This window comes from Coprobacter fastidiosus, assembly GCF_030296935.1.
GTDB lineage: Bacteria > Bacteroidota > Bacteroidia > Bacteroidales > Coprobacteraceae > Coprobacter > Coprobacter fastidiosus.
In genome coordinates this window covers 807,401-922,743 of the sequence record NZ_AP028032.1, presented here as the reverse complement: position 1 = coordinate 922,743, position 115,343 = coordinate 807,401, and the positions used below count along the sequence as shown (strand labels likewise).

Annotated in this window: 98 protein-coding genes, 2 tRNA genes, 1 pseudogene and 1 riboswitch (2 of these 102 running past the window's edge); of the genes and pseudogenes, 35 read left to right on the top strand and 66 right to left on the bottom strand. The window is 38.4% G+C overall.

All coding sequences use genetic code 11. The annotated features are described in order from the left end of the window. The 6 genes from xylE to QUE35_RS03730 all read right to left on the bottom strand — a co-directional run. Positions 1–116, bottom strand: partial view of a D-xylose transporter XylE gene (gene xylE / locus QUE35_RS03755; RefSeq protein ID WP_022389540.1) — the 5' portion only. 1,333 nt of this gene lie to the left of the window's left edge; 116 of the gene's 1,449 nt are visible here — the first part of the coding sequence; the start codon lies at positions 114–116; its stop codon lies beyond the left edge, outside the window. Between the two features lie 96 nt (positions 117–212). Beyond that, positions 213–1,529: a xylose isomerase gene (gene xylA, locus QUE35_RS03750; protein WP_022600970.1), complete on the bottom strand. Its 1,317-nt coding sequence runs from the start codon at positions 1,527–1,529 to the stop codon at positions 213–215. Positions 1,530–1,559: 30 nt separating this feature from the next. Then, entirely contained in the window at positions 1,560–3,047 is a 1,488-nt protein-coding gene (locus tag QUE35_RS03745) for a xylulokinase (protein WP_009319332.1), read from the bottom strand. A gap of 30 nt (positions 3,048–3,077) precedes the next feature. Continuing rightward, positions 3,078–3,800 carry an NUDIX hydrolase gene (locus QUE35_RS03740; protein ID WP_009319333.1) on the bottom strand — a complete coding sequence of 241 codons (723 nt, stop codon included), beginning with the start codon at positions 3,798–3,800 and terminating at the stop codon, positions 3,078–3,080. A gap of 317 nt (positions 3,801–4,117) precedes the next feature. Beyond that, complete coding sequence (locus QUE35_RS03735) at positions 4,118–4,507, bottom strand: hypothetical protein (protein WP_022600971.1); 390 nt, start codon at positions 4,505–4,507, stop codon at positions 4,118–4,120. 10 nt (positions 4,508–4,517) lie between these two features. Continuing rightward, on the bottom strand, positions 4,518–4,814 hold the full coding sequence (locus tag QUE35_RS03730) for a hypothetical protein (RefSeq protein WP_022600972.1): 297 nt from the start codon (positions 4,812–4,814) through the stop codon (positions 4,518–4,520). A gap of 153 nt (positions 4,815–4,967) precedes the next feature. Between QUE35_RS03730 and QUE35_RS03725 the strand changes: the two genes are divergently transcribed. Then, positions 4,968–5,345 (top strand): RidA family protein, encoded by a 378-nt coding sequence (locus QUE35_RS03725; RefSeq protein WP_009319336.1) that lies wholly within the window; start codon positions 4,968–4,970, stop codon positions 5,343–5,345. 25 nt (positions 5,346–5,370) lie between these two features. Here QUE35_RS03725 and QUE35_RS03720 read toward each other — a convergent pair whose 3' ends face one another. From QUE35_RS03720 to trxA, 4 genes are all read right to left on the bottom strand, one after another. Continuing rightward, complete coding sequence (locus tag QUE35_RS03720; protein ID WP_022600974.1) at positions 5,371–6,681, bottom strand: bifunctional folylpolyglutamate synthase/dihydrofolate synthase; 1,311 nt, start codon at positions 6,679–6,681, stop codon at positions 5,371–5,373. 21 nt (positions 6,682–6,702) lie between these two features. Then, entirely contained in the window at positions 6,703–7,251 is a 549-nt protein-coding gene (locus tag QUE35_RS03715) for a chromate transporter (protein ID WP_009319338.1), read from the bottom strand. Continuing rightward, positions 7,238–7,807 carry a chromate transporter gene (locus tag QUE35_RS03710; protein WP_009319339.1) on the bottom strand — a complete coding sequence of 190 codons (570 nt, stop codon included), beginning with the start codon at positions 7,805–7,807 and terminating at the stop codon, positions 7,238–7,240. The genes QUE35_RS03715 and QUE35_RS03710 overlap by 14 nt, the downstream gene beginning before the upstream one ends. 79 nt (positions 7,808–7,886) lie before the next feature. Next, complete coding sequence (gene trxA / locus QUE35_RS03705) at positions 7,887–8,183, bottom strand: thioredoxin (RefSeq protein WP_022600977.1); 297 nt, start codon at positions 8,181–8,183, stop codon at positions 7,887–7,889. A 197-nt stretch (positions 8,184–8,380) separates the two neighbouring features. Between trxA and QUE35_RS03700 the strand changes: the two genes are divergently transcribed. Then, positions 8,381–8,465, top strand: a tRNA-Ser gene (locus QUE35_RS03700). Between the two features lie 286 nt (positions 8,466–8,751). Further along, positions 8,752–8,836: transfer RNA gene (locus QUE35_RS03695), tRNA-Ser, on the top strand. A gap of 219 nt (positions 8,837–9,055) precedes the next feature. On the opposite strand, the gene QUE35_RS03690 is transcribed toward QUE35_RS03695, so the two are convergent. Together QUE35_RS03690 and QUE35_RS03685 are read right to left on the bottom strand one after the other, a co-directional pair. Next, a complete protein-coding gene (locus tag QUE35_RS03690; protein ID WP_009319343.1) occupies positions 9,056–9,499 on the bottom strand; it encodes a PH domain-containing protein in 444 nt (147 codons plus the stop codon). 231 nt (positions 9,500–9,730) lie between these two features. Beyond that, positions 9,731–10,192, bottom strand: coding sequence for a DUF2867 domain-containing protein (locus QUE35_RS03685; protein WP_022600978.1), 462 nt, complete (start codon positions 10,190–10,192; stop codon positions 9,731–9,733). A 305-nt stretch (positions 10,193–10,497) separates the two neighbouring features. Between QUE35_RS03685 and QUE35_RS03680 the strand changes: the two genes are divergently transcribed. From QUE35_RS03680 to QUE35_RS03670, 3 genes are all read left to right on the top strand, one after another. Further along, entirely contained in the window at positions 10,498–12,876 is a 2,379-nt protein-coding gene (locus tag QUE35_RS03680) for a hypothetical protein (RefSeq protein WP_147404910.1), read from the top strand. Positions 12,877–12,896: 20 nt separating this feature from the next. Then, positions 12,897–14,639 carry a hypothetical protein gene (locus QUE35_RS03675; RefSeq protein WP_031258498.1) on the top strand — a complete coding sequence of 581 codons (1,743 nt, stop codon included), beginning with the start codon at positions 12,897–12,899 and terminating at the stop codon, positions 14,637–14,639. A 129-nt stretch (positions 14,640–14,768) separates the two neighbouring features. Beyond that, positions 14,769–15,440, top strand: coding sequence for an energy transducer TonB (locus QUE35_RS03670; protein WP_022600984.1), 672 nt, complete (start codon positions 14,769–14,771; stop codon positions 15,438–15,440). A 79-nt stretch (positions 15,441–15,519) separates the two neighbouring features. Here the strand turns inward: QUE35_RS03670 and QUE35_RS03665 are convergent, their stop codons facing one another. The 14 genes from QUE35_RS03665 to nfo form a co-directional block, all read right to left on the bottom strand. Then, positions 15,520–16,521 (bottom strand): malate dehydrogenase, encoded by a 1,002-nt coding sequence (locus QUE35_RS03665; RefSeq protein WP_022390001.1) that lies wholly within the window; start codon positions 16,519–16,521, stop codon positions 15,520–15,522. A 170-nt stretch (positions 16,522–16,691) separates the two neighbouring features. Further along, on the bottom strand, positions 16,692–17,915 hold the full coding sequence (locus QUE35_RS03660; protein ID WP_022600985.1) for a hypothetical protein: 1,224 nt from the start codon (positions 17,913–17,915) through the stop codon (positions 16,692–16,694). A 196-nt stretch (positions 17,916–18,111) separates the two neighbouring features. After that, complete coding sequence (locus tag QUE35_RS03655; protein WP_009319350.1) at positions 18,112–18,654, bottom strand: 2-oxoacid:ferredoxin oxidoreductase subunit gamma family protein; 543 nt, start codon at positions 18,652–18,654, stop codon at positions 18,112–18,114. A gap of 19 nt (positions 18,655–18,673) precedes the next feature. Then, on the bottom strand, positions 18,674–19,435 hold the full coding sequence (locus QUE35_RS03650) for a thiamine pyrophosphate-dependent enzyme (protein WP_009319351.1): 762 nt from the start codon (positions 19,433–19,435) through the stop codon (positions 18,674–18,676). Between the two features lie 92 nt (positions 19,436–19,527). Then, positions 19,528–20,607, bottom strand: coding sequence for a 3-methyl-2-oxobutanoate dehydrogenase subunit VorB (locus QUE35_RS03645; RefSeq protein ID WP_009319352.1), 1,080 nt, complete (start codon positions 20,605–20,607; stop codon positions 19,528–19,530). A 43-nt stretch (positions 20,608–20,650) separates the two neighbouring features. Next, complete coding sequence (locus QUE35_RS03640; RefSeq protein WP_009319353.1) at positions 20,651–20,878, bottom strand: 4Fe-4S dicluster domain-containing protein; 228 nt, start codon at positions 20,876–20,878, stop codon at positions 20,651–20,653. 374 nt (positions 20,879–21,252) lie between these two features. Next, complete coding sequence (locus QUE35_RS03635) at positions 21,253–23,688, bottom strand: glycoside hydrolase family 95 protein (protein ID WP_031258501.1); 2,436 nt, start codon at positions 23,686–23,688, stop codon at positions 21,253–21,255. Between the two features lie 165 nt (positions 23,689–23,853). Continuing rightward, positions 23,854–26,661: a M16 family metallopeptidase gene (locus QUE35_RS03630; protein ID WP_022600987.1), complete on the bottom strand. Its 2,808-nt coding sequence runs from the start codon at positions 26,659–26,661 to the stop codon at positions 23,854–23,856. 30 nt (positions 26,662–26,691) lie between these two features. Beyond that, entirely contained in the window at positions 26,692–27,270 is a 579-nt protein-coding gene (locus QUE35_RS03625; protein WP_009319356.1) for a response regulator transcription factor, read from the bottom strand. Positions 27,271–27,285: 15 nt separating this feature from the next. Then, positions 27,286–27,996 carry a LuxR family transcriptional regulator gene (locus tag QUE35_RS03620; protein ID WP_022600989.1) on the bottom strand — a complete coding sequence of 237 codons (711 nt, stop codon included), beginning with the start codon at positions 27,994–27,996 and terminating at the stop codon, positions 27,286–27,288. Positions 27,997–28,033: 37 nt separating this feature from the next. Beyond that, entirely contained in the window at positions 28,034–28,573 is a 540-nt protein-coding gene (locus QUE35_RS03615; RefSeq protein ID WP_022390009.1) for a 5-formyltetrahydrofolate cyclo-ligase, read from the bottom strand. A gap of 11 nt (positions 28,574–28,584) precedes the next feature. After that, complete coding sequence (locus QUE35_RS03610) at positions 28,585–30,219, bottom strand: S41 family peptidase (protein ID WP_022600990.1); 1,635 nt, start codon at positions 30,217–30,219, stop codon at positions 28,585–28,587. 64 nt (positions 30,220–30,283) lie between these two features. Then, positions 30,284–30,712, bottom strand: coding sequence for a deoxycytidylate deaminase (locus QUE35_RS03605; protein ID WP_031258503.1), 429 nt, complete (start codon positions 30,710–30,712; stop codon positions 30,284–30,286). Between the two features lie 100 nt (positions 30,713–30,812). After that, positions 30,813–31,652, bottom strand: a complete 840-nt coding sequence (gene nfo / locus QUE35_RS03600; RefSeq protein ID WP_009319361.1) for a deoxyribonuclease IV — start codon at positions 31,650–31,652, stop codon at positions 30,813–30,815. Between the two features lie 210 nt (positions 31,653–31,862). Here nfo and QUE35_RS03595 point away from each other — a divergent pair, with 210 nt between their 5' ends. Continuing rightward, positions 31,863–32,612: an RNA methyltransferase gene (locus QUE35_RS03595; RefSeq protein ID WP_286262439.1), complete on the top strand. Its 750-nt coding sequence runs from the start codon at positions 31,863–31,865 to the stop codon at positions 32,610–32,612. A gap of 1 nt (position 32,613) precedes the next feature. On the opposite strand, the gene mazG is transcribed toward QUE35_RS03595, so the two are convergent. Further along, positions 32,614–33,405 carry a nucleoside triphosphate pyrophosphohydrolase gene (gene mazG, locus QUE35_RS03590; protein WP_022390013.1) on the bottom strand — a complete coding sequence of 264 codons (792 nt, stop codon included), beginning with the start codon at positions 33,403–33,405 and terminating at the stop codon, positions 32,614–32,616. Next, entirely contained in the window at positions 33,402–35,348 is a 1,947-nt protein-coding gene (locus QUE35_RS03585; RefSeq protein ID WP_022600991.1) for a thioredoxin family protein, read from the bottom strand. Before QUE35_RS03585 ends, mazG begins: the two co-directional genes overlap by 4 nt. 178 nt (positions 35,349–35,526) lie before the next feature. Here QUE35_RS03585 and QUE35_RS03580 point away from each other — a divergent pair, with 178 nt between their 5' ends. The 3 genes from QUE35_RS03580 to glmM all read left to right on the top strand — a co-directional run bounded on the left by QUE35_RS03580 (position 35,527) and on the right by glmM (position 38,668). Beyond that, the gene (locus QUE35_RS03580; RefSeq protein WP_009319365.1) at positions 35,527–36,555 is read left to right on the top strand and encodes a DHH family phosphoesterase; all 1,029 of its coding nucleotides are present in this window, start codon (positions 35,527–35,529) and stop codon (positions 36,553–36,555) included. 116 nt (positions 36,556–36,671) lie between these two features. Next, positions 36,672–37,250: a BamK family beta-barrel-assembly machinery protein gene (bamK, locus tag QUE35_RS03575; protein WP_022390015.1), complete on the top strand. Its 579-nt coding sequence runs from the start codon at positions 36,672–36,674 to the stop codon at positions 37,248–37,250. Between the two features lie 26 nt (positions 37,251–37,276). Then, positions 37,277–38,668, top strand: a complete 1,392-nt coding sequence (glmM, locus tag QUE35_RS03570; RefSeq protein WP_022600993.1) for a phosphoglucosamine mutase — start codon at positions 37,277–37,279, stop codon at positions 38,666–38,668. Between the two features lie 78 nt (positions 38,669–38,746). Here glmM and QUE35_RS03565 read toward each other — a convergent pair whose 3' ends face one another. Then, positions 38,747–39,796: an alcohol dehydrogenase gene (locus QUE35_RS03565; RefSeq protein ID WP_022600994.1), complete on the bottom strand. Its 1,050-nt coding sequence runs from the start codon at positions 39,794–39,796 to the stop codon at positions 38,747–38,749. Positions 39,797–39,851: 55 nt separating this feature from the next. Next, a complete protein-coding gene (locus tag QUE35_RS03560) occupies positions 39,852–40,166 on the bottom strand; it encodes a TIGR04076 family protein (protein WP_009319369.1) in 315 nt (104 codons plus the stop codon). A gap of 113 nt (positions 40,167–40,279) precedes the next feature. Here QUE35_RS03560 and QUE35_RS03555 point away from each other — a divergent pair, with 113 nt between their 5' ends. Beyond that, positions 40,280–40,438, top strand: a complete 159-nt coding sequence (locus tag QUE35_RS03555; RefSeq protein ID WP_022600996.1) for a YqaE/Pmp3 family membrane protein — start codon at positions 40,280–40,282, stop codon at positions 40,436–40,438. Positions 40,439–40,449: 11 nt separating this feature from the next. Then, complete coding sequence (locus QUE35_RS03550; RefSeq protein WP_022600997.1) at positions 40,450–40,893, top strand: GNAT family N-acetyltransferase; 444 nt, start codon at positions 40,450–40,452, stop codon at positions 40,891–40,893. 15 nt (positions 40,894–40,908) lie between these two features. Here the strand turns inward: QUE35_RS03550 and QUE35_RS03545 are convergent, their stop codons facing one another. The 5 genes from QUE35_RS03545 to QUE35_RS03525 all read right to left on the bottom strand — a co-directional run bounded on the left by QUE35_RS03545 (position 40,909) and on the right by QUE35_RS03525 (position 44,334). Then, complete coding sequence (locus QUE35_RS03545; RefSeq protein WP_022600999.1) at positions 40,909–41,631, bottom strand: TIGR02757 family protein; 723 nt, start codon at positions 41,629–41,631, stop codon at positions 40,909–40,911. Between the two features lie 117 nt (positions 41,632–41,748). Next, positions 41,749–42,546, bottom strand: a complete 798-nt coding sequence (locus QUE35_RS03540; RefSeq protein ID WP_022601001.1) for an META domain-containing protein — start codon at positions 42,544–42,546, stop codon at positions 41,749–41,751. A gap of 130 nt (positions 42,547–42,676) precedes the next feature. Next, positions 42,677–43,459 carry a nitrilase family protein gene (locus QUE35_RS03535; protein WP_022601002.1) on the bottom strand — a complete coding sequence of 261 codons (783 nt, stop codon included), beginning with the start codon at positions 43,457–43,459 and terminating at the stop codon, positions 42,677–42,679. Between the two features lie 39 nt (positions 43,460–43,498). Then, positions 43,499–44,044 (bottom strand): 1-acyl-sn-glycerol-3-phosphate acyltransferase, encoded by a 546-nt coding sequence (locus QUE35_RS03530; protein ID WP_031258505.1) that lies wholly within the window; start codon positions 44,042–44,044, stop codon positions 43,499–43,501. Between the two features lie 5 nt (positions 44,045–44,049). Beyond that, on the bottom strand, positions 44,050–44,334 hold the full coding sequence (locus QUE35_RS03525) for a hypothetical protein (protein ID WP_022390025.1): 285 nt from the start codon (positions 44,332–44,334) through the stop codon (positions 44,050–44,052). Between the two features lie 232 nt (positions 44,335–44,566). Here QUE35_RS03525 and QUE35_RS03520 point away from each other — a divergent pair, with 232 nt between their 5' ends. The 3 genes from QUE35_RS03520 (at position 44,567) to QUE35_RS03510 (ending at position 50,115) form a co-directional block, all read left to right on the top strand. Further along, positions 44,567–46,222, top strand: a complete 1,656-nt coding sequence (locus QUE35_RS03520; protein WP_022601005.1) for a glycosyltransferase — start codon at positions 44,567–44,569, stop codon at positions 46,220–46,222. Positions 46,223–46,300: 78 nt separating this feature from the next. Beyond that, positions 46,301–48,856 (top strand): alpha-glucan family phosphorylase, encoded by a 2,556-nt coding sequence (glgP, locus tag QUE35_RS03515; RefSeq protein ID WP_022390027.1) that lies wholly within the window; start codon positions 46,301–46,303, stop codon positions 48,854–48,856. A gap of 146 nt (positions 48,857–49,002) precedes the next feature. Further along, entirely contained in the window at positions 49,003–50,115 is a 1,113-nt protein-coding gene (locus QUE35_RS03510; RefSeq protein WP_022601006.1) for a DegT/DnrJ/EryC1/StrS family aminotransferase, read from the top strand. Between the two features lie 70 nt (positions 50,116–50,185). Here the strand turns inward: QUE35_RS03510 and QUE35_RS03505 are convergent, their stop codons facing one another. The 5 genes from QUE35_RS03505 to ileS form a co-directional block, all read right to left on the bottom strand. Further along, a complete protein-coding gene (locus QUE35_RS03505) occupies positions 50,186–50,572 on the bottom strand; it encodes a hypothetical protein (RefSeq protein ID WP_022601008.1) in 387 nt (128 codons plus the stop codon). A gap of 5 nt (positions 50,573–50,577) precedes the next feature. Beyond that, positions 50,578–51,387: a DUF4296 domain-containing protein gene (locus QUE35_RS03500; RefSeq protein WP_022601009.1), complete on the bottom strand. Its 810-nt coding sequence runs from the start codon at positions 51,385–51,387 to the stop codon at positions 50,578–50,580. Positions 51,388–51,397: 10 nt separating this feature from the next. Continuing rightward, positions 51,398–52,009 (bottom strand): lipoprotein signal peptidase, encoded by a 612-nt coding sequence (locus tag QUE35_RS03495; protein WP_009319383.1) that lies wholly within the window; start codon positions 52,007–52,009, stop codon positions 51,398–51,400. 138 nt (positions 52,010–52,147) lie between these two features. After that, a complete protein-coding gene (locus tag QUE35_RS03490; protein ID WP_009319384.1) occupies positions 52,148–52,525 on the bottom strand; it encodes a TraR/DksA family transcriptional regulator in 378 nt (125 codons plus the stop codon). 138 nt (positions 52,526–52,663) lie between these two features. Continuing rightward, on the bottom strand, positions 52,664–56,089 hold the full coding sequence (gene ileS, locus QUE35_RS03485) for an isoleucine--tRNA ligase (RefSeq protein WP_031258507.1): 3,426 nt from the start codon (positions 56,087–56,089) through the stop codon (positions 52,664–52,666). A gap of 183 nt (positions 56,090–56,272) precedes the next feature. Between ileS and QUE35_RS03480 the strand changes: the two genes are divergently transcribed. After that, positions 56,273–56,698 carry a hypothetical protein gene (locus tag QUE35_RS03480; RefSeq protein WP_022390029.1) on the top strand — a complete coding sequence of 142 codons (426 nt, stop codon included), beginning with the start codon at positions 56,273–56,275 and terminating at the stop codon, positions 56,696–56,698. A 268-nt stretch (positions 56,699–56,966) separates the two neighbouring features. Beyond that, on the top strand, positions 56,967–59,639 hold the full coding sequence (locus QUE35_RS03475) for a glycoside hydrolase family 3 N-terminal domain-containing protein (protein ID WP_022601011.1): 2,673 nt from the start codon (positions 56,967–56,969) through the stop codon (positions 59,637–59,639). Positions 59,640–59,734: 95 nt separating this feature from the next. Here the strand turns inward: QUE35_RS03475 and QUE35_RS03470 are convergent, their stop codons facing one another. The 9 genes from QUE35_RS03470 to dnaG all read right to left on the bottom strand — a co-directional run bounded on the left by QUE35_RS03470 (position 59,735) and on the right by dnaG (position 73,387). Further along, a complete protein-coding gene (locus tag QUE35_RS03470; RefSeq protein WP_022601012.1) occupies positions 59,735–61,192 on the bottom strand; it encodes a carbon starvation CstA family protein in 1,458 nt (485 codons plus the stop codon). A 23-nt stretch (positions 61,193–61,215) separates the two neighbouring features. Beyond that, complete coding sequence (locus tag QUE35_RS03465; RefSeq protein ID WP_022601013.1) at positions 61,216–62,769, bottom strand: NAD(P)/FAD-dependent oxidoreductase; 1,554 nt, start codon at positions 62,767–62,769, stop codon at positions 61,216–61,218. A gap of 12 nt (positions 62,770–62,781) precedes the next feature. Next, the gene (gene radA / locus QUE35_RS03460; RefSeq protein WP_022601014.1) at positions 62,782–64,155 is read right to left on the bottom strand and encodes a DNA repair protein RadA; all 1,374 of its coding nucleotides are present in this window, start codon (positions 64,153–64,155) and stop codon (positions 62,782–62,784) included. A gap of 170 nt (positions 64,156–64,325) precedes the next feature. After that, complete coding sequence (locus QUE35_RS03455; protein ID WP_022601015.1) at positions 64,326–64,739, bottom strand: DUF4890 domain-containing protein; 414 nt, start codon at positions 64,737–64,739, stop codon at positions 64,326–64,328. A 174-nt stretch (positions 64,740–64,913) separates the two neighbouring features. Beyond that, positions 64,914–67,055 (bottom strand): methylmalonyl-CoA mutase, encoded by a 2,142-nt coding sequence (scpA, locus tag QUE35_RS03450; RefSeq protein ID WP_009319392.1) that lies wholly within the window; start codon positions 67,053–67,055, stop codon positions 64,914–64,916. 34 nt (positions 67,056–67,089) lie between these two features. Further along, complete coding sequence (gene mutA / locus QUE35_RS03445) at positions 67,090–68,955, bottom strand: methylmalonyl-CoA mutase small subunit (RefSeq protein WP_022601606.1); 1,866 nt, start codon at positions 68,953–68,955, stop codon at positions 67,090–67,092. Positions 68,956–69,182: 227 nt separating this feature from the next. Beyond that, positions 69,183–70,427: an ABC transporter permease gene (locus tag QUE35_RS03440; RefSeq protein WP_031258700.1), complete on the bottom strand. Its 1,245-nt coding sequence runs from the start codon at positions 70,425–70,427 to the stop codon at positions 69,183–69,185. 12 nt (positions 70,428–70,439) lie between these two features. Continuing rightward, the gene (locus tag QUE35_RS03435) at positions 70,440–71,354 is read right to left on the bottom strand and encodes an ABC transporter ATP-binding protein (protein ID WP_022601602.1); all 915 of its coding nucleotides are present in this window, start codon (positions 71,352–71,354) and stop codon (positions 70,440–70,442) included. Between the two features lie 8 nt (positions 71,355–71,362). Continuing rightward, entirely contained in the window at positions 71,363–73,387 is a 2,025-nt protein-coding gene (dnaG, locus tag QUE35_RS03430; RefSeq protein WP_022601600.1) for a DNA primase, read from the bottom strand. Between the two features lie 261 nt (positions 73,388–73,648). Between dnaG and QUE35_RS03425 the strand changes: the two genes are divergently transcribed. Beyond that, positions 73,649–74,680, top strand: coding sequence for a linear amide C-N hydrolase (locus QUE35_RS03425; protein ID WP_022601598.1), 1,032 nt, complete (start codon positions 73,649–73,651; stop codon positions 74,678–74,680). 155 nt (positions 74,681–74,835) lie between these two features. Here QUE35_RS03425 and QUE35_RS03420 read toward each other — a convergent pair whose 3' ends face one another. Beyond that, a complete protein-coding gene (locus QUE35_RS03420; RefSeq protein ID WP_009319398.1) occupies positions 74,836–75,885 on the bottom strand; it encodes a porin in 1,050 nt (349 codons plus the stop codon). Between the two features lie 701 nt (positions 75,886–76,586). Between QUE35_RS03420 and QUE35_RS03415 the strand changes: the two genes are divergently transcribed. Continuing rightward, complete coding sequence (locus tag QUE35_RS03415) at positions 76,587–77,864, top strand: glycoside hydrolase family 28 protein (protein WP_022601595.1); 1,278 nt, start codon at positions 76,587–76,589, stop codon at positions 77,862–77,864. 66 nt (positions 77,865–77,930) lie between these two features. Here QUE35_RS03415 and QUE35_RS03410 read toward each other — a convergent pair whose 3' ends face one another. From QUE35_RS03410 to rbp, 4 genes are all read right to left on the bottom strand, one after another. Next, entirely contained in the window at positions 77,931–78,083 is a 153-nt protein-coding gene (locus QUE35_RS03410) for a hypothetical protein (RefSeq protein WP_009319402.1), read from the bottom strand. 107 nt (positions 78,084–78,190) lie between these two features. Further along, entirely contained in the window at positions 78,191–79,108 is a 918-nt protein-coding gene (locus QUE35_RS03405) for a LysR substrate-binding domain-containing protein (protein ID WP_031258695.1), read from the bottom strand. Positions 79,109–79,128: 20 nt separating this feature from the next. Next, positions 79,129–80,178, bottom strand: a complete 1,050-nt coding sequence (locus tag QUE35_RS03400; protein ID WP_022601593.1) for a YeiH family protein — start codon at positions 80,176–80,178, stop codon at positions 79,129–79,131. Between the two features lie 438 nt (positions 80,179–80,616). After that, positions 80,617–80,862, bottom strand: a complete 246-nt coding sequence (gene rbp / locus QUE35_RS03395) for an RNA-binding regulator (RefSeq protein WP_009319405.1) — start codon at positions 80,860–80,862, stop codon at positions 80,617–80,619. 385 nt (positions 80,863–81,247) lie between these two features. Here rbp and tig point away from each other — a divergent pair, with 385 nt between their 5' ends. From tig to mutL, 10 genes are all read left to right on the top strand, one after another. Next, positions 81,248–82,606, top strand: a complete 1,359-nt coding sequence (gene tig / locus QUE35_RS03390) for a trigger factor (protein WP_009319406.1) — start codon at positions 81,248–81,250, stop codon at positions 82,604–82,606. A 196-nt stretch (positions 82,607–82,802) separates the two neighbouring features. Then, positions 82,803–83,471: an ATP-dependent Clp endopeptidase proteolytic subunit ClpP gene (gene clpP / locus QUE35_RS03385; RefSeq protein WP_009319407.1), complete on the top strand. Its 669-nt coding sequence runs from the start codon at positions 82,803–82,805 to the stop codon at positions 83,469–83,471. A 29-nt stretch (positions 83,472–83,500) separates the two neighbouring features. Further along, on the top strand, positions 83,501–84,739 hold the full coding sequence (gene clpX, locus QUE35_RS03380) for an ATP-dependent Clp protease ATP-binding subunit ClpX (RefSeq protein WP_009319408.1): 1,239 nt from the start codon (positions 83,501–83,503) through the stop codon (positions 84,737–84,739). A gap of 111 nt (positions 84,740–84,850) precedes the next feature. Further along, positions 84,851–87,031, top strand: a complete 2,181-nt coding sequence (gene recQ / locus QUE35_RS03375; RefSeq protein WP_022601589.1) for a DNA helicase RecQ — start codon at positions 84,851–84,853, stop codon at positions 87,029–87,031. Positions 87,032–87,203: 172 nt separating this feature from the next. Beyond that, positions 87,204–88,679 carry an IMP dehydrogenase gene (gene guaB / locus QUE35_RS03370; protein WP_022601587.1) on the top strand — a complete coding sequence of 492 codons (1,476 nt, stop codon included), beginning with the start codon at positions 87,204–87,206 and terminating at the stop codon, positions 88,677–88,679. A 181-nt stretch (positions 88,680–88,860) separates the two neighbouring features. Further along, positions 88,861–90,822 (top strand): peptidylprolyl isomerase, encoded by a 1,962-nt coding sequence (locus QUE35_RS03365; protein ID WP_022601585.1) that lies wholly within the window; start codon positions 88,861–88,863, stop codon positions 90,820–90,822. 62 nt (positions 90,823–90,884) lie between these two features. Beyond that, the gene (locus QUE35_RS03360) at positions 90,885–91,748 is read left to right on the top strand and encodes a hypothetical protein (RefSeq protein WP_009319414.1); all 864 of its coding nucleotides are present in this window, start codon (positions 90,885–90,887) and stop codon (positions 91,746–91,748) included. A gap of 30 nt (positions 91,749–91,778) precedes the next feature. Beyond that, on the top strand, positions 91,779–93,140 hold the full coding sequence (locus tag QUE35_RS03355; RefSeq protein ID WP_009319415.1) for a peptidylprolyl isomerase: 1,362 nt from the start codon (positions 91,779–91,781) through the stop codon (positions 93,138–93,140). A 23-nt stretch (positions 93,141–93,163) separates the two neighbouring features. After that, the gene (locus QUE35_RS03350) at positions 93,164–94,807 is read left to right on the top strand and encodes an OstA-like protein (protein WP_022601579.1); all 1,644 of its coding nucleotides are present in this window, start codon (positions 93,164–93,166) and stop codon (positions 94,805–94,807) included. Between the two features lie 25 nt (positions 94,808–94,832). Further along, positions 94,833–96,722 carry a DNA mismatch repair endonuclease MutL gene (gene mutL, locus QUE35_RS03345; RefSeq protein ID WP_022601578.1) on the top strand — a complete coding sequence of 630 codons (1,890 nt, stop codon included), beginning with the start codon at positions 94,833–94,835 and terminating at the stop codon, positions 96,720–96,722. Here mutL and QUE35_RS03340 read toward each other — a convergent pair whose 3' ends face one another. Next, the gene (locus QUE35_RS03340) at positions 96,723–97,622 is read right to left on the bottom strand and encodes a helix-turn-helix transcriptional regulator (RefSeq protein WP_009319418.1); all 900 of its coding nucleotides are present in this window, start codon (positions 97,620–97,622) and stop codon (positions 96,723–96,725) included. Beyond that, positions 97,603–97,980 carry a winged helix-turn-helix transcriptional regulator gene (locus tag QUE35_RS03335; protein ID WP_031258689.1) on the bottom strand — a complete coding sequence of 126 codons (378 nt, stop codon included), beginning with the start codon at positions 97,978–97,980 and terminating at the stop codon, positions 97,603–97,605. Before QUE35_RS03335 ends, QUE35_RS03340 begins: the two co-directional genes overlap by 20 nt. Before the next feature lie 167 nt (positions 97,981–98,147). Here QUE35_RS03335 and QUE35_RS03330 point away from each other — a divergent pair, with 167 nt between their 5' ends. Next, positions 98,148–98,675 carry a DJ-1/PfpI family protein gene (locus QUE35_RS03330; protein WP_009319420.1) on the top strand — a complete coding sequence of 176 codons (528 nt, stop codon included), beginning with the start codon at positions 98,148–98,150 and terminating at the stop codon, positions 98,673–98,675. Positions 98,676–98,816: 141 nt separating this feature from the next. Here QUE35_RS03330 and QUE35_RS03325 read toward each other — a convergent pair whose 3' ends face one another. From QUE35_RS03325 to QUE35_RS03280, 10 genes and pseudogenes are all read right to left on the bottom strand, one after another. Further along, entirely contained in the window at positions 98,817–98,963 is a 147-nt protein-coding gene (locus QUE35_RS03325) for a hypothetical protein (protein WP_022601575.1), read from the bottom strand. A gap of 373 nt (positions 98,964–99,336) precedes the next feature. Further along, positions 99,337–99,450 (bottom strand): annotated as a pseudogene (locus QUE35_RS03320) (sugar O-acetyltransferase); the annotation flags it as partial. 17 nt (positions 99,451–99,467) lie between these two features. Beyond that, a complete protein-coding gene (locus tag QUE35_RS03315; RefSeq protein ID WP_022601574.1) occupies positions 99,468–100,004 on the bottom strand; it encodes a methylated-DNA--[protein]-cysteine S-methyltransferase in 537 nt (178 codons plus the stop codon). 267 nt (positions 100,005–100,271) lie between these two features. Further along, positions 100,272–101,840, bottom strand: a complete 1,569-nt coding sequence (locus QUE35_RS03310) for a glycoside hydrolase family 43 protein (RefSeq protein WP_022601572.1) — start codon at positions 101,838–101,840, stop codon at positions 100,272–100,274. A 166-nt stretch (positions 101,841–102,006) separates the two neighbouring features. Then, entirely contained in the window at positions 102,007–103,356 is a 1,350-nt protein-coding gene (locus QUE35_RS03305; RefSeq protein WP_022390802.1) for a threonine/serine exporter family protein, read from the bottom strand. 18 nt (positions 103,357–103,374) lie between these two features. Further along, positions 103,375–104,853 (bottom strand): acyl-CoA carboxylase subunit beta, encoded by a 1,479-nt coding sequence (locus QUE35_RS03300; RefSeq protein WP_432416280.1) that lies wholly within the window; start codon positions 104,851–104,853, stop codon positions 103,375–103,377. 46 nt (positions 104,854–104,899) lie between these two features. Next, on the bottom strand, positions 104,900–105,427 hold the full coding sequence (locus QUE35_RS03295) for an acyl-CoA carboxylase biotin carboxyl carrier protein subunit (RefSeq protein WP_022601568.1): 528 nt from the start codon (positions 105,425–105,427) through the stop codon (positions 104,900–104,902). A 12-nt stretch (positions 105,428–105,439) separates the two neighbouring features. Beyond that, the gene (accC, locus tag QUE35_RS03290) at positions 105,440–106,951 is read right to left on the bottom strand and encodes an acetyl-CoA carboxylase biotin carboxylase subunit (RefSeq protein ID WP_286262351.1); all 1,512 of its coding nucleotides are present in this window, start codon (positions 106,949–106,951) and stop codon (positions 105,440–105,442) included. Between the two features lie 279 nt (positions 106,952–107,230). Further along, a riboswitch (cobalamin riboswitch) is annotated at positions 107,231–107,427 on the bottom strand. Between the two features lie 152 nt (positions 107,428–107,579). Next, positions 107,580–108,698 carry an AI-2E family transporter gene (locus QUE35_RS03285; RefSeq protein ID WP_009319523.1) on the bottom strand — a complete coding sequence of 373 codons (1,119 nt, stop codon included), beginning with the start codon at positions 108,696–108,698 and terminating at the stop codon, positions 107,580–107,582. A gap of 54 nt (positions 108,699–108,752) precedes the next feature. Then, entirely contained in the window at positions 108,753–109,337 is a 585-nt protein-coding gene (locus QUE35_RS03280) for a thymidine kinase (RefSeq protein ID WP_009319522.1), read from the bottom strand. 171 nt (positions 109,338–109,508) lie between these two features. On the opposite strand from QUE35_RS03280, the gene dacB reads away from it, so the two are divergent. The 5 genes from dacB to QUE35_RS03255 form a co-directional block, all read left to right on the top strand. Beyond that, entirely contained in the window at positions 109,509–110,969 is a 1,461-nt protein-coding gene (gene dacB, locus QUE35_RS03275) for a D-alanyl-D-alanine carboxypeptidase/D-alanyl-D-alanine endopeptidase (protein ID WP_022601101.1), read from the top strand. A 1,049-nt stretch (positions 110,970–112,018) separates the two neighbouring features. Continuing rightward, positions 112,019–113,293, top strand: a complete 1,275-nt coding sequence (locus tag QUE35_RS03270) for a DUF3575 domain-containing protein (RefSeq protein ID WP_022601102.1) — start codon at positions 112,019–112,021, stop codon at positions 113,291–113,293. Positions 113,294–113,298: 5 nt separating this feature from the next. Then, positions 113,299–113,601: a hypothetical protein gene (locus tag QUE35_RS03265; RefSeq protein ID WP_147404920.1), complete on the top strand. Its 303-nt coding sequence runs from the start codon at positions 113,299–113,301 to the stop codon at positions 113,599–113,601. A gap of 15 nt (positions 113,602–113,616) precedes the next feature. Further along, positions 113,617–114,378: a DUF6562 domain-containing protein gene (locus QUE35_RS03260; RefSeq protein WP_022601104.1), complete on the top strand. Its 762-nt coding sequence runs from the start codon at positions 113,617–113,619 to the stop codon at positions 114,376–114,378. A gap of 27 nt (positions 114,379–114,405) precedes the next feature. After that, on the top strand, positions 114,406–115,343 hold the 5' portion of the coding sequence (locus tag QUE35_RS03255; protein WP_022601105.1) for a DUF6562 domain-containing protein. 1,084 nt of this gene lie beyond the right edge of the window; the window shows 938 of its 2,022 coding nt (coding positions 1–938); its start codon is at positions 114,406–114,408; its stop codon lies off the right edge, out of view.

Here is a 115,343-nt window from a genome sequence, read left to right as displayed (position 1 = left end):
TTTTCTGCACCCGAAACAACAGCTGTGTCGTATCCGAATAGCAGACCGCCCAAGATTGCTACAGCTGTGATGGAGTATAAATAAAATTTACTCCCTTCTGTGGTTGTATTGTTCATAGTGTCTTAAAATAAGATAATAATGAAGTTAAAGTTGATATTATGCAAAAGTGATAAGGGAATATTCCCTTATCACTTACTTCAATAATGTGAGAATTAGCAATACATATTTACGATTGCTTCGTATAATTCTTGTTTGCCGCTGGTTTGTTTAGGTTCACCGTTAGCTTTAGCGTAAGCTACGATGTCTTCCAGAGACAATTTCCCTTCTTCAAACTCTTTACCTTTACCTGAATCGAAAGAAGCATAACGGTCGGCCAACATTTTTTTGTAAGGAGATTCTTCCAACAACTTGGCTGCACTTAATAATGCTCTGGCCATAACATCCATACCTGCAATGTGTGCAATAAAAATATCTTCAAGATCGGTAGAATTACGACGAGTTTTAGCATCGAAATTAGTACCGCCATTGCCGAAACCGCCGTTACGGATAATTTGCATCATTGCTTGAGTTAATTCGAAATTATCGATAGGAAATTGGTCTGTATCCCATCCGTTTTGATAGTCTCCACGGTTAGCATCGATAGAACCTAACATACCGTTGTCCACTGCTACGCATAATTCATGTTCGAATGTGTGCCCTGCCAATGTTGCATGATTGACTTCGATGTTTACTTTAAAATCTTTATCCAAACCATGAGCTTTTAAGAATCCGATAACGGTTTCCGTATCTACATCGTATTGATGTTTGGTCGGTTCCATAGGCTTAGGTTCAATCAAGAACGTACCCTTGAAACCTTTTGCACGAGCATAATCCCGAGCCATTTTCAACATTTGGGCTAAATGTTCTTTTTCACGTTTTTGATCGGTATTCAAAAGAGACATATAGCCTTCACGTCCACCCCAGAATACATAATTAGTTCCGCCTAATTCGATAGTAGCATCAATTGCATTTTTGATTTGAACGGCAGCTCGCGCTACTACATCGAAATCAGGATTAGTTGCTGCACCATTCATATAACGTGCGTGTCCGAATACGTTAGCAGTACCCCAAAGCAGTTTAATTCCGGTTTCTGCTTGTTTCTTTTTAGCATAAGCTACGATTTCTTTTAAATTTGCTTCATATTCTTCGATAGTTTCAGCTTCTGCGACCAGATCGACATCGTGGAAACAGTAGTATTCGATTCCCATTTTTTGCATGAATTCAAATCCTGCATCCATTTTGTGTTTTGCAGCTTCTACCGGATTTTCAGAATCGTTCCACGGGAATTTTTTTGTTCCTCCTCCGAATTGATCTCCACCTTCTGCACATAGTGTATGCCACCAAGCCATAGAAAATTTCAACCAATCTTTCATTTTTTTACCCATTACGACTTTTTCAGCATCATAATACCGGAAAGCCATCGGATTTTTACTTTCTACACCTTCAAATTTAATTTTTCCGATACCAGGAAAATACTCTTTTGTTGCCATAGTTTTTTGTTTTATAAAAGGTTATTATTTTTATTTCATAGACTCTTCAAGTCTTTTCTTCCATAAATTATATGCGCCTTGATAAGCGGAGATATTTTTTATTTCTGGTTCGATCACCTCTATTTTCTTTAATGATGCAAAGGCCTCTTCGGCATTTTTATAAATTCCTGCACCTATTCCTGCGCCTTTGGCTGCTCCTACCGAACCGTCTGTGTCATACAATTCTATTGTTGCTTGAGTGATTCCGGAAAGTGTATTTCTAAATAACGGACTCAAAAACATGTTGGCATGTCCGGCTTTGATTGTATGAATATCGATTCCGATACTTTCCATGATTTCCATTCCGTATTTGAATGAAAACACTATACCTTCCTGTGCTGCACGCATCAGGTGACGTTTATCATGTATGTTATAATTTATGCCATGTACGGATGCTGATATTTCTCGATTTTGTAAAATGCGTTCTGCCCCGTTGCCAAAAGGTATGATACTTACACCATCAGCTCCTATTTTTACTTGAGAAGCAAGATTATTCATATCTGTATAAGATGTGTCGGCAGATGCTATATTCCGTTTTATCCATGAGTTTAGGATACCGGTTCCGTTTATACAAAGTAATACTCCGAGTCGAGTATTTGCTTTATCATGGTTTACATGAGCAAAAGTGTTGACTCTTGACAAAGGATCATAATTGACATGACCGTTAATTCCATAGACGACACCGGATGTCCCTGCGGTAGATGCGATTTCTCCGGGATTTAGAACATTTAAAGATAGTGCATTATTGGGCTGATCTCCGGCACGGTAGGTAACGGGAGTACCGATTTTCAATCCTAATGTTGCTGCAGCTTCGGCATTCATCTCACCTTGTAGCCCGAATGTCGGGACGATTGAGGCAATCAAACTTTGATCAAATCCGTAGTATTCCATTAGCTCTTTTGAGATGGTCTCATTTTTGAAATCCCAGAAAATACCTTCGGACAATCCCGATATGGTTGTGCAACTATTGCCTGTTAACTTCATGGCGATGTAGTCTCCCGGCAGCATTATTTTGTCTATTTTTTCAAAAACTTCCGGTTCGTTTGCTTTGATCCAAGCTAATTTTGAAGCCGTAAAATTTCCCGGAGAATTTAATAGATGAGAAAGGCAGTACTCTTTCCCGAGAGTTTCAAATGCTTTTTCTCCATAAGGTACTGCACGACTGTCGCACCAAATGATTGCCGGACGCAATACTTTTTGATTCTTGTCTACGACGACAAGACCGTGCATTTGATATGAAATGCCGATTGCTTTTATATCGGAAGCATCGATATTAGATTGTTTGAGTACCGACTCTGTAGCTAACTTCAGGTTCTCCCACCACTGTTCGGGATTTTGTTCTGCCCAACCTGATTTTACCGCGATAATTTCCATTTCCTGTTTCGGGAAAAAATCCGAAGCTACGCATAATCCGCTTTGAGCATCCACTAATGATGCTTTTACAGAAGAGCTTCCTATGTCATATCCTAATAAATACATTGGCTTTATGATGATTTAAAGTTGATAATTTTAATATTGTCCGTATAGTTTGTTATATGTTTTTTTATCGAATCGATAATATCTGGCAGCCCTGTGTGCGACATTTGTTTGCTTTTCTTCTAATGCTATGACATAGGGCATTGCAGTTATTTTTTTATGAAAATTCCTTACATCCATTTCCTTATCGTAGATCACTTCATATAGGCGACGTAATTCTAAAGCTGTGAATTTGGCCGGTAATAATTCGAATAAAATAGCCGGATATAGTTTAGATGTACGTCTTATTTCTCGTATAGCTTCTTCAATAATATTTTTATGGTCGAAAGCAAGGCGCGGTAATTCTTGAACGGGACACCAAGTGACTTTATGATTTTGAAAATTCATGTTCATTTTGTTCGTGATGCGAATGACCGACATATAGCCGATTGTCACGATACGTCCCATTTTTACTTGAGTCGTTTCTTCCAGCCAAGATAAATCATCCGGATTACTGGTTCGATCGGGAGCACCGAAAGTTTTAAATTGTTTTAGATACGGATCGTTCATTCCGGTAATTTCTAAAAGAACTTTATGTGCAGCTTCATCCAAATCTTCATCATCAAATATCGGACGTCCCGGTAATTTCATACCGCTTCCTTTTTTGTTATTGGGAGTTTCACTTTGTTCCGTAAGTAAGACTTTTAACGATTCTCCGTTAAATCCGATAAGGACACAATCTACAGAAACGTGTGGGTTATAAGCGTGTGTTTTCATAGCGAATAACTTACCTTTTTTCGAAATTCGTATGTCAAATATAGAAGATATATTTTTGAAATAAAAGCCTAATCGCCTTTTATTTAGCAGTTTTATTTTGTATGTCGGATATTCTATTTGTATTGTGTACAATAAGATCCTTTCTTTGTGTCGTCTTTACAGTATCTAAGAAACATTTTTCTTATCTGATTTAGTACAATAACTATAAATGTTAAATAACTATAATCTTATTATCGGAAAAGGATAGACACCTAATTTTACAAAAACAGCCGGCACTTCTATCGGGTGTCGGCCGTTTTATCCAAAACATAACATGTTTATTTTTTTCGGATGTCAACGATAGGTACAGTTTTTTCAAATCCATCCTTTGTTGGGTACTTATATACTCCTATTTGTTTTACACATTTTCCGGAAGGAATTTTAATAATTTGGTCGTCATAATAAGATTTTCCGTTTTCGTGTAAAAATAAAACGACTAAACCTGTGTGTAATGATGTTGAATATTTTTCTTCTATCTCATTTGCTAAAGCGTCACCCGAATCCAATACTTGGAAAACTTCAAAAGAGTTTTCGCTGATACATTCTCCTTCATTTTCAAATAGATTCATATCATTATGGGAAAAATTACTGGCAAAGACTAAGGAGATAAAAATCATTAAGACTGCCCCGGTAACTATTCCGGCGGTAAATATTAATATGTCCTTCATAATTTAACTTTTATAAATCTTCTCCGGTTGCACTATTGTATAAATTTTCATAGAATATTATGATGCGATATTTTCCATATTTTTCGTCTATCATAAACCAAACCGTTTTTTTTGATAGTTTTTCTGTCATATATTCAAGAGAAAGCTCAAGAATATCCGATTGCATTTCTTCTGTCGGATTTGCTAATTGTTCTTCTGAATATTTAGATAATAGGAGTGTTCTTATCTCTTTTTTAGTAGTTATAGAATCTATAGTTGTCGGTTTTTGATAAAAAACGGCTTGATAACGCTTGTTATTGACATTCATTTCATAATTGATGTCTTCTTCGTCAGGTATAGAATAATCTTGGAATGATACATATTTTTTAGTATATATTTATTCATAATTCTATTATTTGTTCAAATCGGTTTTCTTCGTATTATTGATTATCTTTGTATGTTTAATATAAAATAAATAAAGATGAAAAAAGTAATAGCGACAAAGGCAGCCCCTGCTGCAATAGGTCCGTATAGTCAGGCGATAGAAGTTGGAAATATGCTTTTTGCTTCCGGACAAATACCTATTAATCCGGCTACTTCGGAAATTGTAGAAGGAGGGATTAAAGAACAAACGACACAAGTTTTTTCTAATATTAAAGCCGTATTGGAAGAAGCTGGTTATGCGTTTGATAATATTGTAAAGACAACGGTTTTTCTTGCCGATATGTCTCTTTTTGCTGATATGAATGCTGTATATGCAACCCAATTCTCCGGCGCTTTTCCGGCTCGTTCTGCAGTGGCTGTTAAAGAATTGCCTAAAAGAGCATTAGTAGAGATAGAGGTAATTGCGATAAAATAATTTATTTTATGGACATAAAAATGTCTCACATCTTTGTTGTGAGACATTTTTGTTTTAAAAAACTTAGCAAGTCTGCTACAATAAATGTACTACCTCCGACAAAAATCAAGTCACTCGGATCACTGTCGTTAATAGCTTTCTTATAGGCTTCTTTTACTGTGGGGAAGTGTGTGCCTATTAAACCATGAGCCAAACCTTTCTGCATCATTTCTTGAGCGGGAAGTGCTCGAGGTATCGATGCTTGTGTAAAATAATAGATGGCGTCTTGAGGCAATATGGATAGAACTCCATTTATATCTTTATCATTTACCATTCCGATTACAATACGGAGAGTCCTGTATTTTTCTGAATTTAGCTGACGCACGATATATTGTATTCCTCCGATGTTATGTCCGGTATCGCAGATTACTTTAGGAATATCATTTATACGTTGCCACCGGCCTTGCAATCCTGTAAGTTTAGTGACATTCCTGAATCCTTGATATACGGCTTTATCGGGAATTACATAATTCATTTGCTGTAATAGTTCTATTGCAGCAAGAACTGTTGCTGCATTTTTTTCTTGACAAAAACCACCAAGTTCGCCTGTAAGATTTGGATATTTGTTACTCTCGAAAATCCATTTCCCAGAATCTTCCAGTCTTGAATGAATAATAGGTTTAATATCTTCAGCAAAATAAATAGGAGAGTTTTCACATCGAGCTTTATCTATAAATACTTGTTTTATTTCTCCTTCGGCTTCTCCTATTAGGACCGGAATATTAGGTTTGATGATTCCGGCTTTTTCTTTGGCGATTTCAGGTAAAGTATTTCCTAAAAATTGTACATGGTCGAAACTTATATTTGTAATAATACTGAGGTCTGGGGTGATAATATTTGTACTGTCTAATCGGCCTCCTAGCCCTACCTCAATGACTGCGACATCGACTTTACATGCAGCGAAATAATCGAAAGCCATCATCATCGTTAACTCGAAAAAGGAGGGATATATATTACGCGTCGGTTCAATATATCTTTGAGTAAAATCCATAACAGCTTCTTTGCTAATTACTTCCCCGTTTATTCTAATCCGTTCCCGGAAATCGACGAGGTGAGGTGAGGTGTAAAGCCCTACTTTATATCCGCTTTGTTGCAAAATTGCAGCTAATAAGTGAGATGTAGATCCTTTTCCGTTTGTTCCGGCGATATGTATAGTGTGGTATTTGCGGTGAGGATGATCAAAAAATACATCTAAAGCCTCACTATTTCCTAATCCCGGCTTATAGGCACTTGAACCTACTTGTTGAAAAACCGGTAATTGATTATATAAATAATGTAACGTTTCTTCGTATGTCATATTTAAAAAACTTCTTGTAGATCAATATACAAGGAATCCGGTGACTCCTGCTAATACAATAATCCATATAGGATGAAGCTTGGTATAATGTACCAGACAAAAAGCTCCGATACAAATTAAAATGCTGAGAGTATAGTCGGGAAAATTTTCTTTATTCATGAGAATTAAAGCTGCTGAAGCTATCAATCCGACGACGATTGGCCGTAATCCTGCAAAAATGCTTTTTATATAAACATTATTTTGATGCTTTAATAAGAATTTGCCGATTAGTAGCACTAATATGAACGATGGTAAACAAACGGCAACTGTCGCTAATATAGAGCCTAAGATACTGCCTCCGGTTGCTACATATCCGATATAGGTGGCACTGTTGATACCTATAGGACCGGGAGTCATTTGAGAGATGGCTACTATATCGGTGAATTCTTTAGAAGTGAGCCATGGAGACGATTCACCATAATGAATTACTTCGACAGCTTCGTGTTGTATTAAAGAAAGCATGGCATATCCGCCACCAAATCCGAAAAGTCCGATTTTCAGATAAGCCCATAACAAATTAAGATACACCATCTCTTTTATCTCCTTTATTCTTAAAATGACATTTTATATATCTGTAATAGAGAATACCTCCTATACCTCCGGCGAGAACAAAATAAATCGGAGATAATCCTGTACCCCATATCAATAATGCTACTGAGGCTGGAATCCATATATTGCATTTATTGATCTTTGCTGATTTTCCGGTAGTAAAGACCGGGGCTATTATCAATGCTACTACCGCAGGCCGTATTCCTTTGAAAATTCGTTCTACTATCGGATTATTATAAGATTTTGCAAAAAATATAGCAATAAGTAAAATGAGAATAAAAGACGGAAGTACAGTCCCTAATGTCGCAGCAATACTTCCTCGAACTCCTTTCAGTTTATTTCCGGTTAAAATAGAAATATTAACGGCCAAGATTCCCGGTAAAGATTGAGATATGGCTAATGCATCCAGAAATTCGTTCTTATTCAGCCACTTATGCTTATCAACCACTTCTTTTTCTATTATGGAGATCATTGCCCATCCACCACCAAAGGTAAATGCCCCTATTTTAAAGAATGTATAGAATAATTTCCAGTACATATTTGCCGGTAAATTTGTTGGCAAAGGTAGAACAAAAACAGAAGTAAGGCAAGTAATAAAAGAAATAAGCTCTTCTTTATTATTTATATTTTCCCAGAATTTCCTTTAACGCCTGTGTTTGCATAACACCAGATTGTCTCCATATGGGTTTCCCTTCTTTGAAAATAATAAGAGTAGGTACGGACTGTATACCGTAATGTATAGCCAGAGCCCTGTTTTTGTCGATGTCTATTTTCAAAATCGTAAATTGATCACCTACCGATTTTTTCAGTTCTTCTAAAATGGGTTTCATCATTTTACAAGGTCCGCACCATTCAGCAAAAAAATCGACTAATACGGGATTTTCAGAGTTGATAATTTCGTTAAAACTGCTCATAATATCTTTGTTTTTTTATTTACAACAAATATACTACAAAAAAGATGTTTTTCTCCGTTTTTCTATTCTCACTTTAAATGTTGCTTTGTAATTTGTTATCTTGAATATTGTGTCCAAATATGAAAAAATATGTTCAAAATTTTGTGTATTTATAGAAATAAACTACCTTTGCATCGCTTTTGAAGGACAAAGGCATTGGAGAGGTGGCAGAGTGGTCGATCGCGGCGGTCTTGAAAACCGTTGTACTGCAAGGTACCGGGGGTTCGAATCCCTCCCTCTCCGCAGAACCTACTGGACAAAAAAGGACAGTAGGAAGACAAAAACCTACAAATCAGCGATTTGTAGGTTTTTTTTATTGCCATAAACTCCGGTCTCCAATATTTTCCCCAAAATAAAGTTCATAAATCTATTTACTGAGAATTATATAGTCAAACAATTTTATTTATAAGTAATATATCTTCTTTTTTATACGAACAAAAAAGTAAAATATTTTTTTGCTCATCAAAAAAATATCTACATTTGCAGAGTCAAAATATCGTACTTTTCGCTGCAAAAGAATAGCAGTATTGGAGAGATGGCAGAGTGGTCGATTGTGGCGGTCTCGAAAACCGTTGTACCTTCGGGTACCGGGGGTTCGAATCCCCCTCTCTCCGCTGAATTAATCGGACAACAAGCAGATAATTCCCACAAATTATTGAATTTGTGGGAGTTTTTTTTATCCCCTTGTGTCTGCCTTAAAGTACATCTTTTTACCTTTAAAAGACAAAGTTCATAATATCCACAAACTGTGATAAGTTTTCTGAAAATATTCGACATGCATTGACTCCACTTCTCGCATTTTTAGAGCAGGGTGTTGCCATGTATAGAGGTATTTATTGAATTTGCGCGTTGATTTCGTTTCTGAATTTTATAGGATTAGCAATAAAGTTAAATTTATTTGTCACCCCACCCGTAGTTACGATAATAGAACCAAAACCTAAAATACGTCCCATAATACTTTGATTAATACGTAGTCCCTCACATTTACTTAAAATCAATTCGAGAGCGTCCCGGCTTAAAATACCTGATTTTAGAATTACCTTTTTATTTGTGACAACATATTCAGCTCCCACCTTTAAAAGAATTCTTTTTGTCAAATGAAACAGTCCTAACAATAACAAAAGTAAGCCGATATAATAAATGATACCTGTCTGTGCACATGAAAAGAAAACTCCCAGTAATAATAGTATTATCGGATATACGAATATATACCAGTGAATATTTGCTTTATATTTTATTTCTTCACCAGCTTGTAGGTTGTTTTGAATATAGCTCATAGTCTTTGTAAATTAATTACATGGTTTTATTATCAGAGGACAAATGTACGTATTAATTTGAGCGATATAAAATAAATTTTATATTTTTTTAGACTAAAACTTAAATTCTGAAGTAAAATCATTTTCTCAGTTTTTCTTATTGTAAATCTTCCTTTTAGGCAGTCTCTTACACCGTCGGAATATGGATATTTTTAATCACAGACTTTTTTATTATCTGGTTCATTATTATAGTTATTTTATTAATACCCTTCTTTGTTTATACCAACGTCTTATTGCTCGTTTGAAGAGATATTTTACTACAATTCTGTGAAATATCCAGATAATATAGAAATATATTTTCCCTAATAAATTATTGTATTTGACTATTGTTGTCAAACTTACGCTTTGTCGTTTGTTATAATTTTTCGAACAATATATAGATATATAGAAGGTTAGGTGTTTGTCTTCTGTTCCCCAAATAATTTCTTCATTATTTTCTTCAATTATTAAATCTATAAAAGTTTTGTTTGTTTTAAGTCCTAACGGTTTAACTATTAAATCTCTTACTTTTAGCAGCCATAATCCCCATTTGGGATATTCGATAAACATTAGTTTAAATAAGTCGTTGACTTGTATTGAGGACTCGCTGCTGATTGTTTTTTGAAAGCTATCGGTATAATCTGCAGGGAGATATTTTGTTATCAGTTGCATCATATATAAATTTTAGTTTTTTGTTAGGTTTACGGAAATTGTATAATATTGAAGGTAAATATAATAGCAAATTTTTTGTGATTATATTTTATGCGAGTTTTTTATTATATTTCTCTTTTAGGAAAGGGAGTAGAAAATAAAGTCAGCCTTTAAAAAGGAATTAATGCTGTAAAATAATTGAAATTTCTTTTTAATCTTTTTTTAACTCCATATTAATATATCTCATCTCATTTTTTTAACATGCGTGTCATACCTTGCAATCTGAAAATCGGTATCCGGAAAAACGGATATGGAAAAAGTTTTTATTTATGAAAATACACACATGTATATTATGCGTATTATTTGTTTGTAGTCACTTGTTTTCTCAAGAGGTTGTCAATCGCGGAACTGATGAAAAAAGTTTGTCTCGTTCGGAGTATTTCTCATGGATTAACAATACGAATGAAGGCCCTTCGGAAAAACAGACTCTTATAAATATGGATTTCTTTGAATGGCTTCGGAACGAATACGGGATGGAGCTGGACATTTATGCTTTCGATGCAGGTTTGATCGATGGAAAAAATTTTTACGGAGATATGGAGTCGATACGTTTCAAACAGAAATTTCCTGACGGATTAGATACCGTATATAGAAAAGCTCAGAAAAATGGTATGCGCTTGGGAATGTGGGGAGGGCCGGACGGTTTTGGGAATACATTGAAGAGTGCTCAGCGGAGAAAAGATATGTTGGTATCTCTATGCCGTGATTATCATTGGGCTTTGTTTAAATTTGATGCAGTTTGCGGACCTTTGAGAGAAGATAAGGAAAGTATGTTTATAGAAATGATGAAGCAGTGCAGAGAATATTCTCCTGATTTGATTTTGCTGAATCATCGTTTGGGACTCAAAAAAGCCGAAGAGTATGCAACTACATTTTTGTGGGAGGGAAGAGAAAGTTATATCGATGTTAATTCGAGCAATACCGTAGCGGCTACTCACAATCGAGTAGGAGCTATGAGTCGGGGACATGCTCCGGATTTGAGGAGACTTACCGAAGATCATGGTGTGTGTGTGTCTTCTTGTTTGGACTATTGGGAAGATGAGTTAGTGTTGCAGGCTTTCAACAGAGCGCTGATTCTGTCTCCTCAGATTTATGGAAATCCGTGGTTGTTATCCGATGAAGAATATCCTAAGTTGGCAAGAATCTTTAACCTGCATAAGAGATTCGCTGAATGTTTGGTTAGTGGAATGAAATTACCGGAAAGTTATGGAGAATATGCCGTATCGCGAGGTAATGATTCAGTGAGAGTAGTTACTTTAAGAAATTTGAGTTGGTTGCCTCGAACGATTACTGTCAGATTAGATGAAGAGATCGGATTGAAAAAAGGAAAGAGGGTAGTATGTAGGATGTACCATCCTGTGGAGCGAATATCGGGTATATATTCGTATGGTCAGTCTGTCGAAGTGATGGTTTTACCGTTCCGTTCTTTACTTTTATCTGTTTCATCGGATAAGTGTATAGAAGAATTCGGAGTAGAGGGTGTTGATTTTGAGATTATAAAAGATGTTTCGGGGAAGCCTGTAGAGATGAGATTATTGGGATTCCCGGGAACAGAGGCGAATATCCGTTTAACGGGTGTTTCCGATATAGAGAAAGTCGAGATTTCGGGAAAGGATGTGACAAAATCCGTGACTCGGAAAAATGGTGTTAAGATTTCGTTTCTCGGTGAGAAATATACCGAATTTTATCATAGAAAACTTGTAGAACTATTTCCTAGTTCTATTCCTCGGGATGCTGCTGCTTTATATGAAGCAACGGTTTTTGCGGCAGATAATAATGCTTTGGAAGTGCGATCTTTGTGTCGGTCTGGTAATACGAAAATTGCGCAAGTAAAGGCTGCACGTGAAGCCTTTTTTACTCAACCTGCATTTATCAATCGTGGCGTTTGGGATAAAAACTTGTTCGATGGACGTATGAATACGTTTTTCGGGGTATCTAAAATTAAAGGAGGTCGTCGGATAAAGGGCGGTTGCTTTCGATTAGATCTTGGACATTCATTGTTTGTGGATAGTATCCGTATAAAAGTGAATAATGAATATATGTTGCAACCATTGATGATGGCAGAGGGTAATTTTGCCAGAATCTCTTCCGATTTGAAAACATGGGAATCTATTTTATTTTTGGCAGATACGACGATGAATCTGAAGATCGAAAAAGAAATGCGTTATCTGAAATTAAATCCGTTTCCTGAAGCTATTGCCGAAGTCGAAGTATATGCAGGTGGGAAAAAACTGAATTCGGAAAATTTCAGAGCCAGTAATCTGTTTGCTGATGCCGTGAAATGTGCAGGGGCATGGAATGGTAATTTTAGTTTGCGACAAGTGCCTAAGGGCAGCTATCTTTGTGTTGCTATCAATGGCAGACATGGGATCGAAGGAGCGTATGCAACTTTAAAAGTTGATGGCCAATATATAGGTGCTGCATCAAGGGCCGTGTCTTATCCTGCCAATCCGTGGGAAAATGCAACAGTCTTGTCTGATTCTAATTATACTTATTTTTTCCCTTTAGATAAAAGTATGGAAGGAAAGCAGATAGAGGTTTTTGTGTTGGGTTATGAATCTGATAAATTGAATTTGAAACCGGAAGTTTGGATAACGGCCTATCCTATACCTTATGAAGAAAAGCTAATGAAAGTCTATCGTCGATAATAATGAAAAAAATAAGTTTCATGAAAAATTTCAGTTTTGTATTGTTTGTACTTTTTTTATTGTGCCCTGTCTGTGTGACCTTAGGAAAAACTCTTCCGGATCAGTTTAATAATAAAGATGTTCGGGGATGGATTATTTTATCAGATGATATGAATGCTGCTGTCCGAACGATAAAAGCGGCGAAAGAGTATGACATAAATCAGCTTCAGTTATCTCATGAGATTATCCATGATTTGAGGGAAATAAAAAAAGAAAAAGTGTGCGCGCAAGTCAATGAGCTTGTAAATTTGGCTCATTCGGAGGGGATAAACGAGGTTTTGCTATGGGATCATAGTTTGTATGATATAGATTATTATCCTGAACGTTTCAGAACCGGTCCTGGGGGAACGATAGACTTGGATAATCTTGAATTTTGGGAATGGTTGAAAGACGATTATCGTCAGATGCTCGATCGGGTTTCAGAGGCAGACGGGCTTGTCCTGACTTTTATCGAAACCGGAGCTTATGCGGAGAGGCAGTTCTCTAAGAAAATGAAATCTTCGGAAGAGAAGTTGGCAGCAGTGGTGAATGCTATTTCAGATGTACTTATCGGTGAAAGAAAAAAGAAATTGTATATCCGTACATTTGCTTACTCTGAAGAGGAATATAAAGGCACGACGGGTTGTATCGAGTATCTGAAATATGATGAGGTGATTTTGATGATGAAAGAGACACCTCATGATTTTTTTCTGACTCATCCGGATAATTATTATATACAGAAGATGGATCGTCCTGTCATTGTAGAATTTGATTTAGGCAATGAATACAGCGGACAGGGAGTGGTGGCGAATACTTGGCCTGAACATGTAATGAAAAGATGGAATAGCTATATACATTGTCCTAATGTAACCGGATATGTAGCTCGTACCGATCGATATGGGAATACGAGTATTGTAAACACTGCTAATGCTATCCAATTGTACGCCTTGAAACGAATGACGGAAGATCCGAAAATTTCTGTAGATCGGGTATATAACGAATTTATAGAGTCGGAATATGGCAACACAGCTTTATTGCCGATAAAAAAAGCTTTTCAGGAAGCATTCGATATAGTGACGTCTGTTTTCTATACATTAGGCACAAATCTTACAGATCACTCTTCGTTGAACTATGAAAATAATAAATGGGGCTATAGTCGGCATGTGTCGGGTCGATGGATAGATCCTCCGGTCGTTCGGGTAGAACATGATGTAAATAGAACCTTCCATTATTGGAAAGATATTGTAAATCACATAGCTCCGGTACAATTCAAGTCATGGTTTTCTCCGTCATTTGTTGAAGTAAAAGAAGTTTTTGATAGACGATGGATGGATGTCGGTGAGAAGATGGACAGTTTATATTACCGATATATAGTAACGGAAAAGCGATATGGAGTCAGGCTTGCTGCCGAAGCATTGTCAGAAATAGAAAAAACGAAACCTGTATTAGATTCTGTTGCATATAACGAATTGCAACAGCTTTTTTATCGTACCTATCTTACCGCTTCTTTGCATGAAGCTGTGTGTACGGCGTATTATGGAATAAGAATATATACGGGAGATAAAAAGTCATATCCTAAAATGTTGAAAGAGGATATTCTTTCAGCATTGGAAAGAATAACGTTGACAGTTAATGAAATGGAGCAGATGAGAGGATCATATCCAATCGGTCAATATAATTGGCTGAACGATGCCCGGACGGCATTATGGTATAGAGATAAGATAAAGAGAATGCTATATGAATGACTATTTTTAATTCTATAATTCATAATTAATAAGAAATCATTGTGTTATAATATCCGAAAGTGTTTTAAATATATGTATTTTTTTATTATCTTTCGTTAGCGTTTATTGAAGAATAAATACGATGAATTTATGGGAGAAGAGAAATTATTTTTCGTTTATGTAAAAGCACTTTTGCTATCCGTTATGTTTTTTATGTCATTACAGATAATGGCCGTATCGTTATGTGTTTCGAAAGATACTGTTGCAGAGATGAATAAGAAACAACCGGTTTATTTTGTGAATGATACTTATGTCGATTCTGAAGATTTTGAGGATATGCAGATTCTTGAAGACATTGTTTCTATCGATGTGATTAAGGATGCAGATAAAAATCCTCAGTTGAAAAGGCTGTTTGATAAATACGGGAAGAATGTAGGGCTAATCTTTGTTCGACTGAGACCTGGGATAGATATTAAAGGTGTCATCGGACCGGATGGGAAAAGATTGGAAAGTGAGCGATTACCTGAATTTCCCGGAGGTAAAACGGCTATGTTTAATTTTATTGAGAAGAACAAGAAATTTCCGTTTGCTTTATTAGATAAAGGAATAGAGAGCGGGTTTGCACAAGTAACGTTTGTTGTAAAGTCTGATGGTACGTTATCGGATATAAAAGTGACAAAAAGTACAGCACCAGAATTAGCTAAAGAAGCTATACGAGTGGTAAGTAAAATGCCGAAGTGGATTCCGGGAAAGAAAGGAGGAATACCGTCTGATTATACTCGTACGGTCAATATCGATTTTAGGGGGATAATAATTCGGTAATTTAAGAATTTGTTCCCGGATGATTTCGAAAAACAGGGGAATGGAGTTATAAAAAAGCAGGGATTTTCCCTGCTTTTTCTCAATCTATATTGGAATTAAGTTTGTGCCATTCGTTGATAGGAGGAATTATACCCATCGCGATAACTTCATCCCGTAGTTTACACAAGTGTTCGTAACTGCTTTCAAGTTCTTTCTCTTCAGTGGCATTGCCTTTTACTTCTTTATAAGATATGCCGTCTTTTGTAATAGCAGTCTCCATTGCCATCATGATATGGTTAAATTTGCCAGAATGTACATATACTCCGGCCGGCCAGCGGAATGGAGCACCACCCATGGCAGCAGCAATCATCTCAATGGATAAATAAGCCGGACTCTGGAACGAAGAACGTCCTCTTAAATCGATAATATGTTTACCGCCTTGTATAACCTTTTGTTTTATTTCTTTCCATTCAGCTTCCGGCAATTGTTCACTTCCTATTAAAGAAGAAAGAGCACTGCCTTTTATTGTAGTTGTTGAAGCGAATACCGCCATTTGTTCTCCGTGACCGCCATAAGTCCGACAATTTTTTATTTCGGAAGCCGGAATCTTAAAATATTTTACCAATTCATTTTGTAAACGGGTACTGTCAAGAGCTGCTAAAGTCGAAACTTGAGAAGGTTTTAATCCTGAATAAAGTAAAGTTATCAGACCTGTAATGTCTGCAGGGTTAAATACGACAACGACATGTTTTACATTCGGACAATAGTTGCGCAGATCTTTTCCAAATTGGGCTGCTATTTCTGCATTACCTTTTAGTAGATCTTCACGGGTCATTCCGGCTTTACGGGCAGCGCCTCCGGAAGAAACGACATAGTCAGCTCCCGTAAGAGCATCTTTTATATTGCTGGTAAAAGTGATATTTGCTCCTTCAAAACCGCATTGAAGCATTTCTTCGGCAACACCTTCGAGAGCCGGCGCATAAGGATCATAAAGACAAATGTTTGGGGTTAGTTTCATCATTAATGCCGTTTGAGCCATGTTTGAGCCGATCATTCCGGCAGCTCCTACGATTGTCAGTTTTTTGTCTGTTAGGTAATTCATAACCTTGAATATTTTATGTTAGAAATAAATACGTAATTATATTAACAAAGATACGTAATAATTGGTTTCTGAAAAATGTCCGTTTATTCAAATTTTAATATTATAACCGATAGTTATGAGAAATACCTTGAAAGGTCCGATATATAAAAGAGAATAATATAATTAGAAATTTATTTGATGATCTTATTGTATAACTCTTCGTTTTTATCTATGCAAGCTACTGCTTGAATTTTTGCCTGTTTGTTTTGTACAGTAATGGGATTTTTAGATACATAGTTTCTCATCCGGCAGCCAAACATAGATATTGTTAACCGTTTATCCCCTTTTACAAGTAAATAATCATAAGATTGTCCGATTGCGGTGAGAGCTCCGTTCATTCCCGAAAAAGCTTCTACATTCGATATTGCCGTGTGCCCTTGTCCTTCAATGACAATGGGATGTATCTCTCCTATCGATTTTCCGGCATTAGCGATAATCGAGCCTTGAGCGATTTGCCAGTTTCGGTTTTTTGTGCCCGATCCGTTCTTGTAGATACCTATTGTGACGCAGTCGAGATTGAAATTTGTTAACTGTCCGTATGATTCAGCTCCTAAATATATCCCACCGTATGTCCCGAATGTGAATACATCCATCAACTGTGCATTATCTGTATGGTCTATATAAAAAGCATAGGTTTGATTTGCAATTACGGCATCGATAATTTCCCGTTTGAATGAACGGCCGAATTCCCTCATATTTGCCGGATTTACATGACAGTGTAAAATTCGGGGGATGTCATAACAATAATCGATTCGGATAAATTGTCCACTTAATGGATAACCGTAGCAATGTTCGATAAGCACCAGTTCGCTTGTATTTTTTCGGGTTGCAGTAAAGTCCATGGCAGTATATTCTCCGTAAAATGTTAGACAAGACAGAGTAACACCATGAGCTCTTTGATCGGAACACATTTGGATAGTCGGTTTATATTTTATGATTTCATCGGCTTTTGTGTGAGTTTGTTCCGGATACCAGAATTGGATACCTCGTATTTGAGTTGCCGATTGTACGGAAATGAAAGGGTTGTCTTTGTCGGTAATGCTGAATACCGAACCTACGGGATGATTTTTTGAGGGATGCTTAGTTCCTCTTCCCGTAGGGCCGTGCACTCCGATCAGAGAAACATTCTTTTTTAGAATTATTCCTCCGTTTACGGGATAGGGGGTCTCTGACGGATCGACGAATAAAGCTGCTCCCGATTGAGCCGCCCAATCTATTGCTTTTTGGAGATTTTGTTTGTTTACTTCCGGAGTGTTAGTCGGCAATACGTTGAAATCCCGGATACTTTTGTAATTGTTCGCTTGTGCCGTTATAGCGCAAAGAACACAGAAAAAAAATAATTTAAGTGTTTTCATTATGTGTGTGTTTAGAATAGTGATAATGCAAAAATAGGAATCATTTGACATAAAACAAACATAATGTATTTGTTTTTAATGTATTTGAGAATGTGAAAATATTATTTAGGTCTTATTTTCAATAGTATTGGATAAAATAAAAAAGGCGGCTGCTTTATAAAAGCGGTCGCCTTGTCCGGTTTGTATGGTATAGATTTTATACTTTCCGGATAATTTCCATTCCTTTCAAAATAGCCTGTTCGTTCATCGGAATCAATTTATGATGCCGTTCGGGTAAAGACTTCTTCAACCCTTTCAGCACATTTTCAAGAGATACCATCGGTTTTACTTTCAACAATCCGCCGAGCACGATCATATTGAATGCTTTCGAATTTTCCATTTCGATTGCAGTGTCCATAGCATCTATACGATATATATCGATATCTTTTCGAGTAGGAGCGTGGTGTATTCCGTAACCGTCGTATATTAGGATTCCGCCTGGCTTTACTTTGTTTTCAAATTTCTCTAAAGACGGCTGATTCAGAATAATAGCGACGTCGAAAGTATTCAATACGGGAGAACTGATACGTTCATCACTTAAAATAACAGTTACATTGGCTGTTCCGCCACGTTGTTCCGGTCCGTAAGAAGGCATCCAACTTACCTCTTTATCTTCCATAAGACCCGAATAAGCCAGAATTTTACCCATCGAAAGGACACCTTGCCCACCGAAACCGGCTATAATTATTTCTTCTTTCATTGTGATCGGTTTTTACAAATTATTCATTTTTCAAATCTCCTAACGGGTATTTGGCAAACATGTTTTGTTCCATCCATTTATTTGCTTGATCCGGAGTCATTTTCCATCCGGAGTTACAAGTCGAAACAAATTCGACCAATGAAGTCCCTTTGCGTGCCATAGAGTTCTCAAAAGCCTGACGTAATGCTTTCTTCGCTTTTTTTACGGCAGCAGCCGTGTGCACGCTTTGACGTGTAACATAACATGTCCCGTCTAATTGTGCTACGAGATTTGATATTTTTAGCGGATAACCATTTAATTCTACATTTCTTCCGTAAGGGCAAGTTGCCGTTACCATTCCTTCTAATGTCGTAGGCGCCATCTGTCCGCCGGTCATACCGTAGATTGCGTTATTAATGAATATGATAACGATGTTTTCCCCTCGGTTGCAAGCATGAATAGTTTCTGCCGTACCGATAGCGGCTAAGTCTCCGTCACCTTGATATGTAAATACCATTTTTGACGGATTCAGACGTTTTACGGCGGTCGCTATTGCCGGTGCACGTCCGTGTGCCGCTTCGAGCCAGTCGATGTCGATATAATTGTAGGCAAACACAGCACAACCTACCGGAGCGATACCGATGGCTTGTTCTTCCATTCCCATTTCATCGATAACTTCGGCGACAAGTTTGTGGACAACTCCGTGGCTGCATCCCGGACAATAGTGCATGGGATTATCGTTCATCAGCCTCGGTTTGTCATATACGAGGTTTTCGGGTTTTATGATTTCGTTTACATCCATAATCTTGAGTTTTTAATCGTCTGTAAGAATACTTTCGTACTCTTTTGTAAAAAGGTTTCGATTTTATCCTTTGTAAAAAGGAAATGCCCGGATTACATCAATTTCTGTTTAAGAGCATTGAGCACTTCATCCGGAGTAGGAACGATTCCTCCTAAGCGGCCGAAATGTTCGACTTTAACTTTTCCGTTGACGGCCAAGCGTATATCTTCGACCATTTGCCCGGCATTTAATTCTACCGAAATCATACCTTTTACCTTATTTGCATATTCGGCAATGATTTTCGATGGGAAGGGCCATAATGTGATCGGACGCAATACCCCTACTTTTATGCCTTCTGCGAGGGCCATTTCTTGTGTTTTCAGACAAATACGGGCCATTGAACCGAATGCTATCATTAAATAATCGGCATTTTCGCAACCGATCTCTTCATAGCGCACTTCCGCTTCTTCTATTTTGCGGTATTTGGCTTGAAAACGAATATTGTTTTCTTCCATGATAGCCGGGTCGAGTTCCAAAGATGTGATAACGTTCCGTTTGTGTCCGGCTAGTTTACCTTGAGTTGCCCAAGGCATTTGTTTACGTATCTCTTCTTCGGTGCGACGTGGCCGGAAAGGCGGCAAAACCACTTTTTCCATCATTTGACCGATAATACCGTCTGCAAGAATTATGGCGGGATTATTATATTTAAAAGCCAGATCGAAGCCTAAAGCGACGAAGTCTGCCATCTCTTGTACTGAGGCCGGTGCTAAAGTAATAAGACGATAATCTCCGTGTCCTCCTCCTTTTACTGTTTGGAAATAGTCTGCCTGACTCGGTTGTATAGTTCCTAAACCGGGACCTCCTCGCATGACGTTAACGATAAGGCAGGGAAGTTCGGCTCCTGCAATATATGAAATACCTTCTTGTTTCAAACTGACTCCCGGACTTGAAGATGATGTCATCACGGCTTTTCCGCATCCGGCACCACCATAAACCATATTGATTGCAGCTACTTCGCTTTCTGCTTGAAGTACCACCATGCCGGTAGTCTCCCAAGGTTTCAATTCCATTAATGTCTCCATAATCTCAGATTGCGGAGTGATAGGGTAACCGAAATATCCGTCTGCTCCATAACGTATGGCAGCATGGGCTATTGCCTCGTTTCCCTTCATTAATTTTACATCTTCTGTCATATCTTGTTCTTATTTTAAAGTGAAGAGAGTGGGAGACTCTCGTTTATAGTTTTACTTTATATACGGTAATACATCCGTCGGGACAAACATAACCGCAACTGGCACATCCGATACAATTATCGGGATTTTTCATGTATGCATAATGATACCCTTTATCGTTTACCTCTTTCGGCTGGAGAGCCAACACGTCAGCAGGACATGCCACAACGCAAAGTTCGCATCCTTTGCAACGCTCGTTGTTCACTACAACAGCACCTTTTATCTTAGCCATACTTAAAAAGATTTGTTTTATTCACGCAAATGTAGCCTTTTATTTTGAAAATAGTTCCGAAAACAACGATTTTTCTATATAAACAAAATTCAATATTCGGTTAATCGCGTTAATTTGTAACAGCTTAGAACTTATTTAAACTTTACTCAGGTAGAATTTGAAAAAAATTTCCATAAATAGTCGAATAGTCGATTTCCCTCTGGAGAAATTGTACCGATATTGCCAATAACATAGATCGGAAGAAAATATAAAAATGACCTGATAATATTTTTATCGGAAAATTTAGATGACAGGTTTTTATATCGTAATTTAAATTTTATAAAAAATGCCGGTATTCTTTATTTGAAAGTACCGGCATTTTATAATGATTGTTATTAATGTTTCCCGTCTCGCTCTACTTCGTAAGTCTTTCCGGGTTCTGTCATTATATCATATTCATACACTTTGTATAATAGAGGATATTGGGGATTGATTTTCGGAGAAATTAAGGGAGTTTTTATGTTTGCCGTTTGGTAAAGGGGGTTAGGGTTATTACCTTTGGCCGGCTTTATTCCGTCTCCTTTTAAAGGAACGTAAGAGCGAATTCGCAGGTTTCCTCCGAGCTTTGATAATATACGGGCTTTATTGAGTTGTACACCGTCCCAGTCCATACTGACTTCAAAACCTCCGCGTGCCATAAGGCCGTTTACACTTCCTCTGCGCCACACATCGGGTAAGGCTGGCAACAAATGTACAGCCCCGTCGTGACTTTGTAGTAACATTTCGGCTACACCGGCCGTATATCCGAAGTTCCCGTCTATTTGGAAAGGTGGATGTGCATCAAAGAGATTCGGATATGTTCTTCCATCATTATTACCCTTCTCTACCAGCATCAACATGTTTTGTATGATTTTGTAGGCGTGGTTACCGTCTAGCAAACGTGCCCATAAATTAATTTTCCATCCGATAGACCAGCCTGTCGCTTTATCGCCTCTGTAAACTAAAGAGTTGCGGGCAGCTTGGAAAAGTTCGGGATGATTGTACGGTGAAATTTGATTGCTGGGATATAGACCGTATAGATGTGAAACGTGACGGTGGTCATTGTTGGGATCATCTACGTCTTGAAGCCATTCTTGCAATTGGTTATACTGGCCGATTTGCATAGGAGCAAGGCGATCTATCATATTTTGCAATTTATTGCAGTAATCCGCATCTCCATTTAATATTTTAGTTGCTTGCAAGGCGTTTGAGAGAGCGTCGAATGCGATCTGATTGTCCATCGTGCAACCGGCTACGATAGAGTTACCGTTACCTCTCGGTCCATGTTCCGGAGAACTTGACGGTACGGTTACCATCCATTTATATGTCGGGTGTTCTGTCAAAAAATCGAGGAAAAAATCGGCAACGCCTTTTAGTGCCGGATAAACATCTTGTAGATATTCCTTATCTCCGGTGTAAAGATAATGTTGCCAGACGTGTTGAGAGAGCCAAGCTCCACCATTGGGCCATACATAATCTGCGCCATCGACAGGGCCGCAGCTGCGCCATAAGTCTGTATTGTGGTGTGTTACCCATCCGTTGCAACCGTACATCTCTTTTGCAGTCTCTTGTCCGCTTACCGAAAGCTCTTTAACCATTTGGATCAGAGGTTCATGTGTTTCACTAAGATTGGTTACTTCTGCAGGCCAGTAATTCATCTCTGTATTAATGTTTATCGTGTATTTACCGTCCCACGGAGCTTGTAATTTTTCGTTCCAGATTCCTTGAAGATTTGCCGGTTGACCTCCGGGCTGGGATGAAGATATGAGTAAATAACGTCCGAATTGGAACATTAATACGGCGAGGGAGATATCATTCCCGTTTTTAAAGTTTTTTACTCGTAAATGGGTCTCTTCTTGTGCCTCTTTAGACGTGCCGAGATCCAATGTTACTCGATCGAATTGCTTTTTGTAGTAAGCAATGTGATCGGCCAAAGCTTTTTCATAAGGTTTCTTTAGTGCTGCTTTCATATAAGCGTCTGCACGTTTATGCTCATTTGCACTTACATCATTGTAATTAACAAAGTTTGTAGCGGCTGAAATATAGATAGTAGCGGTCGTTGCATCGGAAACTGAAATTTTATTGTCCGAAGTTTTTACTTTGCCGTCTGTCGTTTTTATGAATGTCTGGTTTTCAAGTCGGATAACACCGGGCACGCCTTCATGATCAGCACCTTTTCCTGATAGAATTAATTTCCCTTTTTTGGTGGAAACGGAGTGTTTTAACGGTGATACATAGTCGGCTGTAAAATTCAAAGCTCCTTGTTTATCACTGGTGATTTGCATGATTACTACATTATCGGCAAATGACGTAAATAACTCTCGTGTATAGGTTACACCGTTTACTTTGTAACGAGTGGTAGCAACAGCTCTTGTTAAATCTAAGTCTCGGTAGTAATCTGTGTAATTTTCATGTCCGTCAAAATGCAACTTTAAACTTCCTATGGTTTGGTAAGGCATTCCGTTGCGGGGAGTCCTGAATTTTTTTTCCATGATCGGTTTGGCCTCTTTTGATTTACCTTCGAAAATGAGACGTCGTACTTCTGGCAGAATGTCTTTTGCTTCCGGATTGTCATTGCGGTGTGGGCCGCCTCCCCATACAGTCTCTTCATTTAGTTGAATTTCTTCGTTATCTGGAATTCCGTAGACCATTGCTCCCAGTCGGGAATTTCCTAAGGGTAAAGCTTCGACCCATTGTGTCGCAGGCTGTTTGTACCATAGCTTTAGATTTTCAGCTTTTACCGGAAGAGCGCACATGATTAGAAAAGTGCTTGATAGAAAAATCTTTTTCATGATAGTGTGTGTTATGTAAATATTATGTGTTTTTATAAATTCGACGGGAATGGATTGTCCGGAGGCGAATTTAAGAATAAAAAATGGAATATAAGAACGCCATGCCTCAGAAAAACAAGGCATGGCGCTTTTGTAATAGTTGTTATTTTATGAGGTGTTGGAAACTTATTCTTGTACACCTTTCATCGAAACTTCAATAAATGCGGCTTTTGAAAATAACTTTTTCATTAATTTTTGGATACTTTCCGGAGTCTGTTTTTTTACAATATCTTCGAATCCCGACATATTATCAATACCGTACCGGTTATATGTATTGATTACTCCTAACCAGTATTTATTTTCATGCAAATTTTCCGTATGACTTTTCAGCATGTATTCTTTTACTTTATTGAAATCTTTTTCCGAAGGTCCTTCATTTATGGTCTTTTCCAATTCAGAAATAGCTCGTTTCTGGAGTTTTTCCTGCATTTCGGGATTTGTGTCGAACCCGAAAAGGAACATCCACGTGTCTGTTTCTTTAGAAAGGACAGATTGAGTCCCGACTCCGTATGTTCCGCCTTCTTCCTCTCGAATGGTCGCTGTGTAAACAATATCCATAATTTGGTCGAACATGTTCAGTTTTATGTTGTTTTCCAAAGAGTATTTACATTTGCCTACATACGCCCCATATACTGTTGAAGTCAGGGTCTGCATGGGTTTTTCAAAATGGTTAGTATAATTATCCATGCGAATTCCCACTTTATCCGTACCCGGTTTTTCTTTGCTGTATGTAGATGGGAGAGAAGCAATGTATTTTTCTACCAACGGTTTCAGTTCTTTTTCATCAATATTTCCGACAAAAGTAAATGTGAAATCAGAAGCGTCTCCAAACCGTTCTTTCCATATTTGCAATATCCTGTCATAGTCGGTTTGGTCTATTTCTTCAGGTTTCAGACTCATTTTTCTCGGGTTCTCTTTATATAGAGCTACATTGAGAGAATCTTTGAAAGCTGCACGAGGATTGGCGCTGACATTTTTCAACATGTCCTTTATTTTGCTTTTCCATGCTTCTACAGCTTCTGGATCTTTATGCTGATCTGTAAATGAGAGATAAAGCAACTGCATTAATGTAACCAAATCTTTAGGAGTAGAACTTCCGTTAACGATTTCAGAGCGGTCGTCCAGTCCTATGCTCAGAGATACGTTTTTTCCGGCCAATACTTTTTTTAGATCTATGTTATTAAAGTTTCCTAATCCTCCCAAATCTATAATATTATTGAATATTTTAAGGTTGGGAATATCTTTGTCTTCGTATAACAGATTTCCGCCTTTGCTGATGCCGGTCATTAAAATTTCGTCATCTTTAAACGTCGTTGGTTTAATAACGACTTTAGCACCGTTTGATAGAGTCCATATCGTTGTACCGAATTTTTTGTCGGTAGTCGTTTTTATTATGCTTCCGGCTTTAGGTTCGTGGCTGATTAACGGTTCGTTCGAAACTTTATCGGTATAAGGTTGAAGTTCCTCATTTTTAATCTCTTTTAAAAGAGTCAGTATTTCTGCTTCCGATGGATATGAAACTCCGTCTTTTTCTGGTCCGGTAATAGTAACTACGATATTTTCTTCTCCGATAAGGTCTTGTATGTATTTGTTTACTTGTTCGATACCGGTAGAAGCAGCGACTTTATTTAAAAGCATATAGTCGGTTTCGATACCGCATATTGATCCTCCATCTGTAAAATGGCTGACATATTCTTCAACATAAGAATTATTCTTTTGCTTTTCCCGTTCTTTATACATACTTTCGATCATACTCAACAGATTAGCCTTTGCCCGTTCATATTCCGATTCGGTGAACCCAAATCGGTTTACACGTTCGGTTTCTTGGAGAAGAGCCTTAAGTACTTTTTGAGTTTCTCCCTCTTTACTGACAGCCATAGTCGTAAATGCATCCATTGTTTTGGAAACAATAAAATTTGCGTCATAGCTGTATGCAGACATGAAAGGGGCATTCGGCTTTTCCGATATTTCTTTTAGACGATCGTTCAACATCATTGAAGTGACCGATTTAAGGTAAATACCGGCAATACCTGCAATAGTAGCTTTCAGCTCTTTGGTCATAGGTTTGTGTTTGTAATATACGGTCACTTGACTACCTGTAGCTTCTTTATCTTTTGCAATGGCGATAATCGGTTCTTTATTGTCGGGGACAGTATAGTAGATTCGTTCGGCAGCATTTTCCGGTTTGGGAATGGTATTGAAAATTTCCTTTAGTTTTTTTTCTGTTTTATCTGCATCTATATCTCCTACAATAATAATTCCTTGTAAGTCGGGACGATACCATTTGTGATAATAATCTTTTAATGTTTGGTAAGGAAAGTTCATAACTATATCCATTGTCCCGATAGGCATACGGTTGGCATATTGGCTACCTGCGAATACCTGTGGAATAAGTTTTTCGAGAATACGCATGTTGGCGTTGGTTCGGGTTCTCCATTCTTCTCTAATTACCCCCCGTTCTTCATCGATTTCTTTGTCTTCCAAGGCAATGGCATTAGACCAGTCGTGTAAGATGAGCAGACATGAATCAACGATACCTTCACGGTTTACAGGAACATTTGATATGTTATAAACCGTCTCATCGAATGATGTATATGCATTTACATCTGTTCCGAATTTTACTCCATTCGATTCTAAATAATTCAGCATCGATTTGCCCGGAAAATTTTTACTTCCGTTAAAAGCCATGTGTTCCAGAAAATGAGCAAGACCTCTTTGGCTGTCGTTTTCTAATATCGAACCGACGTTTTGTGCGATATAAAATTCGGCTCTATTTTTAGGAAATGCGTTATGACGAATATAATAGGTCAGCCCGTTTTCCAGCTTTCCATATTTAACTTGCGGGTCGATAGGCAGAGGGGCCATTTGTTGGGCATATGTTATCAACCCGAATACAGACAATAAAATAATTGTTGTTACACTGCGTAATTTCATTACTTTCTTATTTTAATTAATAATTTTCATTTATTCAATTTCTGCAGAAGAAACATATCCGTTCATCATCGCATAAAAACTGAGTCCGGACACACTTTTTATTCCCAATTTGGCTGTGATGTTTTTTCTGTGACTCAAAACCGTATTGATACTGATATTGAGTCGGTCTGCAATCTCTTTGTTAAGAAATCCTTGTGCTATAAGTTGTAGTACTTCTATTTCTCTGGGAGACAGTTCTTCCTGACTTTCGTTCGAAAATTTTTGACATGTGCGTTCGATCAGGTTTTGTAATTGTTCGATCAAAGAGTTTTGTTCCGAGCGTATGCAAAGCTGGTATTCTATATTTGAAAAGTCCGTTTGCGGATAACTACAGTCTGTCAGCAGAATGGTTTTCCCTTTACGCGGAAGGAAAAAATCATAATGGAGCAGAAATGTATCCGGAAATGTGAAGTATAAATCATATTTCTCCGGAGATTCTGATAAAAAATATTCGGTATCGGTATATACCGTGATATTCCCGGCAGAAAAATAATCGGTTAGAATTTGTTTCAATCCGATATTGATCAATGTAACAGGAGAGATAATCGCAATATCTTTATTATGTAACATTAAGCCTGATTCGTTTTAGTTGTCGTTTTTTCCTCGTTTCATAGCTTCATTCATCGGTAACAAAATTCTGTTGCGAATGCGGTTATGTTGTTTTATATCTTTTTCAAGCGTATAAATCGCGAAAATTACCCCATAGCAGAGGTTCGGATCTATCGTCCCGGACAAATGCATAACAAACAAACTGGTGAGATCATGAAGCTTTTCTTCTAAAGAGTTTTGCTCATCATACGATCCTTTTGTCGGAAGTTTTATTCCATCGGGACGTTGGTTGCCTATTTTTTCAGACAGTAGTTTTATTTCGGGAAACCATACAGCCCGGTCATGCTCGATACGGCTCAATAACTCATTTTTCACTTTTAGAAAAAATTGATGTATCAATTCGAGATTGTTTCCCGAAGTCCCACTGTACTGAATGAGCGAATTGAAATGTCGCTCAATATTAGGTAACTGAAAGCACTCATAATAAATGTTGGTTTTTGTCAGATAGTCTACTATTTGAGTCGCACAAAACGTTTTTAGCCTGTTTTCCGGAAAAAACTCTTCATTGATGAATGTGTTTAGTATTGTGAGAAAGAAATCCGTATCGAGAGAATTTTCTTCACAAACCGAGCGGATACTCTTGTCTCCTATACCTAATGTGATCCCGAACCGGTTTAATACGGGTATCAATGTCGGTTCATGCAATATGATGTCGCAGAGCTTCATATCTGCATATACTAAAGGCATATTCTTTAATTATTAGAAAGTTTAAATATTCACACAGTTATATGATTCCCGATTCCGTGATTATGTAGTCCATCGGAATATCATGTTTCTCTACAGGCAAAAAGTCTGTAATCTGACAATCGTAACAGATTCCTATTTTGCATGTTTCAACTTGTGATAGTAACCTGTCGTAATATCCTTTGCCTCGTCCCAGCCGATTACGTTTTTTGTCGAAAGCGACTCCCGGAATAATGATCATATCTATAACCGAAAGATCGGTAATTCTGTCTCCTTGAGACTCGATGATTCCGTAACGTCCTGTTTTGAGTTTTTCCGGATGATAATTTCTGATTATCAGATTGTCCCCTTTTACGGCTGGAAGTAAGAGGCGTTTATCTTCTTTCCATAATCTCAAAAAAGAAGAAGTATCTACTTCATCCGGTAAAGAATGATATAAAAGAATCGTTTTTGCCTGTTTAAATTCCGGCAACTGTTCTATACGACATCTGATCTGTTCCGAGAATCGGGTTCGCTCTTCTGCCGTTATATTTTTTTTTAGGTCTTTTATGCTCATTCTGATGTCAGACTTCTTGCACATGACTTTATTTTTTATTTATCAGGTATTTCCGGAAAACCTTTATTTTCATCAAGAATATCTACTGCTTTCAGAAATGTTTTATCTTCCAGCATCAATATCGGATAAAATGCTTCATCTCCCAATAAATTCCGGGCTATATAAGCATGTAATTGGTTATTTATTATTTTTCGGGAAATATTAATATATACCGGACGGGGTTTTACTCCTTTTGATGCGGCATATATAACAAACTCATCAAGTAAAGGTTTCCGTTTCAAATATTGCAATAGACTTCCGTAATCTTTAAATTGAGATAGTTCTTTTCTGTGTTTATTCGTATATTCCAGAGCGAACTGATAAATAATACCGTTATTTACGACATTGTTCAGGTAGGACGTGATACCGATTGTATCTCGGGGTACGAATATGTCCGGCATAATACCGCCTCCACCATATACAATGCGTCCGTTTCGAGTTTCGTAGCTTAAGGAATCGTTTAGCTTGATGCTGTCTTTTGTATCGAATTCTCCATGCAAGAAACGGTTCATCAGATCTTGATTGTAATCTTCTATATCCCCCATCTTATACTCTTTTTGTATCGATCTTCCGGAAGGGGTATAATATCTGGCGATAGTCAGGCGTATGGCCGATCCATCGGAAAAAGGAATCTGCTGTTGTACCAGTCCTTTCCCGAATGAACGTCTTCCTACTATCGTACCGCGGTCATTATCTTGAATTGCTCCTGCAAAAATCTCGCTTGCAGATGCAGACCATTCATCCATAAGTACGACCATTTGATTATTTTGAAAAGCCCCTGTCCCGTCCGAGTAGGCTTCGTTTCCTTCACTGCGGGGAAAAGCCTTTCCTTCGGTATATACGATCAATTGGTCTTTGGGAAGAAACTCATTAACCATTTTAATTGCGGCATCCATGTATCCTCCTGTATTGCCCCGTAAATCGATAATATATCGGTCAGCACCTTCCTTTCGCAATTTAGCCAAAGCATTCATAAATTCATTGTAAGTATTACGCCCGAATTTACTGATCTTCAGATATCCTGTTTTGTCATTTATTTTGAATGATACATCTACGCTATTGACAGGAATGTCGCCTCGAGTGATGGTAAAATTAAGCAGTTTCTTTGCCGATGAACGTTTTATACCTAAATCAACTTTAGAGTCTTTTAGACCTCTCAACTTCTTCATTACTTTATCCATAGGTTCTACGCTTTTACCCACAAAAACCGTATCGTTGATCGTAACAATTCGGTCTCCCGGGAGAATCCCTGCTTTTTCTGATGGTCCGCCGGGTATAACACTGACTACCGTAATCGTATCGTTCAATATACTGAATTGTATGCCGATACCGCTGAAGCTTCCCTCCAGTTCTTCATTTACGCTGAGCAGATCTTTGGCTGGAATATATGCAGAATGGGGATCTAATTCTCCGATAATTTTAGGCATTGCGTTTTCTACCAGCTTGTTGATATTTACTGTATCGACATATTGACTTTGGATGATGCTCAATAGAGTTTCTATTTTATTCTGTTTTGCAAAAATACGAGAACCTATTGTACTGGCTTGATGGTAAAAACGTCCTATACAAATTCCCAAAACGATACTTATTGCAATGATAAAAGGAAGCCAGATTGCGGTTTTTTTCTTCATAATCGATATTACCTGTAAAACTTCTATATATTAATTTAAGAGTCTGCTTTTAATGTTGGTTTCACTATTTGACCTCAACAAAATCAACTTCTATTCCGGCTTTTTTTAAGAGGTCTATTCCATCATTCAGTCTATAATATTCTGAAAAAACGACTCGGCGTATTCCGGATTGAATGATCAGTTTGGCACATTCTATGCATGGTGAAGATGTGACATATAGGGTTGCTCCATCACTGCTATTATTCGATCGTGCGACTTTCGTGATTGCGTTTGCTTCGGCATGTAAAACGTATGGGTATGTACGGTCGTTTTCGTCTTCGCAAACATTTTCAAATCCTGCAGGAGTTCCGTTATATCCGTCCGATATTATCATTTTTTCTTTAACGATAAGCGCTCCGACTTTTCTGCGTTTACAATATGAATTTTCCGCCCAAATAAGAGCCATACGTATATAACGTTTGTCCAATGTTAATTGTTTATCTTCCGAGTTCATCTTTTCTATATTAAAATTCGGATATATTTCCATCAATTTTATGCAAATGTACGTCTTTTCAGCTATATATCATTTTTTTTCTCCTAAATAAACCCAAATTTTATATCTGTTCTTTTAGCCATTGAATTTCTTCTGCCCAGATCGATTCATCAGGAGTTTCAAGAATCAGCGGAATATTATCCATTCGAGGGTCTTGCATGATGCGGCGGAACAATTCTTTTCCGAGAATGCCTTTCCCTAAACTGTCATGTCTGTCTACATGAGATCCTAAACCTTTTTTAGAATCGTTAAGATGCATTCCTCGTAAATATTTGAATCCGATGATTTCATCAAATTTTCGGAAAGTCGCTTCATAACTTTCTTCGGTCGTGAGGTCATATCCTCCGGCTATGGTATGGCACGTATCTATGCATACGCCGACACGGCTTTTGTCTTCTACTTTATCTATAATATAGGCGAGATGCTCGAATGCATAACCGACATTAGATCCTTGTCCTGCTGTATTTTCTATTACGGCCGTTACATCGTGTGTCGCATCCAATGTCATATTGATAGAGTCAGCAATGCGGTCGAGACATGTTTCGAGCGATATTTCTTTCAAATGGCTTCCCGGATGGAAGTTCAATAGTCGCAGGCCTAACTGTTCGCAACGTTGCATTTCGTCAAGGAAAGCTTCTCTTGATTTTTCGATTCCTTCGTTCGTAGGGTGTCCGAGATTAATCAAATAACTGTCATGCGGTAATATTTGTGCTGCTGTATAATTATATTTTTCGCATCGTTCATGAAATAAATCGATGCTTTCTCTGGAAAGCGGTGAAGATTTCCATTGCCTTTGATTTTTTGTAAATAAGGCAAATGCCGTAGCTCCTATCTTAAATGCGTTTTCCGGTGCATTTTCTACACCTCCCGAAGCGCTTACGTGTGCTCCTATATATTTCATAAATATCGAGTTTTAAGTTTGATAATAAATACAAATTTACACTTTTCTATTGGATATTGAAGCCTTCTATGCTATTTTCATTCAGAAATGGAAAAAGATTCTTTATCTTTGAAACGGTAAATAACATGAATGTATTTTTAGAACCTGTTTGAATTTCGTTCGGGTTGTTAAAAAGTGACTGAAAATCGCTTATTCGTATGTATCTGATATATGTTGAGTAAAAATAAAATAAAATTTGTCCATTCTCTTGAGCAGAAAAAAGCTCGACGGGAAACAGCATGTTTCGTTGCCGAAGGAAATAAATTGGTAAATGATACGATAAGAAGTTTTGATTGCAGATTATTGGTTGCAACGGCTTCTTGGCTTGAGGAGCATCCGGGATTAAGGGCTGAAGAAATTATAGAAGTGTCTTCGGAAGAGATCAAAAAAGTGTCATTGCAGAAGACGCCGCAAGACGTAATTGCCGTTTATCGTATTCCTGATTATTCTATAAATTTCGAGAGTTTGGACGGATGTCTCTCTATTGCTTTAGATACGGTACAAGATCCGGGAAATATGGGGACAATTATCCGTTTGGCAGATTGGTATGGTATTGAGAATATTTTTTGTTCTTTGGGTTGTGCAGATATATATAATCCTAAGACCGTACAGGCGACAATGGGGGACTTGGCGAGAGTGAAGGTTTGTTACGTAGATTTAAGGGATCTTTTTGAAACGGTAAAGATTCCGGTTTATGGAACGTTCTTGAATGGTGAAGATATATATAAGTCTGAGTTGACTTCACATGGAATTATTGTGATGGGAAATGAAGGGAAAGGCATATCTGAAAATTTAGAACGTTGTATTTCAAAACGTCTTTTTATTCCTAATTATCCGCAGGGAAGGGAAACGACGGAATCCCTTAATGTCGCGATTGCAACTGCCATTGTTTGTGCAGAATTCCGTCGTCGTATGCGATAAATTATAAGCCTTTTTTCTTCGCTTCATCCCAAATCGCATCCATTTCGGACAAAGTCATGTCTTTTAAGTTGCGTCCTTGTTGAATTGTGTGCTGTTCGAGATAGTTAAAACGACGTATGAATTTTTGATTCGTACGTTCCAACGCATTTTCCGGATTGATTTTATATAGACGTCCGGCGTTGATGATGCTGAATAATAGATCTCCGAATTCAGCCTCCATCTTGTCTGTTTCCATATTTTCGATTTCGGTCTGTAACTCTTGAAATTCTTCTTTTACTTTTTCCCACACTTGACTGCGTTCTTCCCAGTCGAACCCGACATTTCTTGCTTTGTCTTGAATGCGGTGAGCCTTGACCATTGCCGGAAGAGCCGAAGGTACTCCTTCAAGAACAGTCTTATTTCCGCCTTTCTCTTTTAGCTTTAACTGTTCCCAGTTTTGTTCTACTTGATTAGAGGTTGCAGCATCGGTGTCTCCGAATACATGAGGGTGTCTGTAAATCAGTTTATCACATAATGAATGACATACGTCAGCTATATCGAATTGATCTTTTTCTTCAGCTATTTTCGCATAAAATGCAATATGTAATAAAACATCTCCCAATTCTTTACGAATGCCGTCGATATCGTTTTTTATGATTGCATCGCATAATTCATAAGTTTCTTCTATTGTATTTGTTCGTAAGCTTTCATTAGTCTGCTTCTTGTCCCACGGACATTTTTCTCTTAATTCATCCAGAATGTCCAGAAAGCGGCCGAATGCCTCCATCTTTTCCTCTTTACTATGTTTCGTCATTTTAATTGTTGTTTAAAACGGTTCAGACCGTTATTTAAGAAATTTATATATTGTTTTATATCAATACTATAGCCGTATGCAGAACTTAAAGGGTTGCCTTTGGGAGTAAGAATTACTTGGTAAGGTTGGGATTCGCTTCCGAATTTTATTTGTTGCAAAGCTTGCCATTTTTCTCCGAAAGTCGTAATTTTCGTCGGTTTCCCGTCGATAGAAATGATTTCTGCTTTTGGGAGTTTGGTTTTGTCATCTACCATTAGTCGTATGACGACGAATTCTTGATCGAGCAAGTGTTTGATGCGTGGATAAGTCCACACCGAAGCTTCCATTTTCCGGCTTTCTGCGCAGCCATATCCGGAAAATTCGAGTAATACGGGTTTCTCGGAATTTTTGGCGTATTCCATACCTTCATTATAGTTGTCGAAATGATTGCCGAAATCTTTTGTGTAAAGATTGAAGTCTTGTGCATAGAGAGGAGGAACTAAAGCCCCTATTTCTTTTAATGGAGCGCCCAAAAGACCCGGTACCATGTACAGTGTAAAGCTAAAAGTCAATATGGCGAGAAAAAATCTTCCGACGCTTATCGACGGAGTCTCTTTGTCGTGAGTAAATTTTAGTTTCCCGATCAGATATATTCCTAAAAATGAGAAAATGATTATCCATAAAACAAGGAAAATTTCCCGATTTAGTAAATGTTTGCCGTATATAAGATCTGCTATGGATAAAAAAGTCAGGGAATAAGCCAAAATGAAAAAACCTGTGATTCGGTTAAGTAGCAGTAGCCGGTGAGCTTGCTTGGGCGTTGCAGGATTCCATGTTATAAAAACAAGGATGATTGCAACCGGAAGAACAAAAGCCGAGACAAATCCCGTGAGTGTTAAATAAGGTCCTAAAATCGAATGCAGTGATGCAGCCTGCGTAAGATATGATCCGATATAAGATCCTGTGCAGGAGAGTGATAGTAAAACTGTTAGAATCGATAATCCGATAAAATTACCGACAGCCTTTTTTTTGCTGATGATCGAGGAATGAAATGCTCCGAGTAAAAATGCTGCCAGTATGACGAACAGAATAAACAAGAATAAATTAGATATTAGGTTTGTTGTAAACTGATAAAAGATCTGTATCCCGAATGCTGATGTGAGCAGGATTCCACAGAGCGGAAATACAATTAATAATGTAACGCTGTATAATAATGTGCGAAAAATAGACTGTTTGCGCGATGACCTTTGCTGTTGAAAACTATATATGCTCATCAATATCATCGGCCACAAACAGGGCGTCAACAAAGATAAAAGTCCTCCTTTAAATCCATTTACGTAAGCTTTGCGATAGCTGATTTCTGTACCGGCGAGATTTTCTCCGAATGCCTCCATTTGTTGTTTTACAGGTTTCCAAGTATTTAGATAAGCTTTATTTGAGTGTCCATGTTGGGTAGAAATGGTAGATGAGATAGAAGGTTCTGCATTCGGAATGATTTTATTGATAGTTTCTTCTAATACAAAATTATGACGGGTAGGAGGCAGGCAAGTGACATTGTTACATGCCTGATATTCGATATGTCCTTCGATTAGGACTTTTTCACTTTCGGGTATTATTTCGATTCCTTGTATAAATCGGGCAGAATGATTGTACCATTTGAGATTCATTTCGAATAGAGAATTATATTCTTCTATCGGACGATCGATTTCCTGTATATTTCCTAATAAAACCGCCCCTTCGATTTTATCGAATACAAAGGCTGTAGAATGAGGACCGCCTTCGGGAAGCTGTGTTCCAAAGAGATGCCATTCTCCCAATATGTGGGCTGAAAATACAATTTCTTTGAAATTTTCTTTTTCTGTATTGTTGATTTGGGTATTCCATTTGACCGGTTCTGTTTTTTGTGACTGGGCATTAATACAGGCTATTAAACAGAAAGCTAACAGAACAATAATCTTTTTCATATTTGTGTATATTGAAACTAAAATACAAAGATACTTCATAAAAACATATAGTAATAGTCTATTTTTCGTTTTAATCGGTATAAAAGTGATAAAAATGAAAGAGATTTACAACTTGTTGTTCAAAACCGCTTTTGGTTAGGGATTTTTTTCTAATTTTGTTTCTTAAATTTATGAATATATGATGTCGAAAATAATACCTGAGTCGCAAATTGCTCAGGTAAACAAGTTGATAGACGAGGCTGATCATATCGTAATAGTATGTCATGTTTCTCCAGATGGTGATGCTGTCGGTTCTACTTTGGGTTTATATCATTTTTTATCTGCAATAGATAAAGAAGCTACGGTAATTGTTCCGGATGCTTTGCCGGATAATTTATTATTTTTGCCGGGAGCTAAAGATATTTTGATATATAGTCGTTATACTGACTTTGCAAATGAACTGATACAAAAAGCCGACCTGATTTTTTGTCTCGATTTTAATGCTTTGAAGCGTATAGATATGATGGAGCTGGCGATTAAGAATGCCGGTGCGAAAAAAATCATGGTCGATCATCATCTTGATCCCGAACAGTTTTGCAATGTAACGATTTCTCATCCCGAAATATCATCTACATGCGAACTGGTATTTCGTCTGATTTGTCGTATGGGAATGTTTGATGACTTGAATGTTCAATGTGCAACAGCGATTTATACGGGAATGATGACCGACACGGGAAATTTTACTTATAATTCCAATAAGTCCGATATCTATTTCATTATAGAGGAATTAGTAAAAAAAGGCATAGATAAAGATAAAATATATGCGAAAGTCTGCAATACAAATTCAGTCGATAAACTTCGATTGAACGGATATGCTGTGAGTCAGAAAATGGAGATTTTCCCGGAATATCGTGCTGCGATGATTTCTTTGACACGAGAAGAACTGAATCGTTATCATTATCGGAAAGGAGATAGTGAAGGATTGGTGAATGTTCCTTTAAGTATAGAAAATATTGTATGTTCGGTATTTTTGAGAGAAGAGACAGGTTTTATTAAAGTTTCGTTGCGCTCCAAAGGAACTTTCCCTGTAAATAAAATCGCAGCCGAACACTTTAACGGCGGTGGTCATCTGAATGCTTCCGGTGGAGAATTTTTCGGAACGATGGAGGAGGCGCAGGAGTGTTTTCGCAAACTATTACCTCTTTATGTCCGATATTTGAAAGATTAAATTTTTTTATTGTCTTATATAGATTGCTTATTCTACGAATTCGTTATTTTTGAACCGATTAATATATCAGGTATATATTGTAACAAGAGAATTCTTACTAAATAAAAATAGATTAAATGAAACAAAAGCTTATATTGATTATGCTTCTTTGCGGATTCCTGGTTATAGGAACTTCCTGTAAAGATGATAAAACTTACGCTGAGTTATTGCAAGAAGAGCAAGATTCTATCGATAAATATTTAAAAGGGTATAGAGTGGCCGATATTCCGGCAAATCTCGATGACTTGGAAACTACGAATGGAGACAGGGAAAGTGCTGATGCTCCGTATTACAGGCTTGAAGACGGTGTTTATATGCAGATTATCTCTAAGGGGAATGGTACTCCTATACAAAAAGGCGATAAAGTTTATTTCCGTTTTTTACGGCAAAATTTAAATACTCTTGCTTCTACGGGAAGTGCTGATGCTGTAGGTAATTTCTATTATGAAAATATCGACGATTATTATTTCAATTATAATACGGTTACGACATCCTCTTCTACAACCTATGGTCTTGGCATAGAGTACCCGTTGCAATATGTCGGAAATAAAGCTGTTGTAAAGGTTATCGTTCCTTCGAAAATGGGATTTACCGAATCTATTTCGTCTGTTATTCCATATTTATATCTTATTGAGTATTCATTGAGTGAACAATAATAACCCTAACTATAAAAATTTCAATTATGTCATTAATTAAATCGATTTCAGGTATTCGAGGTACTATCGGCGGTAAGGCCGGAGAAGGTCTGAATCCCCTCGATATCGTTAAATTTACGGCAGCCTATGCGACATTGATCCGCAAGACGACATCGGTAAATACAAATAAAATAGTAGTAGGTCGTGATGCCCGTATTTCGGGAGAAATGGTTAACTATTGCGTGGTCGGTACTTTGATGGGTATGGGCTTTGATGTTGTGAACATCGGTCTGGCAACAACCCCGACAACCGAATTGGCTGTAACGATGGAGAATGCTTGCGGCGGAATTATTTTGACGGCGAGCCATAATCCTAAACAGTGGAATGCATTGAAGTTGTTGAATGAGAAAGGTGAATTTCTGAATGCGGCAGAAGGCAATCAGGTTCTTGAAATCGCAGCGAGAGAGGATTTTTTGTTTGCCGATGTAGATCATTTAGGTAAAGTTACCGAAAATTTCACATATACACAGAAACACATAGAGAGTGTCCTTGCTTTGGATTTAGTGGATGTCGATGCTATTAGAGCCGCAGGTTTCACTGTCGCCGTAGATTGTGTCAACTCTGTCGGAGGAATTGCTATTCCGGCTTTATTGGAAGCTTTAGGAGTAAAGAAAATCGAAAAGTTATATTGTGACCCGAACGGACAATTTCCACATAATCCCGAACCACTGCCTGCACATCTTACCGAAATTTCTTCTTTGATGAAAAAAGGTGGAGCAGATGTCGGTTTTGTTGTCGATCCGGATGTCGATCGTCTGGCTATTATTTGTGAAAACGGAGATATGTTCGGCGAAGAATATACTTTGGTTGCGGTTGCCGATTACATTTTAAAGCATACACCTGGCAATACGGTATCGAATCTGAGCTCTTCCAGGGCTTTACGGGACGTGACCCGTTCTTACGGTCAACAATATAATGCTGCTGCCGTAGGAGAGGTAAATGTCGTAACCAAAATGAAAGAAACCGGTGCAGTAATCGGTGGAGAAGGGAACGGTGGAGTTATTTATCCGGCAAGTCACTACGGTCGGGATGCTTTGGTGGGTATCGCGTTATTTTTGACTCATCTGGCAAAAGAGAAGAAATCGGTTAGTGCTTTGCGTGCTACTTATCCGCCTTATAGCATTGCTAAGCAAAAAGTGCAGTTGACACCGGATATTGATGTGGATGCCCTGTTAAAGGCCGTGAAAGAGAAATATGCACAATATGAAGTAACGGATATCGATGGTGTGAAGATAGATTTCCCTGATAAATGGGTACATTTGCGTAAATCGAATACCGAACCTATTATCCGGGTTTATGCCGAAGCTAAAACTCCTGAACTGGCGGAGGAAACAGCTGCAGAAGTTATGGCGGTAATTGAAGAAATGGCGAAAAAATAAGTTTTGAAATTTAGATAAAGTATCGAGAATAGGCCGTCTCAGAATTCTATTTTGAGACGGCCTATTCTCGATACTTTATTAGTTAGTTTCCGTTTTGCTGGATATTGCCACTTTAATAACTCCGTCTTCCCGATTCTCGAAAATGTGGTAGGCCTTTTCTATTTCAGTCAAAGGAAATCGGTGGGTAATAAGTGGGGTTGTATCTATTTTCCCTTTTTCTATCAAAGTAAGAATCTCGGCACAGTCGCATCCGTCCACTCCTCCTGTCTTAAAAGTTAGATTTTTTCCGTACATATAAGGTAAGGGTAGTATTTGCGGTTTATCATAAAGGGCTACGACCGTGACGATAGCATTGGGACGGGCACATTCCCATGCCAGACGAAAAGTATTTTCACTGCCTGCTACTTCCAATACGACATCAGCTCCCCCGTGATCACTGTTTTGGAGAACAAACTCCTTACAATTTTCAGGTTCTGTTATCAGTATATTAGGGTAATGTTCACGGACAAAATGAATCCTGTCAGGGGATTTCTCACAAACAATGATACGTTGCGGTTTTTTTAGCATTGTGCAGAGTAGAGTACAAATTCCCGTAGGACCTGCTCCAATGATGAGTACCGTATCTTCTTCAGAAATTTCTGAAATACGGGTTGCCCAAAAGCCTGTGGCAAGAATATCTCCGACGAATAATGCCTGTTCGTCACTGACTGTATCAGGGATACGATTCAATCCTTGATCGGCAAACGGTACTCTGACATACTGGGCCTGACCTCCGTCGATGCGACATCCCAAAGCCCAACCCCCATTGGGATCGGTACAGTTGTTGACATATCCGTGTCGGCAGAAAAAACATTCACCGCAGAAAGTTTCAACATTTACCGTGACTCTGTCACCGGGTTTGACTGATAATACGTCAGCGCCTATTTGTTCAACAACGCCTACCATTTCATGTCCGACAGTTATGCCGGGAATTGCACGTGGTACACTTCCGTGTTTGATATGTAGATCACTGGTGCAAATACTGCTAAGAGTCACACGGATGATTGCATCGCGGGAGTCTCTTATTTCTGGTCTTGGCTTTTCCAACAATTTGAATTTTCCGTGTTCAATATAGGTATATGCAAGCATGATGTTCTTTTTAAAGAGTTCTTTTTGTTACAAAAGTAACTATTTTATCCGCAAATCATTCTGCGTCTTCATCCAAAGTTTCGATTAAGAAACTTACCGGGCGAAATCCGTCATTACATGAGATCATGGCCGATTTTTTATTCTTCATCCATCCGTTATAAAAATTGCTCCCGCCATGAGCTAAAGTCATCACAAAAGGCGACATGCTTTGCCAAGCACTCTCGCACATGCCATCAGGTTTTTCCCAACCGTTAGCGATAAATGTTTGTCCTTCTTTCATATCGCATGCATGTTCGATATAGTTTTCATATTTTGCCATTAAATCTCGATAGCAGGCCGTTCGCATAACGGTAATCTTACATTTTTTCATGAAAGTATTTCTATATTTTGTGCCATAAAGTTAATGAAATCAAATGAGAGATTATATAATATATTTTCTATTAATTATCTTTGTAATTCAGCAAATGTATAAATAATAAGAATATGTCATTAGGTAGAGTGCTTCTTTCTATTATCTTTCCACCACTTGCAGTATTGGATAAAGGCTGTGGATCTGTTCTTATTGTATTTATTCTTACAATAGTAGGATGGGTTCCCGGAGTAATAGCTGCATTAGTTATTTTAAATAAATCGGAAGTATAATAGGTGTATAAATGGTAGTTCGTATTACCGAAAATAAAAAACGATTTCTTAATTTGTTGCTGCTTGCCGATGAGCAGGAATCTATGATAGACCGCTATTTGGAAAGAGGAGAGATGTTTGTCCTTTATAAAAAAGAGATTCCGGTAGCGGCATGTGTTATTACCGATGAAGGAGATAATGTTTGTGAAATAAAGAATATAGCTGTCTTACCTCAATATCAACGACAGGGATATGGCAGACGTTTGATAGATTTCTTATTTGAGCGTTATAAAAAATCTTATCGGGTTATGCTTGTTGGGACGGGAGATACTTTTTCAACCATATCTTTTTATGAACATTGCGGCTTTGTGCGTTCTCATTATCTTCCAGGATTTTTTACAGATCATTATGACCATCCGATATTTGAAGAAGGGAAGCAATTGGTAGATATGGTTTATTTAAAAAAAGAATTATGATTTTTTCTCGGAATATTATTTGTTGTTTATTCCGTATCCGAAGAGTGCAAAGTCCCCGAGACAGGGATCTTCAGGAAAAATTTGTTTCATAAAGTCTGTTATTTCCATAGCTGTTTTGATGTCCGGTGTCGATCTTTGGGTTATACCGCATTTTTTTGCGATTTGATGTACGTGTGTGTCGAGAGGAACTATCAGCTCTGATGGAGAAAAACTTTCCCAGATTCCGAAATCTACGGTTTTATCTTGCCGGATCATCCAACGCAAAAACATACAAATTCGTTTGCAAGCCGAGTTCCCTTCCGGTTTCGGAATCCCGTTTATATTGATAAAAAGATTTTGTATTCGTTGAACAAGAGTCTGTCCGGGGGTCGATTTTAATGCAGACTCTAAAGATCCGAATTTTTGGTAACAATAATGCATTCGTTCACAAATTTCATACAGATCGTGATATTTGAAAAAGCGATAGAAACTATTATAATTATTTTGATAGTTAGAATATTTATTGTTCAGGATAAAGTGTAGGGGTGAGCCTCCGAACATACGATCCAATTCTTCGGCCTTGGTTATGATACATTTTCGATTACCGTAAGAAATCCATGCTGTGAGAAAAGCGCTTATCTCTATATCTTTTGCTTCTGAATATCTGTGCGGAAATTGTACCGGATCGGAATGTATGAATTTATCCCGGTTATATTCGGCTGCCCAGTCTCTTAATTGTTGTATGTCTATTTGGTTCATGAATTTTTAGATATTCGAGTTATTTCTTTTTATAAAAACGGTCTTTAATAAGTTTAATAAATAGCCCGGTAATCTTTGAATAGACTATCGGGCTATTTTATATATCGGAATGTTCTTTTACCGGTCGTTTCTTTTTTCGAGTGTAATGATTATTTTCCCTTCCGAATCACAAAGACCTGCATACTTTTTTCCATTCTTTTCCGGTAACAATTTAAATGCCTTTACATTTTCTAAAGCTTTTAGAAATGTAGGTTCTGTGTTTCCCGGACATGCCATACGGGTGGTCGCAATCTGTCCTAAAGATAGGAAATATTCATTGGCATTGTCTGTCGTTATTTGTCCGTTCATACGGTTACAGCCTGCGTTTCCTGTAATTTTCCGATCTTTTGTATTGAATGTAATAAAAGGCTTTTGATCATCGGTGAGAGGTTTTTCGTTTATCAAGGTGACGTCCCATGTCCCTTCAAGCTCAGAGAATGGTTGCCTTTTTAGAGTGATCACTTCTTTTTTATTTGCATTATACAGTTTGAGAAATTTATCAGATTCGATTTTAAAAGAAGTCGTATTATTAAGAGCTTCCATAATTTGGCGTTCGGGATTCTCTCCCATACAAGCCCTCATTGTACTGATAACTTTATCTAAGCGGAAAGAACCATCGTCTCCGACGATCAATTCCCCGTTGATGATATTGCATCCATTATTTCCATGTATTCTTTTTTCTTTGAGATCGAATGCGAGGAATGTCGGTTCTTCGCTGACGATTTTTTTTCCATCGACAGAAATAATATTCCAGCTTCCTTGCAGAACTTCGGTCGAAGTTGTATAAGATTGTGTCGATTTACTTTCTTTTTTTGAACTGCATGAGATTGTTCCGCAAAGAACAACAGCAGTTGCTACATACATCCATTTTTTCATTTTTCGTTAAGTTTTATGTTATTGAATATAACTGCGCGTGAAAACAAACTATTGCACGGCATATTGATATCAAAACAATTTATTGTCTACAAAAGTACATAAATCTTTTAAAACTTTCTTGCAAGAAACATTAAATGTGTATAGTAAAAGAGTCAGCATCCTGTAATACAGGAAATTTTTGTCTAAATGCGATTAACTTTTCTGCCGATAAAGTTGTCGTAATGTGTGTTTCCCTTTCTTCGGGTGTCGATAAAATAATTTTTCCTTTCGGATCTATAACGGCCGAGTGTCCGGAATAATATATTCCCGTAGGATCATACCCTATGCGATTTACACCGCAGACATATGCTTGATTTTCTATTGCTCGTGCTTGCAATAATATATCCCATACCGAGATGCGGGAGTGAGGCCAACATGCCGGTATGATTAATAGATCGTACCGGATATTATTGTTGCGTAACCATACCGGAAAACGCAGATCATAACATATCGATAAGCAAATATTCCACCCTTTGTAAGAAATTATTGTTTGTTGTTGTCCTTCGGAAAAACTTAGGTTTTCTTTTCCTACACGGAATAGATGCCGTTTGTCATAAAATGTAATTTGGTTACCCGGTGCTATAAAGAATCCTCGATTATAAAACTTGTCATTTTGATTACAGATAAAACTTCCGACAAGAGCAAATTCATAAGTATTAGCCCAATACTTTAATCTCGAAATTGTTTCTCCGTTTTCAGTTTCAGCAAGATTTCGACTGTTCATTGAAAATCCGGTAGTGAACATTTCCGGAAAAATAACAATATCGGTTGTCCCTTTTAGCTTTTGGAGTGTTATTTGTTGTTTGTTTAGGTTTGCTTCTTTATTTTCCCAGATAATATCTGTTTGTATTGGCGTTATGCGGAGGTCATTCATGAGTTTGGAACTTTAGGGGAAGAAGTAGCAAAAAAGTTTTTATTCTATAGCAAATAAATCGGGGTATTTAGCATGATAATTTTTATAGAATTGTTTAATCTTGATCAGATCTTTTTCAAAGTCTCCGGTAGGGATGAATGTTTTTTTCAACCCGATAGATTTTTCTTTATAATCGATATATGCCAGTACGATAGGTACATTTGCTTTTAGAGCGATAAAATAAAATCCTTTTTTCCAATCCGGATTTCTTTTTCTTGTTGCTTCTGGGGTAATGGCGATGTTGAAATGTTCGTGTTTGTTGAATTTGCCGACGATCTGATCGATCAGATCAGAATGTTTACTCCGATCTACGGGAATGCCCCCCATAGACCGGAATATAATATTCAAAGGGAAAAAGAACCAGTCTTTTTTTATTAAAAATCCAGCATGTCTTCCGATCGAAAGATATGCCAGTTTCCCGAGAAAAAAATCGGTATTGCTGGTATGCGGAGCTACGCAAATTACACATTTAGGATAATCGGGAACTGAAACTTCTACTTTCCAACCCAATAGGTGTAAAATGAAACGGCATACCTTTTTTCTCATCTTTTTTATTTGTTCAGTTCACCTAATTCTTTTAATATTTCACCGATTTTATTGTCAAAAGACTGTATCAGACTCTTGTAATATTTTTTTACCAGTTTGGGGTTTTCCTTACCATCAGGAGTATTTACACGACGCAAGAAGTCGTCTTGGCAGTTGATAATTCTTGATAGTAGTTCGTCTATTTTTTGAGGATCACTGTTTTTTATGTATAATTTGTTGAACAGACATTCTGCAATAAGTTCATTCGAGATGAAATTGATCTCTTTTTTTAGTTCTCTTTTATTTGCCATAGCTTTTTATTTTAGAGGTTATACCGACAAATATAGCTATTTTTTTATAAGGTCGTATAAAAAAAGAAAGCATTTTCTTTTTATAGGAGTTTGTCTGTGAATATATTTTGTACGTTGAATTTGAAAATGTTTTTATTCTAAAAAAGAGAGACTTATTTTCGTTAGAAGAGATAATTGTTGTACATTTGCACTTTATTTTTACACATTAAAAACGTGTTGAATATTGATTAATATGGAAAAGAACCCCCTGAACTTGGACTATCTTTTTGAAGTGAGTTGGGAAGTTTGTAATTTGGTGGGTGGTATTTATACTGTGCTTTCTACTAAAGCAAAAACTTTACAACAGATAAATAAGGATAGAAATGTGTTTATTGGTCCTGATTTGTGGAAAGAAAAAGAATCACCTTATTTTATTGAAGTTCCTTCTCTTTTCAAAGATTGGAAAAAGATAGCTGCAAAAGAAGGATTGCAGGTCAGAACCGGACGTTGGGATATTCCGGGCAGACCGATTGTTATCCTTATTGATTACAATAATATGTACCCTTGTCGTAATGAATTGTTTACCGATATGTGGAATTGGTTCGGTGTAGATTCGTTACCGGCTTATGGTGATTATGACGAGTCGTGTATTTTTGCGTATGCTTCGGCACTCGTGATAGAGAGTTTCTATAAATATATTCGAGGAGAAAATTTAAAAGTGATAGCTCATTTTGATGAGTGGATTACCGGTATGGGGTTGCTGTATATCAGGCATAAATTACCGGCTGTCGCTACTGTTTTTACGACTCATGCGACTTCAATAGGGCGTTCTATTGCCGGGAATAATAAGCCTCTTTATGATTATTTGCCGGGATATAATGGTGATCAGATGGCAAGAGAGTTGAATATGGTATCGAAACATTCGTTAGAAAAACATGCGGCACATCAGGCACATTGTTTTACAACAGTGAGTGATATAACGGCGCGAGAATGTGCTCAGTTGCTCGAGCGCTGTCCGGATATTGTAACGCCTAATGGATTTGAAGAGAATTTTGTACCTAAGGGAGCTTTATATGAGGAAAAACGCAATATTGCTCGTGAGCGGTTATTGAAGCTTGCCGGTTCATTAGTTGGATATGAACCGGATGAGTGTTCGTTTTTAATAGCCACTTCGGGACGTTACGAATATAAAAATAAGGGTATTGACCTTTTCATAGAAGCAGTACGGCGGCTGAAAGAAACCTATACGGGAGAAAAGGAAATAATTGCTTTCGTGATGGTTCCGGCATGGTCAGGAAATGCGCGAGAAGATTTGGCTTTGCGGATGAATGCAGTCGAAAATTTTAAAACAGCATTGCCCGATCCTTTTATAACACATGCACTTTACAATTATAACGAAGACCGTGTTATGTCGCAAATTCATAATGGTGGGTTCTCGAACAGACCGGAAGATAAAGTCAAAATTATTTTTATTCCCTCATATTTAAAAGGTGATGACGGTATATTGAATCTTTCGTATTACGATGTGCTGATCGGTCTGGATGCAACAGCGTTTCCTTCATATTATGAACCGTGGGGATATACTCCGTTGGAGAGTATCGCTTTCGGAGTTCCTACTGTTACGACCGATTTATCAGGATTCGGACTTTGGAGTTGTCCTTCGGGAGCTTGTCCTGTGAACGAAAAGGGTGTTGCCGTATTACATCGGACAGATTCTAATTATGATGAAGTGGCAAGTCAATTAGTGGAGACAATAAGAGATTTGTCCGGTAAAACAGTAACGGAAATCGAAAATATACGCAAGCTTGCAATGAAAACATCGAAGCAGGCATTGTGGAAATATTTTATTTCTTATTATGAACAAGCTTATAATTGGGCTTTGAAAAGTGTAAATAAAACTGACAATTAGAACATTATAATAAAGAGGCTGTTTTAATTAAGCAGAGACAGATAAAATATAAAGACTATTAACTAACAACCAAGTTATATGAAAGTACAAGTAAGTAATACAAACGCACCGTGTTGGCGTGACATTACGGTAAAATCAAGAGTTCCTGCACAATTGGATATCTTGCAGGAGATGGCTCGTAACATTAGTTGGGTGTGGCATAGTGAGGCGATCGAAATGTTCCGGTCTATTGATCCGGTATTGTGGAAATCGACAAACGGGAATCCTGTATTGATGCTTCAGCAGATTAATTATGAACGCTTGGAAGAAATTGCGGCAGATAAGGCGATAATGCGTCGTATTAATGACTTATACGATGAATTTAAAAAATATATGGATGTAGAAAAGAGAACCGATCTTCCTTCTGTAGCTTATTTCAGCATGGAATACGGTTTGGCTAACATCCTGAAAATATATTCGGGAGGATTGGGAATTCTTGCCGGAGATTATTTAAAAGAGGCCAGTGACTGTAACGTCGATATGGTCGCAGTGGGTTTTTTATATCGGTATGGATATTTTACCCAGACACTTTCTATGGATGGACAGCAGTTGGCTAATTATGAACCTCAAAATTTCAACCAGCTTCCGGTAGAGCAAGTTACTGACGAAAACGGACATCCGATAGTTTTAGAAGTGCCTTATCCGGGACGCATTATTTACGCCAATATCTGGAAAGTAAGCGTCGGGCGGGTTCCTTTATACCTCATGGATACCGATCTCGATTTGAATAGCGAGTTTGACAGACCTATTACATATCAGTTGTATGGGGGAGATTGGGAACATCGTATGAAACAAGAATATATGCTTGGTATAGGTGGTATTCTTATGTTGAAGCGTTTAGGTATCAAGAAGGATATTTATCATTGTAATGAAGGACATGCTGCGCTTATTAATGTGCAGAGGTTGGTAGAGTATGTTCAGAATGAAAAACTTTCATTCGAAGAAGCTCTTGAGGTCGTTCGTGCTTCGTCGCTTTATACGGTGCATACACCTGTTCCGGCCGGTCATGATAGTTTTGATGAAGGATTATTCGGAAAATATATGGGTGAGTTCCCTGCAAAACTGGGAATTTCATGGCAAGACTTGATGGATTTGGGAAGAGAAAATCCAGGGACGAACGAAAAATTCTCGATGAGTGTGTTTGCATGTAATACCTGTCAGGAAGTAAACGGTGTGAGCTGGTTACACGGAAAAGTTTCACAACACATGTTCCAGCCTATTTGGAAAGGATATGCAGCCGAAGAACTTCATGTGGGATATGTGACTAATGGTGTGCATTTTCCTACTTGGGCGGCGACCGAATGGAAAGAGTTCTATGTCGAGAAATTGGGACGGGATTTTTTAACGCATCAAGATGACCGTAAGATGTGGGAAAAAATATACGACGTACCCGATGAGGAGATTTGGAAGCTTCGCCAGACAATGAAAAATAAATTGGTGAATTTTGTGAAAGACGATTTCCGTGAAAACTGGTTGAAAAATCAGGGAGATCCCTCTCGAATTGTTTCTGTTCTTGAGCGTATCGACCCAAATGCACTACTTATCGGGTTTGCTCGTCGTTTTGCAACTTACAAACGGGCACACTTGCTTTTCACCGATCTTGAAAGATTATCCAAGATCGTGAATAATCCTCAATATCCGGTACAATTCCTTTTCTCTGGAAAAGCACATCCTGCGGATGGTGCTGGACAAGATCTTATAAAACGAATTGTCGAAATTTCACGTCGTCCTGAATTTTTAGGAAAGATTATTTTCTTGGAAAATTATGACATGAAAGTAGCCAAACGTCTGATATCCGGTGTAGATATTTGGCTAAATACTCCGACACGCCCTTTAGAGGCATCCGGAACATCTGGAGAAAAAGCCGAAATGAATGGAGTTCTCAATTTCTCCGTGCTTGACGGCTGGTGGTATGAAGGTTATAAAGAAGGTGCAGGCTGGGCATTAACAGATAAACGGACATTCCAAGATCAAGGTCATCAAGATCAATTGGATGCTGCAACGATTTATTCTATGCTTGAAAATCAAATCGTACCTCTTTATTTTGCTAAGAATAGCAAAGGGTATTCACCTGAATGGATTCAGTATATTAAGAATTCCATTGCACAGATTGCCCCAGAGTTTACGATGAACCGTATGCTTAAAGATTATATTGATCGTTTTTATAGCAAAGAGGCCAAACGTTCTAAACTTTTGGTTGCTGACAACTATAAAAAAGCCAAAGAAATAGCCGCTTGGAAGCAAGAAGTCGTAGCTAAATGGGATTCGATCGAAATTAAGTCGGTTAACTTGCCCGAAGCGATACTTTACAGTCCGCATGTAGGCGAAGAATATCCGATTGAGGTAGCTATTGATCCTAAAGGACTTGGAAATTGCATTGGTGTTGAATTAGTCGTTACTCCTGTTGAGGACGGTCAAATGAAACCTTATCAGGTGTATGAACTTAATGTAGTAAAAACGACAGATGATTCTACTGTCTTCCACATCGATTACCAGTTACGGGCAGCGGGAACATACAAATATTCGTTCCGCATGTATCCTAAAAATCCTGATCTTCCTCATCGCCAAGATTTTGCTTACGTGCGTTGGTTCTGATTGTAATAAATGTTATCATAAAAGTCCGGGATTTTAACGATTCCGGATTTTTTGTTTTTTAGTCTACCTGCAAATGTTTAAGAAATGATGGAATGTAAGGATATATTTTAAGAATTTGTATCTTTGTTCAGAAAGATTCTATATCGATGAAATTTCAAGATTTACAGCAAATAAATGCACGTTATGCTGATGAACTGAAAAAAGTTGCGTCAGAAGTGATAGATTCCGGTTGGTATCTGCAAGGAAAAAGAGTTGCCGCATTCGAAAATCAATTAAGTGATTATCTGGGGTGTCGTTATACCGTGTCTGTAGGAAATGGCTTGGACGCATTGAGATTGATATTTAAGGCTTATATCGTGAGGGGTTTGATGCAACCGGGAGACGAAATTATAGTACCGGCCAATACTTTTATCGCTACGATATTGGCAATAACCGATAATGGGTTGAAACCGGTGTTTGTAGATCCTGATATACAGACATTCAATCTCGATATAGAAAAAGTAGAGATGAAAATAACCGAACGTACTCGGGCGATTGTGGTAGTACATCTTTATGGCCGCTGTTGTTGGAATGAAGAGTTAAAACATTTGGCGGAAAAATACAGACTGAGAGTTATAGAAGATAATGCTCAAGCGATAGGAGCGGTCAGTCGGGTAGAAGGGTTTAACGGAACATACAAAACAGGAGCGTTGGGTGATGCTGCGGCGATTAGTTTTTATCCCGCAAAAAATTTAGGAGCGTTGGGTGATGCCGGAGCTATAACTACGAATGATACGGAATTGGCCGATGTGATTCGTGCATTAGCCAATTATGGTTCTATTGAAAAATATATAAATGTTTACCAAGGGTTAAATAGCCGCATGGATGAATTACAGGCTGCATTTTTATCTGTAAAGTTAAAGTATCTCGATAAGGAAAACCGAGCTCGTCGCCAAGTTGCTATTTGGTATGATAAGTATTTGAACCATCAGGACATTATAAAGCCCAGTATAGAATCTCCTGAGGGACATGTGTGGCATCAATATGTGATTCGGACCGTACGGCGGGAAGAACTTCGCTCTTATCTTGAAAAACAAGGTATTCCGACAATGATTCATTATCCTATCCCTCCTCATAAACAGTTTTGTTATCATCAATATAATGATTTAGACCTCCCTGTCTCCGTATTGCTTAGCCGTGAAGTGTTAAGTCTTCCGGTTTCTCCGGTAATCACAGAGTCCGATGTTATTGAAATATCTTCTTGTATAGCGGATTTTTAGACCGATTCTAAGATTTTATGGATATAAGGTTTTGTTTGAAGTTTTGATTTCTGATGGCTATTTAAATTAATTAGGGTCGGAAAATTTCGTTAATTTCGATAGAAAAGGATTCTGGTCTCTCGTTTTCCCAACATATTTCCGGGATATTACATAATAAACAACGCCCACCCATATTAGGCATATTATTTTTATACACGGGATTTTTTAAAATGGCGAGGGATAATCGGGTTTTAGGATTTTCTATCTGTTTTTTTATCGTAGCGATGAAGTCTGTTAAATGAATATGGAATGAGGGAGATGCGACAATCAAAATACCATCGATAAAGGTAGTATTTGACGTTTCATTGGAAAAAGGAGTTATTTCGATTATTTCATCTTTTTCATTTAGAAAAAGAATATGTTTATGATATATTTGCTCTCTATAACAAATGCAGTGTGCAAAAAATCCCCGTTTCATGGTTTTTATTTTGTTGCGGTAGAATCATTCTCTGCCGTTATTTCCGGTCGTGTTATTTCCGACTTTCTATAACGGATACGGGTGAGAGAAATGCTGTCGGCGAAAGTTTTTATCCAATCGGGACGTGATGGAACAATAATGTTTCCGTATATTTTATTGATAGCAGACGAATCGGATTCGACTCGGAATGTTGCCCACCCGTTATTGCGGATATTAGAACTGATGAAGCGAATCGAGTCATTTTTATGCTTTACAGCTAATGTTACATGAGGATATTGCTTATGTATCTGAGGTAACATGCTGAATTTCAATTTTAAAATAAAAATATCTTTTTCTTGGTAATTATCGTCTGCAGGAATATCGAAAGTCAATATACTTCGTCCGATATGAGGTTCGAAAACATAGAACTGTTCCTTCGGCCATATATTCACAGAATCTCCGGGACGGGAGAGTGGTTGGGAGTTGTTTTCGGCAATCAATACTTTTACGGCTTCATCTTCTTCTTTGAGACGAGCTATGACATTATCGTATATTTTGATATATTTGGGTAAATGATGCCCATACCACATTAGAGAAGAGTCGAATAAAGCTTTATTTACTCCATGCTTTTTTAGAACAGCGTTGCGCAGTTCTTCTTTTTGTTCTATGGAACCGTATTTCTGATAATTTTTTTCTATAATCGCTTCTGATTTATGAATATCGACTAAGAGATCTTCCATTGCCTTAGGCTTGATAATGTGATCGGGAGTTCGGTCACAAGCCGGGAATAAGCAAAGAATTACACTGCATAAAGCTATATAAAACAATGATCTCATAAAAGACTATTTAGTTCTTCGACACAGATGCTAAGTATTTTCGATAAAAAAGCAGCAATACGATTACCCCTATAGTAATAGCCGAATCGGCTATATTAAAAACCGGTCGAAAAAATTCGAAAGAATCTCCTCCGATAAAAGGAATCCAATCAGGCCAATAGAACCGGAATAGAGGAAAATAGAGCATATCTACGACTTTCCCGTGAAATAACGACTGGTAACCGCCGCCTTCGGGGAATAAGGTTGCCACAAACGGAGGTGTCGGGTTGTCAAATATAACACCATAAAAAACACTATCTATTATATTACCGAATGCACCGGCAAGGATAAGAGCGATGCAAACGACATATCCTCTTTTAAAGGGACGGTGTACTATTTTATACAAGTAGTATCCGATAAAAATAACGGCTGCAATACGAAACAAACTAAGAAACAGTTTGCTGATGATTTCTATACCGAAAGCCATTCCGTTGTTTTCTATAAATAGAATATAAAACCATTTTGTGATTTCGATATCTTGACCCAGATACATGTGAGTTTTAACCCATATTTTAGTAAACTGGTCGATAAATAATACTAAAAATATTACCAGTATAGCTATTTTTCCGTTTGTCAGTTTCATCCTCTTTTTAAACTGTGTGATGTTATTTATCCGTATTACGGATGTCCGATAAAGACAATTCGACGCCTGTTCCGTATGTTTTGTATATACGTCAAGTGTCGAATTGTTATTTTATATCAGATTCAAAGTGATCCGATTTTATTTCTGGTCTTTTTTGGCATTGATACTAAGTGTAGCATGAGGTACGGCCCGTAATCTTTCTTTAGGAATCAATTCTCCGGTTTCCCGACAGATCCCGTATGTCTTGTTCTCGATTCTTACCATGGCAGCCTGCAGATGTTGTATGAACTTCATCTGTCGTTGAGCTAACTGACCAGCTTCTTCTTTCGATAGTGTCGTCGCACCTTCTTCCAGTACTTTGAACGTAGGAGAAGTATCACTTGTATCATTACCGTCAGCGTTCATAACTGCCGACTTCAGCAGATCATAATCCCGGTAAGCCTTGTCGAGCTTTTCTTGTATGATCGCGCGGAATTCTTCCAATTCTGCATCCGAATATCGTGTTTTTGTACTCATAGGTTTACGGTTTTTAAGTGAATAACCTTTTTTTCTTATTTACTACATAACATAGTAGATGTTATATAGTTTACAATATGATGCGAAAATAAAGAAATTACCCCAATATACAAAATTACCAGGGTAATAATACCGAATTTATGCTTTTGTTACGGATACTTGTAATTTAAATGAATCGAAATCCAGCTCTGTACAATTCTCATCGGATACGGTATCGACTATTTCTATCGAGTCTGCAAGCACTTGTTTTGCTATGTAATCTTCATATTTGTTTATTGCAAAATCTGTTTCAGAATGACTGGTCAGTTTTACGGTTATTTTATCCGTAATATCGAAACCGCTCGCTTTTCTGATATTCTGTATCCGATTGACCAATTCTCGGGCTATTCCTTCAAGGCGAAGTTCCTCTGTGACTGTAATATCAAGAGCCACAGTCAATCGTCCTTCATTGGCAACTAACCATCCGGGAATATCCTCAGAAATAATATCCACGTCATTCAATTCTATCGTAGCCTGTTGAGATTCGATATCGAACGTAAATTGTCCTTCAGTTTCGAAACGTGCTATTTCTTCTTGTTCCATTGATGCGATAGCTGCGGCTAATTGCTTCATGATTTTTCCATAGCGCGGTCCGAGCTTCTTAAAATCGGGTTTGATCCGTTTTACGAGTATTCCGGCCGTATTGTCTACGAAATTCAGTTCCTTTACATTTACTTCATTTAATATCAAATCTTTAACCGCTTCGATTTCCTCTTTCTGTTTTTCGTCTAAAACAGGAACCATTAATGCTGTTAGAGGTTGACGTACTTTAATATTTACTTTTCTTCGCAAGGCAAGTACCATAGATGTAATATCCTGAGCTATTTGCATACGTTCTTCTAAGGTCTTGTCTATATATTCCGGATGTAAAGTCGGAAAATCGCATAAATGTACCGATTTGTCAGAACGTCCGGTTGCGGATGTCAGGTCTCTGAACAACCGGTCTGCAAAGAACGGTGCTATGGGAGACATAAGTGCAGCGACAGTTTCTAGACATGTGTATAAAGTCTGATAAGCAGACAGTTTATCTGCATCCATCGTTCCTCCCCAGAACCGTTTCCGGTTAAGACGCACATACCAGTTGCTTAGATTATCGTTAACAAAGTCGGAAATAGCACGCCCTGCACGGGTCGGTTCGAAATTATTATAATGTTCGTCAACCTCTTTTACAAGAGTATTCAACAAAGAAATGATCCAGCGATCTATTTCAGGACGTTCTGCTACGGGGATTTCCGGCTCGGAGAATGTAAATCCGTCCACATTCGCATATAAAGCAAAAAACGAATAGGTATTGTAAAGTGTCCCGAAAAATTTTCGGCGAACTTCTTCTATACCGTCTGTATCGAATTTCAGATTATCCCATGGAGATGAGTTGGTGATCATGTACCAACGCAGTGGGTCTGAACCGTATTTCTCAATCGTAGAGAACGGATCAACGGCATTGCCTAACCGTTTGGACATTTTATTCCCGTTTTTGTCAAGCACAAGACCGTTTGAGATAACGGCTTTATAGGCGACGCTGCCGAAAACCATTGTGGCAATGGCATGGAGGGTAAAGAACCATCCGCGGGTTTGATCTACCCCTTCGGCAATGAAGTCTGCCGGGTATATTTCGTGACTGTCGAGCAACTCTTTATTTTCAAATGGATAATGTATTTGAGCATAAGGCATTGCACCCGAGTCGAACCACACATCGATTAAGTCGCTTTCTCGTTTCATCGGCTTCCCGCTTTCCGATACTAACACGATATCATCGACGTATGGCCTGTGTAAATCGATTTTGTCGTAATTTTCTTTTTTATATTCGCCCGGTACAAACCCCTTTTCTTTGTACGGATTCAATTTCATGAATCCTGCAGCGATGGATTTTTCTATTTCGTTATATAATTCTTCTACCGATCCGATACATTTTTCTTCTCCTTCTTCTGAACGCCAAATAGGGAGAGGTGTACCCCAGTAGCGCGAACGACTCAAGTTCCAGTCATTCAAGTTCTCCAGCCATTTTCCGAAACGTCCTGTTCCGGTAGATTCCGGTTTCCAGTTGATGGTCTTGTTCAGTTCTATCATCTGATCTTTACAAGCCGTTGATTTGATAAACCAACTGTCCAACGGATAATATAATACCGGTTTGTCGGTACGCCAGCAATGCGGATAATTATGTACATGTTTTTCTATCTTGAATGCCTGATTATTGGCTTTCATCATCATACAGATAGAAATATCGAGAGTTTCGTCTTTATCGGTAAGATTCGGGTCGTACGCATTTTTCACGAAACGTCCGGCATATTCTTTGTATAAATCTACATTTACACACTCTTTTACAAATGTGTCGTCCAGCTCATCGAGTAAATAGAATTTTCCGGTAAGATCTACCATCGGACGCAGTTCTCCCTTTTTATTGACCATTTGTAACGGAGGTATTCCTGCAGCCTTAGCAACTTGGGCGTCATCAGCACCGAAGGTCGGTGCAATATGTACGATACCTGTACCGTCTTCTGTTGTTACATAATCTCCCGAAATGACACGGAATGCTCCTTCTCCCGGATTGACCCACGGAATAAGTTGTTCATATTCCATTCCGACTAAGTCCGGACCTTTATATTCAGCAATCACTTTATAGGGAATCAATTTGTCTCCGGGTTTATAATCTTCTAAAGCTAAGTCTGCCGCTTTCGGATTGAAATGAGTATTCAATAAAGCCTTTGCCAAAACTACTGTGATAGGCTTTCCGCTATAAGGGTTATAAGACTGCACCGCAACATAATCGATTTTCGGCCCTACGCATAGCGCAGTATTTGACGGTAGTGTCCAAGGAGTCGTCGTCCATGCAAGAAAATAAGGAGTTCCCCATTCTGCCATTTCCGGTTTCGGATTTTTCATTTTGAACTGGGCGACTACAGTCGTGTCTTTTACATCTCTGTAACACCCCGGCTGATTTAGTTCATGAGAACTCAATCCTGTCCCTGCGGCCGGAGAGTAAGGCTGAATCGTATATCCTTTGTAGAGCAGTCCTTTATTATAAAGTTGCTTTAATAACCACCATAGAGTTTCGATATAACGGTTGTCGTATGTGATATAAGGATCGTTCATATCTACCCAATATCCCATTTTATGAGTAAGGTCTTCCCATTCACGGGTATATTTCATCACGTCTTTACGGCATGCGGCATTATAATCAGCTACCGAGATCGTCTTTCCGATATCTTCCTTGGTAATTCCGAGTGCTTTTTCTACGCCTAATTCTACGGGTAATCCGTGAGTATCCCAACCGGCTTTACGTTTAACATGAAACCCTTTCATCGTTTTGTAACGGCAAAAAATATCTTTGATCGATCGTGCCATTACGTGATGAATACCCGGCATTCCGTTTGCAGAAGGCGGTCCTTCATAAAATACGAAAGACGGGCAACCTTCACGAACTTCCAGACTCTTGTGGAATACATTTTCTTCATCCCATTTTTTCAGTACCTCTTTGTTTATCTCGGATAAATCGAAGTGAGAATATTCGGTAAACTTTTTACTCATATCTGATAAAATATTACTGCTTTCAAAAATCGCCCCGAAGGTACGAAAAATCAACGAAAAACAGCTTTGTTATAATGATAAAAAGTATGTAGATATTATTTTATTATTGTTTTATCGGTTTTTCTGCTAAAAGCAGGATATTTCCCTATATTTGTATGTTTATGTATAATTAACGGTTGAAGAATGTGTAATTGGGTAAATAAGTCGGGTGTTGTCACGATTGTCCTGTTTGTTTTCTGCGTAGTGTTCTTTTCGTGCGAAGAAATCAGTTTCGGAAAAGATCAGGATACTGCTGAGATGTTATGTAATAGAGTCTGGGTAGATTTTTATGACGAAGACGATTATACGGAATGCCGTAGGGAACTCTCCTTTTATTTAGACGGAGGAGGGATAATACGATACGATTATTATAATATATATACAGGGGATCTATTGGATACGTTTTCTGAATATTTCTATTGGGATTGGAATATTTACGGACATTCTATTGATATGGAATTTTCCGATGGTTACAGTTATTTCGATGATATTATAGTTAGCGGGAATTATCTTTCCGGCATTTTGGATGGTTATAAGGTAACATTTACCGATGGCTATTTGCTTGATTAAATAAAGCACAACATTGGAAAAGTATTTATATAAAAATCGAACAGACTTTTCGGTTTTGTGAAAATACTTTTGTTTATATTTTGACTGTTTGGAGTATTTTATATAAATTGCCGTAGGGTGTCGGTATATTGGAGAGAAGATGATCTGTGAATCTTTTCTTGTATGATGAGGTGGCAATATTTATTGATCGTAAAGAGGACAAGCCGATGACCTGATTAAACCAAATCCGTTTTTAATCAGGAGACTTTTAATATATAAATGAAAAGAAATGAGAGAGAGAAAAAAAATTATCCGGAGCGTATTCCTATGCGCTTTCGTATCGGCTTTTGTCGCTTGTAGCAATAAAGCCGATTACAAAGATTCGTCATTACCTGTCGAAACTCGAGTACAGGATTTATTGGGGCGTATGACAGTAGAAGAAAAAGCTGCTCAACTGGATATGCTGTCGGCAAAAGAAATTGTCATAGACGAAAATACTTTATCCGACGAACAGTTGAAGCATTTTGTAGATAGCATGTGTATCGGGGCTGTCCATGATTTATATCCTGCTCATGCTGCAGTAGCTAATCTTATACAAAAACATGCGGTGGAAAACTCGCGTTTGGGTATTCCTTTGCTTTTTATAGAGGAAGGATTGCACGGCTATCAAGGTGTAAAAGGTACAGCTTTCCCTATTCCTATCGGTAATTCTTCGAGCTGGGATACAACCATGCTCTATTCTATCGGAAGGGTTATTGCCACAGAAGCCCGTGCTCATGGCGTGCATTTCATATTGGGCCCGAATTTGGATCTTGCTCATGAAATAAGATGGGGGCGTGTTGAGGAAACTTTCGGTGAAGATCCGTATTTGACTTCTCGATTGGGGGTTAATCTTGTAAAAGGTATGCAAGGCAATGACTTGAGAGATAATAATACCGTGGCATCAGAGCCTAAACATTTCGGTATTCATGGTATTCCGGAATCGGGGACAAATGCCTCATCGGTTAATATCGGCGAACGAGAAGCCCGTTCATTCCATTTATATACTTTCGAAAAAGCGGTGAAAGAGGGACATGCTCAAGGGGTAATGGCTGCTTATCATGATATTGACGGGATTCCTTGCGTTGCGAATGAATGGCTGTTGTCTAAGATCTTACGTGAAGAGTGGGGCTTTGACGGCATTGTAGTATCGGATTTAGGAGCTATAAGAAGACAGGTAAACGATCATCATACGGCTGTGGATACTGAAGATGCTGTCGTTAAATCTCTTAAAGCCGGGTTGAATATGCAGTTTTACGATTTCCCTTACGATGATTTTCAGAAAGCTGTTGTCGAGTCCGTTAAAAACGGAACGCTGGATGAAGCAATTCTCGATAGTAGGGTTGCCGATGTATTAAGGCTGAAATTCCGTTTGGGATTATTTGAGAATCCTTATACTGAGGACTCTCTGGCTGTTCAAGCCGAAAATAATGCGGAACATAAGGCTTTAGCTTTGAAAGCTGCACAAGAGTCTTTGATCTTGTTGAAAAATGAAAACAATACGTTGCCGTTTAAACAAGATGTAAAACGTATTACTCTGGTGGGAGAACTGGCAAATCAGTCGTTGTTGGGCGGTTATTCTCCGGCTCAGGCAAGAGGTATTACGGTATATGAGGCATTAAAAGATAAATTCGGTAAAAATGTCCGTATCGATTTTATAGAAAGTCAGATAGAAGATTCTTTCAAATCTATTCCCAATTCGGTACTGTATACAGAAGCCGGTGGGGAAAATGGTGTTTATGTGGAATTTTTTAACGGAATAGACCTGAAAGGAACTCCGGCGTATAAGAGTGTAGATCCTGAGATTTCACATTATTGGCATAATTTAAGCCCTGTTCCGGGTGTGAACAGAGATATGTTTTCGGCTCGTTGGAAAGGGGTCATAAAAGCTCCTGTAACCGGAGAGTATGAGTTCAAGATGTCTGCAGATAATTGGAGTAAACTGTATTTAGGCGGAAAGCTGGTCATCGATCAGTGGGATAATGGTAAAAACAATGGTACATACCGTATTCGTTTACAAGCCGGACAGATACTCCCGATACAGGTGGAATATGCGGAAATCGATGATAATGCATGGACTTCTATCGAATGGAGGCTTGTCGGTCGTACTATGTCTGCCGATGCTTTATATAATCGGGTTATTGCTTCGGCACGCACGTCGGATATTACTATTGTTGTTGTAGGAGAATCGATGAATCTCGTCGGAGAGGGGAAAGACCGGCAGAATTTGAATATGAATGAGCGAGATGTCAAGCTGTTGCAAGCTGTGCATGCATCCGGATGTCCGGCAGCTACGGTATTGATGCATGGCCGCCCGTTCGTAATGACTCCGGCAGATGAATATTCCGATGCCATATTAGATGCTTGGTATCCGGGAGAATTTGGAGGAAAAGCCATTGTGGAGGCTCTTTTCGGAGATATCAATCCTTCGGGTAAACTGACAGTCAGTGTCCCTCGTTCCCAAGGGCAATTGCCGGTTACTTATCTAAAAAAACGTTCTTTTAAACATTGGTACGTAGATGGAAATACGACTCCATTATACGCATTTGGTCATGGACTTAGTTATACGACATTTAAGTATGGAGATATGCAATTGTCTGCTAAGGAAATAAATAAGGATGAGAATCTTACGGTTTCTTTTACTGTTGAGAATACAGGTAAAATGCGAGGTACGGAAATATGCCAGTTGTATTTGACCGATAAGGTTAGTAGCGTATCGCTTCCCGGAAAAGCCTTAAAAGGATTTTCTCGTGTAGAGTTAGCTCCGGGAGAAAAGAAAACCGTAGAGATTATTTTAACTCCCGAACATTTTTCATTGATCAATGCCGATATGCAGCGAGTTGTAGAACCCGGATTGTTCGAAATATCTGTAGGCCCTTCTTCTGCAACGATCGAACTGAAAGGGGAAGTGACTGTTAAATGACGGTTGGTGAAAACCGGAAATTTTAAAAGCCTGTCTGTTAAAAAAAGTCAGACAGGCTTTTATATGATTAGTTCACAGTGAATTATAGTATCTGTTTATTGTACGTTTTTCAGTTTCGGTAATTTGAGAAAGAAATAGATTCCGGAAATGATGGCCATGCCGATTCCGATACTTACGGATAAATTATATGAAAGATTGATTCCGATAGGATCATACAGTATATAGGTGATTGTAACTGTTGTCATAAAAAGGGCCGGAATAAGAGTAACCCAATATAATTTCTTTTTTTGTGCGAGGTATACGGTAATAGCCCATAGCGTGAATACGGCAAGAGTTTGGTTACACCATGCAAAATATCTCCAGATCATTTCAAAACCGTTTTTATCGGCAAGACTGTAGATAAGAATTCCGATTGCGAGTATAAATAAAGGAATGCAAATTACTAACCGTTTGGTAATCGACTTTTGTTCTATCTTCATAAAATCCGCAATAATAAGGCGAGCAGAGCGGAATGCGGTATCTCCTGACGTTATGGGGGCTGCGATTACTCCGAGTATGGCTAGGAATCCACCGATAACCCCTAACCAGCCTTCAGAAATTTTTTGCACGATGATAGCAGCACTTCCGTTTACATTATCTGCATTTTCGGTTATCCCGAATGCCGATTGGCCTTCAGGGCTGAAAAAGTAAGTAGCTGCTGCTGCCCATATCAGAGCGACAATACCTTCGGTAACCATAGAACCATAAAATATCGAACGTCCTTGATTTTCATTGGTCATGCATCGAGCCATTAATGGAGATTGAGTTGCGTGAAATCCTGAAATTGCCCCGCAGGCAATGCTAATGAACATCATTGGAAAGATTGGGGAATTTACTGCATTCGGATGTTTGTTTTGTAGTCCGTCGGTGATTTCGGGTATGGCAGGAAACTGAATGAGTAATATGGCAAGTATTCCAATCGCCATAAAGAGCAATGCGGCAGCAAAAAAGGGATATACCCGTCCGATTATTTTATCGATAGGGAATAGTGTAGCGATGATGTAATAGATAAATACTACATAAATCCAGAATGTAGAATCAAGAGATTCGGGAGTCAACATTGCGAGTAATTCTGCCGGACCTGCAACAAAAACGGCACCGACCAGTATCATTAAAATTACTGTAAAGCCTCGCATGATCTGTTTGGTGGTGACGCCTAAATAACGTCCGATAGTTTCCGGAAGGCTCTCTCCGTTATGCCGTAAAGAGATCATTCCGGAAAGATAATCATGTACTGCTCCGGCGAATATAGTACCGAATACGATCCATAAAAAAGAAGAAGTCCCGAATTTTGCTCCCATAATAGCTCCGAAAATAGGACCGAGTCCGGCGATGTTCAGAAATTGGATCATAAATATTTTCCAACGGGGAAGAGGTACAAAATCTACTCCGTCGGGGTTCTTGATTGCCGGAGTCTTACGGTCGGGTTCGATTCCGAAAACCCTTTCAATGAATTTTCCGTAAATAAAATAACCTCCGATAAGCACTAATAAAGCAATACAGAATGTGATCATGATATGTGGTTTTTGTAAAAGTTTTACATATATTGTGCTGCTGCTTCGGCGCAACGTTCACCATCGATAGCCGCCGAAACAATACCTCCTGCATATCCGGCGCCTTCACCGCAAGGGTATAATCCTTTAATGCGAACGTGTTGCATGTTTCCTTTATATCGGGGGATTCTTACCGGAGAGGATGTCCTTGTTTCTACTCCGATCATTAGTGCTTCTCTTGTAAGAAAGCCTTTCGATATTTTACCGAAATAAGAAAATCCTTCTCTAAGGCGCGAAGTAATGAATTCCGGCATCCAAAAGTGGAGAGGAGAGGAGATGACTCCCGGGGTGTATGACGATTTAGGCAGATCGAACGATACTTTTTTATTGACAAAATCTGTCATTCGTTGGGCTGGGGCTGTTTGTTTACAATTCCCATTCACATAGCACTGATATTCGAGTTCTTCCTGAAATTTTATTCCTGACAATACTCCGTATCGTGAATATTGGTCAATATCTTCCGGTCTTATTTCTACGACCATCCCCGAATTAGCCCATACTGATCCTCGATTTGAGGGAGACATTCCGTTTACAACGATTTGATTAGGTCCGCTGGCTGCCGGAACGACAAAACCTCCCGGACACATGCAGAATGAATAAACACCACGCCCGTTTACTTGAGCTACAAAACTGTATTCGGCTGCCGGAAGATATTCTCCTCTACCTTTAGGATTGTGGTACTGCAATTGATCTATCAGATGCTGCGGATGTTCCAGACGCACACCTACGGCGAAGCCTTTGCTTTCCAGTTCTATCCCTGATTCGTATAAATGATAATATACATCTCTGGCAGAATGTCCGGTTGCCAGAATAACGGGTGCGTGAAACTCTTTTCCGTTTTGGGTTTCTACCCCGATGATTTCATCGTTTTTTATTAAAAGTTTATCCATTCGGGTTTCGAAATGTATCTCGCCGCCCGATTTTTCTATTTGCTTCCGGATGTTTTCGATAACGACCGGTAATTTATCTGTACCTATATGAGGGTGGGCGTCTGCTAAAATAGATGTGTCTGCACCATGTTGACAGAAGATATTTAAAATGCGATCTACCGATCCTCTTTTTTTGCTTCGAGTATATAGTTTTCCATCCGAAAAAGCTCCGGCTCCTCCTTCTCCGAAACTGTAATTCGATTCGCTGTTTACGATCTGTTCCCGGCTTATACGGGCAATATCTTTACGTCGTTCATGAACATTTTTTCCTCGTTCTATGATAATGGGGCGGCGTCCGAGTTCGATCAGGCGTAAAGCCGCGAACAAACCTGCAGGACCTGCTCCTACGATAATGACAGGAGACTTGTCCGATACATCGTCATAGTAAGTATGTATATATTCATCGTCAGTAGGTATTTCATTGATATATACTTTTAATTGCATGTTGATCATAACCTGTCTTTGACGGGCGTCTATCGAGCGTTTCAATACTCGGATCGCTTTGATCGAAGATAAGTCAATGGCGTATTCTTGTGATACGGCTTGAATTATATTATATTCCGATGAAGCCTGTTTTGGTAGTACTCTTATTTTTAATTCTTTGATCATATTGTTGTTTTTTTATCCGAATAGTTGTCGGAAAGCTTCTTCGACTTTACGGACGGGAACAATTTCTATATTCAGTTTTTTATCATCAAACCCTTTTAGATTGTTGTACGGAATCAAAATGCGTTTGAATCCTAATTTTTCTGCTTCCGATATTCTCTGTTCGATTCGGTTGACGGGTCGTATTTCTCCGGACAGTCCGACTTCTCCGGTCATACAGGTGTGGTTCTCGATGGCCATGTCCATATTGGACGAAAGAATAGCGCTGATAATAGATAAGTCCATAGCTGGATCGTTAACTTTCAATCCTCCGGCGATATTTAGGAACACATCTTTTTGTGCAAGTTTAAATCCGACACGTTTCTCGAGAACAGCCAAAAGCATATTCATTCTTCTTAAATCGAATCCTGTTGCCGACCGTTGTGGTGTACCGTATGCGGCAGTGCTTACTAAAGATTGCGTTTCGATCAGAAATGGACGTATTCCTTCTATGGCCGCAGCTATGGCGACCCCGCTTAATCCCTCATGATTCTGAGATAGTAATAGCTCGGAGGGGTTACTGACTTCACGAAGTCCGTTTTGTCTCATTTCATATATTCCCAATTCGGCAGTGCTTCCGAATCTGTTTTTTATAGACCTGAGAATTCGGTACATATAGTGTTGATCTCCCTCGAATTGCAGCACGGTATCAACGATGTGCTCCAGAACCTTAGGTCCGGCAATACTGCCTTCTTTATTAATATGTCCGATCAATAAGACGGGAGTTCCGGTTTCTTTTGCAAATTTGAGAATTGATGCAGAGCATTCCCGCACTTGAGATACACTTCCCGGAGAAGATTCGATCGTCTCGGTCGATATGGTTTGAATAGAATCTATGATAACTAAATCGGGTTGTACGTTTTTAATATGCACGAATATTTCTTCTAAAGAAGTTTCACAAACGATATAACAATCAGGATTTTCACTTTTTTGTATTCGGTCTGCTCGTAATTTCAGTTGGCGGGCACTTTCTTCTCCGGAGACATACAATGTTTTTTTCCCATGTAAACCTAAAACCGTCTGTAAAATCAGAGTCGATTTCCCTATTCCGGGTTCGCCGCCGATCAAAACTAATGAGCCAGGAACCAGACCTCCTCCGAGAACCCTGTTCAATTCACTGTTTCGCACATCTATACGAGGCTCTTCTGCAATATTTATTTCATTCAGTTTAAGAGGTTTCGATTTGCTGTTTTCGGTCGAGTGATATGAACTTTTAGTTGCTGAAGGTTTAGTATTGATGATTTCCTCTACATAACTGTTCCATTCTCCGCAAATAGGGCATTTCCCTATCCATTTCGGAGAATCAGCTCCGCAATTGGTGCATATATATACCGATTTTGTTTTTGCCATATATATGTAGTTACATATTAATAGTTACAAATATATCGTTTTTTTCTGTATGAACAGTTAAAAATATAATGAAGATATGGCAATATATTATGATCTTATAATGATTGATTCTTATTTGATAAAATACGCCGGACAAAAAAGTTATCGTCCGGCGTATTGAAATTTGATTGTTACTTTTGTGGAAGGTTCTTCTGTGGATGTAGGCGTTTATTCAGATTCTTTTTTCTCATCTCTTTTTTTTGTTCCTGTTTCCATTGATCATAAGCAGCTTTTTGAGAAGGGGTAAGGATCGAAATAAACTCGGCTTCTTGTGCTTTTCGTTGTTCCATACGTTTTTGGCGTTCGATTTTCTCTTTTTCCTTTTGTGCTATTTGTTCTTTTATCTGTTGCAGATTCCAAGTATAAATCTTTGCCGTTTGTTCATCGTCTAATTGTAACCGGATTTTCATTATATCCGTACGCTTCTGTGCTATTTGTTCCGGTGTAAAATTTTTCTTTACTCTTGTTTTCTCAATAGGTTTCTGGGCAAAAGCCATTGCAGACATACACATTGCTATTAAAAGCATTCCGATTTTTGTTTTCATACTTCTTAATTTTTAAATGAATATTGGACTTATTTTATAGATTGGATGTATTGAGAAACGGAGGGTTAAATCGGGAAATTTTATTTTTTTTATTCATTAACAAAAAAAGGAAAAAAGTCCTTTACATTGCGTAAGAACCTTTTCCTTTTTTTATTTCTATTGAAAAAAAATTACTTATTCTTCCAACAAAATTTCAAGTATCTGACAAGCAGATTTGGCAACAGAAGATCCCGGACCGAAAATTGCTGCGACTCCGGCTTTATATAAGAAGTCATAATCTTGTGCCGGAATTACACCGCCTGCAATAACGATAATATCTTCTCGTCCGAGCTTCTTCAACTCTTCCATAACTTGTGGAATTAATGTTTTATGCCCTGCTGCCAAGGATGAAACACCTAATACATGAACGTCATTTTCAACTGCTTGGCGGGCAGCTTCTGCCGGAGTTTGGAATAGCGGTCCCATATCCACGTCGAAGCCGCAATCGGCATATCCCGTTGCCACAACTTTTGCACCTCGGTCGTGTCCGTCCTGTCCCATTTTAGCAATCATGATACGAGGCTGGCGACCTTCTTTCTTGGCGAATTTTTCTGACAATTCTGTTGCCCGTACAAAATCCGCATCTTTTTTCGTTTCTGATGAATACACTCCTGATATAGTTCTGATAATTGCCTTATAACGGCCTACGACAGCTTCGCAGGCATCGGATATTTCTCCCAAAGTCGCACGTACTTTTGCAGCTTTTACAGCAAGGTCGAGCAAATTGCCTTTTTTGGTTTTCACGCATTCTGTAATAGCTTCCAGTGCAGCTTTTACAGCCGCTTCGTCACGATTCGCTTTCAATTCGTTTAATCGGGCAATTTGCTGTTTACGTACAGCCGTATTATCTACTTCGAGAATATCGATCGGATCTTCTTTTTCCAAACGATATTTGTTTACACCGATGATTGTTTGTTTACCTGAGTCGATGCGGGCTTGAGTACGTGCGGCAGCCTCTTCTATTCTCAGTTTCGGAAGGCCGGTTTCGATAGCTTTAGCCATGCCGCCGAGTTTTTCAATTTCCTGAATATGTTCCCATGCCTTATGTGCCAATTCATTGGTCAGGGATTCTACATAATAAGAACCTGCCCAAGGATCGACTTCTTTCGTTACATAAGTTTCTTCTTGAATATATATCTGAGTATTACGAGCGATACGGGCAGAGAAATCTGTCGGTAATGCGATTGCTTCATCAAGGGCGTTTGTGTGTAGAGATTGAGTATGTCCTTGTGCTGCTCCCATCGCTTCGATACAAGTACGTCCGACATTATTGAACGGATCTTGTTCGGTCAATGACCATCCTGATGTTTGCGAATGGGTACGCAATGCAAGAGATTTCGGATTCTTAGGATTAAATTGTTTTACGATTTTTGCCCACAGCATACGAGCTGCCCGCATTTTTGCGATTTCCATAAAATAGTTCATCCCGATAGCCCAGAAGAAAGATAAACGAGGTGCAAAAGAGTCTATATCCATTCCTGCATTAACTCCGGCACGAAGGTACTCCAAGCCATCGGCGAGTGTATAAGCCAGTTCGATATCGGCAGTTGCTCCGGCTTCTTGCATGTGGTATCCCGAAATAGAGATAGAATTGAACTTAGGCATATATTGGGAGGTAAATTCAAAAATATCCGCAATGATACGCATAGAGAATTCCGGTGGGTAAATATATGTGTTGCGAACCATAAATTCTTTCAGAATATCATTTTGGATGGTCCCTGCCATTTCTTCCAATTTTGCCCCCTGTTCCAGCCCGGCGTTGATATAGAAAGCCATAATAGGGAGTACAGCCCCGTTCATAGTCATAGAAACGGACATTTTGTTTAAAGGAATACCGTCAAACAAAACTTTCATGTCTTCCAGACTGCAAATAGAAACTCCGGCTTTACCTACATCACCAACTACCCGTTCGTGATCGGCGTCATATCCTCGGTGTGTTGCCAAATCGAATGCTACGGAGAGTCCTTTCTGTCCGGCTGCGAGATTACGGCGATAAAATGCGTTCGATTCTTCAGCAGTGGAAAAACCGGCATATTGGCGGATAGTCCATGGACGCATAGCATACATACCGCTGTACGGTCCTCTCAAGAATGGAGGAATACCGGCTACATAATTCAGGTGTTCCATGCCTTCCAGATCGGCTTGTGTATAAATCGGTTTTACCGGAATCAATTCAGGTGTAATCCATTTGTCTTCAGGATTACAAGAGATGCTTCCTTTCCCGTTTTGGGCAAAAGCATCGGTTGTGATATTTATATTTTTGAAATTAGGTCTCATAATTTTACGATTTTCTTGATACGTTTTATAACGGTTAATGAATCGATAGTTTGGCATTGAAAGCCTTCAATGTATCCAGAACGTTGCTGCGTACGTTGATAAATTGGTCGATACCCTGAGCTTTCAGTTCTTCCATACATTCGGGTGCTCCTGCTACGACTAAAATGGCTTTATCGCCTAATGCTGCTTTTGCTTCGGGAGCGAGAGTTGCATATTCATCATCGCTCGAGCAAAGCACTACGATGTCGGCTTTTGCTTCAATAGCAGCGTTTACACCTTCTTGTATGGTATTGAAACCTAAATTGTCCACGATTTTATATCCGGCACATCCGAAGAAGTTTCCGGAGAATTGGGAACGGGCGAGGCGCATGGCAAGATTACCGATTGTCAACATAAATACGACCGGTTGTTTATCTGATTTTTCAGTTGCTAAACGCAGTGTTTCGAAATCGCTGGCTCCCCGTTCGAAATGTAATGTTTCGTATTCGGGCTGACATTTATGCGATTCTCCTCCGCAACATCCGCAAGACGCTTTATCTTTGATTTTATCTGCCGCTTTTTCGTTAATATTCGGGTATTGATTAGTTCCCACCAAAATTTCTTTTCTTCGTGCGATTGCCATGTGACGGGCTTCGGCCGAAGCATTTACGGTTTGTTGAATGAATCCTTCTTTCAGTGCTGCATAGAATCCGCCTTTATCTTCAACTTCGAGGAATAATTTCCATGCTTGTTCTGCAATAGAAATAGTAAGATTCTCTATATAATATGAACCTGCTGCCGGATCTGTGATTTTATTGAAATGAGATTCTTCCCGGAGCAGAAGTTGTTGATTACGGGCGATACGTTCCGAAAATTCATCCGGTTGTTTATAGGTAATGTCAAACGGGGTGACGGTCATAGAGTTTACTCCGGCAAGAGCGGCGGACATAGCCTCCGTTTGTGATCTTAACAAATTGACATGCGCATCGTAAATCGTCATGTTAAACTCGGATGTTTTTGCATGAGTTTCCATTTTTGCAGCACATTCGCAAGACGGTTTATAGGCCGATACGATTTGTGCCCATAACATGCGGGCTGCCCTGAATTTGGCTATCTCCATAAAATAGTTGGATGATATGCCGAAATTGAATTTAATGCGTTTGGCTACTTCATCTGCACTCAAACCGAGATCTGTGATACTGGCTAGCCATTCGTTTCCCCAAGCCAGAGCAAATCCGAGTTCTTGGGAGATATAAGAGCCTGCATTGTTAAGCATTATGGCATCGACTGCAAGTACTCTGAATTTAGGTAAAGCGGCAGCAGCTTTTATGATTTCTGCACCTTTCTGTGCATATTCTTTAAAATCTCTTCCTCGTTTCAAAATACGTTTGAACGGATCGAAATTGATAGAACCCTTTATATTTTCGGTATTGATGTTTTGCGATTTGAAATAATCTGATAGTGCCTCGATCAGTTTTAAACTGTTTTTAATGCACGAAGTGAAATTCAATTCGACATTTTCTACATCGATACCCGACAATAATATCGCTATATTTTCGGGAGTGATATTTTCAGCTTCGAGAGCGAAACCTAACGAAGTAATACCTTTGGTAAGCAGGTCTTTTGCTTTTGCATTGGCGTCTTTTACGTTTTCGACATGTATGTCTTGACGCACCAGCCATTCATTATCGCATTTAGTCCCGCGAACATAAGGATATTCTCCAGGTAAAGAATTTGTGGTTTTTATATCCGCAATATCTTCTGCGCGATACATCGGTTTTACGTTGAACCCTTCATTGGTTCTCCATACGAGTTTTTTGTTGAAGTCGGCACCTTTAAGGTCTGCCGTGACTTTTTCCATCCATTCTTCCGTAGAAACAGGAGGAAATTGGTCGAACAACTTTTCTTTACAATCTGCCATAGTGTTTATCTTGCAGTTTTGATTTAAGTTAAACATTCCTTTTTCTTAACACAATGCGAACGTTTTTTATCTGCGGTAAAAAACGTTCGGCTTTGCTTTTCAGCAAAGAGCTTTTACAAAAATACAACATTCCTTTTCAATAAAGAAAATTTTCTGTAATAAAATGGATAAACTGCATGTGCTAAAAATATAAAATATCGTGGCTGATAAGGGCTGTTTCGTGAGATTTATCCCTTATATTTTATCCATTTTATAATTTCTGTATAACTCGTTTTTTTTCCGTACATGAGAATTCCTATTCGGTAAATTCTGCCGGATATCCATATACTACATAATGCTGAAATACCTAATATTAGAAAAGATACTATTATTTCCCATAGAGGTATGCCGAAAGGGATTCTCACCATCATGACGATGGGGGAGGTAAAAGGTATCATAGAGCACCAGAAGGCTAAAGGTCCTTCAGGATTTTGGGCACTATATATTCCTGCATAAAGAGCAAATAATATAATTATTGTAATTGGTGTCATAAATTGTTGAGTGTCTGCTTCGTTATCAACTGCCGAACCTATGGCTGCAAACAAAGAAGCATATAGCATATATCCTCCGCTAAAGAAAAGAGTAAACCATATCAGAAGTTCCGCGAAAGGATAACTTTGCATTTGGTTCAAAGATTCTATATTATCGGTCGCTGCGCCAATAGACAGTTGGGAGGTGGTCGAAAATAGAATTATGACAGATAGAATAAGCCAAATTGCGAATTGAGTGAGGCCGGCCAATCCGATCGCTGTGATTTTTCCCATCATCAGTTCGAAAGGTTTTACAGAAGAGATCATAACTTCGACGATGCGATTGCTTTTTTCTTGGGTTACGCTTTGCATGACTTGTACACCGTAAAGAAGCAAAAACATGTATATGATGAACGTGCTGGCTATTCCGATGACAGATGATATTTCAGCGGAAGAACGACTCTTTGTCCCGTCTTCTCCGAATCGGATTTCCGGTATGTCGAGTTTAACTTGTAAATCGGCAATTATTTTCTGAATATTCTGAATTTGACAAGATGCCAATTTTTCGTTTTCGAGATAACGTTCGGCTTGCAGCGTAATATATTCTTTAAAGTTTTGACTGATCTGCTTTTCTGAATAGATAGCTATGGCTTGGGGATTTTGCAGCAGGTTTTCCGAAATGATTATGTAGGCATATACTTTTTCAGCATTGTCCGCTGGGTCACCGGTCATTCGATAATAGAATCGATATTGGGAAGTATCGGTAAACAAGTTTTTATATGATCCGGTGTAATCCAATACGATTATATCATGAGTTTCGGTATCGTTTATTTTTGACATCCAATGGGGAAATGACATTAATGCGACAAATAAAAAAGGCATTAATAAAGTCATTGCAATAAATGACCGTTTTCTTACCCGGTTTAGATATTCTTGACGTATAATCAGATGCATTTTGTTCATACCGTTTAGATTTTAGAGCGTTTTTTCTCTTTCGACCGTTTCGATAAATATTTCGTTCATAGAGGGCAGTATCTCTTTAAATGCAGTTAACGAAAACCTTTCGGCAAGTTGAACTATCAAATCATTTATCGGAATATCATCTGTTTTTTTGAGTAATATTTCAGTCCCGTTAAAAGCCTCTTTCTCAGAAATCACTATATAATGGTTGTCAGAACTGGGAAACTTGCCGGAAGAAATCTTTATTCTGAAAAGATCTTTTTTATATTGTTCCCGGATTTTGAGTACTTCTCCTTGCAATACGACTTGAGAGCGATTTATGAGTGTTATTTCATCACATAACTCTTCGACCGAACTCATGTTGTGGGTAGAAAAGATAATTGTTGCTCCCCCTTTTTTCAGTTCGAGGATTTCACGTTTCAGTAACTCCGTATTTATCGGGTCAAATCCGCTGAAAGGTTCGTCGAATATCAATAAACGGGGTTCATGAATTACCGTTGTTATAAACTGTATCTTTTGCTGCATCCCTTTCGAAAGTTCTTCAATTCGGTATTTTTCCCAACGGTCTATTTCAAATCGAGTGATCCATTTTTTCATTCGTCTTTTAGCTTCATTGCGGGAGACACCTTTTAACTGAGCTAAATAGACAATATGTTCTCCAACTTTCATTTTTTTATATAATCCTCGTTCTTCAGGCAGGTAACCTATGTGTTTTACATCTTCGGCGTTTAGAAGATGGTTGTCGAATAATACACTTCCGCTATCAGGGACTGTAATATGGTTGATGATTCGGATGAAAGTGGTTTTCCCTGCACCATTAGGGCCGAGAATTCCATATATACAGTTTTCCGGTATTTGCACGGAAACACCGTTCAGAGCCCTGTGCCCCTCGTATTCTTTGATGATGTCGAGAGCGTCTATAAGATACATTGTCTATTTTATTTAGGACTGACGATCCGCTCGCCTAATTGTTTTGCCAAAGCTGCTTTCAATGCATACAATCCATTCAGTTCAGACATGAGTTGAGTTGTTCGTTCCGGATTTTTTTCTTTGGCCGTTTTTTTAATTTCTTCTCGTATATGTTTTATATTCAAGGATGTAATAGCATCCTTTAGTTCGAATAATGCACGAGGAATCAGGTCTGCTAACTTTTCTTCTTCGCTTTCTATCGTCTGGAATTTTGTGTGTATTTTACTCAATTGATACTTTTCACTTACCAGATCAACGGCCAGACGACTGATTTCTTCATCGGGGTGAGCTAAAAAATAACGAGTCAAATGTTCTCCTTCTTGATCGAATATATGATTAATTTCGGCTATTACTTTTTTATATAACGGATGTTGGAATTCGATTTCATCATTTCGTAAATCGGTGAGTATATAGGGGATTACTTTCCACGTTTCCGTTTCTCCAGTCTCTTCATTTATTTCGGAAAATAAGTCGTGAAATCCGTATCGTATCATGTATCTCACCAAAGTCTTTTCAAATGGATCGAGAGGAGATGGAACTCTTTTCTCTTGTAAAACTCCTTGAGGAACACCCTGCGTTTCCATTAATGTTTCTGTATCGTCATTCTGTGTACCTTCTTCTTGGGAATTTTGCTTGTCGGCAGAAGTCTCCGATAGCGTTTTTTTGTTAGGAGGAGTTCCGTTTTGCAGTTGGCTCAGTTTTATTTTATTGATTTCACGGAGCAATACCTCTTCGCTGATCTCCATGAGGCGACTGCATTCTTTGGTATATACCGAGCGTACGATAGTATCGGGGATAATAGCAATGCTTTGTACGATGTCCGATATTAATTCTGCCCGTTTAATGGGGTCGTTTCCTGCACTGTCTAATAATAAGTTGGTCTTAAAACGTATAAAATCGACTTCATGATTTTTTATATATTCCGTAAAAGATGAGGCACTTTGCTTTTTGGCAAAGGAATCAGGATCATCTCCATCGGGAAGAAGTACGACTTTAATGTTCATCCCCTCTTTCAAGATGAGGTCTATTCCCCTTAAAGAGGCTTTTATCCCAGCAGCATCACCATCATAGATAACCGTAATATTATTTGTGAAACGGTGAATCAGTCTGATCTGGCCCGGAGTAAGAGATGTTCCTGAAGAAGCCACTACATTTTCTACTCCGGCCTGATGCATCGATAAAACATCGGTATAACCTTCTACTAAAAAACAGTTGTCATTTTTTACGATAGACTGTTTTGCTTGATAGATGCCGTAAAGCACATTGCTTTTATGGTAAACTTCCGATTCCGGAGAGTTGACATATTTGGCTAATTTATCGCTTTTCCTTAACACTCGTCCTCCGAAAGCAAGGACCTTTCCGGATAGACTAAATACCGGAAAAATTACTCTGCCTCGGAAACGATCGCTTATGTAACCGTTTTGACCCTCCAGACAAAGCCCGGTTTTCAATAAATACTCTTCTTTATACCCTCTTTTTTTTGCTTCAATAGCAAGTGCATCTCGTTGTTCGAGGGAGTAACCCAATGCGAATTTGTGAATAATGTCGTCTCTAAATCCTCGTTCATGAAAATAGGCGAGTCCGACCGAACGACCTTCGGAATGTTGAAATAATATATTACTGAAATATTCTTGAGCAAAAGAATTAACGATGAGCATGCTTTCCCGGTCGCTTTTTATCTGTTTCTCTTCATCGCTGAGTTCTCGTTCTTCTATTTCAATGTTATATTTTTTTGCCAGATATTTCAGGGCTTCATAGTAGGAAAGTTGTTCATGTTCCATGATGAAATGCACGGCACTACCTCCCTTTCCGCAACTGAAACATTTGCAGATGCCTTTAGAAGGAGACACACTGAAAGATGGAGTTTTCTCATCATGAAACGGACATAACCCGACATAATTGACGCCGCGTTTACGCAATGTGACAAAGTCGGAAACAACTTCCAGAATATTTGCGCTGTCTATTATTTTATCGACGGTTGCTTGGTCTATCATGTAATCGAGATTTTAGTGTGGCGAAGATAACTATTTATTGTAAGGGTTGCAAAACAAAATTTATAAAAACCGAGAGACTCGAGACCTCTTTTATGATTCTAATTTAACGGAAAATTTTAGAACAATCGTTTTCATCGGATTGTTATAATTTAAGGTCTGCCTAAAGATATGATTTCTGTATTGTAAAATTTAGACAGACTTTTAATAGATTCTAATGTTTTATTTAAACAAATAAGTATGAAATTACGAACTATTTTTTGCATGATCGCGTTATTGACATTGTTTTCTTTTGCATATATCGTTTCGATAAAGGCTTGTACCAGAGCTGTCTATTTAGGCGAGGGAGGAATGGTTGTTACCGGAAGAACGATGGATTGGAAAGAAGATCCTCAGTCGAATATTTATCTTTTTCCGAGAGGATTGCAAAAGCGGGCGGCTCTTCCCGGAAATAAAAATACCGTAACTTGGACATCGAAGTATGGGAGTGTATCTACTGCGGGGTATGATATAGGAATATGTGACGGGATGAATGAAAAAGGTTTGGTTGCCAATCTGCTTTTTTTGACAGAATCATCTTATTATAGGCCGGATGATAATCGTCCGGTAATGGGAATCAGCATTTGGACACAATATGTATTGGATAATTTTGCTACGGTCGAAGAGGCTGTTGCCGGACTAAAAGATGATACTTTCAGAATCGATGCTCCCGATTTGCCGAACGGTGCAAAATCTACGTTGCATTTATCCGTATCTGACGCTACAGGAAATAGTGCGATCTTTGAATATATACAGGGACGGCTGATTGTTCATGAAGGGAAAGATTGTCAAGTGATGACTAATTCTCCTACTTATGATAAACAGATGACACTGAATGATTATTGGAAACAGATAGGTGGGATGGTAATGTTGCCGGGAACGAATCGAGCTTCCGACCGATTTGTCAGAGCTTCATTCTATATTAATGTTATTCCTAAAACTTCAGATTTTAAATTAGCTGTTCCCGGAGTATTTAGTGTTATGCGTAATGTATCCGTGCCTTTAGGAATATCTGTTCCCGATCAGCCGAATATTGCATCTACCCGTTGGCGCACGGTCTCAGATCAAAAAAATAAAGTTTATTATTTCGAGTCGACACTTAATCCCGATGTATTTTGGGTCGATTTTAAAGATCTTGATTTTAATGTGGGTGCACCGATAAAAAAACTTTGGCTTACTAATGGAGAAATTTATGCAGGAAATGCTGCAGGACAATTTAAGAACTCATTGCCGCTTCCATTTTTATTTGGAATTTAGACTCTGTTTCAATTTTGTTTGGGTTCTGGCCTGATAATTTCTTTTAATTTTTTGTTTTTACGAGGAAGAGTCCTATTTGACGAATGAAAACACAAAGAAGATTTGACCCAATTACTTTACTTGAGATGATATGAAATTTTTTTGAGTTTTGAAAATTAAAACCGAGTCATGACTTCAAGAACAATTTTATCTTGTTCCGATTCTTTAGGTATTCCGGACGCTGAATAAAAATATTTTTCATAATTTAGTCGAATATCTGCAACGAACGGTTTGCCGATGCTGAATGTAAGTCCACCCGTTACTCGTTGTCTTTTATAATCGTTTATTTTTAGTTTACCGGTTTCTTCGTCGGCATATCCGTCGCTGTGGTCGGTCATAAAATCATAGCGGGCGAGGAAAGACATACTTTTAAAAATTCGGGGCAAGGGTAATTCATAACTCATGAAACTATTCATGGCATGAACATCCTTAAAAGCATTTTGCTCATATTGTTTATATAAATATTCACCCTCAATCAAGAATCTTTTATATCGGTATGAAAGACCGCCATCATACATATGAATACGGATCGACTCCGGTTTGATGGTTTGTGTACTGAATTCGATATTTAGTCCTTTTATAAAAAGGAGTTGAGCTTTGACAGAATAGTTCATTTCTTTGCGCCATTCTTTCTGGTTAGTTAACCCTGTTCCATTAAAAATTCCGGCTTCAATGATGAACGGGAAAACTTCTTTTAATTGATAGCATACCGTTGCACCTACGTCTCTGACGTTTCCTACCTGTTTGGCAATAAAAGACCGGTTGGCAAAATATTGTTGATGGGGAGAACGATGTGCATCAATTGTGAAAGGTACTCGCATTTGTCCGATTGTGAAGTTGAGGCTTTTAATAGGAAATAGTCGGGTATAAGCATCCAGCATTTTGATACTACCTTCATCCGATAAATCTATTTCTGCTTTGTAAGCGACAGATGGGTGAACATTTCCGGTCAAGCTGAACCGGGCATTTCTTACTTCGAAACGACTTGCATTGATTTCCGGTTGATATTCATATTTTGCACGAATCGTTCCATGAATTTCGGGAATATAATCTGTTTTTTCCATTTTCTTTTTTTCGAGCTTTACGCCGTCTTCGTTCGCTTCGTTTTGTCCCGTTCCTCTAAAGGGTATTAAAAGTACGAAAAATAGTATTATAGCTTGTTTCATTATTATTTAAATAAACAGATGTATATATTGAAAATTTTTACAAAGGAAACTTTACAATGTGACAAATATATTACAAATATATGATAATGTTATAAAGAATAACAGTTATTTCAAATTTGTATCAAGGATATTTGATTGTTTCATAATTGTTATTTTGTTGGAATTGGAAGAAAATATTTGGCTTTTTATTTGGGGCTGGAGTACAAATGCTTCGTGATTTTTTATAAAATTTGAATGAGCTTTTTGAGTTAAAATATAATTAATGTTAATTTGATTGATTTTTGTGTCGGAAAATTATGTTATATAACATATTGTATATACATTTGCACTGTGTTTTTCATGGTATTTAGATTTAAGGTTAACGAAGATTGGTTGTCGGGATGACAACCATTTCTTTTATATCCATATCTGTATAAAAAAGAATCGGGGAAAGAATAAAATAAGCTCGACAATCGTTCGTTGTAAAATCATTTTTGTTTTCTGTAGAAAATTTGTAGCACTGATTAATAATCAGAATACCCGGAGTTTTTACCCGAGATGTCTCTTTTTTGACGAAAAGAGTGGAATAATTGTTGAAAAGCTCCGATAAGAAGATTTGTCTATTGTAAAAACTTAGAGTTACCTGTATTTTTACTTCAAAAATATTTCTATAAAATTTACGACAAGCTCTAAGAATTATATTCGATAAATCTTAATTATATATGAAAAAAAATGTTTTTCTCATTTGTTCATTGATACTATCAGGTATAGTATCGGCACAAACAATTTTGAAACCAGAGATTCCGGAAACTCGGTTTTCAGTGACCGATTATGGAGCATCGGCATCAGCTCTTGATAATACTGTTGCAATTCAGAAGACAATAGATGAGTGTAGTGCTGCCGGAGGGGGATCGGTAATTATTCCGGCAGGAACGTTTATGTGTGGCCCTATTGTAATGAAAAGCAATATAAATCTTGTTTTGGATGACGGATGTATTTTAAAAGCTCTTCCTTATGGGAAAGGAAACGGCATTGTTGAAGGGAGTTATCCGAATAATGGTAAGCCGGATCGTTATGCCCATCTTATTTCGGGTAAACGAGTTCAGAATATTAAGGTGAGTGGGAAAGGTGTGATCGAAGGAGACGGAAGTGCATGGTGGACGGCTTTTAGGGCAAACAGATCTATAAAAAGAGGTTGCCTGATTCGTTTCGATAATTGTAGAAATATAGAAATATGCGGTATCCGGTTGCAGAATGCACCGAATGTACACATAACGTTAGGACGAGGAAGTTCGGATATAACGGTGAGGGACATTACGATTGAAGCTCCGGATGAAGCTCCGAACAGTGATGGAATTGATGTTTGGGCTCCGAACGTTTTGATTTATAATTGTAATATCGCTTGTGGAGATGATAATATTGCAATGGATTCAGGAACAAAGAATATAACAATTCGGAAATGTAATTTTGGAAATGGACACGGATGCTCTATCGGAAGCTATACTGCCGGTATCGAAAATGTTCTGGTAGATAGTTGTTCTTTTAAAAATACCGAATCAGCTATTCGGATGAAAAGCAATCGCTCGAGAGGGGGAGGAGAGAAAAATATTATATACTCGAATATTACTATTGATAATGTAAGAAAACCTATATTTATTACGAGTTATTATCCGAAGACTCCGAAAGATGTTACAGAAGATTCGGCTGAAGAGGTCACTGTCACAACACCTTCATGGAATAATATTTTTTTACGTAATATAGAAATTTATGATTGTGAATATGCCGGTATTATATGGGGAGTGCCGGAACTTCCTATTCGAAACGTTGTATTCGACAATGTAAAAATTAGGGCAACAAAAGGTATGGAAATAAATTATGTTTCAAACATTTCTTTTATTAACGGGTCTTCAATATCTGTAAAAAAGGGAGATGCTGTCAAAGTTTATGAATCTGCTCCAGAAGGAATAGATTTTAGTTCGGGTAAACCTGTGAGTAAGTAATTTTGTTTGAAAATATCGATAAAAAAGGATGTAATACCGGTATTACATCCTTTTTATTTCAATCTATTACAAACTCTCTTCTAATATGATTAAGGTAATAAATGTGATACCAATAATAGTCATTATAATAGTACCTGCTACCTTTTTTAATTTGTCGAATTGAGGATTTCGGTATCCCCATTCATCATATTTCGAGAATCTGGAGATTAATTTTTTCATTGTTATCAATTTTACTATAGCGGTTAAAGATAGTTTGATAACAATTTCTTTTTAGAAAAGGTTGACAGGCTGAAGCCTATTTTATATAGAATTAAAAAAGGTCCGATTTATTTACCTATGTAACTATGGCCGTATTGCTCTGAAGATTTTTTATTGATAAAATTGATAAATAACTGATTTATCTCAGAGTTATCGCCTTGATTTTGAACAAAACAGAACTCTCTTTCGATTGTGAAATCTTGAAAATCGATGATTCTGAATTCTCCGTTCATCAGTTCTTTACTGACCGAATAAATAGAGAGTAATCCGACACAATCCGAATGTCTTAAAAATGATTTTATTCCTTCTGTCGACCCCATATGCATAAGTACGTTGAGTGAAGAATATTTTATACCGTATTTTTGTAAATTTTCTTCTATAAATTGTGTTGTGCCAGATGTATGCTCTCTAAGTATTAGTGGTAGTTCTTTGATTTTAGAAAGAGGAAACGGGCTGTCTCCCCAACGGGCTGTGTTTCTTACGATCGCAACTATTTCGTCTTTCAGAAATGGAGAATATTTTAAATAAGGCTTTCTCGAAGGTCCTTCAATCAGTCCAATGTCAATCTTTTGTGCATGTAGCATATTTTCTATTTCAAGAGTATTATGCATCTGTAGATCGAGAGATATATCTGGATATTCTTGACAAAATTGAGCTAAAAATACTGGAAGAATATATTGTGCGATCGTTAGGCTTGCTCCGATATGTATTTGTCCCACCTCTTTATTATTTAGTTGATGCATTTTATAATTTAGCTTACTGTATTCAGATAGAATGGTATCACAATGTTTTAGTAAAATAATTCCGGCTGCCGTTAGTGCGATTTTGTTTCCGACACGATCAAACAACCGTGTGTTATAGATTGACTCTAACTCGCGGATATGTTTGGTTACAGCAGGTTGTGAAATTTGTAGTTCTTGGGCAGCTTTGGTAAAACTGAGATTCCATGCGACACGTTGGAATACTTTCAATCGGAAGTCATACATATCGGACATAATATTGAGTATTACATTAAATAAGGTGTTAAGTATTTAGTGAGTAGGTAACCTCCTCCTAATAACCATAAAAACAATATTGCAGCTAATATAAAAGGCTTTAATCCGGCTTTTTTGAATTTTTCTATACTGGTTTCTGCCCCGAGAGCAGTCATTGCCATAGTTAACAAAAAGGTATCTAATCTATTAATGAAATCGATAAATGGTTCGGGTAGTAAATTCAACGAATTGAAACCTATAACGGCTAAAAATCCGAAGGCGAACCATGGAACAGCAACTTTGGATGATCGGTTTGGGTTGTGTGAGTCTATCCCGACACGTCTCCTGATTTTTGCAATTGCTCTTGACATTGAATAACTTATAAACAGTAAAACCGGAACGAGCATGATGACACGTATCATCTTGACGATAATGGCAGAATCAGAAATTTCTTTTCCCATCGAATTTCCAGCTCCGGCTACATGAGCGACTTCATGTAAAGTTGAACCCGTATAAATTCCCATTTGTTCAGGTGTAAGATCTATAATTCCATGATTATACAATGCCGGATACAGAAACATCGATATAGTCCCGAAGATGACGACCGTAGAAACAGCAACAGCAGTTTTATATGGTTTACTTTTTAGGGTAGCTTCTGCTCCTAATACCGCGGCTGCCCCGCATATTCCACTACCGACTGATGTTAAAAGAGCTATACCTCTATCTATTTTTAGAAATTTTCCGACGTAAATACCTCCATAAATAGTTACGGTAACGATAATTGCGTCAATGATAATTGCCGGAAGTCCTACTTCGATGATATTTTGAAATGTGAGTCTGAAACCGTATAGAATGATACCCAATCTGAGAAGTTGTTTAGAGCAGAATAAAATACCGGGAACCCATGTCTCGGGTAGCTGATTGCGTAAACTGTTGGCATAAAGCATACCTAAGATAATACCTATAATTAGCGGGCTGAGTGAAAGTTTTTGGATAAACGGCATATCTCCTATATAGAATGCAGCGCACGAAAAGAGTGCGATCAATAAAATTCCATGCAACATACCTGCCTTTCTTTTCATTTAATTTCATTTCTTTCTTCGATTTTTGATTGGTTAGACATGTGCAAATGAATGAAATTTTATTGAAATAACAGATATACATCTGTTTATCTTGAATAACTTTTTGTTATATCTTTAGACGGACTCTTAAATGTTAAATATTATCAGAACCTTTTATAGAATGCTAAGATAAAGATTTTGAAGAATAATGAAAACTATACTGATAACTTTTATTTATTATTGGGAAATTCTTCATTCTTTATTTTCAGGAAAAATATTATATCAATATTTTTTACAGTTTTTCTGATTTATTTTTTTTGAATTTCAGCGGATTGAAAAATATAAAAAAGACCTGAATCAAGCGAAACCAGGTCTTTTTTTATAGCAGTTATAGTAAGTCGTCGATATAAAAAACTCAGACTTGCGTAAACTAAGGACTCACAAGTGAATGAAGTTTTTTTAAGATCTTGGACGAGCTTCTTTTACGATCATAGTACGGCCTTCGAATTCAGAACCGTTCAATTCTTCGATAGCTTGTTTCGCTTGGGCGTCGTTGTTCATTTCAATAAAAGCAAAACCTTTTGATTTACCGGTTTCGCGGTCTTTGATAATTTTTACGGATTCGACAGCACCGTATTCTTCAATCACTTGTTGCAAGTCTGCTTCCTTAACACGATAGTTAAGGTTTCCAATGTAAATGTTCATAAAAATAAAAAAATAAATTAGTGAAAAAACTTGAACAGTTGCGGGTCTGGAAAATAAAGCTTGTAGTCATGCAATAAGTTACATGAGCGATTCACTAAATAGTGCAAACCAACTCTTATTCGATTACAAAGGAAAATATAAATTTCGGATATGCAAGCGATTCGTCTTTAATTTTTTGAAATACTTCATTTTATCTGTGAATTATGCTTTTACTGAAAACTTTTTGTTACAAAATTGTAAAAGAAGTTTGATTATCGGAAGAATACAGTTACTTTTGCGCTGCCAAAATGTACACGATATTATTTGATAACAGTGTAAAGTATCGCACGTTTTAGCGGTATGGCAAGATTAAAAAGTAAATTTTAATAATAATAATTCGTTAGGAATGAACGTTTCACAACAAAACATTGACAAAGTATCTGCTGTAATCAAAATTGAGATTACAAAAGCTGATTATCAAGAAAAAGTTGACAAAGCTTTACGCGCTTATCGTCAGAAAGCAAATATTCCGGGATTTCGTAGAGGTATGGTTCCAATGGGGATGATACAGAAAATGTTTGGAAAATCGGTATTGGCTGAAGAATTCAATAAACTCGTTTCTGAATCGTTATTTAACTATATTCGTGAGAATAAACTCAATGTTTTGGGTGAACCTATGCCGGTTGCAGATCAGCCGGAAATTAATTTTGATGGGCAAGAAGATTTTACAGTTTCGTTTGATGTGGCTTTAGCTCCTGAAATTTCTGTGAATTTGTCTAAAGAGGATTGTGTAGACTATTATAATGTAACGGTTGACGATACGATGGTCGAAAAACAGTGTGAGGCATTAGCAAACCGTTTCGGTACACAAGAACCTGTGGAAGTTGCAGGAGAAAAGGATATGATTCGCGGGAAATTTATAGAGTTGGATGAAGCCGGAAATGTCAAAGACGGAGGAATCGTTGTAGAATCGGGAATTATTTCGCCTAATTACTTCAAAAATGAAGATGAGAAATCAAAGTTTGCCGGTGTAAAAGTAGGTCAAAAAGTCATCTTCAACCCAGCAAAATCATGTGATAATAATGAGGTGGAATTAGCTTCGATGCTTCATATCAAAAAAGAAGAAGCTGCAAATATGAAATCTGATTTTGAAGTAGAAGTTACTAGTATTCTCGGATTTAAACCGGCTGAAATGGGGCAGGAGCTTTTTGATAATGCATTTGGTAAAGATGTCGTAAAGACAGAAGAGGAATATAAAGCGAAGGTGCGTGAGATGATTGAAAATCAAATGAAGCCGGAGAGTGATTATAAATTCGGTCTTGATGCACGTAAAGTTTTAGAGAATAAGGTTGGAGATATACAGTTGCCGGATGCTTTGTTAAAGCGTTGGTTGGTGACTACCGGAGAGAAACGTACTGCCGAATCGGTAGAAGAAGAATATCCTAAAATGGTTCCGGATTTGAAGTGGCAGTTGATTAAAGAACAAATTGTTAAAGATTTCAATATAAAAGTTGAGGATGCCGACATTTTAGATATGGCACGTAAAGTTACTCGCGCGCAATTTGCTCAGTACGGAATGATGAATGTACCTGAAGATTTGCTCGACAAATATGCGACCGATATGCTGAAAGATAAAAAGATGGTTAGTAACATTGCAGAGCGTGCAACAGAAGAGAAAATCATTGCGACTATTAAAGGTGCTGTAACCTTGAATGAAATCGCTGTTTCTGCTGATGAATTCTATAAAATGTTCGAAACAAAATAAGTTGAACAAAATAAGATGAGAACCCGCCCGCCATCAGACGTGGCGGGTTTCTTTTATGTTGGTATGACTGTGTTTTAAACAATATTAAAGATTATGGCCTTTTTTAATGTTATTCCGGATAAAATAAATTTGCGGAATACATGATTTTATTTATACCTTTGTTTGAAAACTATAAATTAATCAAGAAGGAAAACGTATGACAAACGATTTTAAAAATTATGCCACAAAACATTTGGGGATGAACGGGCTCGCGTTAGATAAATATATAGATATAACCAGTAGTTATATTTCTCCGACAATTATAGAAGAACGCCAGCTGAATGTTGCTCAAATGGACGTATTTTCTCGTTTGATGATGGACAGGATCATCTTTTTAGGCACTCAAGTCGATGATTATACTGCTAATGTGATTCAAGCTCAATTGCTTTATCTTGATTCTGCAGATCCGGGTAAAGATATTTCTATATATTTAAATACACCGGGAGGGAGTGTGTATGCGGGTTTGGGAATATATGATACGATGCAATATATTGCAAGCGATGTTTCTACTATTTGCACAGGTATGGCTGCATCTATGGGGGCGGTGTTACTTGTGGCCGGAACAAGAGGAAAACGTTTTGCATTGCAACACTCGAGAGTGATGATTCACCAACCTATGGGCGGTGCACAGGGACAGGCTTCGGATATAGAAATTACTGCTCGGGAGATACAGAAGCTTAAGAAAGAACTTTATACGATTATTGCTGATCATTCGGGAAATACTTATGAAAGAGTAGAAAAAGATTCTGACCGGGATTATTGGATGACTGCAGCAGAAGCGAAAGAATATGGAATGATCGATGATGTGCTTACTAAAGCGAAATAATGTGAAGAAAAAGAACAAGAAAATAGGAAATGACAAAACAAATAAACAAATGTAGTTTTTGTGGCCGCTCCGAAAGAGAAGTTGAGATGTTGCTTACGGGAGCTACAGGTTTTATCTGCAATGATTGTGTCGAGCGAGCGCATGAGATGATAGAAGAAATTCTCAAAAAGAATAAGACTGTTAATTCAGGATTAGGCTTTACTAAAGAAGATCTGCCCCGCCCTCAGGAGATCAAGAAGTTTTTAGATCAATATGTTATCGGACAGGATGCGGCAAAACGCTATTTGTCTGTTGCGGTATTCAATCATTATAAACGATTGTTGCAGAATGCCGATTCGAAAAAAGATGATGTTGAGATTGAGAAATCGAATATCATTATGGTAGGGCATACCGGTACGGGAAAAACTCTTTTGGCAAAAACGATAGCTCGCATGTTGAATGTTCCGTTTACGATTGTCGATGCCACAGTTTTAACAGAAGCCGGTTATGTAGGAGAGGATATCGAAAGTATATTGACTCGTTTATTACAAGTCGCCGATTATAACGTTGAAGCAGCAGAACGAGGGATTGTATTTATTGACGAAATCGATAAAATTGCCCGTAAAGGAGATAACCCTTCTATTACGAGAGATGTTAGTGGGGAAGGTGTGCAGCAGGGGTTGCTTAAACTTCTCGAAGGATCGGTCGTTAATGTTCCGCCTCAAGGTGGACGGAAACATCCCGACCAAAAAATGATTGCCGTAAATACTAAAAATATCTTGTATATTTGCGGTGGAGCGTTTGATGGTATAGAGAAAAAAATCGCACTTCGGCTCAATACGCAAGTAGTGGGATACGGAGCTGATAAGAAACGTCAGGAGATAGATCGCAATAATATGTTGCAGTATATATCTCCTCAGGATCTAAAGGCGTTCGGTCTTATTCCGGAAATTATAGGTCGGTTACCGTTACTTACTTATTTAGACCCGTTGGATAAAAATGCTTTACGTAGAATACTTACCGAACCGAAGAATTCTATTATTAAACAATATGTCCGTTTATTTGAAATGGATGATGTGACATTGACATTTGATGACGATGTCCTTGATTATATTGTGGAAAAAGCGATCGAATTTAAATTGGGTGCTAGAGGATTGCGCTCTATTGCGGAAACGATTATGATGGATGCAATGTTTGATATGCCTTCGTCCGATGAAAAAACGTTGCATATTACCCGAAAGTATGCAGAGGAAAAGTTGAAAAAGGCGAATATGCATGCTTTGCATTAAAAAAGATTCAAATAAATTGGTTATTTTGCAGACTTGTTTATAAATTTGTTTACGAGGTTTCTCCTAATGAGAAAATTATGATCGTCTTCTGACTGTTAATCATTACATTATATGGCAACAAGAACAAATTTGATAGAAGAGTTGAAGAAGAATTTCGGATTTGATACCTTTAAAGGAAATCAAGAGGCGATAATTCGGAATTTGCTTGATGGTAAAGACACATTTGTGCTGATGCCTACGGGCGGAGGTAAGTCTTTATGTTATCAGTTGCCCTCGTTATTGCTCGATGGCACAGCTATTGTCATATCACCCCTTATCGCCTTGATGAAAAATCAGGTGGATGCAATGCGTAATTTCAGTGAGGAAGATGGTGTGGCGCATTTTATAAACTCGTCTTTGAATAAAGCTGCAATAGATCAGGTAAAAGATGACATTATGGCGGGACGTACCAAGTTATTGTATGTAGCTCCCGAATCTCTTACCAAAGAAGAAAATATAGAATTTCTTAAACAAGTAAAAATATCATTTTATGCTGTGGATGAGGCGCATTGTATTTCGGAATGGGGACATGACTTCAGACCTGAGTACCGGCGCATACGTCCTATAATTAATGAAATAGGTTCTCATCCGTTGATTGCTCTTACAGCAACAGCAACGCCTAAGGTACAACACGATATTCAAAAAAATCTTGGGATGATTGATGCGGAGGTCTTTAAATCTTCCTTTAATCGTCCTAATCTTTATTATGAAGTGCGTCCCAAAACGCAAAACATTGATCGAGACATTATCAAATATATCAAATCCCAATCAGGTAAGTCGGGAATTATTTATTGTCTGAGCCGGAAAAAAGTCGAAGAACTTGCCGAAACATTGAAAGTTAACGGTATAAATGCACTTCCGTACCATGCCGGTATGGACTCTACTACTCGGACTCAGAACCAAGACGCTTTTTTGCTTGAGAAGGTGGATGTAATAGTAGCTACTATCGCATTCGGTATGGGAATTGATAAACCCGATGTTCGTTTCGTTATCCATTATGATATTCCGAAAAGCCTTGAGGGATATTATCAGGAAACCGGACGTGCCGGACGAGATGGCGGCGAAGGTCAGTGTATAACGTTTTATATGAACAAAGATCTGCAGAAATTGGAGAAATTTATGCAGGGAAAACCTATTGCTGAACAGGAAATCGGGAAGCAGTTATTGCTCGAAACAGCAGCTTATGCTGAATCATCGGTGTGCCGAAGAAAATTGTTGTTGCATTATTTCGGGGAAGAATACGGAGAAGAAAATTGTGGAAATTGTGACAATTGTTTAAACCCTAAGAAACAAGTGGAAGCTCAAGATTTACTTTGTGCAGTTCTGGAAACTGTAATAGCTCTGAAAGAAAAATTTAAAGCCGATCATGTGATCGATGTATTATTGGGAAAAGAAACGACCGAAGTCCTTTCATATCATCAAGAAGATCTTGAGGTGTTCGGATGCGGTCAAGGTGAAGAGGAAAAAACGTGGAGTGCAGTAATACGACAGGCATTGATAGCCGGATATTTGGATAAGGATATTGAAAATTACGGGCTGCTGAAAGTTACGAAAGCCGGACATGCATTTCTCAAAAAGCCGGTATCATTCAAGATTGTGGAGGATAACGATTTTGATGATGTTGAGGAAGAAGTTCCGATGAAGGGAGGAGCTACCTGTGCCGTAGATCCTACTTTATATGCTATCTTAAAAGATTTGCGTAAGAAAATAGCCAAGAAATTGGAGTTGCCTCCTTATGTTATATTTCAGGATCCTTCGCTCGAAGCTATGGCGACGACTTATCCCGTAACTATTGAAGAATTGCAGAATATACCGGGAGTCGGGGCTGGAAAAGCCAAACGTTACGGTGAAGAATTTATTAAAGTTATAAAGACGCATTGTGACGAAAACGAAATAGAACGTCCTGAAGATTTGCGTGTGAGAACGGTTGCCAATAAATCGAAAATGAAGGTTTCTATTATTCAAGGTATCGACCGTAAGATCGCACTTGATGAATTGGCAGAGTCGAAAGGTCTTGAATTTACCGATCTTCTTGACGAAGTAGAAGCAATAGTGTATTCTGGAACAAAAATCAATATCGACTATTTCTTGCAAGAAGTAATGGATGATGACCATATTTATGACATATTTGAATATTTCAAAGAAGCGGACAGCGATGATCTCGAAGCGGCAATAGAAGAATTGGGTCGTGATTATACAGAAGAAGAGATACGTCTGGTACGAATTAAATTCCTTTCCGAAATGGGAAACTAAACAAAATTAGAAAAAAGTCATAATGGCCGGAGAGTCTGCAATCAGAGTCTTCCGGCCATTGTCGTTTGAAAGTACTTATTTTTAAAAACCATTAAAAAATAAAATCTTTACGTATAAATATCCATTGAAAATATTTATCTTTGTACGCAATAAATTTTAAGCCTACCTCATTATGTCATTTATTGCAGATAAAGTTGTTATGGATGGGTTGACATTCGATGATGTTTTGTTGATCCCCGCTTATTCGGAAGTTCTTCCTCGTACAGTTCAGTTGACAACCAAGTTCTCACGGAACATTCAGTTGAATATCCCTTTAGTTTCCGCCGCTATGGACACGGTTACCGAAGCTCAAATGGCTATTGCCATAGCTCGTGAGGGCGGTATAGGAGTTATACATAAGAATATGTCTATAGAGGCACAAGCTAAGCAGGTGCATAGTGTTAAGCGTGCTGAAAACGGAATGATCTATGATCCGGTAACAATCAAGAGAGGATCGACCGTAAAAGATGCATTAGCCTTGATGAAAGAGTATCATATCGGAGGTATTCCTGTTGTTGACGATAATCGCCATTTAGTAGGTATTGTCACTAATCGGGATTTACGTTTTGAGCGGAATCTTTCTCGTGCCATAGATGAAGTAATGACTTGTGAAAATCTGGTAACGACAAATCAATCTACCGATTTGCAGCAAGCTGCCGATATTTTGCAGAATCATAAAATAGAAAAGTTGCCTGTTGTCGATAAAGACGGCAAACTAGTCGGGTTGGTAACATATAAAGATATAACCAAGGCAAAAGACAAGCCTTTTGCCTGCAAGGATAAATTAGGACGGTTACGTGTTGCTGCCGGAATCGGAGTGACTGGAGACTCTCTCGACCGAGCCGCTGCTTTGGTGGATGCAGGAGTCGATGCCATCGTAATTGATACGGCACATGGGCATTCCAAATATGTAATCGATGTTTTAAAACAGGTTAAGGCAAAATTTCCTCAAATAGATGTTGTTGTCGGAAATATTGCTACGGGAGAAGCCGCTAAATATTTAGTTGATGCCGGGGCGGATGGTGTAAAAGTCGGTATAGGACCGGGGTCTATATGTACGACTCGTGTGATAGCAGGGGTCGGTGTGCCTCAACTCTCTGCTGTTTACGATGTCGCGAAAGCTTTGGAAGGAACGGGAATTCCTTTGATTGCAGATGGCGGAATCCGTTATTCAGGCGATATCGTTAAAGCTTTGGCTGCTGGAGGATATTCTGTTATGTTGGGTGGATTGTTGGCAGGAGTAGAAGAATCTCCTGGTGAAACGATTATTTATAACGGACGTAAATTCAAGTCGTATAGAGGTATGGGATCGTTGGAAGCTATGGAAAAAGGTTCTAAAGATCGTTATTTCCAAGCTGCGGAGACGGATGTTAAGAAACTTGTCCCCGAAGGTATTGCCGCCAGAGTTCCCTATAAAGGATCATTGTATGAGGTAATTTATCAAATGGTAGGAGGTTTGCGTGCCGGTATGGGATATTGCGGTGCTGCCGATATAACAGCCTTGCATCAGGCTAAATTTACTCGAATCACAAATGCCGGAGTTGCCGAAAGCCATCCGCATGATGTGACTATTACGAGCGAATCTCCGAATTATAGTCGAGGTGAATAAAAAATAAGAGTTACAATAGATTTAAAACTCTGTTGTAAACTGTTTATATAATACACTAATTTGGCGAGATCAATATAATTTTTATATATTTGAGTCGTTAAATTAGTGTATTTCTATTATTAAGTGTAAAATTAAAAGAGGACTCGTCACAAAAGGGTTGCTTAAGTAAAAAAATGAAACGATGAAAAACAAATGGTTATTATTATCCTTGTGTGCCGGTTATTCATTTGCTTTGTGTGCACAGAATCCGGAAAATGATCCTGTATTGATGAAGGTGAATGGAAAAAGCATTAAGAAATCGGAATTCGAATATATTTATAAAAAAAATAATCAACAACAGACAGATTCCAAATCGTTGGATGAATATCTGGAATTGTTTAAAAATTACAAGTTGAAGGTCGCTGAAGCAGAAGCATGCGGATTGGATACTACACGCTCTTTTCGTACGGAGCTTGCCGGTTATCGTGCACAGTTGGTACAGCCGTATTTAGTAGATAGAGAAATGGATGACCGGTTAGCAAAAGAGGCTTATGACCGATTAAAAGAAAATGTTGAAGTAAGTCATATTTTGTTTAGGGTAAATCCGGGAATGACAGATACCGAAAAAGATAAAGTTTATCAAAAAGCTAAATCTGTTTTGGAACGTATCCGCAAAGGAGAGGATTTTGGAAAGTTGGCAAAAGAGTATTCTGAAGATCCTTCGGTAAAACGAAATGGCGGATATTTAGGATATATAGGAGGATTTATGACAGTATATCCTTTTGAAACGGCAGCCTATACAACTCCGGTCGGAAGCGTTTCTGAGCCGGTTTTGTCCCAGTTTGGTTATCATTTGATAAAAGTTTCCGATCGTCGTCCCGATCCGGGAGAACGGCTTACGGCACATATTATGTTGATGTTGCCTTCGAATGCTTCAGATGAAGTGAAAAAAGAAAAAGAAAAGCAAATACGAGAAATATATCAGCAGATAATTCAAGGCGCAGATTTTGCCGAATTGGCTAAAGAGAAATCTGAAGATAAAAATTCCGCTCAACGGGGAGGAGAGCTTCCTTGGATATCTACCGGACGCATTGTAAAGGAGTATGAAGATGCTGCTTATGCTTTGAAGAATAAAGGAGATGTGTCCGAACCTGTTTTGAGCCCTTATGGATGGCATATTATTAAATTGTTGGATACAAGGGGATTGAAGCCGTTTGAAGAATTGAAACCCGATATTATGAGACGAATAGGACGTGATGAGAGATCCAATAAAGGACAAAAATCTCTGATCGAAAAACTGAAAGTCGAATATGCGTTTAATATGAATGCGGGAGAGAAAGCAAAATTGGAAAAGTTTGCAGTAGAGACGAGTCCTATGGATACGTTGTTTTTGAATAATATCAGTAAAGACCAATCTGTGTTGTTCAGTTTGGACGGGAGAGACTGGACTGTGGCCGATTTGGGGAATTTTATGAAAAATTCGAAGTCTGCACAAGGCGCATTTCATGGTGGTAATGTAACCTATTTAAATAAACAAATAGATGCATTTGTCGATAATGAAATATTACATTATGAGGATACTAAGCTGGAGACGAAATATCCCGAATTCAGAAATTTGATGAATGAGTATCGTGATGGAATACTCTTGTTCGACATAAGTAATCGTGAAGTATGGGAAAAAGCGTCTAATGATGTTGCCGGATTACAGAAATATTTTAAAGCTCATAAAAAACAATATACCTGGGATCAACCTCGTTATAAAGGGTATTTGATACAATGTGATGATAAGGCTTTGATCAAAACGATCAAGAAAAGAATTAAATCGTTGCCTGCTGATTCTGTTGTTTTTTATGTCAATAAAGAGTTTAATACCGACAGTATTAAACATGTGAAGATCGAGAAAGGGCTTTTCCAAAAAGGAGATAATAAAAAAGTCGATAATTTGGCATTTAAGGAAGGCGAATTGTCTGTAGATGAAAAATTTCCGGTCGTTTTTATTGTTGGAAAAATGCTGAAGAAAGGTCCTGAGTCATATACTGATATGAAAGGTCAGGTGACGGCTGATTATCAGAACTATCTTGAAAAGATTTGGGTACAAAATTTAAATAAAAAGTATCCGGTTGAAATAAATAAAGATGTTCTAAAAACAGTTAATGTGCAATAGAGTAAGTAGATTTCGTTGTAATTTTACCAATTAATATTGGTTTTCTATTAATAAAAGGAACTATGTGGCATAAAATCGCTTTATCCTTATGGAGTGTGGCTGTCATGCTTCTGTTCTTTTCTTGTAAAGAGAACTTTTCAGAAAAAAACAGGGAGGAAGCTGTATTAGTTCGGATAGGCGATAAGGCTTTGACTCGTGGTGATTTAGAACGTGAAATACCTGATCGGCTGAAATCTAAAGACAGTGCTTTGTTTGCAGATAACTATATAAAGCAATGGGTAGATGATCAATTGCTTTATGATGTCGCTTCTCGTAATATTCCGGATAAAGAAAATATCGATCGTATGGTGGAGCGCTATCGGCAGGAACTTGTGATATTTGAATATCAGAAGCATTTGCTAAATGAAAAGTTGGGTAAAGAGATTTCTGAAGAAGCTATGAACGTTTATTATGAAAAAAATCATGATAAATTTAAATTGCATTCGGCGATAATCAAAGGATTATTTTTGAAAGTTCCGGAAAATTCACCGCAGATTACCCGTTTGAAAAAATGGTATAAATCAAATACGCCCGAAGCGGTGGAAAATATAGAAAAGTACGGACTGCATAATGCCGTGATTTATGAATATTTTTATGATAAGTGGGTATCTTTTGATGAAGTGATGGATAATATTCCTTATTCTGTGGAACGAGAGGCAGACTTCCTGCGTACGCATAAGAATATCGAATTGAATCATAAGGGATATTGGTATTTTTTGAATATTAGCGATTATCAGCTCAAGGGTGAACAAATGCCCTTTGATTTTGCAAAAGCTCAGATAAAGGAAATTCTCATGAATCAAAAGAAAATGAATTTTCTTAAGGAAGTCAAAGATGAATTATATCAGGATGCCCTTAAAGAGAAAGAGATTGAATATTTCAATTGACGAAATAATAAATTAATTAAAGAGAAAACGATGCGAAAATTTAGTAGTGTATTGTTGTTGACTTTGTTTTTCAGTTTGACCGGAGTTTCACTTCATGCTCAGAATAATATTATAGACGAAGTCGTTTGGGTTGTCGGAGATGAGGCTATTCTTAAATCTCAAGTTGAGGAGCAATATCGGAGCATGCAGTATGACGGACAGAAAATAGATGGAGATCCGTATTGTGTGATACCTGAGCAGATTGCAATACAAAAGCTTTTTATGCATCAGGCGAAGTTAGATAGTATAACTGTTTCCGATGCTCAGGTTTTCCAAGAAGTGGAACGAAAACTGAACTATTTTATCGCCAATATCGGATCAAAGGAAAAAGTAGAAGAATATTTCAATAAACCGATGAGCGAATTGCGTGAAGAGATGGCCGAGATGGTGCGTGAACAAGGTATTGTTCAGGAAATGCAGCGTCAGTTGGTCAAGGATATAAAGATAACTCCTTCGGAAGTTCGTCGTTTTTTCTCTGGATTACCTTCGGATAGTATTCCTTATATACCTACCCAAGTAGAGGTGCAGATAATAACTATAAATCCGAAAATTCCGCAACAGGAAATTGATAATATTAAGGCTCGTTTACGGGAGTATAGCGAACGGGTTACCAAAGGTGAGACGGAATTTTCTACTTTAGCCATCCTCTATTCTGAAGATCCGGGTTCGGCGCGTATGGGCGGAGAATTAGGTTTTATGGGAAGGGCACAGCTTGTACCGGAGTATGCAGATGTCGCGTTTAACTTGAATGACCCGAAAAAAGTTTCTAAGATTGTAGAAACAGAATTTGGTTATCATATTATCCAATTGATAGAGAAAAGGGGAGATCGCATTAATACACGGCATATATTGTTGAAGCCGAAAGTTTCTGAAAAAGAGTTGAATAATTCTATCGTGCGTTTGGATAGTTTGAGAAATGACATTACTTCCGGAAAGTTTAAATTTGAAGAAGCTGCTCAGTTTTTGTCACAAGACAAAAATACACGCAATAATCAAGGGTTAATGGTAAATTCTGAAAATGGGACTACAAAATTTCAGATGAGCGAATTACCTCAGGAAATTGCAAAAGTCGTAAACACGATGAATGCCGGAGATATATCTCAGCCGTTTATTATGATGGATCAGAAAAAGGGAAAAGAGGTTGCCGTTTTAGTAAAATTGAGGTCTCGGGTAGAAGGACATAAAGCCAATATGTCTGATGATTATCAGGCTTTGAAAGCAATTGTCGAACAAAATAGGAGAGAAGATCTGATCGAAAATTGGATTCGGAAAAAACAGAAAGAAACGTATATTCGTATTAAAGACGGCTGGCGGAATTGCGACTTTAAGTATGATGGCTGGATTAAGAAATAAAAATTAGAATAATAAGCCGATTGATGTTTGATAGTAAAAGATATTCAGGAGTAAGCAGGCATAAAATACTGATAGGTGTTTTATGCCTGTTAACTCTTTGTGTTTGGGCGAGACATACACCGGACAATCCGCCTATTGTTGTTAAAAAAACACCGATAAAAACAGCCGTAGATGATCCTCAGAAAGTCTATTTGGAATATGCTAATGAACTACAATTCGATAAGGATATTCATCCCGACTTTCAGATACTGAGAGGAGATGTCCGTTTTCGTCGGGGAGGTATGTACATGTTTTGTGATAGTGCTTATTTCTATGAAAAGACGAATTCTTTGGATGCTTTTGGAAATGTACGTATGGAACAAGGTGATACCTTGTTTGTATATAGCGATGTGATGTTTTATGACGGTATTGTGCAAGTTGCCCGTTTACGCTATAATGTTCGTATGGAGAATCGGGATGTCGTATTGTTTACCGATAGCCTTAACTACGATATGCAGCCTAATATCGGTTATTATTTCGATGGCGGTAAGATTGTCGATACCGAGAATGAACTCAGCTCTATTTATGGACAATATAGTCCGGATACCAAGCAGGCGGTTTTTAATTTTGATGTGCAACTGGTTAATGAGGAATATACGCTCTATTCCGATACGCTGGAGTACAATACGAATACAAAAATTGCTGATATTATAGGACCTTCCGTAATGGTTTCGGATAGCAACGTTATATATTCTAAATTGGGATGGTATGATACGCACAATAATACATCAATGCTTTTCGACCGTTCTATTATCGTAAGCAAAAGCCAGCAGCTTACAGGCGATACGATTTTTTATAATCGGGCAGAAGGATTCGGAGAGGTATTCGGGAATATGATTCTGAATGATACGACTCGTCGGGTAACGATGGAGGGAAATTACGGCTTTTATGATGAAATAAAAGAAGTTTCTATGGCGACAGACTCGGCAAGGGTTATTGATTATTCCCAGCCCGATACATTTTATTTACATGCCGATACGTTACGTTCCTCCGTGTTATTGGACTCGACGCGTTTGATACGTGCATATTACGGGACACGTTTTTTCAGAAATGATATACAAGGCGTTTGCGATTCTATGGTATACAAGACCAAAGATTCTGCCGTGTATATGTTTAAGAACCCGATTCTTTGGAATCTTGATTATCAAATATTCGGGGATACGATAAAGGTATATATGAATGACAGTACCGTAAGGTGGGCACATGTTCCGGCTTTTGCTTTTGCTACACAACAGAAAGATACGGCTTTTTTTGATCAGCTTTCAGGGAAAGATTTGAAAGCCTTTTTTAAAGAAGGAAGATTAGACAAGGTGGATGTTAGCGGAAATGTACGGACTATTTTTTATCCACAAGAAAGAGATTCTACATTTACGGGGTTGAATTATGCGGAAAGTAGTTTCCTTACAATGTATCTGAAGGATCAGAAGATGGATAAGTTGATTATGTATAACAAAGTGGATGGATCACTGACTCCGATACCTAAAATAACCCCGGCTCAACTTTATTTGCCAGATTTTCATTGGTATGAAGAGATCCGTCCGAGAGACCCTGCTGATATATTCAGGAAGATAATTCGTAAGAAGAGTGAAATCCCGAAAAAGAAACGTCGTTTCAGTAACGAAATATAACAGATAACAAGAAAAAGAGGTTGATATGAGTGATGTAATACAGTTATTGCCGGATTCTGTTGCCAATCAAATTGCTGCGGGAGAGGTGATACAGCGTCCTGCTTCTGTTGTAAAGGAGTTGGTTGAGAATGCCATCGATGCCGGTGCTACTTTGATACAGATTATAGTCAAGGATGCTGGTCGTACTCTTATTCAGGTGATAGATAACGGTAAAGGTATGTCTGAAACAGATGCCCGGCTTTCGTTCGAACGTCATGCAACCTCAAAGATTCGCCAAGCCGGAGATTTGTTTTCTTTGCATACAATGGGATTTCGGGGAGAAGCGTTGGCATCTATTGCTGCGATAGCTCAAGTTGAATTACGCACTCGTCGTATCGAAGATGAAGTAGGAACAGCGATTGCATTGGCCGCTTCGGTTGTAGAGTCTCAGGAGTGCGTCTCATGTCCTGTGGGATCGAATTTTGCTGTAAAGAATATTTTTTATAATGTACCTGCCCGGCGAAAGTTCTTGAAATCGAATCAAGTAGAGCTAAGCAATATTCTTTCCGAATTTGAACGTATCGCATTAATTAATCCCGAGATAGCATTCGAATTGGTTCATAATGACAATGAACTTTTTAATCTTCCGGCGTCTAATTTCCGTCAGCGTATCATTTCACTTTTCGGAAAGGGCATGAACCAGCAGCTTTTAACGGTAGAGGTCGAGACATCGTTGGTAAAAATATCGGGCTATATCGGTAAACCAGAAGCTTCTCGGAAACGGAATGCATTACAATATTTTTTTGTAAACGGGAGGTATATGAGACATCCCTATTTTCATAAAGCCGTGATGCAAAGCTATGAGCAGTTGATACCGGTAGGAGAGATGCCTAATTATTTTATCAATCTGACTGTTGATCCGGCTTCCATAGATGTAAATATTCATCCGACGAAGACAGAAATTAAATTTGAGAATGAGCAGCCGATTTGGCAGATATTATCAGCTGCCGTGAAAGAAGCTCTCGGGAAGTTCAGTGCTGTACCTTCTATCGATTTTGATATGGAGGGTGCACCTGAGATTCCGGTTTTTCATAAGGGGGATGAGGTAAGGCCTCCGCAAACGACTTTTACTCCCGGTTATAATCCGTTTAAGAGTTCTTCTCCAGCAGGGACTAAGCGTCCTGATTATGATTGGAGTAAACTCTATTCAGGATTTGAATCGGCAAAAGATATGCCTCGAAACTCGACAGAAGAAGAGCCTCGAATATTTTCTTCAAAAGTCAATCGGCCTGTTGTTCCGGATCTGTCTTCTGCAGAGACTGTTCCCTCTGAGACCATTGCATCGAAAATAAATGATTCTGTTACTACAACAGTCGGAGGGCAGTATCTTCAAGTGAAGGGACGTTATATTATTACTTCTGTTAAATCCGGAGTCGTGATGATCGACCAGTACCGTGCCCATATTCGTATATTGTATGATCGTTATATGTCGCATCTTCAATCCGGACAGGGTGTTTCTCAACGGGTATTGTTTCCGGAAATGATTCATTTGTCAGCTTCTCAGGGGGCTATTCTTTCTGGAATTAAAGAAGATTTGGATTCTTTAGGTTTCGACTTGTCTGATATGGGGGGAGGCACTTTTTCGATAAACGGAGTTCCTGGAGGAATAGAAGGGGTGGATGTCGTCGGATTATTAAATAAGATGATCGAGACCGCATCCGAAAAGGGAGGAGATGTAAAATCGGATATTCATGAAGCCATGGCCTTAACTTTAGCCGAATCTGCGGCAATTCCTTACGGACAGGTTTTGTCTTCTCTCGAAATGGAGCAGTTGGCCGATGATTTGTTCGCTTCTGCCATGCCGGGGTACACACCTGATGGGAGAGTAACATTGACGGTTTTCTCTGTCGATGAACTTCAGAAGCGTTTTAAGTAATTATCTATCGTATAGTTTGCAGGTTTCAAGTAATATTTTTAGAATTTCTTCCCGAAGAGATTTTGGAGCAAGGACTTCGACTGCCGGTGCGTATGATAATATTTCTTGTACCAAATCGAACGTTACTTTTAAGTTGTATTGAAATATAGAGTAGTTAATTCCTCGGGTTATTTCTTTTTGTGAGATGTGTAGAGGCAATTCCCTGAAATATTTTACTTGATTACCTTTTACCTTTAACATTACGGTTTCCGTAATGCCTTCTCCGTGAATAATACCGAAACAGTCTTTGAAATATTCTTCCGGTAAAAAATTTTGAGGAAGTTCAAATGTTTTATCGGTCATCTGCATTACTTGTATCCGGTCGAGAGCGTAAATACGGATCATTTTGTGAAACATAGAATATCCGATAATATACCATCTCTGTTTAAACAATTTTACAAAATAAGGCTCTATATCAAAAGTTTCCGGTTCATTCTTAGTAAAAGACTGATAAGTAACAGAAATTCTTTTTCCGTCCCGCATAGCTTCTATGATCGGAGTCAGATATTTTTGTCCTGAGGGGACATTTTCTAATAAAATGCGGTTCTGTAATTTATATTTCTCATTAATGAGATTATTAACGGTAAAAGTATTCAGCAACCAGTTTCGTAATGTTCCTTTTGAAAGTTGGTCGGCATCTTCTATGTAATATTCATGGGTACTTTTATTACACTCGATATTGATGTCGAACAAATCTTGTATAGCTTCCCGGTGATTATGAAATGTCCGAAGGGGAATCGGCTTTCCTTCCGAAAAGTCGGTTTGCAACCATTTGTCGTTAATCTCTTTAAAAGATAATTTTCCGTTTCTATATATTGTATCTACCAGCCAGATATAGCGGTTAAAAAGATTCTTGGCCATTGGTCGTCAGCTTATTTGTTTTTCTGTTTTTCATTATCATCGGCATGTTCTCAATAGCCCAGTTGACCAGACCTTCTATATGAGGAATTAGGCTGTAACCTCTTTCTGTCAGCTTGTATTCTACTCGGGGAGGAATTTCTGCATATATTTTTCTGGAAATTAATCCGTCTGTCTCGAGAGATCGAAGAGTTACCGTAAGCATACGTTGCGAAATATCCCCGATACTTTTTTGAATATCCGAGAAGCGCATGGTTTTATTTGCGTTCAAAGTTATCAATATTAAAGTGGCCCATTTGCTACTCAAGTGACTTAATATGTCTCGTATCGGGCAAACTCCGGTCGGATGAAAATTTTGCATTTTTTTATATTTTCTATTCGTTTGTTTTTCAATAATGGTTACATCAATGTAACTATCTAATTTATAAGTGCGTTCTTGTTTTCCTAATAGACATTGTTTATTTTTACAAAACAAAAATAATAAACTTACTAATAATAACTATTGTATTATTTATAAATGTTGAGATTATGAAGAAAAAAGTTGCAGTATTAGCGGTCGATCCGGTTAATGGGGCTGGATTGTTTCAGTATCTTGAATCTTTTTATGAAAAAGGAATTTCTTATAAAGTGTTTGCCGTATCCGATAATAAAAATATACGTACAAACTCCGGAATTACTTTACTGACCGATGATTTAATTGCTAATTTGAAAAGTCATGCTGATGAATTTGATGCATTGTTGTTTTCGTGTGGCGATGCCGTTCCTGTCTTTCAACAGAATGCAAACCGAGATTATAATATTGATTTATTATCTGTTGTTCGGGAATTTTCAGATAAGAATAAGTTAATGATAGGGCATTGTGCAGCAAGTTTGATATTTGAAATAGCCGGAATTACGGAAGGAAAGAGATTAGCTGTTCATCCATTAGCCAAACCGGCAATTCAGAAAGGTATAGCTACCAATGATGCCGTAACGATTGATGGAAATTTTTATACTGCGCAGGATGAACATGCAATACCGCAGCTTATACCGTGTCTTCTTGAAGTTTTACAATAGATTTTTTATGGCAAAGGGGAGTAGATAATAAATCTTTCTCCCCTTTGTCATTTATAATTATATTATCTGTTTGCTAAAAATAAAAAAGGACTGCCGCCGCCCGATTGCGATGATAGTCCGCCTTTAGTTGATTAATAATTTTTAGATTGCAGTTTCCTGCTTTTGAGTTAATACTCGGAGCTTTGCATTTAATTCTTGACATTTAGCTCCATTTTTGACCGCTTGATAGCGTTGAATTTGATATCGCAACATAGCGATTTCTTCATTTACAGATTTCATTGTTTTCATCTTTTTTTGTCTTTCCGGATTGAAAGACGATTTCTATTTCTAATTTCTACATTGCAAATGTACGAATAATATTCGACAAATATGTTTTATAACATAAAAAAGATGAGTTTATAACATTCTTTAGTGTAATTATTTGTTTATTATAGTCTATTCGTTAAGAGTGAAGCCCCCAAGAGCCGAAGAATATTTTTAGTACAAAATTTCGAACGATTCTGCAACTTTACGATTAGAACTTGAAAAACAACCTCTTTTAAATATGTTTAAACATGAGAAGTTATAGCTCTAATCAGGAAATAAATTCGGCTCATCGGAGTGTAAAGTTAGATGAAATTTCCGATAGAATTCAGATGCTATAAAGTGTAAAGGTCTATTGCTATTTTTGATCTTTAGGTAGGAGCTTTATTATCCGACAAGGATTTCCTACAGCTATACAATTTGCAGGAATAGAGTGGGTAACTATACCGCCTGCCCCGATGACACTGTTTTTATATACTTTTTTATAAGTTATAATAGCGATTTCCCATTTAACTCTAAATCCAATAATAGACGTTTTGCTGCAAGTCCTCCTCCATACCCTGTGAGAGAATGATCGCTACCGATAACTCTATGACAAGGTGCGAAAATTGAAATGGCATTTGCTCCATTTGCATTTGCTACGGCACGTACTGCTTTCGGAACACCTAATAATTTAGCCAGTTCACCGTAAGAAATTGTCTTTCCGTAGGGTATTTCCATTAGTTTATACCATACATTTTTCTGAAATTCCGTACCGATAAAAAGCAAAGGTATGTCGAATGTTGTCCGTTCCCGATTGAAATATTCGTCTAATTGTCTGACTGCCTTTTCGATAGTGTCGGAAGTTTTTTCTTCATAGCAGGCTTGTAAATTTTGGAGTATTCTTTTATCTACTGCAATCCGGTGCTTTTCTATTGTCCAGTCACAAAGACAAAGTTTATCTCCAAAAGAGCCGAGTATCAGATCTCCACAAGGGGAATGATATCGTTGTGTCCGAATAATATTAAATTTTTTTTTGTTTTCCATATTGTGGTAAGAAAAGTTTGGTTATTGGGATGTTAAAAAAAAGGTTTATAATATGTATTTTGTTTCTGTATCTGTGCTTTACTAAAATGATAGTAGTTTTTTGACGAATGAAAATAAATAGGAATAAAATTTAAGAAATGTCTAATTTCTTTATTGTATCGGAAAAGTTAAATGAGTTTTTATACAGTGCATAAAATTTCTTTTTTCGGAAAGAAAATTTTTATGCACTGTTTTATTTATCAGAGAGAAAAGCATGAAAGAACGATTTTATTCCCCTGAATAATCAAAATATTCAAACTCTGCATAGCCTTTCGATGAAGGGTTGCTTGAAACGGCATACAGACCAAGCATGATTCCGGTAAAGCCCCCCGCAGTTTCAGAACTCAGATAACGAGTATTCATTCGTCCCAATTCATGGAAAGTCTTACCATTCGTCGCATATTCGAATGAATAGAAGTCCCTGTTTCCTTTCACCCGAATTTGTACGTCTCCTTTAGGAAGAACGATTTCTTTTTCTATATGAGAAAGTTCTCCTAAGCGATAACGAAGAATGAGAGCTTGTTTTTTGTCAGAAAGCTGTTTTACAAAAAGATCGTAATGAGAAGTTTCTGACATGTAAACAGTCAGGCCGGCTTCATCCCCGGAAGATGCTTTTTGCAGTTGCACCGATGTTGTTGCTGTGAAGTCTATGTGTTCTTGTCTTCGGCATACCAGAGTCGGGCTGTCTTTAAAATCATTCAAAGTGATAGGAGTGGGCTTTAAACGCAGTTTATTTGAGTCGAATGTATAATTTTCAGGATGAGGATTCCGTACATGTACCCATTCTAACCCGAGTTTCCCGTTCTTAAAGTTCGTGCGTACAGGCTTGGTTGCAAAAGGCTGTTGAGGCAATGTCGGGACGTCCATTTCTAAAGATATACTTCCGTCTCCGTTAATTACCGGCCATGCATTTTTATCCCAGCGGACAGGAGCGAGGAATGTTTCTCGACCGAGCAAATGGTGCATATCACTCTGTGGGCGAAAAGCCAAGAACACAGTCCACCAACTTTCGTCAGGTGCTTGTATTATATCTGCATGTCCGACTCCTTGAATAGGACTGCTTTGCATGTTTCTGTTGATATGAGTTAAAATAGGATTTGCCGGGTTCTGTTCGTAAGGTCCGTCAATGTAACGACTTCGTGCAATAGTTATTTTATGTCCGTATTCTGTTCCCCCCTCAGAAATTAGCAAATAGTACCAATTATCTTTTTTATAAATATGAGGTCCTTCAGGAAATCGACCTCCTGTACCTATCCATATGCGTTTACTTTCGGTCAATTGCTCCCCGGTTTTCGGATTTATTTGACACAAGGTAATATAGTTGTCAGGATTACTTACTAGATAGCATTTCCCGTCTTCGAAATAGAGTGAAGGATCGATCCCTCCTTGTTTGATTGGTATCGGGTCAGACCATTCTCCGGCAGGATCGGTTGTGTGTACGAGAAAATTGCCTTTATCGGTAACATTCGTAGTAATCATATAGAAAACACCTTCATGATAGCGAATCGTAGGTGCGAAAATACCACCCCAGACACTAGCTCCGTTCAAGTTTACTTGTTCCGGTCGTGTCAGACAATGACCTATTTGTTTCCAATTTATCAGGTCTTTACTATGAAATACCGGCACTCCGGGAAAATACTGAAAACTGCTGGTTACCAAATAAAAATCTTCACCTACACGGCATATACTCGGATCGGGGTGAAAACCCGGTATCACAGGATTTCTATAACCTTGCTGTGTTTGTGCCGGACAAGACAGACAGGCGATCAGTCCGGCGATTAATAAGAATTTTTTCATTATTATATTGTATTTAGATAGTGAGTTTTGTTATTTATATAACTGTTTATGTGTTTATTAGCACTGACAGGCTTTTACAAAGTTAAATATAAATAAAAAACTGCGAAAATAAATTCGCAGTTTTTTATTTATATCTGTTTTTTGTAGAAAAAAGAGTTTGCCTTGCTCACCATTCGATGAATTTACCTCGCTGACGACGTTTTTCAAGTTCCTTTTCTAAATAAATCTGACGATCACGAGCGATATAACGGCGGGCAAAGATATTAGGAATAGCTACACCTAATGAAATACAAAGAATTATGAGAGCCGATGTCGTTCCATTGTAAAAAGCATTAGTCACTTCTCCGACGATACCGTTCATATTTATGAAAGCCAGTAAAGAACGATACATCAATACGCCTGGAATCATCGGGATAACAGACGGAATTGTCAACACATGATTAGGCACATGAAACCAGTGAACTGCTTTTACAGCAATAAGACTGACGACGAAACTGCCCATAAATGAGCCGATTATCGGACCTAATCCTAATTCGAAATTTACAAAATTACGTGTACATACGGCGATGATACCACCTATTGCTACGACCCATAGTAAACGACGCTGAATATTGAATATCATGGAGAACCCGACTGCCGCGATTGCGGCTGCAATCGCATATACGTAGTACGAATCATGAGGAACCATACTTAGTTCACTGAATTTATGATCTATCGTAATATCGTCCATCATTAATACACGCATTACAAAAGCTATTCCGAAAGTCATTGCCCCGACCATCATCGCAGTATTGGCCGCACGAGTAATTCCGGTAAGCAGATGATTATCTATCATATCATCCACAAAATTAATTAGCGGTACACCCGGTACGATGAACAAGGCGCATGCCAATAACGGATGGTAAGGCGTTTCAGATAATCCTGTATAAGATGATGCGTATGCCAGGCAGGTAGATATGAATGCAGCAATGGCGATACTCATATAAACGTTAATTCCAAAATCGATACAACGGGCACGAACTCTAAAGCCTATAAATGCGCATATCGATGCAAATAAGAAAGCTGTCCAGTCGCAACCGAATAGTTTGCAAAACCCCCCGCAAGCGAACCCTGCGCCCATGGCAACTATATAATGAGTATAGTTTCGGGGTTGCTCGGCTATTTTAGTGAGTTCTTCCTCATATTTATCCAATGAATAATCTTCTTCGATAGCTCGCCATGACAGTTTGCTGATTTGTGAGATCGTAGTCATATTGATACCATGCTTCTCACATTTTTGGAATTTTGAAAAGGAATGGCGTTCATCGCTTACATTCACCATTATCATGGTCCATCTGATATCGATATGCAGCTTATTTTCAGGGATTCCCATAAATGCGGCAACACGCTTCATATTTCGTTCGATTCGGTTTGTGTCGGCTGCACTTTCCATCAGCAGTTTACCGGTGCGTAGTAAAAGGTCGAGTTTTTTTCGTAATAATAGGATTTCTTGTTCTGTCAAAATATTATTTTCCATCTCTTGTTAATTCAATAATTACAACGGCATATTTCCATGCTTTTTAGGAGGATTAGAAACATTCTTGTTCTGAGCCATTTCCAGAGCGGCAATTAGCTTGGCCCTGGTCTGCTCAGGAAGAATCACCTCGTCAATATATCCGAGCTCCGCGGCCCTGAAAGGATTAGCGAACCTCTCCCTGTATTCCTCGGTCAGTTCCGCTCTCTTTTCATTATCCGCATTCCTGAACAAGATATTCACGGCGCCCTCAGCCCCCATGACAGCAATCTCAGCATTCGGGAAAGCCAGATTGATATCCGCCCCGGTCAGCTTGCTGGCCATAACGATATACGCCCCGCCATACGCCTTTCTGGTAATCAAAGTGACCTTTGGAACAGTCGCCTCGGCAAAAGCATATACCACCTTCGCCCCGTGCCTGATAATCCCGTTATGCTCCTGTACCGTCCCCGGCAAAAATCCCGGCACATCCTCAAACGTCACCAACGGAATATTAAAACAATCACAAAAGCGGATAAACCTAGCCGCCTTATCCGAAGCATCGATATCCAACACCCCCGCAAGGAAAGCAGGCTGGTTCGCCACGATCCCGACAGTCCGTCCCCCCAACCTTGCAAATCCGATCACAATATTCTTGGCAAAATCCGGCATGACCTCAAAAAAATATCCATCATCGACCACCGGCACAATGACCTCCTTCATATCATAAGGAATATTCGGATCATCCGGAATCACCTCTCTCAATCCCGTCACCTCACGACGAATATCATCCCTGCAAGGGACACACGGAGCATCCTCCATATTATTAGCCGGCAAGAAACTCAACAACTCCCGGATCTCCAATATCACCTCCTTCTCGGAATCCCCCAAGAAATGGGCCACACCGCTGACCGAAGCATGCGTCACCGCTCCCCCCAGCTCCTCCTTACCGACCAGTTCATGCGTCACCGCCTTAACCACATCCGGCCCGGTAACGAACATATGACTGTACCCCCTGACCATAAAAATAAAATCGGTCAAAGCCGGCGAATAACACGCCCCCCCGGCACAAGGTCCGAGAATAGCCGAAATCTGCGGAATCACCCCCGAAGCCATGGTATTGCGGAAAAAAATACCCGCATACCCGGACAAGCTCTCCACCCCCTCCTGAATACGCGCGCCGCCCGAATCATTCAAAGCGATCACCGGAGCACCGTTCTTCAAAGCCAGATCCTGCACCTTCATGATCTTCCGAGCATTCTCCGCACTCAACGTACCCCCGAACACCGTAAAATCATAAGCATACACAAACACGAGCCTGCCCTCGATCCTGCCATACCCCGACACGACCCCGTCCCCGGGAATCCTCGCCCCGTCCATTCCATAATCCTTACACCTGTGCACCACGAACTTGTCCAGCTCATTAAAAGAAGCCGGATCCAACAACAATTCGATCCTCTCCCTCGCCGTCAACTTACCGGCCGCATGCTGCTTACCGATTCGGTCAGCCCCTCCGGCCATCTCCGCCGCCCTGTTTCTCTCGTCAAACACGGCATATAAACTATCCTTATTCTCCATAAGCCTCCAAACCATTTAAATTAAGCCACACCAACACCTGATCAGTATTCACCAGATCCCCCTCCTTGACGAGAACCTCCCTGACCACACAATCCTCACTCACCTTAAAATTACTCTGCATCTTCATGGCCTCGACTACCAATACGGTATCCCCGGCCGCCAGCCTGTCCCCCTCGGCCGCCATCACCCTCACGACCTTTCCCGGCATGAGAGCGACAATCCTGTCAGCCTGTCTCTCCCCCTCCTTTCTTCGGGCAGACAACAACTTGGCCTTCGCATCCAGAATCTCCACCGGCAAAGAAGCAAACGCCGTATTGACGGTATAAGACTTTCCCCCCTCAGCCCTGATCAACTCGGCATTATAAGAAACCCCGTCCATCAAAATCGAACACACCCCATTCTCAGCCATCATCACATCCAGGTCCAAGACCTTGCCATCAATAGACATCCTCACACAATTCCCCACCTTACTGATCAACTCGACCTCCGCTATCCTGTTACCAACACGAATCTCCATATCCCAATAAAATTAAATTCTCAAAACCCCCTTATGAATACCGAACGCCCTCCATCTGCTGATCGGCCTGTTATCGGTTCTCCCCGTCACATTCTCCTCAAACCCCATCAAATAATCAATATAAGCAGCAATCATCGCCACCTCCACACAAACCTCGTCCCGGGCATCATACCCCTCACGAAAAAACACCGCATTCTTCTCGACGAATCCCGTATCATACCCCCCTGTCACAAAATCCGGCGTATCCATGATCCTCCTCAAATAAGCGATATTCGTCTTCACCCCGGTAATCTTATACTCGAACAAAACCCTTCTCATCCTCTCGATCGCATACTCCCTGCAAGTAGCCCACACGATCAACTTACCGATCATCGGATCATAAAACACAGGAATCTCATATCCCTCATACACATAACTGTCCACCCTTACCCCGATACCGTTCGGCTCAGTAATCTGTCTGACAATCCCGGGCGCAGGCAAGAAATCCGCCAGCGTATCCTCGGCACAAATTCGGCACTCAATCGCATGCCCCCTCTGGATAATATCCCCCTGCCTCAATCTCAAAGGCCTTCCATTAGCAATATGAATCTGCTCCTTTACCAGATCGATCCCCAGGACCTCCTCTGTAATCGGATGCTCGACCTGCAGGCGAGTATTCATCTCGAGAAAGAAATAATTCCCGTCCCCGTCCACAAGAAACTCTATCGTTCCAGCCCCGACATAATTCACGGCCTTAGCCGCTGCCACAGCCTTCTCACCCATGTCCCGTCTCAAAGCCTCGGAAATAAACGGCGAAGGCGTCTCCTCCACGATCTTCTGATTCCTCCTCTGCACCGAACACTCCCTCTCACAAAGATGAATCACATTCCCGTGCCTGTCCCCCAGAATCTGGAACTCGATATGATGCGGATGCACTACGAATTTTTCGATATATACGGTATCATCCCCAAAAGAAGCCAAAGCCTCGGACTTAGCCGCCAGAAACGCCTCCTCGACCTCTTCGGGCCTTCTTGCCAGCCTCATACCCTTTCCACCGCCACCGGCCGAAGCCTTCAACATCACCGGATATCCGATACGATTGCAGACGTCTATGGCCTCCTCAGAAGAATTCAGGTTCTCAGTAGTACCGGGTACAACCGGCACACCCGCCTCCCTCATTCTCCTACGCGCAGAAATCTTATCCCCCATAACCTCCATAGTCTCGGGCTCAGGACCGATGAAAACGATGCCAGCCCTCCTGCACCTTCTGGCAAAATCCGGATTCTCAGACAAGAAGCCATATCCGGGATGAATCGCATCCGCCCCGTGCTCGAGAGCCACCTGAATAATTCTGTCGATATTCAAATAACTCTCCCTGGCCTCAGCCGGGCCGATACAATACGCCTCATCGGCATACATCACATGCCTGGCCGCCCTGTCGGCCTCGGAGAATACGGCGATGGTCCGTATCTCCATCTCCTTGCACGACCGCATCACTCGGACAGCGATCTCGCCGCGATTGGCTACCAATATCTTCTTTATCATTGTTTTTTGTTAATTATGTCGTTATAACATAGGGTTTAAAAAATATAAAAAAACAGTCCGGCATTTTCCGGACAAGATTTATGTAAATATTTTAAATGATTGAGTGATCGGACGTAAGAGTTTTGCAGATCGTCCAGTTTAGTAAAAGTATGTAAATAATTATCCGCATTATCGGATCGGTTGATAAAAGAAATATCACATCGCGGACATATCTTTTTCATAAATTGCAAAAATTGAAATCAATAATTTTTTCGCATTTACACTCTAATCCTCGAGAATGTAAACCTTTAATGAATGGCAGGTCTTCTGACTTACTCCCATTCTGAAACCTTCCCGGTCATAGACCAGTGGCTCAGTTTTTTCAGAATGTTGAATAGAGCTTCACAGCAGCGGGACTGTTCGGGATTTGCACCCGATTCCCTTTTAATTTGCTTTTACGAAAAGGAAAAGCAAAACCGATTCAGCAGCAAATATAGGGATAAATTTTAATTTATAAGAATATGTCGGGAAATATCGATGGCGGAATATAGCGTATGATACAGCACTTATGGGGCTTATTCCCTGATTATAATCGGTTTATTTTTGAATTGATTTATGAATATTTTTTGTCGGAAAATTTAGATATACTCTACGATATTTTTCGTATATTTTTTTTCTTTTCTTTTTCAGGATTTTCTTTTAAGATGTATTTTTGATAATAAGCCAACACGAGCGATGTGAGAGGAAGTGCTATAATCATGCCGATAACACCGAGCAGAGTTCCCCATATCGATAGAGATAGAAGTATAATTGCCGGATTTAATCCTGTGACATGTCCCATGATGCGAGGGACGAGAATTATATCTTGAATTAACTGTACTATGATGAAAACAGCCATGCATGCTGCGAACAAAAGCCAAAAGTTTTGTCCCGATTCAGAGGCTTTTATCAGACATAACAAAACTGTCGGGATAACTCCGATGATTTGCAGGTAAGGCACCATATTTAGTAGTCCGATAAATAATCCCAATACGATAGCAAGGGGTAGTCCGACGATAAGAAATCCGATACTGAAAAGAATGCCGACTAAAAAGGCAACGAGAGACTGACCTCTGAAATACCGGTTCATGCTTACTTGCACGTCGGTGAGTATTCCTAATACAGTTCTGCGGTAACGGCGAGGAATGAGACCTCGAAAGCCGACGATGATCTTTTCATAATCGAGTAGGATAAAAAACAGATACAACAATACTATAAACCAACTTACAATGGTGATAATTTGGTTTACCGATCCGGTAAGAAAAGACCAGGCTTGAGTAACAGTTGTTTCGATCAATTTTTTCCAGTCTTCTTTATTCATCATTTGTGCGATCTGTTCGAAATCGATTTTTTCCCGGATATAATCGTGCCAACTTTCAGGAAGAAAAGGTATCGTATTATCCGTTGATATATAATTATGAATGAGAATTTTCATTTTATCCATCTCTTCTATAATAGATGGTATGAAAATCCATCCGAGCAATCCGAAAAAAAGAACGACCGACAATAAAGTTGCCGAGATCGCAACTACTCGGTTCTTGATGCGGCATTTATTATGAAAAAATTCTACAATCGGATGCATGAGGTAGGCCAGTAGCCATGCAACGAGAAATGGTAGAAGTGCACCTTTCAGCAAATTTATCAGATAGAACGTTCCGACAAGAATTGCTATACTGAATATGATTCGGGTAACCCGGTCAAAAGTGTAAGGACGGCGTGAAAGATACATGATTGCTCGATTTTAATTATACTTGATAATGAATTGATATAACGGGTGTGAAATCTATTCTTGCGATGCATGTTTTTTATTATAGCACGTACGGCAAAGTGGCTGATATTCTCCTTTTTCACCCAATAAAACTCTTTTATCATTGTCTATAAGTCGGTGGGAATAATTAGCTAAATGCCCGCATTCTACACAGATGGCATGAACTTTGGTCACTTCATCGGCAATTGATAACAAATAGGGCATAGGCCCGAAAGGTACTTTTTTAAAATCCATATCTAATCCCGCTACGATAACCCGTGTTCCTTGATCGGCAAGCTGGTTGCAGATATCGACGATGCCCTGATCGAAAAATTGAGCTTCATCGATACCTACGACATCTACACCGCTTGATAGTAATAGTATGCTTGCAGAACTGTCTACCGGAGTCGATTGTATGGAATTGCTGTCATGAGACACGATCTCTTCTTCCGAGTAGCGTATATCGATGGACGGCTTGAAGATTTCGACTTTTTGTCGAGCTATTTTTGCACGTTTGAGCCGTCTTATCAATTCTTCGGTTTTTCCTGAAAACATCGATCCGCAAATTACTTCTATGCGGCCGCGTTTATGGGTTTCATAGTTTTCTTCAGAAAATAACATTTCGATTCTCTTATATTAAATAGTTCAAGAAGTTTTATATCTTGAAACAAATGTACGATACTTTTTTATTTTTTTGAACTATCCATTTCGATTTTGAGATATAAAATCGGAGTAAGATTGTATATTCTTTGAAAATCGGTTATTTTTGTTTTGAAAATCAGACATTTTAATATGAGTGCGATTATAAAACTAAAATATATTATTGTTTTCCTGTGGTCGGGATTGTTCTATTTTTCTTATGCCGGGATGGGTATGTCTCGTTTTGTATCTTTGCCTGAATTGCGTTCTGCATCGGTAGGTTTTTGTATTATGGATATTGAAACGGGAGAAATAGTATCATCTTATGACTCTCAACGGTTACTTCTTCCGGCTTCGGCATTGAAGTTACTGACATCGGCAACAGCTCTCGGAATATATGGGGGAGAACATCGTTTTTATACTGATGTACAATATTCGGGGCATATCGGAAAAGACGGTGTGCTTTATGGTGATTTATATATTCAGGGGTGCGGAGACCCTACATTGGGTTCGGAATATGGTACACGTCGGGTTTTTGATTTCCGGAATCGTTTGTTGAAAGAGCTTGAAAATGCAGGTATTCATCGTATAGAAGGGTGCATTATTGCCGATGACAGCCGGTTCGACACAGAAGGAGTTTCGCCAAAATGGCTATGGGAAGATGTCGGGAATTATTTTGCGGCAGGTTGCTATGGCATTAATTACAGAGATAATACTTATCGTCTGATATTGCGTTCGGGGGCAAAAGGCTCGACGCCTGTTATTATCGGAGTAGAACCGGAAATATCCGGATTAAGTTTTTCTAATCATCTTGTTTCGAGCAGTAATGCGATTGATAGTGCCTATATATATGGAGCTCCTTTTTCTTTACGAAGGTATATTTATGGGAGTATTCCTGAAAAACAGGATCGTTTTGTCATAAAAGGAGATTTACCTGATCCTGCTTTGTTTTTTGCGAATGAAATGGCGTCTTTTTTAAAAGCTTCCCGAATCAAAGTAGCAGGTACTCCTGTAACGATGCGTATATTGAATGAAAATAACAAAACAAAACCTTTATCCGATAGGTCTATGCTGTTTCGTTATTCTTCAGACCGTTTATCTGATATTATCCGTATTGTAAATCATAACAGTAATAATTTGTATGCCGAAGCTTTATTGCGTTGGATCGCTTTGTCTCGTTATCCGGAAGCATCGGTATCGAAAGGTATCGAGGTATTGAAACATTTTTGGAAAGAGAAAGGAGTATTTGGGGATGATCTTGTTATGTATGACGGTAGCGGTTTGTCTCCGGTAAACCGTATCTCTGCCGAAATGTTATGTCGGGTACTCGATTTTATGGCTTCCGATAAAAATTTGCAGACAATATTTTATTCTTCGTTACCGTGTCCGGGAGTAAGTGGTACGGTACGTTCGTTTTTGAAAAATTCGTCTCTTTCGAAAAGAATGCGATTGAAAAGCGGCAGTATGGCACATGTGCAAAGTTATGCCGGATATTATGATTCAGGGAATAAAAGATATGCTGTGGCTATTATTGTAAATAACTTTTCCGGCTCTCGTTCTTATTTGCGTCGTGTGTTAGAACAGATGTTCGAGGACGAATTAAAATCATTATAACTTTGTCGTTTTTTGAAATAAGCCGATTTAAATTTTGTTTGGTCTGATTTGAGCGTTTTTTTGAGGATGTTCTTTTGTTTTTATGAGGATGATAGTAGCTTATCTGACGAATAAGAGCGAAAAAGTAGACTGAGAAAGTTTCAAAGTTGAACTGATAAGATTTCTGTATTGGAAAATCTGAATAGCTTTTCAGAATACAAATAAAATAATAGATGTTTTATTATATTTGTAAATTATTAACCTTAAAGTGGCTTCTGTGAAAAAAGCTTGAAAAATAGATATATAAATATAGGGGAAAATTTGTTTTAATAGTTTTTTATTATTGCGGATATTCTATTGCAAATATTGTCTTTACCCTGTATTTACTTTTATTTTTATCATAAGAAGAACAAGAATTCATAGTTTATTTGTCTGAATTCTTACGTTTTTTTTGAATATTATTAGAAGAAATTATTGGCCAACTCACATGAACGTTTGTTAAAACGCAAATAATTTCTAACTTTGTGGTGTCGGAATTGGAGTAGAGACTTTTTATCCGATATACATGTTAGAGAAGCGTTTAGTTTTATCCTCGCTTTGAAAATCGCCAATTTTTAAAACATTGAAGGATAAACAGAACAAACGTTCATGCTTTTCCATTATAATCACGAGAGTGAATATATAAGGTTAGGCGTGGGTTGGCTGTTTATTTCAATGTGGGTGTTTGGCGATACCTCAAAGCGAGTAAACTGACAAATTCCCACGCTTTTTTTATGTTTTGTTTTATCTTAAGTGAAACTGCTGATTTGGGGAATTTATGGCGAAAAATCTTTAGATCATGAAAATAGTTTTGTCATTTAAGATGAAGAGTCCGATACATGGTTTACATGAATTAGTTGTGGCAGTAAATTCTTTGATGAAGTCTGTTGGTATCGTTAAAGCCCATACCTCTGGGAGTTATCTTAATAAATCTATTTTTTAAATTCATCTTGTTATTATTAAAAATTAATAAATGGCAAAAGTTTTAACTGCTTGTCATTTAGTCGAATCTATTATTATATAATTGAATTGTGAAAAGATATAAAAAAAAGTGGGGCTTATTGTTGATAACTGCATTATTTTTATCGGGTATTGTATGTGCACAGGGAACATCCGAGACTCTCACTTCGTGCTTGAATAAAAATTACCCTGATTATGTGATTTTTTTGTCAGATAAAAAAATCGATTCTGTTTTTTATTGTGCCAATACTTCGATAGCCCCGGTTATTTTTAAAGTAAATAAGTACAAATTGTATCCCAACAAACAGTTGGATAGTATTGCTGATATATTACGACGAATACAACAAGATACTATAATCCGCTTGTCGCATGTATGGGTCGGAGGAAGTGCCTCACCAGAAGGACCTCCGAGCTGGAATCATCGATTAGGTGAGTATCGTTCGCGGGCTCTTGCCGATTTTTTGTTACAAGAAACCGGTATTCCGGAAAGTAAACTTAAGGTTGAAAACCTTTGTGAAGATTGGTATTCGTTCGAAGTTGCATTAAAAAATGGAGCGCAGATTCCCAATAAAAGCAAGGTTCTTGATATTTTAACAAAAGAGACTGATAACGAACGTCGTAAAAAACAGATTAAAGCTCTTGACGGAGGATATACTTGGCAACGGATTATTCAGGACGTGTTTCCTCCATTCAGAAATGCACGCATTGCCATTGTCTGTCTGGAAGAGCAATTTCCTCTGCCTCCGGTATCAAAAAATTTACAAGTTGCAGAATCTCGCATGCCTGACTTGAATCCTGCTATTTCTTTTTCTTTACAGCCGTCACAACAAGAAAAATGGATAATTGCTATTAAGTCGAATTTATTGTTTGTTGCGGCATTGACCGCTAATTTGGGTATTGAAATTAGTCCGTTTTCTCATTGGTCTTTTGATTTACCGGTGTGGTATTCTCCATATAATATTACTCCAGAGCGAAAGTTGCGTTTATTGGCTGTACAACCGGAAATACGCTGGTGGTCGAAAGAGGCCATGAAAGGACATTTTATCGGTTTGCATACCCATGTCGCCGGTTTTAATGTAGCAATTAATGATCATGGCCGTTACCAAGATCCTAACCATGCTTTGTGGGGAATGGGAATCAGTTATGGTTATGCTGTCGATATCGGTAAAATGAAAAGATGGACTTTAGAATGTAATATAGGGGCGGGTTTTGCTGAATTTGATTATGATGTTTACCGTAATTGGAAGAATGGTCCGAAATTTCGTTCAGGGTCAGACTGGTATTGGGGTATAACGAGAGGAGGCGTTTCGATATCCTATAAATGGTATAAACAACGGAAAAGGTAAAGAATATGAATGGAAGAAATCTAATGATTGCTGTATTATCCGTGTTTATGGGGTTAATGATGGCTTGTGATGCGACTGTTCATGAGTATCCTGTTCCCGATAAATCGTTTGTTGTCATAGAACCGAATGTTGATCGGTTGCCGCCTCTTTATTATAAAGAAGTTTTTTATGATGAAGAATGGAATTGTACGATTAAAAATCTGGAAGAAGAACACTCCAAACCGTATATCCCGGATGAAGATTTTGCAATGCGCATTATTCTTGATGTTTATGAAAAAAAATCGGGGAAGAATAGAATCGTGCAGTAGAAAATCGAGCGACGAATGCTTTTGGTTGATAAAGACGCATTGCCTCCACAAGATACAATACAAGTTTATTTGCCGAAAGGTGACTATCAAGTATTAGCGTGGGCAGATTATGTTTATAAAGATAATCCGGTCGATCGATTTTATCAGACTGATATGTTAACGTCCATTAAGACGAATACGGATATTTATCCTGTTAATACGCATCATCGAAGTACCGCAGTCGGTCAGGAGATGTTTACGATCGGTTCAGATTTTGGGCCAAATAGTTTTTCCTTTGAAGAATCCGGAACTTTCTCTTCTATGGTTATTCCGGTTATGATGGAAAGACCTTCAGGACGTTACAGAGTGATTGCATCCGATTTTGACGATTTTATCCGGGCTGGAGGTACACTGGAGGGGTTGACTGTAAAAGTAATTTATAAACAATATATCGGAGTCGGGTATAATGTAGAAGCCCGAAAACCGAATCTGTTTACGACGATGTATAGTTTTAATACGATTCTTTCTCAAATAGTTTATGATGGAAAAGAGGCGGTCTCTTTGTTCGGAGATTATTTATTTACTGATTGGGAAAATGAAACGAATATTTTGGCCGATTTTTATTTTTTCGATGCTTCAGGAACAGAAATCAGCCATTGTCAGAATATCGAAATTCCTTTGAAGCGTAATCATGAGACTGTATTGAGAGGATTCTTTCTTACTCGAAAAATAGGCGATGGTAATAACGTGAATATCGATGATAGTTTTGATGGAGAATATGTAGTGGAGATCAACTAATATATTGTTTAACAAAAATGTAATTGTATGAGAAAATTTAAAAATTTAGTTATGATCGGATTTTGTTTGCTATTGGTAGCGTGTCAATCAGAAGACTTGTTTACTGATGCTCCGGTCGCTGCAGGAGAAGGAAATGTAAATTTTACGGTTTCTGCCCCTGATCTTTTACAAATGACGCGTGCAACTTTAGGTGAAAATAGTAATAGTATGCATGGGGGAATCACTAATGTAGATTTTGCAGAATATGATTTGCGTTATCAGTTAGCGGTTTATCGCATAGATGGGGAAGGGGAGAATATCTCTTATACGCAGGTAATTTCTCCTCAGAAAAAAGTTGTGGATAGTTATCAAGCTGTCAATTATTCTTTACGTCTGACTCCGAACCGGAATTATAAATTTGTAGTTTGGGCGGACTTTGTAAAGCAGGGTACTGATACGGATTTACATTATGAAACCGGTAATTTTGAAAATATTACTTGCATAGACGACGTCGATAAACAACTGAATGATGAGAGTCGGGATGCCTATTTTACGACAGAAGAGATTACGGTTGGTAGTGACGGGGTCATGAAAGATTTGATATTGAAACGTCCTTTTGCAAAACTTCGTGTTGTCGCTACTGATTGGGGTGTATATAATCTGGAGATGCCGGATAATTTTAAAATAACTTATTATGGTTGTAAACGCTTTACTAATATTAATGCAGTGACCGGTTTATCTGAAGGAACAGATTTGGCAACTGATTTAACGGCAGTTACTGAAATTTATACAGGTTCGATTGATAAATCTCAAAAGGACTATGCTTTAGGTTATGATAAAAGTGTGAATAACCGAACCTTGACGGTCGATTATTTAATGACCGATGCAACGGAACAGACTCCTATTCATTTCAAGTTCGAAGCATTGGACGGTACTTCGCTTATCAGTTCACATGATTTAAAAACAGATATTCCCATTCAACGCAA

Excerpts from the sequence above, each read along its gene's own strand:
- QUE35_RS03480 (WP_022390029.1), top strand. The coding sequence starts at position 56,273 with ATGTGTAATTGGGTAAATAAGTCGGGTGTTGTCACGATTGTCCTGTTT.
- QUE35_RS03685 (WP_022600978.1), bottom strand. The coding sequence starts at position 10,192 with ATGATGCAACTGATAACAAAATATCTCCCTGCAGATTATACCGATAGC.
- QUE35_RS03280 (WP_009319522.1), bottom strand. The coding sequence starts at position 109,337 with ATGTTATTTTCTGAAGAAAACTATGAAACCCATAAACGCGGCCGCATA.
- QUE35_RS03675 (WP_031258498.1), top strand. The coding sequence starts at position 12,897 with ATGAAAAATTTCAGTTTTGTATTGTTTGTACTTTTTTTATTGTGCCCT.
- QUE35_RS03555 (WP_022600996.1), top strand. The coding sequence starts at position 40,280 with ATGTCATTAGGTAGAGTGCTTCTTTCTATTATCTTTCCACCACTTGCA.
- clpP (WP_009319407.1), top strand. The coding sequence starts at position 82,803 with ATGACAAACGATTTTAAAAATTATGCCACAAAACATTTGGGGATGAAC.
- bamK (WP_022390015.1), top strand. The coding sequence starts at position 36,672 with ATGAAACAAAAGCTTATATTGATTATGCTTCTTTGCGGATTCCTGGTT.
- QUE35_RS03650 (WP_009319351.1), bottom strand. The coding sequence starts at position 19,435 with ATGGATGTAAACGAAATCATAAAACCCGAAAACCTCGTATATGACAAA.
- QUE35_RS03520 (WP_022601005.1), top strand. The coding sequence starts at position 44,567 with ATGGAAAAGAACCCCCTGAACTTGGACTATCTTTTTGAAGTGAGTTGG.
- QUE35_RS03415 (WP_022601595.1), top strand. The coding sequence starts at position 76,587 with ATGAAAAAAAATGTTTTTCTCATTTGTTCATTGATACTATCAGGTATA.
- QUE35_RS03425 (WP_022601598.1), top strand. The coding sequence starts at position 73,649 with ATGATCGCGTTATTGACATTGTTTTCTTTTGCATATATCGTTTCGATA.
- QUE35_RS03680 (WP_147404910.1), top strand. The coding sequence starts at position 10,498 with ATGAAAATACACACATGTATATTATGCGTATTATTTGTTTGTAGTCAC.
- ileS (WP_031258507.1), bottom strand. The coding sequence starts at position 56,089 with ATGAGTAAAAAGTTTACCGAATATTCTCACTTCGATTTATCCGAGATA.
- QUE35_RS03475 (WP_022601011.1), top strand. The coding sequence starts at position 56,967 with ATGAGAGAGAGAAAAAAAATTATCCGGAGCGTATTCCTATGCGCTTTC.
- QUE35_RS03455 (WP_022601015.1), bottom strand. The coding sequence starts at position 64,739 with ATGAAAACAAAAATCGGAATGCTTTTAATAGCAATGTGTATGTCTGCA.
- QUE35_RS03635 (WP_031258501.1), bottom strand. The coding sequence starts at position 23,688 with ATGAAAAAGATTTTTCTATCAAGCACTTTTCTAATCATGTGCGCTCTT.
- QUE35_RS03565 (WP_022600994.1), bottom strand. The coding sequence starts at position 39,796 with ATGCTTGCATATACCTATATTGAACACGGAAAATTCAAATTGTTGGAA.
- QUE35_RS03625 (WP_009319356.1), bottom strand. The coding sequence starts at position 27,270 with ATGTTACATAATAAAGATATTGCGATTATCTCTCCTGTTACATTGATC.
- QUE35_RS03310 (WP_022601572.1), bottom strand. The coding sequence starts at position 101,840 with ATGAAAAAATTCTTATTAATCGCCGGACTGATCGCCTGTCTGTCTTGT.
- QUE35_RS03400 (WP_022601593.1), bottom strand. The coding sequence starts at position 80,178 with ATGAAAAGAAAGGCAGGTATGTTGCATGGAATTTTATTGATCGCACTC.
- rbp (WP_009319405.1), bottom strand. The coding sequence starts at position 80,862 with ATGAACATTTACATTGGAAACCTTAACTATCGTGTTAAGGAAGCAGAC.
- QUE35_RS03645 (WP_009319352.1), bottom strand. The coding sequence starts at position 20,607 with ATGACAGAAGATGTAAAATTAATGAAGGGAAACGAGGCAATAGCCCAT.
- mutA (WP_022601606.1), bottom strand. The coding sequence starts at position 68,955 with ATGGCAGATTGTAAAGAAAAGTTGTTCGACCAATTTCCTCCTGTTTCT.
- QUE35_RS03420 (WP_009319398.1), bottom strand. The coding sequence starts at position 75,885 with ATGAAACAAGCTATAATACTATTTTTCGTACTTTTAATACCCTTTAGA.
- QUE35_RS03285 (WP_009319523.1), bottom strand. The coding sequence starts at position 108,698 with ATGTATCTTTCACGCCGTCCTTACACTTTTGACCGGGTTACCCGAATC.
- QUE35_RS03500 (WP_022601009.1), bottom strand. The coding sequence starts at position 51,387 with ATGAGATCATTGTTTTATATAGCTTTATGCAGTGTAATTCTTTGCTTA.
- QUE35_RS03615 (WP_022390009.1), bottom strand. The coding sequence starts at position 28,573 with ATGTGCAAGAAGTCTGACATCAGAATGAGCATAAAAGACCTAAAAAAA.
- QUE35_RS03710 (WP_009319339.1), bottom strand. The coding sequence starts at position 7,807 with ATGTACTGGAAATTATTCTATACATTCTTTAAAATAGGGGCATTTACC.
- QUE35_RS03305 (WP_022390802.1), bottom strand. The coding sequence starts at position 103,356 with ATGGAAAATAATATTTTGACAGAACAAGAAATCCTATTATTACGAAAA.
- QUE35_RS03550 (WP_022600997.1), top strand. The coding sequence starts at position 40,450 with ATGGTAGTTCGTATTACCGAAAATAAAAAACGATTTCTTAATTTGTTG.
- QUE35_RS03690 (WP_009319343.1), bottom strand. The coding sequence starts at position 9,499 with ATGAGCTATATTCAAAACAACCTACAAGCTGGTGAAGAAATAAAATAT.
- QUE35_RS03630 (WP_022600987.1), bottom strand. The coding sequence starts at position 26,661 with ATGAAATTACGCAGTGTAACAACAATTATTTTATTGTCTGTATTCGGG.
- QUE35_RS03580 (WP_009319365.1), top strand. The coding sequence starts at position 35,527 with ATGATGTCGAAAATAATACCTGAGTCGCAAATTGCTCAGGTAAACAAG.
- QUE35_RS03715 (WP_009319338.1), bottom strand. The coding sequence starts at position 7,251 with ATGGTGTATCTTAATTTGTTATGGGCTTATCTGAAAATCGGACTTTTC.
- scpA (WP_009319392.1), bottom strand. The coding sequence starts at position 67,055 with ATGAGACCTAATTTCAAAAATATAAATATCACAACCGATGCTTTTGCC.
- QUE35_RS03585 (WP_022600991.1), bottom strand. The coding sequence starts at position 35,348 with ATGAAAAAGATTATTGTTCTGTTAGCTTTCTGTTTAATAGCCTGTATT.
- glmM (WP_022600993.1), top strand. The coding sequence starts at position 37,277 with ATGTCATTAATTAAATCGATTTCAGGTATTCGAGGTACTATCGGCGGT.
- accC (WP_286262351.1), bottom strand. The coding sequence starts at position 106,951 with ATGATAAAGAAGATATTGGTAGCCAATCGCGGCGAGATCGCTGTCCGA.
- QUE35_RS03405 (WP_031258695.1), bottom strand. The coding sequence starts at position 79,108 with ATGTATGACTTCCGATTGAAAGTATTCCAACGTGTCGCATGGAATCTC.
- QUE35_RS03535 (WP_022601002.1), bottom strand. The coding sequence starts at position 43,459 with ATGAATGACCTCCGCATAACGCCAATACAAACAGATATTATCTGGGAA.
- QUE35_RS03530 (WP_031258505.1), bottom strand. The coding sequence starts at position 44,044 with ATGAGAAAAAAGGTATGCCGTTTCATTTTACACCTATTGGGTTGGAAA.
- QUE35_RS03490 (WP_009319384.1), bottom strand. The coding sequence starts at position 52,525 with ATGAGTACAAAAACACGATATTCGGATGCAGAATTGGAAGAATTCCGC.
- QUE35_RS03745 (WP_009319332.1), bottom strand. The coding sequence starts at position 3,047 with ATGTATTTATTAGGATATGACATAGGAAGCTCTTCTGTAAAAGCATCA.
- QUE35_RS03640 (WP_009319353.1), bottom strand. The coding sequence starts at position 20,878 with ATGGCTAAGATAAAAGGTGCTGTTGTAGTGAACAACGAGCGTTGCAAA.
- trxA (WP_022600977.1), bottom strand. The coding sequence starts at position 8,183 with ATGAGCAGTTTTAACGAAATTATCAACTCTGAAAATCCCGTATTAGTC.
- QUE35_RS03435 (WP_022601602.1), bottom strand. The coding sequence starts at position 71,354 with ATGTATCTTATAGACGCTCTCGACATCATCAAAGAATACGAGGGGCAC.
- guaB (WP_022601587.1), top strand. The coding sequence starts at position 87,204 with ATGTCATTTATTGCAGATAAAGTTGTTATGGATGGGTTGACATTCGAT.
- QUE35_RS03525 (WP_022390025.1), bottom strand. The coding sequence starts at position 44,334 with ATGGCAAATAAAAGAGAACTAAAAAAAGAGATCAATTTCATCTCGAAT.
- QUE35_RS03355 (WP_009319415.1), top strand. The coding sequence starts at position 91,779 with ATGCGAAAATTTAGTAGTGTATTGTTGTTGACTTTGTTTTTCAGTTTG.
- mazG (WP_022390013.1), bottom strand. The coding sequence starts at position 33,405 with ATGACGAAACATAGTAAAGAGGAAAAGATGGAGGCATTCGGCCGCTTT.
- QUE35_RS03560 (WP_009319369.1), bottom strand. The coding sequence starts at position 40,166 with ATGAAAAAATGTAAGATTACCGTTATGCGAACGGCCTGCTATCGAGAT.
- QUE35_RS03610 (WP_022600990.1), bottom strand. The coding sequence starts at position 30,219 with ATGAAGAAAAAAACCGCAATCTGGCTTCCTTTTATCATTGCAATAAGT.
- QUE35_RS03510 (WP_022601006.1), top strand. The coding sequence starts at position 49,003 with ATGAAATTTCAAGATTTACAGCAAATAAATGCACGTTATGCTGATGAA.
- QUE35_RS03665 (WP_022390001.1), bottom strand. The coding sequence starts at position 16,521 with ATGAATTACCTAACAGACAAAAAACTGACAATCGTAGGAGCTGCCGGA.
- QUE35_RS03315 (WP_022601574.1), bottom strand. The coding sequence starts at position 100,004 with ATGGAAAACAAAAAAAAATTTAATATTATTCGGACACAACGATATCAT.
- QUE35_RS03330 (WP_009319420.1), top strand. The coding sequence starts at position 98,148 with ATGAAGAAAAAAGTTGCAGTATTAGCGGTCGATCCGGTTAATGGGGCT.
- QUE35_RS03545 (WP_022600999.1), bottom strand. The coding sequence starts at position 41,631 with ATGAACCAAATAGACATACAACAATTAAGAGACTGGGCAGCCGAATAT.
- QUE35_RS03605 (WP_031258503.1), bottom strand. The coding sequence starts at position 30,712 with ATGAACTCGGAAGATAAACAATTAACATTGGACAAACGTTATATACGT.
- QUE35_RS03620 (WP_022600989.1), bottom strand. The coding sequence starts at position 27,996 with ATGCCTTTAGTATATGCAGATATGAAGCTCTGCGACATCATATTGCAT.
- dacB (WP_022601101.1), top strand. The coding sequence starts at position 109,509 with ATGAGTGCGATTATAAAACTAAAATATATTATTGTTTTCCTGTGGTCG.
- QUE35_RS03540 (WP_022601001.1), bottom strand. The coding sequence starts at position 42,546 with ATGAAAAAATGGATGTATGTAGCAACTGCTGTTGTTCTTTGCGGAACA.
- QUE35_RS03655 (WP_009319350.1), bottom strand. The coding sequence starts at position 18,654 with ATGAAAGAAGAAATAATTATAGCCGGTTTCGGTGGGCAAGGTGTCCTT.
- QUE35_RS03495 (WP_009319383.1), bottom strand. The coding sequence starts at position 52,009 with ATGAAACTGACAAACGGAAAAATAGCTATACTGGTAATATTTTTAGTA.
- QUE35_RS03465 (WP_022601013.1), bottom strand. The coding sequence starts at position 62,769 with ATGATCAAAGAATTAAAAATAAGAGTACTACCAAAACAGGCTTCATCG.
- QUE35_RS03260 (WP_022601104.1), top strand. The coding sequence starts at position 113,617 with ATGCTTTTGGTTGATAAAGACGCATTGCCTCCACAAGATACAATACAA.
- recQ (WP_022601589.1), top strand. The coding sequence starts at position 84,851 with ATGGCAACAAGAACAAATTTGATAGAAGAGTTGAAGAAGAATTTCGGA.
- QUE35_RS03300 (WP_432416280.1), bottom strand. The coding sequence starts at position 104,853 with ATGGCCGGAGGGGCTGACCGAATCGGTAAGCAGCATGCGGCCGGTAAG.
- QUE35_RS03335 (WP_031258689.1), bottom strand. The coding sequence starts at position 97,980 with ATGCAAAATTTTCATCCGACCGGAGTTTGCCCGATACGAGACATATTA.
- QUE35_RS03660 (WP_022600985.1), bottom strand. The coding sequence starts at position 17,915 with ATGAAAACACTTAAATTATTTTTTTTCTGTGTTCTTTGCGCTATAACG.
- QUE35_RS03595 (WP_286262439.1), top strand. The coding sequence starts at position 31,863 with ATGTTGAGTAAAAATAAAATAAAATTTGTCCATTCTCTTGAGCAGAAA.
- glgP (WP_022390027.1), top strand. The coding sequence starts at position 46,301 with ATGAAAGTACAAGTAAGTAATACAAACGCACCGTGTTGGCGTGACATT.
- radA (WP_022601014.1), bottom strand. The coding sequence starts at position 64,155 with ATGGCAAAAACAAAATCGGTATATATATGCACCAATTGCGGAGCTGAT.
- QUE35_RS03340 (WP_009319418.1), bottom strand. The coding sequence starts at position 97,622 with ATGGCCAAGAATCTTTTTAACCGCTATATCTGGCTGGTAGATACAATA.
- QUE35_RS03505 (WP_022601008.1), bottom strand. The coding sequence starts at position 50,572 with ATGAAACGGGGATTTTTTGCACACTGCATTTGTTATAGAGAGCAAATA.
- QUE35_RS03365 (WP_022601585.1), top strand. The coding sequence starts at position 88,861 with ATGAAAAACAAATGGTTATTATTATCCTTGTGTGCCGGTTATTCATTT.
- QUE35_RS03725 (WP_009319336.1), top strand. The coding sequence starts at position 4,968 with ATGAAAAAAGTAATAGCGACAAAGGCAGCCCCTGCTGCAATAGGTCCG.
- nfo (WP_009319361.1), bottom strand. The coding sequence starts at position 31,652 with ATGAAATATATAGGAGCACACGTAAGCGCTTCGGGAGGTGTAGAAAAT.
- QUE35_RS03735 (WP_022600971.1), bottom strand. The coding sequence starts at position 4,507 with ATGAAGGACATATTAATATTTACCGCCGGAATAGTTACCGGGGCAGTC.
- tig (WP_009319406.1), top strand. The coding sequence starts at position 81,248 with ATGAACGTTTCACAACAAAACATTGACAAAGTATCTGCTGTAATCAAA.
- QUE35_RS03325 (WP_022601575.1), bottom strand. The coding sequence starts at position 98,963 with ATGAAAACAATGAAATCTGTAAATGAAGAAATCGCTATGTTGCGATAT.
- QUE35_RS03360 (WP_009319414.1), top strand. The coding sequence starts at position 90,885 with ATGTGGCATAAAATCGCTTTATCCTTATGGAGTGTGGCTGTCATGCTT.
- QUE35_RS03350 (WP_022601579.1), top strand. The coding sequence starts at position 93,164 with ATGTTTGATAGTAAAAGATATTCAGGAGTAAGCAGGCATAAAATACTG.
- QUE35_RS03440 (WP_031258700.1), bottom strand. The coding sequence starts at position 70,427 with ATGAACAAAATGCATCTGATTATACGTCAAGAATATCTAAACCGGGTA.
- QUE35_RS03470 (WP_022601012.1), bottom strand. The coding sequence starts at position 61,192 with ATGATCACATTCTGTATTGCTTTATTAGTGCTTATCGGAGGTTATTTT.
- dnaG (WP_022601600.1), bottom strand. The coding sequence starts at position 73,387 with ATGATAGACCAAGCAACCGTCGATAAAATAATAGACAGCGCAAATATT.
- mutL (WP_022601578.1), top strand. The coding sequence starts at position 94,833 with ATGAGTGATGTAATACAGTTATTGCCGGATTCTGTTGCCAATCAAATT.
- QUE35_RS03740 (WP_009319333.1), bottom strand. The coding sequence starts at position 3,800 with ATGAAAACACACGCTTATAACCCACACGTTTCTGTAGATTGTGTCCTT.
- QUE35_RS03295 (WP_022601568.1), bottom strand. The coding sequence starts at position 105,427 with ATGGAGATTCGTGTTGGTAACAGGATAGCGGAGGTCGAGTTGATCAGT.
- clpX (WP_009319408.1), top strand. The coding sequence starts at position 83,501 with ATGACAAAACAAATAAACAAATGTAGTTTTTGTGGCCGCTCCGAAAGA.
- xylA (WP_022600970.1), bottom strand. The coding sequence starts at position 1,529 with ATGGCAACAAAAGAGTATTTTCCTGGTATCGGAAAAATTAAATTTGAA.
- QUE35_RS03730 (WP_022600972.1), bottom strand. The coding sequence starts at position 4,814 with ATGAATGTCAATAACAAGCGTTATCAAGCCGTTTTTTATCAAAAACCG.
- QUE35_RS03410 (WP_009319402.1), bottom strand. The coding sequence starts at position 78,083 with ATGAAAAAATTAATCTCCAGATTCTCGAAATATGATGAATGGGGATAC.
- QUE35_RS03720 (WP_022600974.1), bottom strand. The coding sequence starts at position 6,681 with ATGACATACGAAGAAACGTTACATTATTTATATAATCAATTACCGGTT.
- QUE35_RS03670 (WP_022600984.1), top strand. The coding sequence starts at position 14,769 with ATGGGAGAAGAGAAATTATTTTTCGTTTATGTAAAAGCACTTTTGCTA.
- QUE35_RS03265 (WP_147404920.1), top strand. The coding sequence starts at position 113,299 with ATGAATGGAAGAAATCTAATGATTGCTGTATTATCCGTGTTTATGGGG.